Origin of the sequence: uncultured Sphingomonas sp. (genome assembly GCF_913777625.1) — a bacterium.
Taxonomy (GTDB): Bacteria; Pseudomonadota; Alphaproteobacteria; order Sphingomonadales; family Sphingomonadaceae; genus Sphingomonas.
Genome location: NZ_CAJYTI010000040.1, coordinates 56276 through 171618, shown reverse-complemented (window position 1 = coordinate 171618; position 115343 = coordinate 56276). Strand labels below are relative to the sequence as shown.

The 115343-nt window shown below is 67.4% G+C and carries 97 protein-coding genes, 1 tRNA gene and 1 pseudogene (1 of these 99 cut by a window edge); 44 read left to right on the top strand and 55 right to left on the bottom strand.

Translation table 11 applies throughout. The annotated features are described in order from the left end of the window. Window positions 1-86: 86 nt before the first annotated feature. Together QZ814_RS18690 and QZ814_RS18685 are read left to right on the top strand one after the other, a co-directional pair. On the top strand, window positions 87-800 hold the full coding sequence (locus tag QZ814_RS18690) for an acetylxylan esterase (protein ID WP_294335065.1): 714 nt from the start codon (window positions 87-89) through the stop codon (window positions 798-800). An 8-nt stretch (window positions 801-808) separates the two neighbouring features. Further along, the gene (locus QZ814_RS18685; protein WP_294335064.1) at window positions 809-2254 is read left to right on the top strand and encodes a family 43 glycosylhydrolase; all 1446 of its coding nucleotides are present in this window, start codon (window positions 809-811) and stop codon (window positions 2252-2254) included. Window positions 2255-2313: 59 nt separating this feature from the next. Here QZ814_RS18685 and QZ814_RS18680 read toward each other — a convergent pair whose 3' ends face one another. The 5 genes from QZ814_RS18680 to QZ814_RS18660 form a co-directional block, all read right to left on the bottom strand. After that, window positions 2314-3222, bottom strand: coding sequence for an alpha/beta hydrolase (locus QZ814_RS18680; protein ID WP_294335063.1), 909 nt, complete (start codon window positions 3220-3222; stop codon window positions 2314-2316). A 90-nt stretch (window positions 3223-3312) separates the two neighbouring features. After that, window positions 3313-5829, bottom strand: a complete 2517-nt coding sequence (locus tag QZ814_RS18675) for a glycoside hydrolase family 9 protein (protein WP_294335062.1) — start codon at window positions 5827-5829, stop codon at window positions 3313-3315. A 123-nt stretch (window positions 5830-5952) separates the two neighbouring features. Continuing rightward, window positions 5953-7893 (bottom strand): sialate O-acetylesterase, encoded by a 1941-nt coding sequence (locus QZ814_RS18670; protein ID WP_294335061.1) that lies wholly within the window; start codon window positions 7891-7893, stop codon window positions 5953-5955. A 16-nt stretch (window positions 7894-7909) separates the two neighbouring features. After that, complete coding sequence (locus QZ814_RS18665; protein ID WP_294335060.1) at window positions 7910-9451, bottom strand: tryptophan halogenase family protein; 1542 nt, start codon at window positions 9449-9451, stop codon at window positions 7910-7912. A gap of 79 nt (window positions 9452-9530) precedes the next feature. Continuing rightward, window positions 9531-12392 carry a TonB-dependent receptor gene (locus QZ814_RS18660; protein WP_294335059.1) on the bottom strand — a complete coding sequence of 954 codons (2862 nt, stop codon included), beginning with the start codon at window positions 12390-12392 and terminating at the stop codon, window positions 9531-9533. Window positions 12393-12669: 277 nt separating this feature from the next. Between QZ814_RS18660 and QZ814_RS18655 the strand changes: the two genes are divergently transcribed. Both QZ814_RS18655 and QZ814_RS18650 read left to right on the top strand, forming a co-directional pair. Then, entirely contained in the window at window positions 12670-13356 is a 687-nt protein-coding gene (locus QZ814_RS18655; RefSeq protein WP_294335058.1) for a SapC family protein, read from the top strand. Further along, the gene (locus QZ814_RS18650) at window positions 13353-14366 is read left to right on the top strand and encodes a cupin-like domain-containing protein (protein WP_294335057.1); all 1014 of its coding nucleotides are present in this window, start codon (window positions 13353-13355) and stop codon (window positions 14364-14366) included. Before QZ814_RS18655 ends, QZ814_RS18650 begins: the two co-directional genes overlap by 4 nt. 3 nt (window positions 14367-14369) lie before the next feature. Here the strand turns inward: QZ814_RS18650 and QZ814_RS18645 are convergent, their stop codons facing one another. Together QZ814_RS18645 and QZ814_RS18640 are read right to left on the bottom strand one after the other, a co-directional pair. Then, window positions 14370-15632, bottom strand: a complete 1263-nt coding sequence (locus QZ814_RS18645; RefSeq protein WP_294335056.1) for an MFS transporter — start codon at window positions 15630-15632, stop codon at window positions 14370-14372. Window positions 15633-15717: 85 nt separating this feature from the next. Next, window positions 15718-17028: an MFS transporter gene (locus tag QZ814_RS18640; protein WP_294335055.1), complete on the bottom strand. Its 1311-nt coding sequence runs from the start codon at window positions 17026-17028 to the stop codon at window positions 15718-15720. Between the two features lie 62 nt (window positions 17029-17090). On the opposite strand from QZ814_RS18640, the gene QZ814_RS18635 reads away from it, so the two are divergent. The 3 genes from QZ814_RS18635 to QZ814_RS18625 all read left to right on the top strand — a co-directional run bounded on the left by QZ814_RS18635 (window position 17091) and on the right by QZ814_RS18625 (window position 21867). Next, entirely contained in the window at window positions 17091-18227 is a 1137-nt protein-coding gene (locus QZ814_RS18635) for an ROK family transcriptional regulator (protein ID WP_294335054.1), read from the top strand. 83 nt (window positions 18228-18310) lie between these two features. Next, window positions 18311-20812 carry a TonB-dependent receptor gene (locus QZ814_RS18630; RefSeq protein ID WP_294335053.1) on the top strand — a complete coding sequence of 834 codons (2502 nt, stop codon included), beginning with the start codon at window positions 18311-18313 and terminating at the stop codon, window positions 20810-20812. Between the two features lie 86 nt (window positions 20813-20898). Then, entirely contained in the window at window positions 20899-21867 is a 969-nt protein-coding gene (locus QZ814_RS18625) for a glycerophosphodiester phosphodiesterase family protein (protein ID WP_294335052.1), read from the top strand. A 398-nt stretch (window positions 21868-22265) separates the two neighbouring features. Here the strand turns inward: QZ814_RS18625 and QZ814_RS18620 are convergent, their stop codons facing one another. Beyond that, window positions 22266-22610, bottom strand: coding sequence for a MerR family transcriptional regulator (locus QZ814_RS18620; protein ID WP_294335051.1), 345 nt, complete (start codon window positions 22608-22610; stop codon window positions 22266-22268). A gap of 78 nt (window positions 22611-22688) precedes the next feature. On the opposite strand from QZ814_RS18620, the gene QZ814_RS18615 reads away from it, so the two are divergent. Beyond that, complete coding sequence (locus QZ814_RS18615) at window positions 22689-23486, top strand: aminotransferase class IV family protein (protein ID WP_294335050.1); 798 nt, start codon at window positions 22689-22691, stop codon at window positions 23484-23486. 234 nt (window positions 23487-23720) lie between these two features. On the opposite strand, the gene QZ814_RS18610 is transcribed toward QZ814_RS18615, so the two are convergent. From QZ814_RS18610 to QZ814_RS18585, 6 genes and pseudogenes are all read right to left on the bottom strand, one after another. After that, window positions 23721-24041: a GIY-YIG nuclease family protein gene (locus tag QZ814_RS18610; RefSeq protein WP_294335049.1), complete on the bottom strand. Its 321-nt coding sequence runs from the start codon at window positions 24039-24041 to the stop codon at window positions 23721-23723. Then, window positions 23944-24504, bottom strand: a pseudogene (locus tag QZ814_RS18605) (plasmid partitioning protein RepB C-terminal domain-containing protein); the annotation flags it as partial. The pseudogene QZ814_RS18605 and the gene QZ814_RS18610, both read right to left, overlap by 98 nt. A 309-nt stretch (window positions 24505-24813) precedes the next feature. Continuing rightward, window positions 24814-24890, bottom strand: a tRNA-Arg gene (locus tag QZ814_RS18600). Window positions 24891-24960: 70 nt separating this feature from the next. After that, the gene (nth, locus tag QZ814_RS18595) at window positions 24961-25626 is read right to left on the bottom strand and encodes an endonuclease III (protein WP_294335048.1); all 666 of its coding nucleotides are present in this window, start codon (window positions 25624-25626) and stop codon (window positions 24961-24963) included. Then, window positions 25623-26351, bottom strand: coding sequence for a 4-hydroxy-tetrahydrodipicolinate reductase (gene dapB / locus QZ814_RS18590; protein WP_294335047.1), 729 nt, complete (start codon window positions 26349-26351; stop codon window positions 25623-25625). Before dapB ends, nth begins: the two co-directional genes overlap by 4 nt. A 41-nt stretch (window positions 26352-26392) precedes the next feature. Further along, entirely contained in the window at window positions 26393-26764 is a 372-nt protein-coding gene (locus QZ814_RS18585) for a hypothetical protein (RefSeq protein ID WP_294335046.1), read from the bottom strand. Between the two features lie 77 nt (window positions 26765-26841). On the opposite strand from QZ814_RS18585, the gene QZ814_RS18580 reads away from it, so the two are divergent. Continuing rightward, on the top strand, window positions 26842-27546 hold the full coding sequence (locus tag QZ814_RS18580) for an NAD-dependent deacylase (RefSeq protein ID WP_294335045.1): 705 nt from the start codon (window positions 26842-26844) through the stop codon (window positions 27544-27546). Window positions 27547-27624: 78 nt separating this feature from the next. Next, window positions 27625-28437 (top strand): SDR family oxidoreductase, encoded by an 813-nt coding sequence (locus tag QZ814_RS18575; RefSeq protein WP_294335044.1) that lies wholly within the window; start codon window positions 27625-27627, stop codon window positions 28435-28437. A 48-nt stretch (window positions 28438-28485) separates the two neighbouring features. On the opposite strand, the gene purD is transcribed toward QZ814_RS18575, so the two are convergent. Next, on the bottom strand, window positions 28486-29751 hold the full coding sequence (gene purD, locus QZ814_RS18570; RefSeq protein WP_294335043.1) for a phosphoribosylamine--glycine ligase: 1266 nt from the start codon (window positions 29749-29751) through the stop codon (window positions 28486-28488). Between purD and xseA the strand changes: the two genes are divergently transcribed. From xseA to QZ814_RS18555, 3 genes are read left to right on the top strand one after another with little or no spacing between them, the layout of a single operon-like run. Beyond that, the gene (xseA, locus tag QZ814_RS18565; RefSeq protein ID WP_294335042.1) at window positions 29750-31258 is read left to right on the top strand and encodes an exodeoxyribonuclease VII large subunit; all 1509 of its coding nucleotides are present in this window, start codon (window positions 29750-29752) and stop codon (window positions 31256-31258) included. The two genes, purD and xseA, sit on opposite strands and share 2 nt — an antisense overlap. Window positions 31259-31298: 40 nt before the next feature. After that, window positions 31299-31499, top strand: coding sequence for a DUF2093 domain-containing protein (locus QZ814_RS18560; RefSeq protein WP_294335041.1), 201 nt, complete (start codon window positions 31299-31301; stop codon window positions 31497-31499). After that, entirely contained in the window at window positions 31496-32332 is an 837-nt protein-coding gene (locus QZ814_RS18555) for a M23 family metallopeptidase (RefSeq protein ID WP_294335040.1), read from the top strand. The genes QZ814_RS18560 and QZ814_RS18555 overlap by 4 nt, the downstream gene beginning before the upstream one ends. A 69-nt stretch (window positions 32333-32401) precedes the next feature. Here the strand turns inward: QZ814_RS18555 and QZ814_RS18550 are convergent, their stop codons facing one another. Further along, a complete protein-coding gene (locus QZ814_RS18550; RefSeq protein WP_294335039.1) occupies window positions 32402-35332 on the bottom strand; it encodes a TonB-dependent receptor in 2931 nt (976 codons plus the stop codon). Between the two features lie 1008 nt (window positions 35333-36340). Between QZ814_RS18550 and QZ814_RS18545 the strand changes: the two genes are divergently transcribed. Continuing rightward, a complete protein-coding gene (locus tag QZ814_RS18545; RefSeq protein WP_294335038.1) occupies window positions 36341-39397 on the top strand; it encodes a TonB-dependent receptor in 3057 nt (1018 codons plus the stop codon). A gap of 70 nt (window positions 39398-39467) precedes the next feature. Here the strand turns inward: QZ814_RS18545 and clpB are convergent, their stop codons facing one another. Continuing rightward, a complete protein-coding gene (gene clpB / locus QZ814_RS18540; RefSeq protein ID WP_294335037.1) occupies window positions 39468-42047 on the bottom strand; it encodes an ATP-dependent chaperone ClpB in 2580 nt (859 codons plus the stop codon). 266 nt (window positions 42048-42313) lie between these two features. Between clpB and QZ814_RS18535 the strand changes: the two genes are divergently transcribed. Beyond that, the gene (locus QZ814_RS18535; RefSeq protein ID WP_294335036.1) at window positions 42314-44617 is read left to right on the top strand and encodes a TonB-dependent receptor; all 2304 of its coding nucleotides are present in this window, start codon (window positions 42314-42316) and stop codon (window positions 44615-44617) included. A 156-nt stretch (window positions 44618-44773) separates the two neighbouring features. Here QZ814_RS18535 and QZ814_RS18530 read toward each other — a convergent pair whose 3' ends face one another. The 3 genes from QZ814_RS18530 to QZ814_RS18520 are packed head-to-tail and all read right to left on the bottom strand — an operon-like array spanning window position 44774 to window position 46223. Beyond that, a complete protein-coding gene (locus QZ814_RS18530; protein WP_066721104.1) occupies window positions 44774-45001 on the bottom strand; it encodes a hypothetical protein in 228 nt (75 codons plus the stop codon). After that, entirely contained in the window at window positions 45001-45951 is a 951-nt protein-coding gene (locus QZ814_RS18525) for an aldo/keto reductase (protein WP_294335035.1), read from the bottom strand. The genes QZ814_RS18530 and QZ814_RS18525 overlap by 1 nt, the downstream gene beginning before the upstream one ends. A gap of 38 nt (window positions 45952-45989) precedes the next feature. Beyond that, window positions 45990-46223, bottom strand: a complete 234-nt coding sequence (locus QZ814_RS18520; protein ID WP_294335034.1) for a hypothetical protein — start codon at window positions 46221-46223, stop codon at window positions 45990-45992. 112 nt (window positions 46224-46335) lie between these two features. Here QZ814_RS18520 and QZ814_RS18515 point away from each other — a divergent pair, with 112 nt between their 5' ends. The 4 genes from QZ814_RS18515 to metH all read left to right on the top strand — a co-directional run bounded on the left by QZ814_RS18515 (window position 46336) and on the right by metH (window position 52142). Continuing rightward, window positions 46336-47286, top strand: a complete 951-nt coding sequence (locus QZ814_RS18515) for a metalloregulator ArsR/SmtB family transcription factor (protein ID WP_294335033.1) — start codon at window positions 46336-46338, stop codon at window positions 47284-47286. A 14-nt stretch (window positions 47287-47300) separates the two neighbouring features. Further along, window positions 47301-48200, top strand: coding sequence for a methylenetetrahydrofolate reductase (gene metF / locus QZ814_RS18510; RefSeq protein ID WP_294335187.1), 900 nt, complete (start codon window positions 47301-47303; stop codon window positions 48198-48200). Between the two features lie 135 nt (window positions 48201-48335). Further along, on the top strand, window positions 48336-49382 hold the full coding sequence (locus QZ814_RS18505) for a homocysteine S-methyltransferase family protein (protein WP_294335032.1): 1047 nt from the start codon (window positions 48336-48338) through the stop codon (window positions 49380-49382). 159 nt (window positions 49383-49541) lie between these two features. Then, the gene (metH, locus tag QZ814_RS18500) at window positions 49542-52142 is read left to right on the top strand and encodes a methionine synthase (RefSeq protein ID WP_294335031.1); all 2601 of its coding nucleotides are present in this window, start codon (window positions 49542-49544) and stop codon (window positions 52140-52142) included. A 146-nt stretch (window positions 52143-52288) separates the two neighbouring features. On the opposite strand, the gene QZ814_RS18495 is transcribed toward metH, so the two are convergent. From QZ814_RS18495 to mdh, 9 genes are all read right to left on the bottom strand, one after another. Then, complete coding sequence (locus QZ814_RS18495) at window positions 52289-54331, bottom strand: TonB-dependent receptor (RefSeq protein ID WP_294335030.1); 2043 nt, start codon at window positions 54329-54331, stop codon at window positions 52289-52291. Between the two features lie 142 nt (window positions 54332-54473). Beyond that, the gene (locus tag QZ814_RS18490) at window positions 54474-55658 is read right to left on the bottom strand and encodes an NAD(P)/FAD-dependent oxidoreductase (RefSeq protein ID WP_294335029.1); all 1185 of its coding nucleotides are present in this window, start codon (window positions 55656-55658) and stop codon (window positions 54474-54476) included. A 92-nt stretch (window positions 55659-55750) separates the two neighbouring features. Further along, complete coding sequence (lpdA, locus tag QZ814_RS18485) at window positions 55751-57145, bottom strand: dihydrolipoyl dehydrogenase (protein ID WP_294335027.1); 1395 nt, start codon at window positions 57143-57145, stop codon at window positions 55751-55753. A 105-nt stretch (window positions 57146-57250) separates the two neighbouring features. Continuing rightward, window positions 57251-57526, bottom strand: coding sequence for a GIY-YIG nuclease family protein (locus tag QZ814_RS18480; protein ID WP_294335026.1), 276 nt, complete (start codon window positions 57524-57526; stop codon window positions 57251-57253). Between the two features lie 120 nt (window positions 57527-57646). Further along, window positions 57647-58864 carry a 2-oxoglutarate dehydrogenase complex dihydrolipoyllysine-residue succinyltransferase gene (odhB, locus tag QZ814_RS18475; protein ID WP_294335025.1) on the bottom strand — a complete coding sequence of 406 codons (1218 nt, stop codon included), beginning with the start codon at window positions 58862-58864 and terminating at the stop codon, window positions 57647-57649. A gap of 2 nt (window positions 58865-58866) precedes the next feature. Beyond that, a complete protein-coding gene (locus QZ814_RS18470; protein WP_294335185.1) occupies window positions 58867-61797 on the bottom strand; it encodes a 2-oxoglutarate dehydrogenase E1 component in 2931 nt (976 codons plus the stop codon). Between the two features lie 64 nt (window positions 61798-61861). Next, window positions 61862-62746, bottom strand: a complete 885-nt coding sequence (gene sucD, locus QZ814_RS18465; RefSeq protein ID WP_264606707.1) for a succinate--CoA ligase subunit alpha — start codon at window positions 62744-62746, stop codon at window positions 61862-61864. Next, window positions 62747-63343 carry a hypothetical protein gene (locus QZ814_RS18460; protein WP_294335023.1) on the bottom strand — a complete coding sequence of 199 codons (597 nt, stop codon included), beginning with the start codon at window positions 63341-63343 and terminating at the stop codon, window positions 62747-62749. Beyond that, the gene (gene mdh / locus QZ814_RS18455) at window positions 63313-64275 is read right to left on the bottom strand and encodes a malate dehydrogenase (protein ID WP_264606705.1); all 963 of its coding nucleotides are present in this window, start codon (window positions 64273-64275) and stop codon (window positions 63313-63315) included. The genes QZ814_RS18460 and mdh overlap by 31 nt, the downstream gene beginning before the upstream one ends. Before the next feature lie 265 nt (window positions 64276-64540). On the opposite strand from mdh, the gene QZ814_RS18450 reads away from it, so the two are divergent. Continuing rightward, complete coding sequence (locus QZ814_RS18450; protein ID WP_294335020.1) at window positions 64541-64894, top strand: hypothetical protein; 354 nt, start codon at window positions 64541-64543, stop codon at window positions 64892-64894. Next, a complete protein-coding gene (locus tag QZ814_RS18445; RefSeq protein ID WP_294335019.1) occupies window positions 64894-66033 on the top strand; it encodes a glutathionylspermidine synthase family protein in 1140 nt (379 codons plus the stop codon). Before QZ814_RS18450 ends, QZ814_RS18445 begins: the two co-directional genes overlap by 1 nt. 170 nt (window positions 66034-66203) lie before the next feature. On the opposite strand, the gene QZ814_RS18440 is transcribed toward QZ814_RS18445, so the two are convergent. The 6 genes from QZ814_RS18440 to QZ814_RS18415 all read right to left on the bottom strand — a co-directional run bounded on the left by QZ814_RS18440 (window position 66204) and on the right by QZ814_RS18415 (window position 73093). Beyond that, entirely contained in the window at window positions 66204-67991 is a 1788-nt protein-coding gene (locus tag QZ814_RS18440) for a glycoside hydrolase family 2 TIM barrel-domain containing protein (RefSeq protein WP_294335017.1), read from the bottom strand. A 153-nt stretch (window positions 67992-68144) separates the two neighbouring features. Then, on the bottom strand, window positions 68145-69257 hold the full coding sequence (zapE, locus tag QZ814_RS18435; RefSeq protein WP_294335015.1) for a cell division protein ZapE: 1113 nt from the start codon (window positions 69255-69257) through the stop codon (window positions 68145-68147). Between the two features lie 217 nt (window positions 69258-69474). Then, window positions 69475-70254 carry an NF038132 family protein gene (locus QZ814_RS18430; protein ID WP_294335013.1) on the bottom strand — a complete coding sequence of 260 codons (780 nt, stop codon included), beginning with the start codon at window positions 70252-70254 and terminating at the stop codon, window positions 69475-69477. A 367-nt stretch (window positions 70255-70621) separates the two neighbouring features. Beyond that, entirely contained in the window at window positions 70622-71404 is a 783-nt protein-coding gene (locus tag QZ814_RS18425) for a succinate dehydrogenase iron-sulfur subunit (protein ID WP_294335011.1), read from the bottom strand. Window positions 71405-71502: 98 nt separating this feature from the next. Next, a complete protein-coding gene (locus QZ814_RS18420) occupies window positions 71503-72078 on the bottom strand; it encodes an ATP-dependent Clp protease proteolytic subunit (RefSeq protein ID WP_294335010.1) in 576 nt (191 codons plus the stop codon). A 40-nt stretch (window positions 72079-72118) separates the two neighbouring features. Further along, window positions 72119-73093 carry a C13 family peptidase gene (locus QZ814_RS18415; RefSeq protein WP_294335009.1) on the bottom strand — a complete coding sequence of 325 codons (975 nt, stop codon included), beginning with the start codon at window positions 73091-73093 and terminating at the stop codon, window positions 72119-72121. A gap of 112 nt (window positions 73094-73205) precedes the next feature. Between QZ814_RS18415 and QZ814_RS18410 the strand changes: the two genes are divergently transcribed. Then, complete coding sequence (locus QZ814_RS18410; protein ID WP_294335008.1) at window positions 73206-74591, top strand: sorbosone dehydrogenase family protein; 1386 nt, start codon at window positions 73206-73208, stop codon at window positions 74589-74591. A 12-nt stretch (window positions 74592-74603) separates the two neighbouring features. Here QZ814_RS18410 and QZ814_RS18405 read toward each other — a convergent pair whose 3' ends face one another. The 3 genes from QZ814_RS18405 to QZ814_RS18395 are packed head-to-tail and all read right to left on the bottom strand — an operon-like array spanning window position 74604 to window position 76160. After that, the gene (locus QZ814_RS18405) at window positions 74604-74909 is read right to left on the bottom strand and encodes a polyhydroxyalkanoic acid system family protein (protein WP_294335007.1); all 306 of its coding nucleotides are present in this window, start codon (window positions 74907-74909) and stop codon (window positions 74604-74606) included. Further along, window positions 74906-75322, bottom strand: a complete 417-nt coding sequence (locus tag QZ814_RS18400; RefSeq protein WP_294335005.1) for a VOC family protein — start codon at window positions 75320-75322, stop codon at window positions 74906-74908. Before QZ814_RS18400 ends, QZ814_RS18405 begins: the two co-directional genes overlap by 4 nt. A 46-nt stretch (window positions 75323-75368) precedes the next feature. Then, the gene (locus QZ814_RS18395; RefSeq protein ID WP_294335182.1) at window positions 75369-76160 is read right to left on the bottom strand and encodes an aspartyl/asparaginyl beta-hydroxylase domain-containing protein; all 792 of its coding nucleotides are present in this window, start codon (window positions 76158-76160) and stop codon (window positions 75369-75371) included. Window positions 76161-76350: 190 nt separating this feature from the next. On the opposite strand from QZ814_RS18395, the gene QZ814_RS18390 reads away from it, so the two are divergent. Then, complete coding sequence (locus QZ814_RS18390) at window positions 76351-79218, top strand: M16 family metallopeptidase (protein WP_294335003.1); 2868 nt, start codon at window positions 76351-76353, stop codon at window positions 79216-79218. Between the two features lie 148 nt (window positions 79219-79366). Here QZ814_RS18390 and QZ814_RS18385 read toward each other — a convergent pair whose 3' ends face one another. Genes QZ814_RS18385 through QZ814_RS18375 form a run of 3 tightly spaced genes read right to left on the bottom strand, consistent with a single transcriptional unit; the run spans window position 79367 to window position 83934 of the window. After that, window positions 79367-81151 carry an AMP-dependent synthetase/ligase gene (locus tag QZ814_RS18385; RefSeq protein ID WP_294335000.1) on the bottom strand — a complete coding sequence of 595 codons (1785 nt, stop codon included), beginning with the start codon at window positions 81149-81151 and terminating at the stop codon, window positions 79367-79369. Between the two features lie 47 nt (window positions 81152-81198). Continuing rightward, window positions 81199-82917 carry a gamma-glutamyltransferase gene (gene ggt / locus QZ814_RS18380; RefSeq protein WP_294334998.1) on the bottom strand — a complete coding sequence of 573 codons (1719 nt, stop codon included), beginning with the start codon at window positions 82915-82917 and terminating at the stop codon, window positions 81199-81201. Window positions 82918-82956: 39 nt separating this feature from the next. Beyond that, complete coding sequence (locus tag QZ814_RS18375; protein ID WP_294334997.1) at window positions 82957-83934, bottom strand: quinone-dependent dihydroorotate dehydrogenase; 978 nt, start codon at window positions 83932-83934, stop codon at window positions 82957-82959. A 240-nt stretch (window positions 83935-84174) separates the two neighbouring features. Between QZ814_RS18375 and QZ814_RS18370 the strand changes: the two genes are divergently transcribed. The 10 genes from QZ814_RS18370 to QZ814_RS18325 all read left to right on the top strand — a co-directional run bounded on the left by QZ814_RS18370 (window position 84175) and on the right by QZ814_RS18325 (window position 93052). Beyond that, window positions 84175-85107, top strand: a complete 933-nt coding sequence (locus QZ814_RS18370) for an AraC family transcriptional regulator (protein ID WP_294334995.1) — start codon at window positions 84175-84177, stop codon at window positions 85105-85107. Between the two features lie 43 nt (window positions 85108-85150). Continuing rightward, window positions 85151-85663, top strand: a complete 513-nt coding sequence (locus QZ814_RS18365; RefSeq protein ID WP_294334993.1) for an SUF system Fe-S cluster assembly regulator — start codon at window positions 85151-85153, stop codon at window positions 85661-85663. After that, window positions 85663-87126: a Fe-S cluster assembly protein SufB gene (gene sufB / locus QZ814_RS18360; protein ID WP_294334991.1), complete on the top strand. Its 1464-nt coding sequence runs from the start codon at window positions 85663-85665 to the stop codon at window positions 87124-87126. The genes QZ814_RS18365 and sufB overlap by 1 nt, the downstream gene beginning before the upstream one ends. Before the next feature lie 208 nt (window positions 87127-87334). After that, window positions 87335-87754: a hypothetical protein gene (locus QZ814_RS18355; protein ID WP_294334990.1), complete on the top strand. Its 420-nt coding sequence runs from the start codon at window positions 87335-87337 to the stop codon at window positions 87752-87754. Window positions 87755-87759: 5 nt separating this feature from the next. After that, window positions 87760-88503, top strand: coding sequence for a Fe-S cluster assembly ATPase SufC (gene sufC / locus QZ814_RS18350; RefSeq protein ID WP_010543911.1), 744 nt, complete (start codon window positions 87760-87762; stop codon window positions 88501-88503). After that, a complete protein-coding gene (locus QZ814_RS18345) occupies window positions 88500-89582 on the top strand; it encodes a SufD family Fe-S cluster assembly protein (protein ID WP_294334988.1) in 1083 nt (360 codons plus the stop codon). The genes sufC and QZ814_RS18345 overlap by 4 nt, the downstream gene beginning before the upstream one ends. A 170-nt stretch (window positions 89583-89752) precedes the next feature. Further along, on the top strand, window positions 89753-90931 hold the full coding sequence (locus tag QZ814_RS18340) for a cysteine desulfurase (protein ID WP_294335180.1): 1179 nt from the start codon (window positions 89753-89755) through the stop codon (window positions 90929-90931). Further along, entirely contained in the window at window positions 90928-91395 is a 468-nt protein-coding gene (locus QZ814_RS18335) for an SUF system Fe-S cluster assembly protein (RefSeq protein ID WP_294334985.1), read from the top strand. Before QZ814_RS18340 ends, QZ814_RS18335 begins: the two co-directional genes overlap by 4 nt. A gap of 139 nt (window positions 91396-91534) precedes the next feature. Then, window positions 91535-91894, top strand: a complete 360-nt coding sequence (locus QZ814_RS18330) for an iron-sulfur cluster assembly accessory protein (RefSeq protein WP_294334983.1) — start codon at window positions 91535-91537, stop codon at window positions 91892-91894. A gap of 183 nt (window positions 91895-92077) precedes the next feature. Further along, the gene (locus QZ814_RS18325) at window positions 92078-93052 is read left to right on the top strand and encodes a rhodanese-related sulfurtransferase (RefSeq protein ID WP_294334982.1); all 975 of its coding nucleotides are present in this window, start codon (window positions 92078-92080) and stop codon (window positions 93050-93052) included. A gap of 64 nt (window positions 93053-93116) precedes the next feature. Here the strand turns inward: QZ814_RS18325 and QZ814_RS18320 are convergent, their stop codons facing one another. From QZ814_RS18320 to coxB, 11 genes are all read right to left on the bottom strand, one after another. Beyond that, on the bottom strand, window positions 93117-93704 hold the full coding sequence (locus QZ814_RS18320; protein ID WP_294334981.1) for a hypothetical protein: 588 nt from the start codon (window positions 93702-93704) through the stop codon (window positions 93117-93119). Window positions 93705-93795: 91 nt separating this feature from the next. Then, window positions 93796-94428, bottom strand: a complete 633-nt coding sequence (locus tag QZ814_RS18315; protein ID WP_294334979.1) for an SURF1 family protein — start codon at window positions 94426-94428, stop codon at window positions 93796-93798. Window position 94429: 1 nt separating this feature from the next. Next, a complete protein-coding gene (locus QZ814_RS18310) occupies window positions 94430-94831 on the bottom strand; it encodes a DUF983 domain-containing protein (protein WP_294334977.1) in 402 nt (133 codons plus the stop codon). Between the two features lies 1 nt (window position 94832). Then, a complete protein-coding gene (locus QZ814_RS18305; protein ID WP_294334974.1) occupies window positions 94833-95717 on the bottom strand; it encodes a cytochrome c oxidase subunit 3 in 885 nt (294 codons plus the stop codon). Window positions 95718-95753: 36 nt separating this feature from the next. Further along, a complete protein-coding gene (locus QZ814_RS18300) occupies window positions 95754-96293 on the bottom strand; it encodes a cytochrome c oxidase assembly protein (RefSeq protein WP_294334972.1) in 540 nt (179 codons plus the stop codon). Further along, window positions 96290-96457, bottom strand: a complete 168-nt coding sequence (locus tag QZ814_RS18295; protein WP_294334970.1) for a hypothetical protein — start codon at window positions 96455-96457, stop codon at window positions 96290-96292. Before QZ814_RS18295 ends, QZ814_RS18300 begins: the two co-directional genes overlap by 4 nt. Then, the gene (locus tag QZ814_RS18290; RefSeq protein WP_294334968.1) at window positions 96454-97359 is read right to left on the bottom strand and encodes a heme o synthase; all 906 of its coding nucleotides are present in this window, start codon (window positions 97357-97359) and stop codon (window positions 96454-96456) included. The genes QZ814_RS18295 and QZ814_RS18290 overlap by 4 nt, the downstream gene beginning before the upstream one ends. A 40-nt stretch (window positions 97360-97399) precedes the next feature. Beyond that, entirely contained in the window at window positions 97400-97684 is a 285-nt protein-coding gene (locus QZ814_RS18285; protein ID WP_294334965.1) for a hypothetical protein, read from the bottom strand. A gap of 82 nt (window positions 97685-97766) precedes the next feature. Continuing rightward, window positions 97767-98408, bottom strand: coding sequence for a hypothetical protein (locus QZ814_RS18280; RefSeq protein ID WP_294334963.1), 642 nt, complete (start codon window positions 98406-98408; stop codon window positions 97767-97769). A 71-nt stretch (window positions 98409-98479) separates the two neighbouring features. Next, window positions 98480-100138, bottom strand: coding sequence for a cytochrome c oxidase subunit I (gene ctaD / locus QZ814_RS18275; protein WP_294334960.1), 1659 nt, complete (start codon window positions 100136-100138; stop codon window positions 98480-98482). 3 nt (window positions 100139-100141) lie between these two features. Further along, window positions 100142-101251, bottom strand: a complete 1110-nt coding sequence (gene coxB / locus QZ814_RS18270) for a cytochrome c oxidase subunit II (protein WP_294334958.1) — start codon at window positions 101249-101251, stop codon at window positions 100142-100144. A 170-nt stretch (window positions 101252-101421) separates the two neighbouring features. Here coxB and pyrE point away from each other — a divergent pair, with 170 nt between their 5' ends. Genes pyrE through QZ814_RS18235 form a run of 7 tightly spaced genes read left to right on the top strand, consistent with a single transcriptional unit; the run spans window position 101422 to window position 107838 of the window. Further along, window positions 101422-102006 carry an orotate phosphoribosyltransferase gene (gene pyrE / locus QZ814_RS18265; RefSeq protein ID WP_294334956.1) on the top strand — a complete coding sequence of 195 codons (585 nt, stop codon included), beginning with the start codon at window positions 101422-101424 and terminating at the stop codon, window positions 102004-102006. Next, window positions 102003-102731 carry a pyridoxine 5'-phosphate synthase gene (locus tag QZ814_RS18260; protein ID WP_294334954.1) on the top strand — a complete coding sequence of 243 codons (729 nt, stop codon included), beginning with the start codon at window positions 102003-102005 and terminating at the stop codon, window positions 102729-102731. Before pyrE ends, QZ814_RS18260 begins: the two co-directional genes overlap by 4 nt. A 4-nt stretch (window positions 102732-102735) precedes the next feature. Next, window positions 102736-103149 (top strand): holo-ACP synthase, encoded by a 414-nt coding sequence (gene acpS / locus QZ814_RS18255; RefSeq protein ID WP_294334952.1) that lies wholly within the window; start codon window positions 102736-102738, stop codon window positions 103147-103149. After that, complete coding sequence (gene lepB, locus QZ814_RS18250; RefSeq protein WP_294334949.1) at window positions 103149-104039, top strand: signal peptidase I; 891 nt, start codon at window positions 103149-103151, stop codon at window positions 104037-104039. The genes acpS and lepB overlap by 1 nt, the downstream gene beginning before the upstream one ends. Beyond that, window positions 104036-105133 carry an AI-2E family transporter gene (locus tag QZ814_RS18245; RefSeq protein ID WP_294334947.1) on the top strand — a complete coding sequence of 366 codons (1098 nt, stop codon included), beginning with the start codon at window positions 104036-104038 and terminating at the stop codon, window positions 105131-105133. The genes lepB and QZ814_RS18245 overlap by 4 nt, the downstream gene beginning before the upstream one ends. A gap of 4 nt (window positions 105134-105137) precedes the next feature. Next, window positions 105138-105779 carry a maleylacetoacetate isomerase gene (gene maiA, locus QZ814_RS18240; RefSeq protein ID WP_294334945.1) on the top strand — a complete coding sequence of 214 codons (642 nt, stop codon included), beginning with the start codon at window positions 105138-105140 and terminating at the stop codon, window positions 105777-105779. 31 nt (window positions 105780-105810) lie between these two features. After that, window positions 105811-107838, top strand: a complete 2028-nt coding sequence (locus QZ814_RS18235) for a TonB-dependent receptor (protein ID WP_294334942.1) — start codon at window positions 105811-105813, stop codon at window positions 107836-107838. Here the strand turns inward: QZ814_RS18235 and QZ814_RS18230 are convergent. Next, window positions 107823-108878 carry a glycosyltransferase gene (locus tag QZ814_RS18230; RefSeq protein WP_294334941.1) on the bottom strand — a complete coding sequence of 352 codons (1056 nt, stop codon included), beginning with the start codon at window positions 108876-108878 and terminating at the stop codon, window positions 107823-107825. The genes QZ814_RS18235 and QZ814_RS18230 overlap by 16 nt on opposite strands. A 229-nt stretch (window positions 108879-109107) precedes the next feature. Between QZ814_RS18230 and QZ814_RS18225 the strand changes: the two genes are divergently transcribed. The 3 genes from QZ814_RS18225 to QZ814_RS18215 are packed head-to-tail and all read left to right on the top strand — an operon-like array spanning window position 109108 to window position 111754. After that, the gene (locus QZ814_RS18225) at window positions 109108-110034 is read left to right on the top strand and encodes a hypothetical protein (protein ID WP_294334939.1); all 927 of its coding nucleotides are present in this window, start codon (window positions 109108-109110) and stop codon (window positions 110032-110034) included. Continuing rightward, entirely contained in the window at window positions 110031-110549 is a 519-nt protein-coding gene (locus tag QZ814_RS18220) for a DUF2141 domain-containing protein (RefSeq protein WP_294334936.1), read from the top strand. The genes QZ814_RS18225 and QZ814_RS18220 overlap by 4 nt, the downstream gene beginning before the upstream one ends. Before the next feature lie 8 nt (window positions 110550-110557). Continuing rightward, window positions 110558-111754 carry a glycosyltransferase gene (locus tag QZ814_RS18215; protein ID WP_294334934.1) on the top strand — a complete coding sequence of 399 codons (1197 nt, stop codon included), beginning with the start codon at window positions 110558-110560 and terminating at the stop codon, window positions 111752-111754. Here QZ814_RS18215 and QZ814_RS18210 read toward each other — a convergent pair. Further along, complete coding sequence (locus tag QZ814_RS18210; RefSeq protein ID WP_294334931.1) at window positions 111694-113238, bottom strand: hypothetical protein; 1545 nt, start codon at window positions 113236-113238, stop codon at window positions 111694-111696. The two genes, QZ814_RS18215 and QZ814_RS18210, sit on opposite strands and share 61 nt — an antisense overlap. Window positions 113239-113452: 214 nt before the next feature. Between QZ814_RS18210 and QZ814_RS18205 the strand changes: the two genes are divergently transcribed. Next, a complete protein-coding gene (locus tag QZ814_RS18205) occupies window positions 113453-115075 on the top strand; it encodes an alkaline phosphatase D family protein (protein WP_294334929.1) in 1623 nt (540 codons plus the stop codon). Between the two features lie 51 nt (window positions 115076-115126). On the opposite strand, the gene QZ814_RS18200 is transcribed toward QZ814_RS18205, so the two are convergent. Next, window positions 115127-115343, bottom strand: partial view of a methyltransferase gene (locus tag QZ814_RS18200; protein WP_294334926.1) — the final stretch only. The gene runs 596 nt beyond the window's last position; the window shows 217 of its 813 coding nt (coding positions 597-813); its start codon lies beyond the right edge, outside the window; its stop codon occupies window positions 115127-115129.

Below are 115343 nucleotides of genomic sequence, written 5' to 3'. Positions count from 1 at the left end.
TGACGGCGCAGGGCCAGCCCGCCTAGCCATGGTGTTACCGATAACAATGGCGGCCGTCCGAGTCGCCCGGAGAGGAGATAACGGCGATGGGGGTTCCCCGTTCGGTTGCCGGTGGATGCGCGGCCGCCCTGGCATTGCTGGCACCTGCTGCGCTGCACGCGCAGACCGCAGGCATGGTGGTCGAGAAGCTGCCGCCGCCCACCGGGCTTGCCCCCTATTTCACGCCGGCCTCCGCCGCTGCGGTCACGCCCGATGCGGACGGCTTTCTGCGCCGCTGGCTGCTGCTGGAGCCGGTGGTGAAGCCCAACCGCACCAACACCGGCTTCACGCCCAGCTATGTCCGCGAGGCACTCGCGCCGGCCACCTATCCCGGCCGCTTCGATGCGGTACCGCGCGAGGGCGACAGTGCCGCCGGTGGCCTGCGCTGGCATGCGCTCGATTCCGCCCTGTTCGACGTGAAGCTCTTCTATCTGGCGCAGGGGCTCGGCAAGCCGACCTATGGCGTGATCTTCTGGGCGGTGACCGTGATCGATGCGCCCCGGGAGATGCGCGGCGTGCGGCTGGCGCTCGGCTCCAATTCCGCGTCGCGCTGGTGGCTGAACGGCAGCGAGGTTGCCGGGCTCTATGGCGATCGCCGGATGGTGATGGACGATGTTGTCTCGCGGCCGATCACGCTCCGGAAGGGACGCAATATCCTGCGCGGTGCGGTGATGAACGGCCCGGGTCTCAGCGATTTCTGCGCCCGGTTCGTCGATGCCGAGGGCAAGCCGATCCGCGACCTTGCGATCAACGTGAAGTGAGGACCGCCATGAAGTTCGCCATGCCCTCGCTCGCCGCGCTGTTCCTCCTCGCACAGCCCCAGGCCGCCTCCGCCCAGCTCGCCGGTGAGCCCTTCATCCACGATCCTTCCACCATCACCTATTCCGACGGCCGCTGGTGGACCTTCGGCACCCGCGGCGGCGGGCTCGTCTCGGACGACGGCTGGACCTGGCACAGCGGCGGCGAGCGGCCGGGCGGCGGCGTCGCGCCGGACGTGATCAAGATCGGCGACCGCTATTATGTCGCCTATGCCGTGGGCGGCGGGGGCATGAACGGCGGCCATGCCAGCAACGTGAAGGTGATGTGGACCCGCTCGCTCGACCCCAAGTCGCCGGCGTTCGGCTATCACGAGGTCGGCACGGTCGCTTCCACCAACGGGCTGGAACCGGCCGACGCGATCGACCCCGCCTTCCTCTTCGCCGAGGGACGGCTGTGGCTGAGCTACGGCACCTATTTCGGCTATATCCGGATGATCGAGCTCGATCCCAAGACCGGCGAGAAGATGCCGGGGAGCCAGCCGGTCGAGGTGGGCATCGACATGGAAGCCACCGCGCTGATGTACCGGGACGGCTGGTATTATCTGCTCGGCACCCACGGCACCTGCTGCGACGGTCCGAACTCCTCGTACAACATCCGCGTCGGCCGATCGCGCAGCCCCACCGGGCCGTTCGTCGACAATATGGGGGTGCCGCTGCTCAAGGGCGGCGGGATGCTCGTCGTGGCCGGACGCGGGCGGCAGTACGGACCCGGACATTTCGGCCTGCTCGATCTGGGCGACGGCGTCGAGAAATTCTCGATGCACTATGAGTCCGATCTGGATCGCGGCGGGCGCAGCGTGCTCGGCATCCTGCCGCTGGTGTGGCGGAACGGCTGGCCGGTGGCGGGCGAGAATGTGCCGGCCGGCACCTACGAGATCCAGTCGGAGCGGAGCGGCGGGGCGCTCGAACTCGCGGTCGATTTCGTCCGCATGCCGTTCGACGTGCGCCGCAGCTTCTTCGCCTCGCCCGGCGATCCGACCGGGCCGATCCCCAACCAGACGCTCGCCGAAAACCAGGGAAGCTGGCCCAGCGGACCGGTCGAGGTCGATCTCGGCGACTATATGATCCGCGCGCACCAGCAATGGACGGTCGCGCCTGCCGAGGGCGCGGGGGGTGCCTTCGGTGCGCCCTATTACAAGATCCTCATCGCGGGCACGGCGCGGGCGCTCGCCACCGGCCCGCAGGGCAGCGTGCAGGCGGTGCCGGCGTTCACCGGCGCGCCCGAGCAGCTGTGGCGGATCGATCAGCTGACCGACGGCACCTACCGCATCCTGCCCAAGGCGCAGGAGGATGCGAAGAACCCCAAGGCGCTGGTCGCGATCGGCCGCAGCACGCCCGCGCTGGTGGTGTTCGATCCCACCAGCGATGCGGGCAAGTGGCGGTTCCTGCAGCCCTGAAACCGAACGGGACCGGCGCGATGGCGCGGCCGGTCCCGTCGACTAGCGGATCAAGGCGGTCAGGCGGTGGGCTTCATCCAGCCGTGCATGGTCAGCCAGCGTGCGAACGCATCGAACCAGCCGGTGCTGGTCGTCGTCTTCGGATACATGCCGAAGCCGTGGCCGCCCTGTTCGTAGAAGTGGAACTCCACCGGCTTCTTCGCCGCCTTCCAGGACTCGATCAGCCCGAACCCGCCATTGGCGAAGAAGGGGTCGTCGGCCGCGAGCGCCACGAACAGCGGCGGCGCGTCGGCAGGCACGGTGACGCTGGCGAGCGGGCCGTAAATGTCGGCGATGAAGGCGGGCTTCGCATCCTGTCCGGCGAGTTCGGTCGCCATGGTAAGCATCGCGCCGGCCGAGAAGCCGATCATGCCCACCTTGTTCGGATCGACATGCCATTCGCCCGCGCGCTTGCGGATCAGCGCGAAGGCCGCGCGCGCATCGGCGAGCTGCGGCGCCAGGCCTGCCATCATCGCGGCCGGATCGGGCCGGGGCGGACGCGCCGCGGTGGTGGAGAACATCTCCGCCATCGAGCGCTCGAACGCGTCCATCTCGCGGGGCGTCTGGTTCAGCCGGTATTTGAGCACGAAGGCGGCCACGCCGCGCTTGGCCAGCGCCTTGGCGACATCCCAGCCTTCGTTTTCCATCGAGAGGGTGCGGAAGCCGCCGCCGGGGGCGACCACCACCGCCGCGCCGCTCGCCTTGGCGGGATCGGGCAGGAAGGGCGTGAGCGTCGCGACCACCACGTTGCGCGCGAAGACGCTGCCATATTGGCTGTGCCAGCTTTCCGGATTGGTCCCGCCGGGCAGCGGGCCGGTGTCGAGCTCGATGGCGCTGGGCTGCGCCGGCGTCGCGATCGGCTGCATCTTGTCGCTCTGCGCGAGCGCAGGCACCGAGCAGGCGCAGGCAAATGCCGCCCCGATCAGCATCGCGCGACGCCGGAGCGATGTCCGCGCCTTGCAAACCATCCTGTTCGTCATTCTACCCTCTCCTGTTCTTGAGCATGCCCATGGGTCCGGTCATTTCGGGGCGCCGGCCAGCCGCGCACCGGCATTGGCGAGCGTGAGGTACATGGCGCCTTCGGGCACCACATATTCATTCTCGCCCCAGAAGAACGGCCAGTCGTCGCGGTTCTCCGGATAGTCGGGCTTGAGCAGCAGCACGCCGGGGACGACGCCGCCGGGGATGAAGGAGAAGTCCGCCCGGTTGTTGCCATAGGCGATCTCCTTCGACAGCGCGCCGACGCCCGAGACCAGCGAGCGATCCGATGCCGGATGGTGGCCGTGCAGGAAGTCGAGCGCGCGCTGCACCGGCGACGCATCCACCAGGTCGGGGAAGGCGCGGTGCAGGGCATCGCCGGTCAGGCCGAAGTTGAGCACGCTGCCGCTGCCGGCCCAGCCGCCCGCGGTGATCGGCACGCCGAACGGGTTCTCCTTCGTCATCGCCTGCGCCTTCGCCGCCCAGTCACGCACCGCCGGTTCGAGCGTGGCGCGATAGCTTGCGGGCATGAACGGCAGCGCCTTCACCAGGGTGGTCGCGGTGAACGTAAAGCCGCGCAGCATCTTCGGCGTCAGCGCCTGCACGCGGTCGGCATATTGCGGATCCCGCGTGGCGGCGAGCAGCTCGACGGCGGCGGTGAACTCCTCGACATCGAGTGGGCCGCCGGTCGTGTTGCCGTTCTGGAAGAGGTCGGGCGCATGGCTGTGCTCCCCGGCCCAGATCTTCTGCGCGACCGTGAGGCACCGCTTGGCAAAGGCCGGATCGCGGTCCTTCCACGCACGGTAGGTCGCGGCCAGTGCGGCAGCCGAGCCATAGTTCAGCGCCGACGCCTTGCTGGTGAAGGCCCAGCGATCGTCCGGGGTACCGCTGCGACCACCCTTGGAATCATAGGCGCGCTCGTACGGCTTGAGCTTGGGATCATAGACCAGCCCGTCGGTCTTGCTCGCGGCGTCGCCGAGATGGGTATACTGGCCGACATCGGGCTCGACGATGCCGTGGATCGCATGGCCGACCGCGTCCTGCTGGGCGAGCAGTTGCAGGCTGCCGTGGCGGATCTGCTGGAGGATGTCGGGAACCCCGTCGGGCACATGGATCTCGACGCGGCGCGTCTCCCAGTCAACCGAGACCGTGTCGCGGTCGATGCCGAACGTCTCCCATGCATCGACCAGCTGGCGGATGACCTGATACTGGGTCTGGGTGCGGATGTCGAAATCGCCCGCGTCCAGCCAGCCGCCGACCGCGAGCCCGGGAATGTGCTCGCCGGGCTGGAACGGCGTGTCGGTCGTCGGGCCCTGGCGGTACAGGTCGATATGCTCGTGGTTGAGCGGCGCCTGGCGGGCATCGTCGCGGTGCGGATCGCCGTGCCAGACGCGATAGGCCTCGTTGACCAGTATATGGTCCATCGCGATCGGCAGATAGACGTCGTTGGTCAGGTTCCAGCTTTCCTGGAGGACGCCCGGCTGGATGGGGAAGGGCGCCGTGCGCGTGCCGCCATACTCGACGGCATAGGTGCCGGGCGTGGTGACCTTGCTGAAATCGAGCTGGAGATAGCGGTAGCGCAGATACCGGCCCCATTCGCGTGCCGGCGGGGTGCGGACCGGCACGAAGTTGCCCGTCGCGTCCAGTTTCAGCAGGCGTGGCTGGAGCGTGCGGGCATCGTCGCGATCCAGCTCGACCGTGGCGATCTTGGGGCCCTCGGGTGTGTAGCCGACCTGCGAATGGCCGATCACCGGCGGCCGCAGCCAGCCGGGCACGCTGTTCGCATCCAAGGTCCATTCGACGACGCGCCCGGTGCGACCCGCCGGCAGCAGCTGGCGCACGACGAACCAGCCGTTCTGCGCCTGGTTGCGCCCGTCGAACACGGCGAGCGTGCCGTCGCGCGTACGGATACCGACGCGGCGGGCGGGATCCTCCGGCGCCAGTACCAGATCGCGTCCGCTGGCGAAGGGCAGGGGCTCGGCGCCGGGGCCGTCGCTGCGGCCGCTGGCGGCATTGCGCTCCGGCGTCAGCATCATCCGGTCGGCGGGGTAGCGCGGGAAGAGTGCCGCCTTGCCGTCCACCGTATAGCTGTGATGGAAATAGGCGGAGGGCACGAACTCGAGGTTCAGTCCGGCCTTGCCGACCTGTGCGGCCGGCAGCGGGGTATCGAGCAGTACGGACAGCACGATGCTCGCCCCGCGGCGTTCGGCGCGGATGGTGTACTGGAAGTCGGGATATTTCAGCGTCGCTTCGATGACGCCCGCCGCCTTGTCGACGCGGCGGGATACGAAGGCGCCGGCCGGATCCCACTGGCCGGGGGTGGCGGCGAGGCGGATATCGCCATTGGTCGCGGTGCGGATGTCCTGCTGGATCAGCTCGACGCCGCTGATCTTGGCATCGGCGAACAGGCCTTCGTTGACGTTGGAGAACACCAGCCAGTTGACGCCGGGCGCCTCGAAATAATCGGAACGGTCCAGGCGAAGCGCCGTCTGGGCCGATGCCGGTAGGGTGGATGACAGCAGCGAAGCGACCAATACGGCCTTTGGCGTGAGGCGCATCTTCTCTCCCGATATTCTGTTTATGTGAGCGCTACCATAATGGCGATTTCTGCATTGGCAACGGCCTGTTGATGCTCCGATGTTGGTTCTATTACGTTGATTGGATGAAGATATTCAGGTGCGTCAGTGCACCGGCACCTCGAACGTACCGACGGGTAGGCGAGCCTCGTCCGCAAGGTTGGTGGCCGGAGCATCCGCCCAGGCATAGCGCACGCGGGTGACCGGTTTTCCGTCGCCGGCGATCGTTACGGTGCTCCCCGCCGCCCGTCCCGCCACGAAGCGACAGCTCCCTGCGCCCGCGCCGCAGAGTTCGAAGCCGATCGCCTGATCGGAACCGCTTGTGTGCAGCCCACCCTGTACGCCGGTGAAGTGCAGCACCACCGCACTGTCCTGGCGTTCGGCCGATCCGATCGCGGGACCTGCCCGTCCATCGCGTGCACCTGCACGTGCCGCCCGCATCGCCTGGGCGAGGCGCTGGCCGACGAGCCGCTTTTCGCCCGGATGGATGTCGGACGCGTCGCCGATGTCGAGCGTCACGGCGAGGCCGCCATGCGGATCCTCGGCGGCGACCCGGCGCTGGGCGTCGCGCACATCGGCCCATCCGCTCTCGGACGGCGCGAGGGCAGGAGCACCATAGTTGGCGAGCTGGGCGATGACGAACGCCGCCGCCGGGCTGCCGAAGCGCTGCCGCCAGTCCGCGATCATTGCACGGAGACGGCGGTCATAGCCTGGGATGCCGGTATCGGATTCGCCCTGGTACCAGGCGATGCCGGCGAGGCGGATCGGCGCGAGCGGCGCGATCATCGCGTTGAACAGCGTGCCCGCGCCGTTGATGTCGTCCCATGGCACCCGCGGCGCGGCGCCCGGCACGCGCTTGGCGATGGCATAGCGCCAGCCCGTGCCCAAGGGGATGCCGGTGCCGTCGGCGAAGGTAAGCCGCATCGCGTCGACCGGCCCGAGCATCCCGCCCAGCGCATAGACGTCGTCGTCATTGACGGTGATGACGTTGCGCCCGGCCTTCAGCGTCCCGGCCGGCAGCACATAGAGGCGCTGCGCGCCGGCAAGGCTCATCCCGCCGACGCCGGCGCCGTTGACCCAGGTACGATCGGCGTCGTCGACCATGCCCAGCGACAGCGTCGCCGCACCGCGCGCCTGCTCCGGGGTCAGCTCGACGGTGCGCTGGTACCAGAGCATGCCGTTATAATCGGCCAGTTCGGGGACGCCCCAGCTTTCGAAATTGGTGAAGCTGGGCACAGCCCGCCAGGCGAGCGCGGCATCGGGCTGCCATGGCTCGGCGCCTGCGGCGTCGCCGCTCGCGGCGCGCCACCATGCTTCCCAGATCGTCGATGCCCGCCGCGTCGCTGCCGCCGGATCACGGGCATAGAGCGCGAGCAGCTCGGCATCGTCGGCGAGGCCCGCCTGGCGGAGCGCGGTATCGCTCATCCAGGCGCTGATCCGCGATCCGCCCCAGCTCGAATGGATCGCGCCCACCGGCACATCGCCGTCATGGCGCAGCGACTGGGCCATGTAGAGACAGGCAGCGGAAAAGGCGGGGGAGGTTTCGGGGCCGGAGATTTCCCAAGCCGGGGTCGCGTCGAACCGATCGAGCGGACGGACGGCCATCTTCTTGCCGATCGTCAGCAGCCGCAGCCGCGGGTCGACCGGGGCATGCGCCTCGGGGAACAGGCTCTGCGCGTCGCGCACCTTCATTTCCATGTTGCTCTGGCCCGAGCACAGGAAGACGTCGCCGATCAGCAGGTCGTTGATCACCGTGGCACCGCTCGGCGCCGCCAGGGTCAGCGTGAAGGGGCCGCCGGCGGGCAGCGCAGGGAGCGTCGCCGAGAACCGTCCGTCGCGGCCGGCCGTGACGCTGATGCTGTGGCCGGCGAGGCTGATCATCACGGTCTCGCCTGGGCGCGCGGCGCCGGCGAGCGGGATCGGCTGGTCGCGCTGGAGCACGGCGTGGGCACCGATCACGCCGTCCAGCTGCGGCTGGGCGTGAGCGGCGCTGGCCAGGGCCGTGCCGGCCAGTGCTGCGGCGAGGGCAAGAGATCGCCAGGACATGTGCACGCTCCGTGGTTCAGATCGGCTGAAGGCCGTGTTGGACGATCCGGTCGATCAAGGTCCGGTGCTTGGGAAGGCCCTGCAACAGGCGTTCGGTAAAGACGCGATTCTCGCGACGCAGGCGCGCCGCCTGCTCGGCCTCCGGTTCGTAGCTGCCCGGCGCCACCCGGGTGCGGTGCCCCATGCCGTACAGGACATATTGGTAGCTGGCCGAGGGGAAGACTTCCTCGACCCGATCGAACTCGTCGTGCAGCCAGGGTGCGTGATAGTCCCATAGCGCCATCAGCGCGCGCAGGCGATCCGGGATCGTCTCCGCGCGCCGGTTGTCGCGCCAGAAGTCGGTGTCGGTGCGCTTGGTCAGCGAATAATGGAGCTTGAGGAAGTCGATGATCCGGCCCCAGCGATACAGCGTCGTCTCGTTGTAGCGCCGGGCGACGGTGTCCATCACCTCGCGGCAGGCGGGAAGCTGCTCGGCGATGATCTTGGCCGACAGCTCGATCAGCACGATCGCCGAGGCTTCCAGCGGCTCGAGGAAGCCTGCGGCGAGCCCCACCGCGACGCAGTTGTTCTTCCAGAAGGTCTCGCGGTGGCCGGAGCGGATGGCGAGGCGCCGGACGGACAGGTCGCGCGCCGCCGGACCGACATAGTCGCGCAGCGCACGCTCGGCGTCGTCGGCGCTGGTGTGGCTGCTGGAGAAGACATGGCCCACGCCGCGGCGGGTGGGGAGCCCGATGTCCCAGATCCAGCCGGCCGCCTGCGCGGTGGAAATCGTATGGCTGGCGATCGGATCCTCGGGATCGGCATAGGGGACCTGCATCGCCAGCGCGGTGTCGCAGAACAGCACGTCGCTGCAGGCGCGGAGGCCGACCCCCAGCGCCTTGCCGATCAACAGCGCCGAAAAGCCGGTGCAATCGACGAACAGGTCGCCGGCAATGATAATGCCCTGCTCCGTTTCCAGCCGGTCGATGTCGCCCCCCTCCGTCAGCCGAACCTCGGTGACGTCGGCGAGGACGTGGCGGACGCCGAGCGTGTCGACGCAGTGGCGCTGGAGGAAGGTGGAGAATTTGCCCGCGTCGAGATGATAGGCGTAGTTGGCGACGCCCTCATATTCCGCCGTCGCGATCGTCTTGGGCGCGAGACCGGCGTCGCAGATCCGGCCCTGCGGAGTGACGGCGTCGCAGAAGCTCTCGTCCGCCTCGTTGGCCAGCCAATGCGGCACCAGGTTGGTCTGGGCAAAGCCCTGGGGCAGCATCAGCGGGTGGTAATAGCCGTCGTCCGCCGCGCCCGTCGTCCAGCGATTGAAGCGTGCGCCCTGCTTGAAGGCGGCGTCGCACTGGCGGAAGAATTCGGTTTCGGAAACGCCGATCTTGCGCAGCGTGGTCCGGAGCGTCGGCCACGTGCCTTCGCCGACGCCGATGATCGGCACCGTCCGGGATTCGACCAGGGTCACGGTAAAGCCCTGGGCGCGGCGGGCCTGGTGGCGGGCCGCGATCGCGCCGGCGGTCAGCCAGCCCGCGGTGCCGCCCCCGACAATCACGATGTTCTTGATTTCGCGCATAGGTCTGCCCGAGGCCGGAACAGGGGAGGCGGGGTCCGCACGCGCGCACCCCGCCCCGGGTCAGCCGATCGTCACGGTATCAGAAGCGATACCGCACGCCCGCCGTGTAGCGGCGGCCGTAATCGAACACGTCGAGCAGCTGGTTGCTGTAGCGACCATGGGTGCTCTGCTGGTTGTTGTTGAGGTTCAGCGCTTCGGCGAAGACGCTGAAATTCTTCGAGATATCATAGCTGGTCGTCAGATCGACCTGGAAGCTCTGATTGACGAAGGTCGGCTCCGAACCGAACGACCCGGTATTCTGGTTCTGGCCGAACTGGAGCAGATACTTGTCGCGCCAGTTGAGCGCGGCGCGGATCTGGAAGCCGTTCCTGTCGTAGAAGCCGACGAAGTTCGCCGAATTGGCAAGCCCGGTCACCGCGAAGCCGGTCTGCGACAGGTTCTTGTCGTTATAGGGCCGGTTGGTGTCGACCAGCGTGGCGTTGGCCTGGAAGCCGAAGCCCGAATTGCCGAACACGTGCTGCAGGGCAAGTTCGACGCCCCGCACGGTCGCATCCGGACCATTGACCTGCTGCGATACGGCGAAGCTCGCCGCCTGGCCGGTGGTCGGGTCGACCACGCCGTTGATCGCCTGCCGCGTCACGCCGCCGACGATGAAGTTCGACACGTTCTTCAGGAAGAAGCCGACCGACAGGTAGGAGTTGCGCTGGTAATACCATTCCGCCCCGACGTCGAAATTGTCGGCGAGGTACGGCTTGAGGTTCGGGTTGCCGCCGCTGGCAGTGAGCGCGCCGACCCGCTGGCCGCTGCCGACGTTGAGCACCGGGTTCAGCAGGTTCAGCGTCGGGCGGGTGAGGGTGCGCGACGCATCGAAGCGGAGGACGAGGTTCTTGGTCAGCTCCAGCTTCGCATCGAAGCTGGGCAGCAGGAACGAGTAGGAGCTGTTCTGGGTGACGGCCTGGATGTTGGTGTAGCCGGCCACGGTGAGCAGCGTCGGATCGGCCGTGCTGGTCACGATCTGGGTCGGCAGGCGGCCCTGGCCGGTGGCGGTCAGGTTGGTGGTCTCGTTGCGCACGCCGGCGTTGAGCGTGAACGGCATGCCCGCCACGTCGGCCTTGAAGCTGGCGCTGAAGAACAGCGACCAGGTGCGCTCCCGCACCCGCAGCACGCTGCCGGGGTCCACTGCCTCGTCGAACGTGCCGGTGAAGCCGTTCACGCTGCCATAGTTGAAGCCGGGAATCGTCTTGGTCTGCGGATTGCCGAGGCCGGTGAGATAATTCTGGTAGGCGACCGGGCTGAAGATGAACACCGACGGCGGGAGCGCCCCGCTGAAGCCCGGGATGAAGTTGTTGAGGCTGATCGAGCCATTGTACAGGCTGGCCGGCAGCGGGGCGATGCCCGAGGTGCGACCCGACGGCGCACCATAGCCGGCATAGGCCTGCCAGAAATTGTTGGTGAAGGTGCTCTGGTTGCGGAAGTTGAACGTGTCCTGATAGGCTTGGCCGCCGACCTTCAGCGTCAGATTGTCCTGCTTCCACGTCGCCTGCGCGCGGAACTGCGCGAGGTCGTCGGTATTGTGCTGCGTCTGGTTGACCGTGACGTGCGAGCCGATCAGCGCGGTGTTCGCCCAGCCTGCGGCATTGCCCGCCGGACCGTAATTGCTGATCGTCGGGAAGCTGTTCTTGCTGTCGCCGGTAACGTTGAAGCGCAGCGTGTTGCCCAGATTGCCGCCATAGCCGATGTCGCCATTCTGGCTGCCGATCACATCGCCGGGATTGAGCCAACTCTTGGCATAGGCGCCGTCCGCTTCCAGCGTCAGATTGTCGGAGGCAGTGTATTTGAGGTTCAGGCCGGTCTGGTTGGTCTGCAGGATCTGCTTGTTGAGCGCGGCGGTGAAGTCGGTCGGCGTCCCCGCCTGGGTGAAGTCGACCGCGGTGCCGTTCTTGTCCAGCGTCACGTTGCGCAGGTCGCCCTGGTTGAACCAGACGCCGAACGCGTAATTGTTCTGGGTGATGTTCTGGCGCGAGAAATTGTTGTCCAGCGTCACCATCAGCTCTTCCGAGGGATGGTATTGCAGCGAGATGCGGGCATCGACGCGCTCGTCGCGGACGCGCTGCTGCTCGGCGCCATATTGCTGCGGGAACCAGCCCGGCAGCGTCTTGTTGGCGAGCTGCTGGGTGGTGCAGGCGGCGGTCAGCTGGCACGGCGCGAAATTGCCGCCCGGCCAGCCGGACACATAGACGCGGTTCGTGTCGGTATCGCGCTTGGTGTAGATCACGTCGGCCAGTACGCCCAGCGTGTCGCCGGCGAAGGTATCGCTGATCAGCAGGCCGCCGGTGGGCGTGATCTTGCCCGAACGATCCTGGATCGAGCCCGACGCGGTCGCCGCCATGCGGAAGCCGGGATGATCGAACGCGTTGGGGAACTTGATGTCGACGGTAGCGCCGATCGAGCTCGACGCGACCGACACGTCGGGCGTCTTCAAGACCGACAATTGTCCGATAAAGTCGACGCCGACGGTGCTGAAGTCGATCTGTCGCCCGCCGGTCGCGGTGGAGATGCGGCGGCCGTCATACAGCGTCGTGTTGAAGTCGCCGCCGAAGCCGCGGACGGTGATCCCGGTCGGTTCGCCGCGCGATCCGGAGCGCTGGATCGACACGCCGGGCAGGCGCTGGAGCGACGCGGCGACGTTCGAATCGGGGAACTTGCCGATGTCTTCGGCGGAGATCACGTCGACCACGCCGGACGATTCGCGCTTGATGTCGAGGTTGCGCTGCAACGAACCGCGCAGACCCGTCACGATGATTTCGGCGGCATTCCCGTTGTCTGTCTGCGAATCCTGCGACGTGCTCGTGGTCGGCGCCTGGGCCTGGGCATAGCTTGGAGCGGCCGCCACCAGCGCCAGCAAGCTGCTTGCGCCCGCCAGATATGGTAGCGCTAACATTTGGTGACGGCAGACGTGCTTGGAAACCGTAAAGGCCATCTCAGTATCCCCTCTCTAAGTCGCGCCCCTTCTGCGGTGAGGGATCACGACGGGTGAACTCGCCATCGGCTTCCTGGGAGCAACGTCCCCCAGCCGCCGACAAGTTAGCGGTAACAATATCAAACCCGCAGCCGGATGCAAGTTTATAAGTCGGAGCAAATATCACCCTTGGCCGCACGGATCGGGCGGTGCATCACAGGGTCGGAAACGAGCGCAGCATGCGATGGAGGGGAAAACGGTGGATCATTGGGAGAGCTTGAGCGTCGAGCAGCACGGGGAGCTCCGCGTATCGCAGGCGCCCGATGCCCGCCGTCATTTCGCGCAGATCGTTGGCGCCGAGTTCGTTGCCGCGGCGCAGGAATTCCCGATCTTCTTCACCAAGCACCCGGAGACCGGATCCTTCTATGCCGGGGTGGTCCTGGGCCTGAAGCCGAACGAGAATCTGAGCGGGGAGCATGGCCGCCTGACCGGCTATCGCCCGGCGGATCTGGAGCGCCAGGGCTTCTACCTTCTCGAGGACGGCATCGTCCTCGACCGCGGGCATGCGGTGTTCGCAGGGCCCGACGGAGACCGCCTGTTCGACGCGGACGGCACGCCGAGTGCGACGCTGCGGCGGATCCAGCATGCCCTCGGCACGCTGCAAGCCGGCCTCCCTGCCACCGACGCCGCGATCCGGCGCCTGCTGGACCACAAGCTGCTGGAGCCGATCGACATCCATCTGAACTTCGATGACGGCAGCTATATCCAGCTGGACGGGCTCTACACGGTGAGCCTCGATCGGCTGCACGCGTTGCCCGACGCTGCCGTGCTGGACCTGTTCCGGCAGGGCGACCTGCAGCTTGCCTACGCCCAGTCCGGCTCGATCGGCCATGTCCGACGGCTGGCGCGTCGGTACAATGATCGCCTGGCAGGTCCGGTCGCGTGAACCCGATTCCGGCGGACATCGCGGCATCTGCGCTGCTCGATCCCGCCGTGTTCCGCGACGTGGTGATGCAGCGTTGCGCGCCCGTGGTCCTGCGCGGGGCGGCGCGCGATTGGCCGATCGTTAGCTGTGGCGACGCCCAAGCGGCGGCGGCGCAGATCCTCGCCTTCGATGCGGGCAAGAGCGCCGATCTCTTCGTCGGCCCGCCGGACATGGCCGGGCGCTATCGCCACGACGAGAACGATGTCCGCGCATTCAACTTCGCGCGTCACACCCTGCCGTTCGCACAGGCGCTGCGGCGCATCCTCGAAACCGCCGATTTGCCCGGGCGCGACACGCTCTACATGGGGTCGCTCACCGCCGAGACCTATCTCCCCGGCATCGAGGCGCTGACCGCGCTGCCCTTCGTCCCGGCTTCGGTACGGCCGCGTTTCTGGTTCGGGCATGAATCGTCGGTCGCGTGCCACTACGACACGATGGACAATGTCGCCTGCGTGGTGGCGGGCAAGCGGCAGTTCACCCTGTACCCGCCCGACGCGATCGACGATCTTTATGTGGGGCCGATCGATATCACCATGGCGGGCCAGCCGGTCAGCCTCGCGGCGTCCAGCGCGGCGCCGGAGGGCCGCTATCCGCGCTTCGAACGTGCCAGGCACCGCGCGCTGGTCGCAGAACTGGAGCCGGGCGACGCGCTCTATATCCCCAAGCTCTGGTGGCACCAGGTGGACGCCACCAGCAGCGTGAACATGCTGGTCAACTTCTGGTGGGACGGCTTCGCCGCCGGCCCCGACCAGCCCCATACGACGATGCTGCTGGCCATGATCGCGATCGCCGAGCGTCCCGCCGCCGAGCGCGCCGCGTGGCGGGCGTGGTTCGACCATTATGTGTTTCGCCCGGAGGGCCACCCGCTGGCCTTCCTTCCGCCAGCACAGCACGGGGTGCTCGGGCCGCTGCGCGACGGCAATTATGGCCGCATCCGCGCCATGGTGATGCGGTTGTTGCGGCTGGCGTGAGCGTCAGGCCTCCCGCCCGGGTCGCATCCCGGCACAGGCGGGGCGCAGGATCGCGGCGAAGCCGATCCATAGTGCCAGGCTGATCAGCGCGAAGCTGCCGAGGATGTAGAAGGCGGGCCGGTAGCCGATCGACTGCGCCAGCCAGCCGCCGATCGCGGGGCTGAGCGAGGCGCCGATCCCCTGCACCGCAATTACCGCACCTTGCCCCACATTCACCCGGCCGGTGCCGCTCAGCATGCAGGCGACCAGTCCGGGCACCGCCACGCTCTGGAGCCCGGCGCCGATCCCGTCCAGCGCCTGCACGGGCCATACCCCCCAATGCTCGATGAAGCTGCCCGCGAGCAGCCCCCGCAGCGGCAGCGAGGCGAACGAGATCAGCAGCACCAGCCAATAGCCCTTGCCGGCCGCCATGCGCATCGCGAGCAGTGCGGTGAGGATCATCACCGCCTGTGCCACCACCACCGTCGTCGCGGTGAACAGCGCCGCATCGCCCTTGCCCGCGCCGACCACCGCGAGCCCGTAGAGCGGGAGCATCGCGCCGTTGCCGAGGTGGAAGCAGGCCAGCGCGGCGGCGAGGATCAGCAGCGGCTTGGTATGCAGCAGCGCGGCGAAGCCCTCCGCCTGGCTGCCATGATCTTCGTCCTCCTCCGATTCGAGCCCGCGCGCGGCGGCATGATCGATGGCGCGCTCGGGGATCATTAGCACCGAAAGGATCGCCAGCGCGCCGAACACGGCGGCGAGATAGAAGATCGCCGGCATGCCGAACTTCCAGCCGAGCCAGCCGGAAAGCCCTGCGCCGATCATGTTGCCGGCGTGGTTCCAGGCCTGGTTGCGGCCGTTCTGCGCGTTGAATCCGGCCTGCCGCACCACGCCCAGCGTCATCCCGGTCACCGCCGGACCGATCGCTGCCCCGGCGATCGCGGTGGCGACCTGGCTCATCGTCACCACCCACCCGGCCTGCGACCACAAAATCAGAAACGAGGCGAGCACGGTGCAGATGCCGGTGACGATCACCACCAGCCGCTTCTTCTCGGTATGATCGATGAAGGCCCCGGCCGGCACCGTCATCACCATGCCCGCGACCCCGCCGACGGTCATCACGGTGCCGATCGGGCCGGCGGTCCAGCCACGCTGCTGGAGGAACACGCCCAGAAACGGGCCGATCCCGGCCTGCATGTCCGCCATGAAGAAGTTCAGCGCCTGGAGCCACCGGGTGGCGCGCGTGCGCTCGCTGCCGTCTGCTGCGGCGGTGGAACGTGTTGCCATTGCCGTTGCCATCCGCTGCCTTTCCGAGATCGTGCGGGGCTAACTGCGCAAAGGTTTGAAATATCCTCGGCTGGTCTGATTTGGGTTAGCGTGGCGGCGCAGGTACCGAGAAACTGGCGGCGGTGCAGTGTAGCAAAGCGAGGATCGCGATGCAGCCGACCATGGGCAGGGCGATCGCGCCGGTAGCGACATTCGACCAGGCGCTGGAGCCACCCACCAAGGCGGCAATGATCGAACTCCCCACGCCGGACGCGCATTTCAGCACGGCCAGGAACAGGCCGACCGGCAAGGCCTCCAGCCGCATCGAGCTGGAAGACTGGGATTGAACGCTGAGCGCGAGCAGCGCCCAGATCGCCATGTTCATGCCGGCCTGCGCGGTGCCGAGCAGCGCGAGGGGAAACATGGTCCATCTGCCATCGTGCAGAAAGGCCAGCAGCATCATGCTCGCCATCGCGGTCATCGCCAGCACATGCGCGACGGCGAGCAGGCGTGGCGGGCCGAGGCGGCGTGACGCACCCATCCAGAGCGGCAGCGACAAGGATTGGGCGAGCGTGATCATGGCCAGCGCATAGCCGGCCCATGCCGGGTCCCCCCGCACCGCCGTGCCGAAAAAGGGCAGCGCTCGGTTGAACGCGGGCAGCAGGCCGGCCTGCACGGCGATCAGGCCCAGCAGCAGCGCGTATCCCGGCTGGCGCCACAGCGATCGCAACAATGGGCGACGCGTCTCTCCGAGAGCGGCGTTGGCGGACACGGGGACCGGCGCGGGCAGGCGGCGCGTCGCGCCCACTGCGATCAGTAGCGTGACGAGGTACAGGGCGCTGGCGATCGCGGCGCAGACACCGAAGGCCTCGCGCTGGGCAGTGGCATCGCGCATGCCGAGCAACCGCGCGGCCGCGAGGCCCACCAGCGCGCCGCCGATCGAGCTGAAGATCAGCCGGAATCCGGAGACCAGCGATGCTGCGCGCGGCCCCGTGGCGACGCGCACGAGCAGCGTGTTGTGGCCGATGTCGCACAAGGTGTAGCCCAGCCGGCACAGCAGGATCGCGGCGACGATGGCGGGCCAGGCATGGCCTGTGAACGGCGCGAAGGTGAGCCAGAAGCCGATCGCCCCCAGCGGCGCGCCCACCACCACCAGCCAGGCAAGCGCATTGGCCCTGCCGTGGCGATCGGTTCCATAGGCGACCGCGAAGTCGGCAAGCCCGTCCCAGATCATCGCGGCGGCGAGGACGCCGCCGGCGAGCCAGGCGGAAAACCCTGCGATGGTCACCAAGTAGAACAGCAGGAAGCTTTCGAAGCTGGCCCACAGGATGCTCTTGCCGAGATTGCCGCTGGCATAGCCGATCTGCATGGTCAGCGGCGTCGCGGCGGGGACAGCGGAACCAAGTGCTAGGGCCATCGGACCGGGATGCCCGACGAGGCTTTCGTTTTTTTGACATGATGGAAATATATCGGTTGCGCATGCCTGCCGTGCCCCGCCCGCAGCTGTTGCTGACCGAGTTGCAGAAGCGCGTGCTGCTGCATCTGCGCATCGCGGGCGCGCTGCCGCGCATCGACCTTGCGGTCGCGCTCGATACCAACAGCGCGACGATCACCCGGGTGACGCAGCAACTTGTCGCGCTGGACCTGATCGCCGAACTGCAGGCGCAGGACCATGGAACGCGCGGGCGGCCGACGGTCCCGCTGACGATCGCCGGTCGCGGTGGCTGGTCGGTCGGCGCGACGGTCCAGCCTGGGTGGCTGGAACTGGTGCTGGTGGATTTCCGCGGGCAACCCCTGCTGCACGACACGCTGCCCTTCGATGACCCTGATCCGCGCGTGTTCGCCCGCACGCTGGATTCGCGGCTGCGCGCGCTGGTTTCGCAGCATGGCTTCCTCCGCGGGCGGTTCCTCGGGCTCGGCGTCGCGGTGCCAGGCTATGCGCTGGACGGCGACCTGAATCGCCGCGCGGTGGTGCAGCGGCTTTCGGGGTGGAGCGGCATTCCGCTCGCCGAGACGTTCGGCGACGTGCTGGACATGCCGGTCTGGATCGAGAACGACGCGACGGCCGCCGCCCTCGCCGAATATTATCAGCCCGGCATCATCGATCGCTATCGTTCGATCCTGGTACTGTTCCTCGGCCACGGCATCGGCGGCGGGCTGGTCGCCGCCCGCGATCTGTTTCGCGGCGACCATGGCAATGCCGGCGAGATCGGCAAGCTCTTCCCAGGTCATGCCCTTCGCCCGTCCGGGATCGATCTGATCGACACGTTTCGCCTGGCCGGCGTCGCCATCGAGTCGCTTTCCGACGTGGAGGCGCTGCTCGTGCCGCACGCCGCGCTGATCGCCGACTGGATCGAGCGAGTTGCCGTCCAGCTCGAGCAGGCCGTGATCGGCGGCGCGATCTGGCTGGATCCGGGCGCCGTCCTCATTTCCGGCGCCCTGCCGGCCAGCATCCTGGAAAGGCTAGCCGCGCGCATCGCCGAGCTGAGCGCGCCGCGGCACCGCGGCTATCAGGCGCCGGTGCCCGCGATCCTGTCCTCCACGCTCGGCAGCCGCGCGGTGGTGATCGGCGCCGCCATGGCTCCCATCCACGCGATTACTGCCTCGACCCGCTGATTCGATTTAATTTCATGTAAGCAAATAAAAGAGTCACGAAGCAGCGCCACGCGCCCCGCATCAGGCAAGAACGGGGAAATCAGATGACCAAGCGAATTTTGCTGGCAGGTGCCGCGGTACCGGCGCTTTGGATGGCGGCGATACCCGCGCAGGCACAGACCCAGCCCGCCCCATCGGGTGCGGCCGATGCCTCGGTGGAAGCACCGCAGGACATCGTCGTCACCGGATCGGCGCGCGCCCAGCGCCGCTTCGACGTTTCCTATGCGGTCAACACGCTGTCGCAGGACGATGTGCGCAAGCTGGCGCCGAAGAGCATGACCGAGCTGGTCGGGGCGCTGCCCGGCATCCATGTCGAGCAGACCGGCGGCGAGGTGCAGAACATCACCCGTGTGCGCGGCATCCCCACCGATCGCGGCTATCTCTACTACCAGCAGGACGGGTTGCCGCTGTTCCATGAACTGGACGGCTTCTTCTTCAACCAGGGCGACGGCATGAACCGCTTCGACCTGATGACCGATCGCGTCGAAGTGGTGCGCGGCGGCCCGGCGCCGATCTATGCCTCGGGCGCAGCGGCGATCGTCAACGTCATTACGGTGAGCGGCGAGCAGACCCCGCATGGCGAGGCGCAGGTGACGCTGGGGACCACCGGGCTGTACCGGCTGGAGGGCTATCAGTCAGGTCCGCTCGGCAAGCGCACCACCTTCGCGGTCGGCGGCTTCTATCGCTATAACGACGGCTATCGCGACAATGGCTTCCCGTCGGACAAGGGCGGCCAGCTCCGCGCCAACATCCTGCGCACGCTGGACAACGGCACGCTGAAGATCTCCGGCCAGTATACCAACGACCACAACCTCTTCTATCTGTCGATCCCGACCGCCGATCCGCGCAACACGTCGGTCAGTCTCAACAACTATATCGACTATTTCACCGGCACGCTGAACACGCCGGCGCTGCGGGCGGCGACGATCAAGTATCGCGACGGAGCTGGCGCGATTCAGAGCCGCACCGGCGACCTTTCGAACGGCCGCCACATGCGCTTCGGCAATGTCGCGCTCGATTATGAAGGCGATTTCGACGCGTGGCACGTCTCCGCCAAGGCCGGCTACACCAATGGCCGCAACGATTTCGACGCGCTCTATTCCACTTCGAACCCGGCGGACGGCACGGCCTTCGCCAGCAGCTATCTGAGCAAGGCGCAGGCGGCCTTCGGCGCCGGCGTGACCCGCATGGGCTATGCCCTGGCCGGCACCGGCGGCGCGACCGCCTATGATCCCGCCACCGCCTCGGGGCTGGTGGTGCAGGCGCAATATCGTTCGATCAGCGCCGACTTCTATTCGGGGCAGGGCGATCTCAGCGTCACGCGCAAGTTCGAGACGGGGCTGGGCACCCACGACGTCCGCGTCGGCAGCTACGCCGCGCTGTGGGGCGTCAATTCCTTTGCGGTCTACCAGAATTACCTGATGGAAGTGCGGTCGCAGCCGCGCCTGCTCGATCTCGTCGCCTATGGCACGGACGGATCGGTGAAGGGGTATGTCACCGATCGCGGGTCGCTGAACGATGCCGCCTCGCTCAACGCGGGCGGGTTTGATGCCAAGGTGATCGCGCTCTACGGTGCCGATACCTGGGACGTGACGAACCGCCTGCGCATCGATGCCGGCATTCGCCACGAATGGTATCGCTATGACGGCTTCGGCCAACTGACCACCGCGGCCAATCTCGGCGACCCGACCACGCTGGCCGACGATGCCACCCGCGCCTTCACCGGCGCGGTGGGCACGAACAAGCTCAACTTCCAGGCGACCAACTGGACGCTCGGCGCCAATTACGACTTCAGCCGCCATCTGGGCATCTATGCCCGCGCCTCGCGGCTGGAGATCCCGGCGACCGCTTCGGTGACCACGACCTACCCGACGCCGTCGCTCGCGCCCACCAAGGCGCGGCTGTACGAAGCCGGCATCAAGGCGGCGTTCGGCCGATCCTATCTCTACGTCACCGGCTTTTACACCAAGTTCGATCCGCTCAACGCCAGCTTCACCGCCTTCAACCCGCAGACCGGGCGGAGCGACCAGACGGTCAACTTCGTCGGCACTGCGCAGAACAAGGGGGTCGAGGCTGACGGCCAGATCCAGCTGGGCGGGCCCTTCTCGCTGGCGGGCTCGGTCACCGTGCAGGACCCGAAATATCTCAACTTCAGCAGCAATACCGGCGCCGACGGCAGCAAGGCCAATGGCAAGCAGATCCTGCGCGAGCCGAAGCTGTTCCTCAACGTCCGGCCGACGCTGGACTTCCATCTCGGCGCGGACCGGCTGAGCGTCTATGGTCGCTACGACTATATCACCCGCCGCTATGTCGACTTCTTCAACAACACGGCGCTGCCCGCCTATGGCTATTTTGGCCTGGGCGCGATGCTCGAGCATGGCGACTGGCGCTTCCAGCTGGCCGGCGACAACCTGACCAACGCGCACGGCCTGACCGAAGGCAATACCGCCGGTGACCGCCTGGCCGGGCAGGGGACGCCCACCGCGATCTTCGGCCGCCCGCTGTTCGGCCGCAACGTGCGGCTGATCGTCAGCAAGAAATGGTGAGGCGGGGACGTTCCTCCCGCTGAATCGCGCCTTGGGGAAGCCCGTGTCGGGCTTCCCCGCCTGTTTGTCTTGCCACGGATTTGTGCATGAAACCCCTGCGCTCCCTGATGCTCGCAGCGCTCGCCGCCACCGCGCTGCCCCTCCCCGCCCGGGCGGGGGACACCACCGACATGATGCGTCGCCTGCGCGACCCGAGGGGCGGGCTGATCATCGTCGCCCATCGCGGCTGCCATCGCGCCGCCCCCTATAGCGGCCTCGGCCTCACGCCGGAGAACTCGTTCGCCGCGCTCGACCAGTGCGTCGCGCTCGGGGTGGAAGTGATGGAGACCGACGTCCGCCGCACCCGCGACGGCTATCTGGTGATGGTGCATGACGAGACCGTCGATCGCACCACCGACGGCCATGGTAAGGTGAGCGACCTCACCCTCGCCCAGATCAAGACGCTCCACCTGCGCCAGGACATGGGTGGCGCCGCGCAGCCGATCACCGGCCAGACGGTCCCGACGCTGGCCGAGATATTGGCCTATGCCAAGGGCCGCATCCTGCTCAACCTCGACGTCAAGGACGCAATCTACGGCGAAGTGGTGGCGGAGGTCGAGCGGGCAGGCCTGCAGGACGGCGTGATCGTCAAGACCTTTGCCGGCACGGGATCGCTGCCGCTGGCGTCGGTCGCTCCCTATGACCGGGTACCCTTCGCGGTCATCCCGGTCAGCGGCGACGGCAGCGGGTCCGATGTGCCGGCGATCGTCGACGCACAGATGGCGGCCAGCCGCCGCCCGATCGCGATCGAGCTGCCCTATCTGGCCGAGCCGCGCCTTGCGCCCATCGCATTGCGCACGCGCGCGCTGGGCGTGCGGCTGTGGGTCAACACGCTGTTCGACGGCTTCGTGCTGGGCGGCTTCAGCGATGTTGATGCGCTACGCGACCCGGACGCGGTGTGGGGGCGGCTTTGCGCCGCCGGCGTCTCCATCATCCAGACGGACGAGCCGGCAGCGCTTGTCCGCTACCGCACGCCCTGGGATGGGCCTTGCAAGGCCAACGGGAGAGCCCGGTAAGGGTGCTACATCACGCGTTGACGATTCTCCCACAGGTTCGTTGCGCACGGATCGAGCCGGGCGGCGACACTTGGCTGCTTCCCGGAGATTCGTGTCCTCGCCGAGGCGGGTGGACGGCGAAGCGAGCGTTTCAAGGCGGTGGGGACTGGCGTACCCGAGGTGAAAGCGTTGGGCACTCAGATCATTGGGAAATAGTGGTCAGGAGGGCTGCCCAACGGCGGATAAGCATAGGCGCGACCGATTAGTGAGCGCCAATGGCGGTAGGTTTGACTTGGCTTGGGACGAAGCAGTCATTTGAAAAGAGTTCGCCGAATGACGTGTTTTGCCGAGAGCTACTTTTCGCAAGCGTCCCGAAAAGGATGGCAAATCCGGAATATCGCGCGAGACGAGCTTGGGCGCTAAAGCTGCGACAAAATGCTCTCCAGCCTGTTTCGGCTCTCCTTGAGTGATGCCATCCGCTGATCGACGGCCGCCAGTTGGTCCAGGAGGATGCCGCGAAGTTCGTCACAAGGCTCGAACGCGCCGCGTGCATGGAGCGTGCAGGGAAGAAAGTGGCGAATGACCGGCAGGGTCATGCCCGCCTGCCCGAGCAGCCGGATGGTCTCGACCGTCCCGACAGCATCGGCGGGGTAGTCGCGATAGCCCGCTGAGGTTCGCTCAGGCGAAAGCAATTCCTCTGCTTCATAATAGCGCAGCATCCGCACGCTCACGCCCGTGCGTCGCGCCAGTTCACCGATCCGCATCGCCTCTTGACCCTTACAGCGCTGTCAGGGTCTATATGCCGCGCTTCCGCCATAGGACCAAGCCCGGGAGCATTTTCAATGACCGATCTCACCCTCGTTGATGGGGCATCCGCGACGCCAGCGAATCTCGCGCCGCTTGCCTTCGCCGGCTTTGCCCACTTCACTGCCATGCAGGTCCGTAACGGCCGGGTTCGTGGTCTTGACTTGCATCTGGGGCGGCTGCGCCGGGCGTCCCTTGAACTGTTCGGCCGTGCGACGCCGGACGAACAGGTGGTCGCCGAAATCTCGAGCATCGTCGATCGCGCACCGAACGCCTCGCTCACCATCACGATGTTTCTGCGTTCCGGTGAATTTGTGCGGGCCGACGATAGTCCTCCCGCTGTGCTGATCCGCACCATGCCGGCGACCGACGGCCCCGTCGGCCCGTTACGCCTCGACATGGTTCGTCATGATCGCTGGCGCCCGGACATCAAGCACGTCGGCGAAGCGGCCAAGACGTACTTTCTTCATCGGGCGATCGCGCGCGGCTTTGACGATGCCGCATTCGTGGACAGTCAGGGGCGACTGGCGGAAGCGACGATCTGGAACCTGGCGTTCTGGGATGGCGCGTCGATCGTGTGGCCGAAGGCTGCCGTTCTGCGGGGGGTCACGATGGCCATTCTGCAACGGCAACTCGCAGCGGCCGGTGTACCGCAACGCGAAGCATCCGTGCGGGCGGACGCGGTGGCTGGTCTGGAAGGAGCGGTCGTCGTGAACTCCTGGACGCCAGGGTTGGCGGTTTCCAGCATCGGCGATCATCAATTCGACCGCTCCGATGCGCTCGCGGAGATTCTGCACGATGCCTATGCTCGCGAGCCGTGGAAGTCGCCTGTCTAGTCCAGATGGGCGATCAATTGCTTTGCAACGTCCGGGTCGGCGACTGTCCCGCAATTTGTCCCGCCCGGTTGGCGGCTTCCGTCAAATCCGGACGTTCGGCCTACCACGGATAAACGGCGTAAGCTGGTCGTAATCCGCCACCTCGACAGCGGGCGGCAGACGGTCGATACGCTCCATCGTTGACGCCGCCCTTCCGACCGTAGCCATGCTCCACGTGGCAGTGGTTCCGGCACGCTACGATCCGATCGGCACTAGCGCAGCCGATCGGACATCGGAGGTCATTCCCGCCAGCGTGCCATCGGCGATGCGTGCAACGATTTCGTCGACTACGGGAAGCGGTACCAAGAACCATTCGCGCGGCCGGACTGGCTTGCCGAACCGATCCGGGATTTCGACGTCGAACCGAACAGCTTCGAGGACGCGGTGGATCAGTGCCTCCATCGATGCCGTATCGATCTTCGACAGACTTGACCTGCATCTGAAGGCCAATAAGCTCTCGCTCCATTCGCGCCATCTGCTCGCTGGAAACGGACGCGGGCCGGTTTGCGGGAACACGCACCAACTGATCGTCCGGCGTGGCCGCGAGCATTGCCTTGGCGCACACGACCGTGAAGTTCTGCTGCCCGGTCATGAGTTCCGCGGCCTCGATCTGCCGTATCGGGGACATGCACCGGAGGACGTCAAAGACGGCTGTCGGACAGGCCAAGTCTTTCAGGATATCAATAACCTCGGTGCAGATCCCATAGAGCATCTGCGATCGCCGATGGATGGATGCAACCTCGAGTCCAAGCGCTTCCGCGATCTTCGCTTCCGGTACGCCCCGCCCGATTGCGCGTCGGGCCATGCGATGTTCCTGGATCGTCGCCAGACGATTTATTCGCTTGTTGTAGGTGTGCCGGTCATGAACTCGATCAGCGCTTCGGCGCGCGGCTTGACCGCCAGAACCGTACTGCCGATCGAATGGAGCAGAAGCTCGACTGACCGAGGCCCTTGGATTGTTCGTCCGCCACCGGCTCACCCTTACGTTACACCGACCGGCCTTCGATACCGAGACGCAGCGCCTCGGCCGGCTTCGCTACGACGCCTTCGCCGAGCTTGTCGGTCAAGCGATCGTCCGGGGGGGCACCAACAACCGCATCGGAACATCGCCTTCCTCCCGCTAACCCGCACCCGATCGGTGAAGGAGGCTGCGCGATTAGCGGGGCGCGCACAGAAGCGTCGCCCGAATCGTCTCTGCGAGGGTTCATTTGAGCGCATTTCGTCCGACGATGTTTTCCGTACATTTTCCGTACGGCCGTCGCGGCGCTGCGCTAAGTCATTGAAAAGATGGCGCACCCGACAGGATTCGAACCTGTGGCCTCTGCCTTCGGAGGGCAGCGCTCTATCCAGCTGAGCTACGGGTGCCTGGAAAGGGCCGACTAGCAAAGCAATCGCGGGAACGCCAGCCCGTTTCGGCAGGGCGGCGCGCAAAAGCTCAGGCCGGCTCGGCTGCCTTCTTCGGCTTGGGTGCCGGTGTCTTCGGTTTGAACGCACAGCAATCGGCGACGGGACAGCGCCAGCATTCGGGCGTGCGGGCCTTGCAGATGTAGCGGCCGTGCAGGATCAGCCAGTGGTGGGCATGGAGCCGGAAGGGCTGGGGCACCACCTTTTCCAGCTTCAGCTCCACCGCCAGCGGCGTCTTGCCCGGCGCGAGGCCGGTGCGGTTGCAGACGCGGAACAGGTGCGTGTCGACCGCGAAGGTCTCGTGGCCGAACGCCACGTTCATCACCACGTTGGCGGTCTTGCGGCCGACGCCGGGCAGTTGCTCCAGCGCGTCGCGATCGGCGGGGACCTCGCCGCCATGGTCGCGGATCAGCGCTTCGGACAGCGCGATGACGTTCTTGGCCTTGGTGTTGAACAGGCCGATCGTCTTGATGTGCGCCTTGAGGCCCGCCTCGCCCAGCGCCACCATCTTCTCGGGGGTGTCCACCTCTGCGAAGAGCCGGCGGGTCGCCTTGTTGACGCCCGCGTCGGTCGCCTGGGCCGAAAGCACCACCGCGACGAGCAAGGTGTAGGTGTTGACCGATTCGAGCTCGGTTTCCGGGTGCGGATTGTCCGCCGCCAGCCGCGCGAAGAACTCGACGACCGCCGCCTTCTTCACACGCCGAGCACCTGGTCCATGGTGTAGCGACCCGGCTCGCGGCCGGCGAGCCAAAGTGCTGCGCGGATTGCGCCCTTGGCGAAGATCGCGCGATCGTCGGCGCGGTGGGTCAGCTCGATCCGCTCGCCATCGCTGGCGAAGACCACGCTGTGGTCCCCGATCACCGATCCGCCGCGGAGGCTCGCCATGCCGATCGTGCCGGCGGCACGCGGGCCGGTAAGGCCGGCGCGGTCGCTTACCCCGGCTTCGGCCAGCGTGGTGCCCAACGCCTCGGCGGCGGCATTGCCTAGCATCAGCCCGGTGCCCGAGGGGGCGTCGGCCTTGTTGCGGTGGTGCATCTCGATGATCTCGATGTCCCAGTCCTGCCCGAGCCGGGCGGCCGCTTCCCGCACCAGCCGCGCAAGCAGGCCGATACCCAGCGAGGTGTTGCCGGTCTGCAGCACGGCGATCTCCTGCGCGGCGGCATCGATCATCCGATGGTGCCGCTCGCCCAGGCCCGTGGTGCCGACCATGATCGGCGTGCGCGCGGCGCGGGCGGCGGCGAGGTTCGCCTCCAGCGCTGCGGGCGCGGAGAAATCGACGATCACATCGGCCTTGCGGGCGAGTTCCGCGGGGTCGCCGCCGACATCGGTGCCGCCTGCCAGCCGTGTGCCGAATTCGGGAAGGGCGGCGGCGATCGCCTGGCCCATCCGCCCCATGCTGCCGTAGATGCCGATGCTCGTCATGCTGCGCGCTGTTGCACGATCCGGCGGCAGAGCGACAGAGGCTATTTTTGTGCGTCGTCCGGCTTTTTCTTTTTGCCGCCCAACGGAATGCGTAGCGTCACCATGGCGGCCGGCACGGAGGCGATGCCGGCGCTGTGTTGCTGGGCCTCCGCGCGAACTTCGCCGCCGCCGGGCAGGCGGAAGGCGGGATCGATGGCGCGGGCCCGGGGCGGCGGCGGCAGGCTGGGGCCGATGCGATAGCGATCGGGTTCGTCGCGCTTGCACACGACGATCTCGTCGGCGCTCTGGGGCGTGGGGCAGCGCTGCTGGGTCAGCGATCGGGCGGCGATCCCCTTGCCATCGTCGTCCCCTGCGGGGCCGCGCGTCTGGGGCGGCAGGAGGATCGCGACGAGGGCGAAGGCGAGCGGGGCCATGGTCTTGTCTCCGATCCTTGAGACGGCCAGCAGAACCGGACTTTGCGGCGGCGCTGTGGCGGGCCTAGGGTCGCGGCATGGCCAGCATGCGAAACCTCGTGATTCTCACCGGCGCCGGCATTTCGGCGGAGAGCGGCATCGCCACCTTCCGGGGCCCGGGCGGGCTTTGGGAGGGGCACCGGGTGGAGGATGTCTGCACGCCCGAGGCGCTGGCGCGCGATCCGGCGCTGGTGCACCGCTTCTACGACCTGCGCCGTGCGGCGCTGGATACAGTGGTGCCCAACGCTGCGCACAACGCACTGGCGCGGCTGGACGCCGAGTGGCCGGGCGACCTGCTGATCGTGACCCAGAATGTCGACGATCTCCACGAGCGGGCGGGGGCGACGCGGCTGCTCCACATGCATGGCCAGCTGCGCTCCGCCCTGTGCGCGGCCTGCGGCATTCGCGAGGCCTGGGCCGAGGCGCTGCCGCCGGAGAGCGAATGCCCGAACTGCGGGATGCTGGCACTGCGCCCCGACATCGTCTTCTTCGGCGAGATGCCCTACGAGATGGACCGGATCGAGGCGGCGCTGGCGGACGCGGATATGTTCGTCTCGATCGGGACCTCGGGCGCGGTCTATCCCGCCGCCGGGTTCGTCCAGACCGCACGACACCATGGCGCGGCGACGCTGGAGATGAACCTGGAGCCTTCGGGCGGCAGCCACTGGTTCGAACAAAGCCGCATGGGCCCCGCGAGCGTGCTGGTGCCCGCCTGGGTCGACGAACTGCTCGGCGGCATCTGATCGGGCTGGCATCCTCGGCAATTGTGCGGAACAATGCCGCCAGGGCGCGGCAAAAGGCTCGTGACGAGGGAGAGGGGCATGGCCCAGCAGGCGATTTTCATTACCGGTGGTGCGTCGGGCATCGGGCGGGCGGTGGCGCAGCTCTTTGCGGCGCGGGGCTGGCGCGTGGGGCTGGCGGACGTGAATGCGGCGGGCCTTGAGGAAACGCGGGCGCTGCTGCCCGAAGGCGCCGCGACGACGCATCTGCTCGACGTGCGCGACCGTGATCAGTGGGTGGCGGCGCTGGCCGACTTTGCGACGGCCAGCGGCGGGCGGATGGACGTGCTGTTCAACAATGCCGGAATCGGCACCAGCGGCCCCTTTGCCACCACCGATCCCGCCGAGCTGGAGCGCTGCATCGCGGTCAATTTCACCGGTGTGGTGCACGGTGCGCATGCCGGTTTCGCGCTGCTCTCGGCGAGGCCCGGCTCGGTGATGCTGATCACCAGCTCGGCGGCGGGCATCTACGGCGCGGCGGGGGCGGCCATCTACTCCGCCACCAAGTTCGCGGTGCGCGGACTGGCGGAGGCGCTCGACGGCGAATGGTCGGCAGCGGGCGTGCGGGTGCGCACGCTGATGCCCGCCTTCATCGACACGCCGCTGCTCGACCAGCCGACCGGCGGATCGAACCAGCTGATTCGCGAAAGCGTCCGGCGCGCGGGGCTGGAGATTTCGCCGGTGGGCGATGTCGCGGAAGCTGCCTGGGCGGCGGTGCATGGCGATACCCTGCACACCCGCGTCGGCAAGACCGCGCGGAAGCTGTGGTTCGCCGCACGCTGGATGCCCGGCGCGCTGCGGAAACAGGCCAGGCGCAGCCGGCTGGGGCGGGTTCGGGACGATCTGGTCGGCTGAACCCGCCGCCCGGCGCGTCGCGACGGGCAGCGGGAGCGATCGAGGACGTTACTTTCCGGCGCGCGCCAGTTCCCGCCAGCCGATGTCGCGGCGGCAGAAACCGGTCGGGAAGTCGATCGCGTCGACGCCGCGATACGCAGCAGCCTGCGCCTGCGCGATGTCCGGCCCGATGGCGGTGACGTTGAGCACGCGGCCGCCGCTCGCCACCAGCGTGTCGCCCTGCTGCTTCGTACCGGCATGGAAGACGCGGACGCCGGCGGCTTCCGCGGCGTCGATCCCTTCGATCGCGCCGCCGGTTTCCGGCGTGCCGGGATAGCCGCGCGCGGCCATCACCACGGTGAGCGCCGTATCGGGGCGGAAGCGCGGGGCGGGGCGGCCCGCCAGCTCGCCGCGCGCCGTCGCCAGCAGCAGTTCGAGCAGGTCGTCCTCCAGCCGCAGCATCAGCACCTGGCATTCGGGGTCGCCGAAGCGGGCATTGTACTCGATCAGCTTGGGGCCGGTCCTGGTGAGCATCAGCCCGGCATAGAGCACGCCCGAATAGGGGATGCCCTCGGCGGCGAGCGTGGCGATGGTGGGCAGCACGATCTGCTCCATCGCGGCCTGCTCCAGCGCAGGCGTCAGCACCGGTGCGGGGCTGTAGGCGCCCATACCGCCGGTATTGGGCCCGACATCGCCTTCGCCGACGCGCTTGTGGTCCTGCGCCGATCCGAACGGCACGGCGCTGGTCCCGTCGGTGATGACGAACAGGCTGGCTTCCTCGCCGTCGAGGAATTCCTCGATCACCGCGCTGGCGCCGGCATCGGCGAAGATCGCGGTGAGCGCGCCCACCGCCTCGTCGCGGGTCATCGCCACCGTCACGCCCTTGCCGGCGGCGAGGCCGTCTGCCTTCACGACGACCGGCAGGCCGAACGGCTCCAGCGCCGCCAGCGCTTCGTCCAGCCCGTGCACGCGGACATAGCCGGCCGTGGGAATGTTCGCCCGGGCGCACAGATCCTTGGTGAAGCCCTTCGACCCCTCCAGCTGGGCCGGCAGGCGATTCGGCCCGAACACCGGGATGCCGGCATCGCGCAGCGCGTCGCCCACGCCCGCCACCAGCGGCGCTTCGGGGCCCACGACCACGAGGCCGATGGCATGGTCTTGCGCGAAGGCGAGCACGGCCGCCGGATCGGTGGGTATCAGGTCGACGCAGGTCGCATGCGCCGCTATGCCCGGATTGCCCGGTGCGGCGAAGAGCTGCGTCAGCAGCGGCGATTGCGCGAGCTTCCAGGCGAGCGCATGTTCGCGACCCCCCGACCCCAGTAGCAGGACGTTCATGGCCGACCCCCTTTTCGAGACTTCATCGGCGCGGCTCGTAGCCGAGGCGGTGCCCGGGGACAACGCGGCACCGATGAGCGTCAGCGAACTCTCCGGCCGGCTGAAGCGGATGGTGGAGGGCGAGTTCGGCCATGTCCGCCTGCGCGGCGAGATTTCGGGGTGGAAGCGCGCCGCCTCGGGGCATGCCTATCTGGCGCTGAAGGACATGGACGCGGTGATCGACGGGGTGATCTGGCGCGGCGCCGCGTCCGCGCTGCCGTTCCAGCCGCAGGATGGGCTGGAAGTGATCGCCACCGGCAAGCTCACCATCTATCCGGGCCGCTCCAAATACCAGATCGTCATCGAGCGGATGGAGCTGGCCGGCGAAGGCGCGCTGATGGCGCTGCTCGAGAAGCTCAAGGCCAAGCTGGCGGGTGAGGGGCTGTTCGACGCGCGCGCCAAGAAGCCGCTGCCCTATATGCCCAGGGTGATCGGCGTGGTGACCTCGCCCACCGGCGCGGTGATTCGCGACATCCTCCACCGGCTGGAGGATCGCTTCCCCAGCCATGTGCTGGTCTGGCCGGTGAAGGTGCAGGGCGACGGATCGGCGCAGGAGGTCGCGCGGGCGGTGCGCGGGTTCGACGCGATTCAGCCGGGCGGCCCGGTGCCGCGTCCCGACCTGGTGATCGTCGCACGCGGCGGCGGCTCGGTCGAGGATCTCTGGTCGTTCAACGAGGAAGTCGTCGTCCGCGCCGTCGCCGAGTGCCGGATTCCCATCATCTCGGCGGTGGGCCACGAGACCGACACGACGCTGTGCGACTTCGCCGCCGACCTGCGCGCGCCGACCCCCACCGCTGCGGCCGAGATCGCGGTGCCGGTGCTGTCCGAAGTCCGCCACGGCATCGCCACGCTGGCGCACCGGACCGAGCGCTGCGTGCGCCGCTACCACGAACGCGCCGGCGAGCAGCTGGCGGCGCTGGTCCGCGTGCTGCCGCGCCGCGACGCATTGCTGGGCCCCCAGCGCCAGCGGCTCGACGATGCCGGGGCGCGGCTCGGGCTTGGGCTCGAACGGCGGGTAACGGTGGCGCGGGGCCAGCTCGATCGTGCCGGGGCTGCGTTGCGGCCCGCCACGCTCGAACAGCGGCTGGCCACCGCGCGGCAGCGGCTGGGCGCGCTCGCGCTCGACCGCGCCGCCGATCGCGAGCTGGCGGCGCTGCGCCAGCGCTTCGCCCGCCCGGCCGAGGCGCTCAAGCTCGCCAGCCTCGAACGCGGCTTCGCCACCGCGTCCGAGCGGCTGGCCGCGATGGGGCGGCATCTGGAACTGCTCGATCCCGAACTGCCGCTCAAGAAAGGCTATGCCTGGGTCGAGGGGCGCGGCACCGGCAAGGTGGTCGCCTCGGCCGAGGATGCGCGCGCCGCACAGGCCGTGACGCTGCATTTCGCCGACGGATCGGTGGATGCCCGGGTTGAGCGCGGGGGCGGCAAAGCCTATGTTCCGCCCAAGCCCGAGCAGCCGACGCTGCTGTGAGCTGCACCCGAAGTCTTCAAGAGCAGGAATGGCGCCGCCCATGCTGATGTCCAACACCGCCCGCGTCGCCAAGCTGCACTATATGGCCAACGGCTTCCGCGTTCTCGCCCCCGGCGACCATGTGCTGTGCGCGGTCACCGGCGAGCGCATCCCCGTCGACATGCTCCGCTACTGGAGCGTCGCGCGACAGGAGCCCTATGCCAGCCCCGAGGCGGCGACCAAGGCCCTGCTGGAGGCATGATCGCCCGGCGGCGCTTCGCCGCGGGCATGCTCGCGCTGCCGCTGATCCCCCGCGCCGCCCATGCCGGCGGCGATCCGTTCGCGCTCGCCGGCAGCTTCGAGCAGGGCGGCATCGCCCGCGGTCAGGTGCCACCGGGCACAACGGCGCTCCGGCTGAACGGCCAGCCGATCGACTTCGCCGTCGACGGCCGCTTCCTGATCGCCTTCGATCGCGATGCGGGCGCTAGCGCGGTCGTCGAGGCCGTACTCGCCGATGGACAGGTCGTCCGCGACGCACTGGCGATCGCGCCGCGCAGCTGGAACATCTCGCGGCTGGACCACCTGCCCAAGATCCCGCTGCCCAGCGCCGAGTTCGCGGCACGGCGCCCGGCCGAACTGGCCCGCATCACGGCTGCGCGCGCGAAGCAGACCGGCGCACAGGGCTGGCGCCAGGCCTTCGCCTGGCCGGCCCGGGGCCGCATCTCCACGCTGTTCGGCTCGCAGCGTATCTATGCCGGCGAGCCCGGCGCCTATCATTCGGGCATCGACATCGCGCTGCCGACCGGCACGCCCGTCGCCGCTCCCGCAGACGGCGTGGTGATCCTGGCAGCCGAGGCGCCGTTCACGCTGGAGGGCAATCTGCTGATGCTCGACCATGGCATGGGCCTGTCGAGCGCATTCCTCCACCTCTCCCGGATCGACGTTCGCGAAGGCGAGACGGTGCGGCAGGGGCAGGCAGTCGGTGCCGTCGGCGCCACGGGCCGCGCGACGGGGCCGCATCTCCATTGGGGAATCAGCTGGCGCGGCGCCCGGCTCGACCCGCTGCTGGTGGCGGGCCCGATGGGCGCGCGTTGATCCATAAAGAAAAGGAGCGGCACTCGGATGAGTGCCGCTCCCAGTTCGATCATCCCCGAAGGGAGGCGATCAGAACTTGAACGTCGCGCCCGCGCGGAAGGTGCGGCCGACGACGCCAGCAATGTGCCAGGTCGGCAGGTAGTTCGTGCCCGAGTAGGACGCCGGTGCGATCGGTGCCTTCTCGTTGGTGAAGTTGCCCACGAACATGTTGAAGCTGAAGTTCGGGTTGACCTGCAGCTGCGCGCTCAGATCCGCGTAGATGAAGCGACGGACATAGCAGAAGTTCTGACCCGTGCCGTAGAGGTTGCCGCCGGCGCAGCTCAGATCGTCGCCTTCGTCGGCAGCGACTTCTTTGATCCGCGACACGTAATAGGTGGTCGCGGTCAGGGCGAGACGGCCGATCTCCAGCGTGTTCTGCCAGTTGCCGCGCACGCGCGGGGTGCCGGCGCCCGACGAGAGCTCGTACGGCCCAAGCGTACCGGCATACTTCTGAACCTTGGCGCCGCCGCCCGGGTTCAGGTCGTACTGGATCAGATAGTTCATATCCAGACGGCTGGTGAACTTGATGTCCTGGCCCAGCGGCAGGCTGACGTTCGCACCGAAGTCGAGGCCCGAGACCGTCGCCGAACCGGCGTTCACGTACGGCGCGTTGATGATCAGCACGCGCGGCAGTGCCGTCGGGAACAGCGGATCGGGCGCGTCGACCGCGGCGACCGTGTAGCCCGCCGGAAGCGGCTGGCCGGCGTAATAGTTGTTACGCGCGGTCAGTGCATCCGGGCCGGTGACGATCACGTCGGTCTTGCGAATGTTGTAATAGTCGACCGTGAAGCTGACGTTCCGCACGGGCTCGACCACCACGCCGGCGGTGAAGCTGCGCGACTTTTCCGGCTTCAGGTTCGGATTGCCCGAGAAGCCCGAGCCGATGCTGTAGGCCTGTGCATAGGGGTTCGTGTTGCCGGCGGTGATCAGGCCGCCATGGGCGAGCTGGAAGCTGGCGGGCGGCGTGATCGTCACGAAGCCGGCATAGCTCGACCGCGGGTTGTTTTCCGCGAAGGTCGGTGCGCGGAAGCCGTTCGAATAGGTGCCGCGGATCGCGATCTGCTTCACCGGCGTCCACTTGGCGCCGATCTTCGGCGAGAAGTGGCTGAAGCCTTCCGAATAATGGTCGTAACGACCCGAACCGTTGATCTCGAGCGTGTCGAGCACCGGCGCGTTCACTTCGAAGAAGGCGGCCGCCACCGTGTGCTTGCCGAACGCTGCCGAGGTATTGGCATAGCGATCCAGGTTCGCGTTGATGCTGTTGTTTTCCTGGACCTCACGCCGCACCTGGCCGCCGATGGCGACCTGCAGCGGGCCGCCCGGCAGCGCGAACAGGTCCTTGCTGATCGAGGCGTCGAGCGACAGCATCGAGGTGTGCGACGGCACCGTATAGGTGGGGGCGATCAGATCGCGCACTGCCTGGGTGTTCGCCGAGGGGTTGGCGAAGTTGTAGGCGCCGGTGTTGATCGCCTGCTTCAGTCCGGCGATGTTGATCACGCCCATCGAGGTGATCGAGAAGTTGTCGCGCGCGGCGACCGCGTCGACCTTCCAGTGATAGCCGCCTTCAAAGTCGCCGCTCAGCCCGGCGGCGCCGCGGATCACTTCGTTGGAGCGATCGGTGCCGACAGGGATGTCGCCGAACAGATAGTAGATGCGCGCCGAATTGCCCTCGGCGGCGAACGGGTTGTTCGGGTTCAGGCGGCGGTCTGCCGCCGTCGCGCAGTTGGTGCCGGCCGCGCAGACATAGACCGGCAGCACGACGCCGGGGTTGTTCGAGGCCAGCGTCGGCGAGCCGCCATAAGGCTGGGTCTGGCGGATGCTCGCCGGTGCACGGCCGATCTTGATGTTGTTATGGGAGTAGCTGCCGGTGATGTAGCCCTCGATCGAATCGCTGGCGCGGAAGCTCAGGCGGCCGGAGAAGTTGTAGCGCTCCTGCACCGGCTGGATGTCGTTGTAGCGCGAACCATATTCGGCCGCGAGGTCGTGCTTGCACGCCGTGCCCGTATTGGAGCCGCTGGCCACGGTGAAGGTGCCGTTGACGCAGTTGGCGGGCGAGGTGAGCAGCTGCGAGCTACCGAAGGCGACGCCGCCGGTAAACGGATCGTTCGGGTTGGTCTGCGGCGCGCGGCGCACGATCGCGTCGGGCGTCGCCGTGGTCAGCGAGCTATCCGCCGTGTTGTTGTCCAGGCCGCCGGGCAGGCGGCTGAGGTCGAGCGTGTTGTACGGGAAGCCGCGGGCGGTGGCGGAGATCTTCTGGTCGCGCTGGTATTCGCCGTTGACGTAGAAATTCCAGCCCTTCTGCTCGTAATCGCCATAGCCGGCGGTCAGGCTGGCGCGGTAGCGGGCGCCGTCGCCCTTCTCGCTGACGCCGCCTTCGACATTGCCGCCGACGCCGGTGAAGTGCTTCTTCATGATGATGTTGACGACGCCGCCGATCGCATCCGCGCCGTAGGTCGACGACGCGCCGTCCTTGAGGACTTCGACGCGCTCGACTGCGCTGAACGGGATCGAGTTCAGGTCGACATAGGCGTTGTGGCCGTCGTCGTTGAGCGGGAAGTTGGTGCTGCGCAGGCCGTCGATCAGCACCAGCGTGGACGAGACGCCCAGGCCGCGCAGCGACACCGCGGCACCGCCGGCCGAGAAGCCGTTGGCGAAGCCGGTCGAGATCGAGCCGGCGCCGTCGGCGGAGACCGACCGCACGGCGTCATTGATGTTGGTGATGCCGGCCCGCGACAGCGTTTCGCCCGACAGCACCGTCACCGGCGACGGCGTCTCGGTGTTGGTGCGGCGGAAGATGGAGCCGGTGACGACGATCTCGGGCGGCTGCTCCTGCTGGGCGCTGCTGGGGGCGTCGGAAGTCTGGGTCTGAGCCTGGGCAGGCGTCGCCAGGAGTGCGATCGCGCCAAGGCCCGCAAGTGCTGTGCCGGCACGCAGGCCAGATGCAAATCGAGTCGGTTTCACGTGTACTGTTCCCTTTCGGCTCCGGCGCACCGATGTCGGGCGGCCGGTTCTTCTCCCCGCTTCGCACGCCGCACGGCGAGCCGTTCGGTGCAAAGCTTGCCAAAAGCTTACGGTGCACGGTTCGACTGTAAACCCGCAGGCCGGCATAGACTTTCAGGTTTGTGTCAAACTGTATCCAAAAAAGCACAAATCGCGCGCAAAATCTGCCGTTTCCAGGAAGCTCTGCGCAGAAAATGCAGGTGGCGATTTCGCGGTTCGGCGCGAAAAATTCGCATATTGCCCAAATTACAGGCAGTGCTGCTGTGCCGTTTGTCATTTGCTGACCAAAACCGGCCCGGGATTGATACATGTCATCATCGCTGTGGCAAAAGCGCTACAGGCCGGGTGCAACGCACATCGGTCGTGTAGATCGGTCTTCATTCCGCTCTGAAAGAAGAGCGCAGCCCTCTGGCTGCGTTGCGAGGAAGCAGCGCTACACTATTGTTGCCGGTCCGAAACATTCCGCACGGTGGAAAGCGCGCGGTCCTTTCGTCGAGCTGCGCTGTTGGGCGAATTAGGATCGCGCCGGAAGCCCGTCCGGCGGGGACGGGCCATCTGCAGCCGGGATCCTGGTACGGCCGAGCGCCGACAGGTGGCGTGTGTCAAATCGGGAGATCAGGTGGGGGCTTCCGCCTGAGGGTTCACGATTCGTAATCTAATATTACGCAGAAAACCTGAAATTGAGCGCAATCTTGCAAAAAATGCCTTATTTTTGAGCAGCTCTGCCATGCGGTTTAATATTTAGTAACCGGTAATACGATATCGGGGACATAATCGGTCGTCGGTGTTGCGCGTACGCGACAGATTGAAGAAAGCGTAGCCGCGCAGGTGATCGCAACTTTACACCCCGAGACGATCCTTGTTTCCTGCAGGCACAGTTCTGCCCGGTACGCATGGGGCTTTGCCGGGCCAGGACGGGAGACACACCTCCGCTGGGGCAACCCAGCGGTGGGCAATCGAGGGAAATCCATGAAGAAAACGCAACTCACGCTGCGTGGTGGCTCGGCAGTGACCGCGGTGCTGCTCGCCGGCACGTTGTTTGCCGCGCCGGCGTTCGCGCAGAGCGCCGACGCGTCGACGGAGTCCAAGCCGCAGACTGCACCGACCGCGCAGGAGCAGTCGGCACCCGCGCCTGAAATCGTGGTGACGGGCTCGCTGATCCGCAACCCTGCGGCGGCTACGGCCTCGCCTGTCGTCTCCCTGTCGTCGGAAGACCTTTCGAACCGCGGCATCACCACCGTTGCCGACGCGCTGCAGCTGCTGACGGCGAACAATGCCGGCACCAACCCGCCGAGCTGGTCCGCCTTCGGTTTCGCCACCGGCGCCAGCTCGCCGTCGCTCCGCGGACTCAACGACGCGTATACGCTCACGCTGTTCAACGGCATGCGGACTGCGCCCTATCCGCTGGCGGATGACGGGTATCGCAACTTCGTCGACATCAACACGATCCCCGCCTCGATCGTCGACAAGGTCGACGTCCTGCAGGACGGCGCCTCGGCCACTTATGGTTCGGATGCGATCGCCGGCGTGGTGAACGTCATTGTCAAGCGCGAGATCACCGGCGTCCACCTCAACGGCTCGGCGGGCATCTCGCAACGCGGCGACGCGGGCGAGCGCCGGATCAGCGGTACCCTTGGCTATGGCAAGCTCGACGAGCAGGGCTTCAACGTCTACGTCAACGGCGAGTATCAGAAGACCGATCCGCTCTACATCAACCAGCGCGGGGCGCCGTTCAATACCGCCAACCAGAGCTCGATCTGTAATGCGGCGGGCATCTGCCTCAGCAACGGCATCCGCAACGGCATCCAGTATGACGGCAGCTATGGCGGCTTCCAGTCGACCACCGTGCCCTTCGTGCGTCCGTACAACAGCAGCTTCACGTCGCAGGGAGGCTATCAGCTTCTCAACCCGAGCAAGGGTTGCGACAATCTGACCGCCGTCACCCTCACCGCTGCGCAGCGTGCGGGCACCGTCACCCCGGCGACGGTCTGCCAGCAGGATCTGGTCAACCAGTACCGGATGTACAACGCCGGCATCGAGCGCAAGGGCGCCAACGCACGCGCAACCGTGAAGGTAGGCCCGGACGCCGAAGCCTATGCGATGTTCAACTTCTACAACACGACGACCTACAACTCGACCACGCCGTCGGGCTATACCGGCCAGACCGCGGCAGGTGGCACTCAGGCGACGGTGAGCTCGATCTTCCTGCCGGCCTATGTGTGCTCGGCGGGCAAGTCGACGATCGGCACGTTTGGCGCGTTCACCAACGCATTGACGGCGTCGGGCTGTAACGCGAGCAACGGCACGCTCAATCCGAACAACCCGTTCGCCGCTTCCGGCAACCTCGCGCGGCTGGTCGCTCTCCCGCAGGTTCCGCGCGAAACGCTGACCGACAACAAGGTGTATCGCTTCTCCGCGGGCATCAATGGCACGTTCGGCGGGACGTGGAACTACAACCTCGCCGGCACGACCTCCACGTCGACGCTCGACATCGAAAATCGCGGCTACATCTACCTGCAGGGAATGATGGATGCGATCGCGCAGGGGACGTACAATTTCGTGAATCCCTCGGCGAACAGCGTTGCGGCGACGCAGCAGGTGTTCCCGACCGCGCGCAACCATTCCTCGTCGAAGCTCACCCAGATCCAGGCCTCGCTGAACCGCGACTTCTTCAAGCTGCCGGGCGGCGCGATCAGCGTCGCGGTGACGGGGGCCTATCGCTACGAGGCCATTCATAACCCCAGCGCGAACGCGCCGAACGAAACCAACCCGAATGCCCGCTACTACGGCATCAACGCCGTTGGTGTGGACGGCAGCCGCAATGTCTGGTCGGCAGGCTATGAGGTCAGCGTTCCGGTCCTCACCAGCCTGAGCCTGAAGGCGCTTGGGTCCTATGACAGCTATTCGACCGGCCAGAGCCGGTTCTCGCCGAAGTTCGAGGCGCAGTTCAAGCCGATCAAGGAAGTGAAGCTCCGCGGCACCTATTCGCGCGGCTTCCGCATCCCGAGCTTCAGCGAGGCCTTCTCGCTGCCGACGACCGGCTATGTGAACGGCTCGATCAACTGCAGCTCGGCGACCTACCAGGCGTTCTGCGCCGCCCATGCGAACAACCCGTCCTATTACACCGGCGGGTACAGCTACGGCCTGACGTCGGCCGGCAATTCGGCCCTGCAGCCCGAAAAGTCGGAGTCGTTCACGGCCGGCATCGTGCTGACGCCGACCCGTTCGGTGACGCTGACGGCGGACTTCTGGTCGACCAAGATCACCAACGTGATCGTGCCGGTGTCGGCCACTGCCGACATCATCTCCCAATATTATCTCAACAACGGCGTCGTCACTGCGCCGGGCATCACCGTGACCAAGGGCGTTGCCGATCAGCAGAACCCGGGCGCACTGCCGCTGCTCGGTACGGTCGTCGGCTCGTACAAGAACGCGGACAAGTTCACCGCGCGCGGCATCGACCTGTCCGGCTCGCTGCGCCTGCCGCTCAACAGCAAGGGCCTCGACTGGATTTCGACCGCGAACGGTTCGTACCTGCTGCGTCTCGAGCAGACCAATGCGGACGGTTCGGTATCGCGCTATGACGGCACGCTCGGGCCCTGCAACATCACCTCGTGCTCGGGTGCGCCGAAGTGGCGTGTGACGTGGCAGAACACCATCGACTTCAACGGTCATGGCAATGTCTCGCTCACCGGCTATTACACCAGCGGCTACTCGTCGGTGGCCACCGACTCCGGCGGCACCTATGGCGACTGCCAGGCAAGCGCGGACGCCGGCCAGGTGCTGGCCTTCGACGACGGTACGCCGGTGCAGTGCCGCGCGAAGGCGGTGTTCAACCTCGACGGGCATGCCGAGATCAAGGTGGGCACGAAGTTCACCCTGTACGGGGACATGCTCAACATCCTGAACGTCCGTCCGCCGTACGAGCCGAATGCCGCCTATGGCATCTATCAGTTCAACCCGGCCTGGGCGGACCGTCTCTTCATCGGTCGGTACTTCCGCATCGGCGCCAAGATCGACTTCTAAGGTCGGCGGAACCTAAAAAATCGGGCCGCTCTCGCAGGAGAGCGGCCCTTTCTTTTGCCGGTGATGAACGTCAGGCCACGTGCAGCGTCAGCGCGCCGTCGCCTTCGTCGACCTGCACGGTCGCGCCGTCCTTCACCGCGCCGCGCAGGATCAGGTCCGCCAGCGGATCCTGCAGATAGCGCTGCACCGCGCGCTTGAGCGGCCGCGCGCCGTACACCGGATCATAGCCCACCCGGCCCAGCCATTCGCGCGCCGCCGGCGTGAGCGTGATGCTCACCTTGCGATCCTTGAGCAGCTTAGCGACGCGGCCGACCTGGATGTCGACGATCGGCGCCATATGGTCCGCGCCCAGCCGGTGGAACAGGATGATCTCGTCCAGCCGGTTGAGGAATTCGGGGCGGAAATGCGCCCGCACCACGTCCATCACCTGCGGCTCGACCTCCTCCACCGGATGACCGTCGGCCAGGGTGGTGAGGAACTGGCTGCCGAGGTTCGAGGTGAGGATCACGATCGTGTTCGAGAAGTCCACCGTGCGGCCCTGGCCGTCGGTCAGGCGACCGTCGTCGAGCACCTGGAGGAGGATGTTGAACACGTCGTTGTGCGCCTTCTCCACCTCGTCGAACAGCACGACCTGATAGGGCCGACGGCGAACCGCTTCGGTGAGCACCCCGCCTTCCTCATAGCCGACATAGCCGGGAGGCGCACCGATCAGCCGCGCGACCGCGTGCTTCTCCATGAACTCGCTCATGTCGATGCGCACCATCGCGTTTGGATCGTCGAACAGGAATTCGGCGAGCGCCTTGGTCAGTTCGGTCTTGCCCACGCCCGTCGGGCCGAGGAACAGGAAGGAGCCGAGCGGCCGGTTCGGGTCCTGCAGCCCTGCACGGCTGCGGCGCACGGCGGTGGAGACCGCCTTCACAGCATCGGCCTGGCCGATCACGCGCTTGCCGAGTTGCTCCTCCATGTGGAGCAGCTTCTCGCGCTCGCCCTCCAGCATCCGTTCCATCGGGATGCCGGTCCAGCGTGCGACCACCCCGGCGATGTCGTCGGCGGTCACTTCCTCGCGCAGCATCGCGCCCTTGGCGGCGCTTTGCGCCTCGTCGAGCTGGCGGGTGAGCTGCGGGATCACGCCGTAGGACAGCTCGCCGGCGCGCGCGAGATCGCCCGCACGCTGCGCCTGTTCCAGCTCCAGCCGCGCCTGGTCGAGCTGGCCCTTGAGCACCGCCTCGGCGTTGATCTTGTCCTTCTCCGCCTGCCAGCGTGCGGTCAGCCCGGCCGACTGTTCTTCGAGATTGGCGAGGTCCTCCTCCAGCGTCGCCAGCCGGTCGCGCGAGGCCTCGTCGGTCTCGCGCTTCAGCGCCTCGCGCTCGATCTTGAGCTGGATGATCCGCCGGTCGAGCGTCTCGATCTCCTCGGGCTTGCTCTCCACCTCCATGCGGATTCGACTGGCGGCCTCGTCCATCAGGTCGATCGCCTTGTCGGGGAGGAAGCGGTCCGCGATGTAGCGGTTGGAGAGCGTCGATGCTGCGACGATCGCCGCGTCGGTGATCCGCACGCCATGGTGCAGCTCATACTTCTCCTTGAGGCCGCGCAGGATCGAGATCGTGTCCTCGACCGTCGGCTCGCCGACGAACACCGGCTGGAACCGCCGCTGGAGCGCAGGATCCTTCTCGACATGCTTCTGATATTCGTCGAGCGTGGTCGCGCCGATGCAGTGCAGCTCGCCGCGGGCGAGCGCGGGCTTGAGCAGGTTGCCGGCGTCCATCGCGCCCTCGGCCTTGCCGGCGCCGATCAGCGTGTGCATCTCGTCGATGAACAGCACGATCTGGCCCTCGGCGCCCTTCACCTCGTCGAGCACGCCCTTGAGGCGCTCCTCGAACTCGCCGCGATATTTCGCACCCGCGATCAGGCTGCCCATGTCGAGCGCCATCAGCGTGCGATCCTTGAGCGTATCGGGTACGTCGCCATTGGCGATGCGCAGCGCCAGGCCTTCCGCGATCGCGGTCTTGCCGACGCCGGGTTCGCCGATCAGCACCGGATTGTTCTTGGTGCGGCGGGCGAGGATCTGGATGGTGCGGCGGATCTCCTCGTCGCGGCCGATCACCGGGTCGAGCTTGCCGGCACGCGCCGCCTCGGTCAGGTCGCGGGCGAACTTCTTGAGCGCATCATAGCGGTCCTCGGCCGATGCGGTGTCGGCGGTGCGACCGCCGCGCATGCTGTTGATCGCGGTGTTCAGCGCCTCGGGCTTCGCGTTGGCCGCCTGCAGCGCCTTGCCGGCGGCGGTGTTGAGGCTCAGCGCGAGGGCAACGAGCAGCCGCTCGACGGTGACGTAGCTGTCGCCCGACTTCTGCGCGATCGTCTCGGCCTGGTCGAGCACGCGGACGAGATCGTTGTCGAGCCCGGGCGTATGCTGCGCGCCCGAGCCGCTGACGGCCGGAATCTTGGAAAGCGCAAGATCGGTCTCGCTCACCGCGCGCTTGGCGTCGCCACCGGCTGCCTGGATCAGGCCGCTGGCCATGCCCTGCTCGTCCTCGAGCAGCGCCTTCAGAAGATGTTCCGGGCTGATCCGCTGGTGGTTCATGCGGATCGCCACGGTCTGCGCCGATTGCAGGAAGCCCTTGGCGCGGTCGGTGAATTTTTCGAGGTTCATGCCTGATCCCTGTTCGAATGTGACCAGCAGATAGTGTTGCAAATGGGCAACACAAGAGGGGGCTCTCGCGTGCCATTCGATCCCTGCACCCCTTTAGGAATACCGGAAATGCGGAGTTTTCCGAGTGTTAACTGCGCTGTCATCCTTGTGTCCCGCGCGTGACTTTCTTCTGCAACCAGAAGGGCGCGATGTTGCAACGCAGCGCGCGTAGCCGCCGCCCAGCACAGGGCGAGGGGTCCGGTGCTTTCCCAAGGGGATCCATGCGCATGCGCATCCGTATGCTTGCCGCCGGCCTGCTCGCCGGCACGTCGCTCTTCACCGCCGGCACCGCCTTCGCGCAGACCGCGCCTGCCGCCACGCTCGTCGACGACACCACCCCGCAGAGCGGCGGTGACGAGATCGTCGTGATCGGCAAGGGCGAAACCCGCCAGACCCAGACGCTGAGCCAGAACGACATCGCGCTGCTCGCGCCGGGCACCAGCCCGCTGAAGGCGATCGAGAAGCTGCCGGGCGTGAACTTCCAGGCGGCGGATCCCTTCGGCGCCTATGAATGGGCCGAGCGCGTCTCGATCCGCGGCTTCAACCAGAACCAGCTGGGCTTCACGCTGGACGGCATCCCGCTGGGCGATGCGAGCTACGGCAACGTCAACGGCCTGCACATCAGCCGCGCGATCACCAGCGAGAATATCGCCCAGACCCGCGTCTCGCAGGGTTCAGGCTCGATCGGTGCGCAGGCGACCAACAATCTGGGCGGCACGCTGGAATTCGTCTCCAGCGATCCCAAGGAGAAACTGGGCGCCGATCTGAGCGGCACCGTCGGCAGCGACAATTTCTGGCGCGTCTTCGGCCGGATCGACACCGGCGAGCTGACGCCTGGCGGCACCCGCGCCTATGTCTCCTATCTCCACTCGGATACCGACAAGTGGAAGGGCTGGGGCAAGCAGCGCGTCGACCAGGTCAACGCCAAGGTGGTGACCCCGCTCACCCCCGAGCTGCGCGCGGTCGGCACGTTCGACTATTCGGACCGCCGCGAGAACGACTATCAGGACATGTCGCTCGATATGCTCAAGCGGCTTGGCTATAACTGGGACAATATTTCCAACGACTATGCCAAGGCGATCCTGGTGTCGGACGTCGGTGCGAACACCGGCTATACCGGCGCGACGCCGACCAACCCGGCTGCGGGCAAGGTCTATCCGGCGCCGTTCGCCAACCCCGACGATGCCTATTACAACGCCGCCGGCCTGCGCCGCGACTATCTCGGCTCGCTCGGTGTCGAGACCACCAGCGACTCGCCGATCCACGGCGCGCTGAAGGGCTATTATCACAGCAACCATGGCCAGGGCCTGTGGTACACGCCCTACGTCAACTCGCCCAACGGCACGCCGATGTCGCTGCGCACCACCGAATATGACATCCGCCGCGGCGGCGTGTTCGGCAATATCGGCACCAAGATCGGCATCAACGACGTCACCGTCGGCGGCTGGTACGAGCGGAACGACTTCCGCCAGGCGCGCCGCTTCTACGCGCTGACCAGCCGCACCGATCCGGGCCGCGACAGCCTCTCGTTCCAGAGCGATCCGTTCTTCACCCAGTGGTACTACAAGTATCAGACCGACACCGTGCAATATTATGTCGAGGACAAGATCGACCTCGGCGCGCTGACTGCCAATCTCGGCTGGAAGGGCTTCGCCGTCACCAACCGCGCGACGCCGATCGTGGCGGGCAGCCTCGCCTCGGGCCGCATCAAGGTGACCGACTGGTTCCAGCCGCATGTCGGCCTGAACTATCGCCTGGACCAGAATGCCGAGCTGTTCGCCGGCTTCACCCAGGTGACCCGTGCCTTCGTGTCGGCGGCGACCAGCGGTCCGTTCGCGACCACCCAGGCGGGCTTCAACGCGCTGACGTCGGGCAGCACCAAGCTGAAGCCGGAGGCGTCCGATACCTATGAAGTGGGCGGCCGCTATCGCTCGGGCATCTTCACCGGCTCGCTCGCCGGCTATTATGTCAACTTCCGCAACCGCCTGCTCGCGGTGACGACCAGCGCCGGTATCGTCGGCAACCCGGCGATCCTGCAGAATGTCGGCGATGTGCGTTCGATCGGTTTCGAGGCGACCGGCGACGTGCGCCTGCCGATGGGCTTCGGGCTGTTCGGCTCGTACAGCTACAACGACTCGACCTATCGCGACAACGTCGTCACCGCGACGGCGGTGATCCCGACCAAGGGCAAGACCGTGGTGGACTCGCCCAAGCACATGCTGAAGGGCGAAGTCACCTGGGCCGGGCAGGGCTTCAACGCCCGTATCGGCGCCAACTATATGAGCAAGCGCTACTTCACCTACACCAACGACCAGGCGGTCGATGGCCGCGTGGTGGTGGACGCGACGCTCGGCTACAAGTTCGACCTTGGCGGCCGCAAGCTCGAGATCCAGGCGAACGCGACCAACCTGTTCGACAAGAAGTATATCTCGACGATCGGCACCAACGGCTTCGGCAACAGCGGCGACAACCAGACGCTGATGGTCGGCGCACCGCAGCAGTTCTTCCTGACGCTGAAGGTGGGCCTCTAAGGGCTGCCAGGAGAGGGCGAAGGCGGGCGGGGCACCTTGGTGCTCCGCCCTTTTTTCGTATCCGTCGTGCCAGCGAATGCTGGCATCTCCCAAAACGCGCCGTTTGGCTGGTGAACGGAGACCCCAGCTTTCGCTGGGGTGACGGGTTGAGCGAGCTCAGCCCGTCACGATCGGATAGGTGATCCGCAGCTCGTCGAGCAGCTTTTCCACCGCCGCCACGTCGCCGGGCGCGCCGCTGGGGGCCAGCGACCAGTTGCAGTGCGGGTGGGTCTCGGCGTCGTAGACGCGCACCTTGCCCAGCACGGTCTTCCAGCGCCGCACGGTGCCGCCGTGGCGGCGGACGAGCTGGGCGACGATGCGGTCGATCAGGTCGGCGGCGGTCATCAGGCCCCGGCGGCGGTCAGGCGGTCGCGCTGGTCGCGGCTGAGGTCCACATCCCAGGCGCCGATCAGTTCGTCGAGCTGGTCGATGCTCGTCGCGCTGGCGATCGGCGCGGTCACGCCGTCCTGCGCCGCCAGCCAGGCGAGCGCGATCTGGGCGAGGCTGGCGCCGGTCTCGGCCGCCACTTCGTCCATCACCGCCAGCACCGCACCGCCCTTGCCGGCGAGCAGCTTGGCCATGCCGCCGCCGCGAACGCTCTTCGAGAGATCGGCTTCGCTGCGATACTTGCCGGTGAGGAAGCCCGAAGCGAGGCCGTAATAGGGGATCACGCCGAGATTGTACGTGACGCACAGATCCTGCAGCTCGCCTTCGAACTTGCGGCGGCTGACCAGGTTGTACTCGGGCTGGAGCACGCGGAAGTGCGGCAAGCCTTCGCTCGCAGCCAGATCGAGTGCCGACTTTAGCCGCATCGCATGGAAGTTGGACGCGCCGAGCGCGCGGACCTTGCCTGCGTCGATCAGCCTGCCGAACGCGGCGAGATAGTCCTCCTGCGCCACATCCTCATCGTCCTGATGGGCGAAGTAGAGGTCGATCGTCTCGATGCCGAGCCGCTGAAGCGAGGCCTCGGCCGCCGCGGCGATCCGCGCCGGCGCCAGCTTCGCCCCGCCTTCGCCCGGCAGCATGCCGACCTTGGTGGAGATCAGCACCTGGTCGCGCTTGCCGGAGGTGCGCAGCCATTCGCCGATCACGCTCTCCGATTCACCGCCCGTGTGGCCCGAGACCCAGGCCGAATAGACGTCGGCCGTGTCGATCATCACCCCGCCGCGCTCGGCGAATCGATCGAGGATGCGGAAGCTCGCGGCCTTGTCGGCGGTCCAGCCGAACACGTTGCCGCCGAGGACGAGCGGCGAAATCTCCAGGCCCGAGGCGCCGAGATGGCGAAGATGCGGCATGGGTGGTCTCCGATGGAAGGGGGAGGGCGACGAACGCGTCAGTCGGTGATCTCGTTGCTCGCCGGGCCCGCGCCGTTAGAATAGGCGCTCTCGGCATTGGCGAAGGCAGCGTCCTCGGCCGCGTTCACGTCGGCGACCGCCTCGCCCATCGTGTTGCTGTCACCCGCCATCGCCTCATTGGCTTCGGCGGCCTCGTTCTTCGCCTGGTTGCCGCAGGCCGACAGGCCGGTGAGCGCCATGGCGGCGGCGGGGAGGAGGAGAAGCTTGCGCATGGTGGGTTCCTTCACGGGGTTTGGCTCGGGCTAGCCAGAGCGGCAAACGCACGCAACCGCGCTGCGATGCGTTGACCTGATATAAAGATATCTTTATATCTCTAACCCGCCCATGACAGAGCCTCTCGCCATCTTCCGCGCGCTCGCGGATTCGACCCGGTTGCGGATCGTCGCGCTGCTGCGTGCGATGGAGCTGAGCGTCGGCGAACTGGCGCAGGTCCTGGGGCAAAGCCAGCCCCGCGTCTCCCGCCACGTGAAGATCCTGTGCGATGCAGGCGTTGCCGAACGGCGCAAGGAAGGCAGCTGGGTGTTCGTGGCGCTCGGACGGCGGGCGGTGACCGCGCCCGTCCTCGCTGCGCTCGACGCGTGGGAGATGGCGGGCGACCCTTGGGTCATCGCCGATCAAGCGCGGCTCGAGGCGGTCCGCGCGGATCGTGCGGCGGCAGCCGAATCGTGGTTCGAGAGCAATGCCGGGCAGTGGGATGCGATCCGCTCGCTGCATGTCGCGGAAAGCGAAGTTGAAGCCGCAATGGCGTCGGCGCTGGGCGAAGGCTCGCTGGGGACGCTGGTCGACATCGGCACCGGCACCGGCCGCATGCTGGAGCTGTTTGCGCCGCGGTCGGCGCAGGCGTTGGGGATCGATCGTTCCTCCGAGATGCTGCGCCTCGCCCGCGCCAAGCTCGCCGACCTCGGTCATGCCGAGCTGCGCCAGGCCGATCTCTACGCGCTGCCCTTGGCAGACGGCGCTGCGGATACTGCTATATTGCATCATGTGCTCCATTTCGCGCAGCAGCCGGCGGCGGCGATCGGCGAGGCGGCACGCGTGCTCGGCTCCGGCGGCCGGCTGCTGATCGTCGATTTCGCGCCGCACGAGCGCGAGGAGCTTCGCACCCGCGATGCGCATGCGCGGCTGGGTTTCTCGGACGAGCAGATGCTCGGCTGGTTCGATCGTGCCGGGCTCGCCCCGGTGCAGGTGCAGACGCTGGAAGGCGGTGCGCTGACGGTGAAATTATGGCTCGGTCGCAAGACCGGGGAGAGCGTGGAAAAGGTGAAGGCGGCATGAGTATCGTAGACCCCATGGCACCGCCCCTGTTCGCCGACGTGGCGGGCGATGTGGCGGTAAGCTTCGAGTTTTTCCCGCCCAAGACCGAGAAGATGGAAGAGACGCTTTGGGCCTCGATCGAGACGCTGTCGCCGCTCGGGCCGCGTTTCGTCAGCGTCACCTACGGCGCCGGCGGCACCACCCGCGAGCGCACCCATGCGACCGTCTCGCGGATCGCGCGCGAAACCCCGCTGGCGGCCGCCGCGCACCTCACCTGCGTCGAGGCGACGCGCGAGGAGATCGACCAGATCGCCGAGGAATATTGGGCGGCGGGCGTGCGGCATATCGTGGCGCTGCGCGGCGATCCGCCCCGCGCCGGCGAGAAGTATCGCACCCATCCCGGCGGCTATGAGAATGCGGCGGACCTGGTCGCGGGCCTGCGCCGGCTGCACCCTTTCGAGATTTCGGTGAGCGCCTATCCCGAATGCCACCCGGATTCGCCGAGCCCCGAGGCCGATCTCGATAACCTGAAGCGCAAGATCGATGCCGGCGCCAACCGCGCGATCACCCAGTTCTTCTTCGAGGCCGAGACCTTCCTGCGCTTCCGCGATCGCGCGGCGGCAGCGGGGATCGATGCCGAGATCGTGCCGGGCATCATGCCGGTGATGAACTATGCCAGCGTGGTGAAGATGTCCGCCATGTGCGGCACCGACGTGCCGGCCTGGATGGAGAAGCTGTTCGAGGGGCTCGACGAGCATCCCGGCGCACGGCAGCTGGTCGCGGCGACGCTGGCGGCCGAGCTCTGCCGCAAGCTCTATGCGGGCGGGGTGCGGCAGTTCCACTTCTACACGCTCAACCGCGCCGAGCTGAGCTACGCGATCTGCCATCTGCTGGGCCTGCGCCCGCGGCAGCAGGCGGCCGTGGCGGCGGCCTGATCTTCTTAACCCCCTCCCGCGAGCGGGAGGGGGCAGGGGGTGGGCCCACGCTCACCGCCTGATGCATCGCTCGTGGATGGCGGGGGCCCACCCCCCAACCCCCTCCCGCACGCGGGAGGGGGAGAGGAATTTGACATGACTGCACGCGAGAAACTGCTGGCCGAAGCCGCCAAGCGCATCCTGATCACCGACGGCGCCTTCGGCACCGAGATCCAGAACTGGAAGCTCGACGAGGCCGCCTATGCCGGCACCCTCGGCCTTGCCCATGACCAGAAGGGCAACAACGACATCCTCGCGCTGACCAAGCCCGAGGTGCCCGGCTCGATCCACCGCGCCTATTTCGAGGCCGGCGCCGACATCGCCGAGACCAACACCTTCTCCGCCAACCGGATCAGCCAGGCCGATTACGGCGCCGAGCATCTGGTCCGCGAGATCAATATCGAGAGCGCCAAGCTCGCGCGGCAGATCGCCGACGAGTTCGAGGCCAAGGACGGCCGCCCGCGCTTCGTCGCCGGTGCCCTCGGCCCGACCAACAAGACGCTGTCGCTGAGCCCGGACGTCAACGATCCCGGCTATCGCGAGATCGACTTCGACTACCTCAAGGACGTGTACCGCGAGCAGATCGACGCGCTGGTCGAAGGCGGCATCGATTTCGTGCTGATCGAGACGGTGTTCGACACGCTCAACGCCAAGGCCGGCATCATGGCGGCGATCGAGGCGGGCGAGGCGCTGGGTCGCGACCTGCCGATCATGCTGTCGATGACGCTGACCGATCTCTCGGGCCGCAACCTTTCCGGCCACACGGTCGAGGCGTTCTGGGCCGCGGTGCGCCATGCGCGGCCGGTGACGATCGGGCTCAACTGCTCGTTCGGCGCCGAGCAGCTGCGCCCGCACGTCAAGACGCTGTCGGCGCTCTGCGACACGCTGATCATGGTCTATCCGAATGCGGGTCTGCCCAACGAACTCGGCGCCTATGACGAGATGCCGGCGACCACCGCGGGCCTGGTCAAGGAATGGGCCGATGCGGGGCAGGTGAATATCCTCGGCGGCTGCTGCGGCTCGACGCCGGCGCATATCGGCGCGATCGCCAAGGCGGTGCAGGGGCTGGCCCCGCGCGCCATCCCGACGCCGGAAGTGCGGACCCGGCTCGCCGGCCTCGAACCGTTCACCATGGCGGCGTGACCGTCTAAATCCTCCCCCGAACGGGGAGGGGGACCGCGCGGCACAGCCGCGTGGTGGAGGGGGCTCTCCGCGAGCGAGCCCCTTGCGGTAACCCCCCTCCACCATGCTTCGCATGGTCCCCCTCCCCGTGCCGGGGAGGATCGAAGAAGAACCCAGATCATGACCACGCCTTCCTCCACCAACTTCGTCAATGTCGGCGAGCGCACCAACGTCACCGGATCGGCCCGCTTCAAGAAGCTGGTGATGGCCGGCGACTACACCGCCGCGGTCGAGGTCGCGCGCCAGCAGGTCGAGAACGGCGCGCAGGTGATCGATGTCAACATGGACGAGGGCCTGCTCGACGCCGTCGAGGCGATGACCACCTTCCTCAAGCTGATCGCCGCCGAGCCGGACATCGCCCGCGTGCCGGTGATGATCGACAGCTCCAAGTGGGACGTGATCGAGGCGGGCCTGAAGTGCGTCTCCGGCAAGCCGATCGTCAACTCGATCAGCATGAAGGAAGGCGAGGAAGCGTTCCTCGCGCACGCCCGCAAGTGCATGGCGTACGGTGCGGCCGTGGTCGTCATGGCGTTCGACGAGGTGGGGCAGGCGGATACGCAAGCGCGCAAGGTCGAGATCTGCGAGCGCGCCTACAAGCTGCTCACCGGCATCGGCTTCCCGCCCGAGGACATCATCTTCGATCCCAACGTGTTCGCGGTGGCGACGGGCATCGAGGAGCACAACAACTACGGCGTCGACTTCATCGAGGCGTGCCGCGAGATCAAGAAGCGCTGCCCGCACGTCCATATCTCGGGCGGCCTGTCGAACCTGTCGTTCAGCTTCCGCGGCAACGAGCCGGTGCGCCGGGCGATGCACAGCGTGTTCCTCTACCACGCGATCCCCGCGGGCATGGACATGGCGATCGTCAACGCCGGCCAGCTCGACGTCTATGACGCGATCGACCCCGAGCTGCGCCAGGCCTGCGAGGACGTGGTGCTCAACCGCGATCCCGAGGCGGGCGACCGGCTGGTCGCGCTCGCCGAAAAGTATCGCGGCACCGATGCGGTGGCTGAGAAGCAGGCGGCCGAATGGCGCAGCTGGCCGGTCGCCAAGCGGCTAGAGCATGCGCTGGTCAAGGGCATCGACGCGCATGTCGTCGAGGATACCGAGGAATGCCGCCAGATCTTCGCGCGCCCGATCGAGGTGATCGAAGGCCCGCTGATGGACGGCATGAACGTCGTCGGCGACCTGTTCGGTTCGGGCAAGATGTTCCTGCCGCAGGTGGTGAAGTCCGCCCGCGTGATGAAGAAGGCCGTGGCGCACCTGCTCCCCTATATCGAGGCGGAGAAGGAAGAGGGTGCCAAGGGCAAGGGCAAGATCGTGCTCGCCACGGTGAAGGGCGACGTGCACGATATCGGCAAGAACATCGTCGGCGTCGTGCTCCAGTGCAACGGCTTCGACGTTGTCGATCTCGGCGTGATGGTGCCCTGGTCGACCATCCTCCAGGCGGCGGTCGACAACGATGCCGACATGATCGGCCTGTCCGGCCTGATCACGCCGAGCCTCGACGAGATGGTGACCGTCGCCGAGGAGATGCAGCGCGCGAACATGACGATGCCGCTGCTGATCGGCGGGGCGACCACCAGCCGCGTCCACACTGCGCTGCGCATCGACCCGGCCTATACCGGCCCGGTGGTCCATGTGCTCGACGCCAGCCGCGCGGTGGGCGTGGCGACCGCGCTGGTCTCCGACACGCAGCGCGATCCGTACGTGACCAAGGTGGCGGACGAGTATGAGCATGTCCGCGTCACCCGCGCCGGCAAGGGGCAGAGCGAGCTGCTGCCGCTGGAAGATGCCCGCGCCAACGCGTTCGAGGCGGACATGAGCCTCAAGCCGGGCAAGCCGCGCATGCCGGGCGTCCACACGTTCGACGACTGGGACCTGAAGGACCTGCGCGACTATATCGACTGGACGCCCTTCTTCCGCGCCTGGGAGCTGGCCGGCAATTATCCGGCGATCCTCACCGACGAGGTGGTCGGCGAAAGCGCCACCTCGCTGTTCGCCGATGCGCAGAAGATGCTCGACAAGATCATCGCCGAGCGCTGGCTCACCGCGCGCGGCGTCGCCGGGCTGTGGCCGTGCCGCCGCGAGGGCGACGACGTGATCGTGCATCTCGACAACGAGGAGCATGTCCGCCTGCCGTTCCTCCGCCAGCAGATCGCCAAGCGCGAGGGTCGCGCGAACATGTGCCTGGCCGACTTCATCGATCATGACGGCGACTGGATCGGCGGCTTCGCAGTCTCGATCCATGGCATCGAGCCGCACCTCGCCCGCTTCAAGGCGGCGATCGACGATTATTCGGACATCCTCCTGAAGGCGCTGGCGGACCGTCTCGCCGAGGCCTTTGCGGAACGCCTCCACAAGTTCGTCCGCACCGCGCTCTGGGGCTATGCCGAAGGCGAGCAGCTCGACAATGACGCGCTGGTCCGCGAGCAGTATCGCGGCATCCGCCCGGCGCCGGGCTATCCGGCCTGCCCCGAGCACAGCCTCAAGCCGATCCTGTTCGACCTGCTCGATGCGCACAAGCGCACCGGCATCAGCCTCACCGAAAGCTTCGCGATGCTGCCCACGGCGGCGGTGTCGGGCTTCTATTTCGGCCATCCGCAGGCCGAATATTTCGGCGTGGCGCGCGTCGGGCCGGACCAGCTCAAGGACTATGCCGCCCGTCGCGGGATCAGCGAGGAGCTGGCGACCCGGTACCTGCGGCCGAATCTGGACTGAGGATCAGCGACTTGGCGGCCCGCTAACCACCAGCGTCGTGCCAGCGCAAGCTGGCATCTCCTGGGAGGGGGCTGCTCCCTTCGTGCCGAGCCCCTGCGAGACCCCAGCTTCCGCTGGGGGGACGGCCGCGGAGAGGCGAGCAGCCGCTACAACGTCCGGCGGATCTGCAGGTAGAGATACTGCCCCCGCCGCTGGGTACGGCGCTCATGGTACAGCAGCGGCGAGGCGTTGCGCTCGCCGGTGTAGAGGTCGCGATTGTAGATCCGCGCGGCGTTGTTGATGTTGCCCAGGTCCAGCCGGATCGCCAGCTTCTTGCTCGGCTTCCAGATGCCATAGACCTCGACCGTCGGCTCCACCTCGGTCGTGCGGAATTCGCTGATCCGATAGAGATTGGTGCTCGGCTGGCCGCAGCTGCCATAGATGCCGTAGGTGAAGCGGCCGCCGAACAGGTCCTGGCTAAAGCTGCCGCTGCACGCGAAGGGCTGTTCGTTGGCATAGCGCCGCCGCTCGCCGGTCAGCGGGTCGGTGACATGGCTGCGCACGACCGAGGCATTGCCGCGGAAGCGTGCGTCCTTGATGCCCAGCTTGTCGAACGGCAGCGTCAGCGTGCTGCCCAGCGTGTCGCGCGTGCCGTTGCCGATATTGCCGATCGCGTCATAGCCGCCGTCGAGCGGGATATAGTCGATCACATGGCGGGTCGCCTCGTGCTTGGCGCTCAGTTCCAGCGCGCCCTTCCCCCAGAAGCGGTGCTCGTACACCGCCTCCATGGTCAGCGTCTGCTCGGGCACCAGATCGCCGTTGCCGGCGCGCACCGTGCCCAGGTTGATCTCCGTCGCGGCGACGAAGTCGTTGAAGTCGAGCTGGCTGACGCTCTGCTCGACGCGCAGCCGCACCTGGTCGCGCTTGTTGGGGCGCAGCGTCAGCTGCAGCCGCGGCTTGGGATAGAAGAAGGAGCGCGCCCGGTTGGTATCGGCATTGGCGGCGATGCGCGAAACTTCGGTGCGCATCCCTGCCTCGATCGTGAGGCGGGACGAAGGCTGCCAGCGCGCCAGCCCGAACAGTTCGCCCCGCACCTCGCTGACGAACACCTTCTGGTCCGGCAGCGGCACCGGCACGCCCTGCTCGGCATAGGCGGTGCGATTGTCGAGGAAGTTGTAGGCAACCTCGCCGCCGCCCTCCAGTGACAGCGTCTTGTCCGGCTTGTAGCGCAGGATGGGACGGAAGATCGATTCACCGCTGCGCGATTGCTGGCTGAAGGTGGACTGAAAGCCGCCGACAGTAGTGGTGGTATCATAGCCGGTATGGCCCAGCCGCTGGAGCGCGATCAGCTCCACCTCCGTTTTTCCGCCCAGCGACTTCGCCCAGTTTGCGCCCAGCTCGCCCTTCCATTGGTGGGTCAGGTCGGACGCGCGGCCGCTGCTGCCGGTGCCTTGCAGCAGCGTGACGGTCTGGCTGGTCGGATAGTCGAAATAGTCGAGCCGCCCGTTGACCGTCAGCAGCCCGCCGCCCGTCGCGCGCTGCAGCGAGGCGCGCAGCGTCGCGGTGCGATCGCGGTCCCACAGGTCGAGCTGGTGGCGCTGGAGCTGGTTGCCGGACGCATCGGTGCGGGTGCGGATGCCGTGCGCGGTGCTGCTGGTGCGGTCGCTCAGCACCTCCAGCGACACTTCGTCGCGGCGGTCGCCGTCGCGGTGGGTCAGCTGCAGCGTCACGTCCGGGCCGACATAGCCGTCGCGGTAGATATAGCTTTGGAAGTTGACCAGCTTCTCGGTGGAGGCGGTGCGCTTCAGCACGACATTGGCGATGACCGCCCGGCCTTGCATGTCGATCCCTGGCGCGCCGCCGCGGATCAGCTCGATGCGGGCGACGCTCGCCGCGCTGATTCGGCGCAGGATCTCGCCCAGGCCGTCGGTCTTGGAGGCGGGGGGCTTGCCGTCGATCAGGACGTTGCCGGTGTTCCCCGCAAGCCCGCGTGCGTCACCATTGCCGGTATCCAGCGTGAAGCCGGGCAGCCGCTGCACCATGTCCAGCGCGGTCGGCAGCGCGGTGTTCGCGAAGAATTCCGGGCCATAGACCAGCACGCCGGCGCCTGGCGCAGCGGACGTGCCGCCCGCCGCGTCGCTTTGCTGTTGTGCCTCGGCTGTAAGGGGGCAGACCAACGCGGCAGCTGCCACTACGCACCGAACGTTCATTCCGAGCCGAAATGCCCCCGCGAAGCCGCACAATAGCGACTGTGAGCCCAGACTGTGATCGCACCTGCGCAATTTGTGCAAACGAAAAGCAACAAAGCGGCATTTTGCACGACAGATCGTGCCCTTTTCGCAACAGATTCAGTTAGATTGACTGTGCTGCTGCCCACCCGCTGGCCCAGGCCCACTGGAAATTATAGCCACCCAGCCAGCCGGTCACGTCGACCGACTCACCGATCGCATACAGACCCGGCACGCGGCGCGACTCCATCGTTTGCGACGACAGCTCGGCGGTGCTGATTCCGCCGATCGTCACCTCGGCCTTGGCGAAGCCTTCGGTGCCGTTCGGCAGGAAGCGCCAGCCGGCGAGCTGCGCCTCCGCTTGTTCGAGCAGCGCGTCGCGGCAGTTGCCGAGTTCGGCAGGCAGCGCAATGCGCTCGGCAAGCGTGGTGGCGAGGCGCTCGGGCAGATGGCGGTTCAGCAGGCCGCGCAAGCCCAGGCGCGGCTCGGTGCGCTTGGCGTCGCGCAGCCAGCCTTTTGGGCGATCAGGCAAGAAGTCGATCGCGATGCTCTCCCCGTGCCGCCAATAGGAGGAGACCTGCAGGATCGCCGGGCCGGAAAGTCCGCGGTGCGTGAACAGCGCCGCCTCGCGGAAGGCCGTCTTGCCGGCGCGGGCTGCGACCGGCGTGGAAACACCGGAAAGCTCGCGAAATAGCGCCTGGTCGGGCCCGAGGGTGAGGGGGACCAGCGCCGGGCGCGGTTCGACCAGCTTCAGGCCGAAACGCCGGGCAAGCTCATAGGCAAAGCCGGTCGCGCCGAGCTTGGGGATCGCCGGGCCGCCGGTGGCGATGACCAAGGCAGGGGCCTCGGCGACGCCCTTGCTGGTGGTCACCCGGAAGCGGCCATCGGCATGGTCGACGGCGGTGATCGTGGCGCCGAGCTGGAGCCTCACGCTGCCCATCGCGCATTCGCCGAGCAGCATCTCGACGATCTGGCGGGCCGAACCGTCGCAGAATAGCTGGCCCAGCGTCTTCTCGTGCCAGGCGATGCCGTGGCGCTCGACCAGCGCGAGAAAATCCTGTGCGGTATAGCGGCCGAGCGCCGACTTGGCGAAATGCGGGTTGGCGGAAAGGTAGCGATCGGGCGCGGTGCCGAGATTGGTGAAGTTGCACCGGCCGCCGCCCGAGATCAGGATCTTCTTCCCCGGTGCCTCGGCATGGTCGAGCAGCAGAACCTTGCGGCCGCGCTGGCCCGCCATCGCGGCGCAGAACATCCCCGCCGCGCCGGCGCCGAGGAGGATCGCGTCATGGGTGCCAAGGGATGCTTGCATGGAAGCGCCGTTAGCGCGGTTCTCGGGTCCCGAACAGCAAAACGCCGCCGGGGATGCCGGCGGCGCTTGCGTTGGTCCGAGCGTGCGTCGGATCAGATGTGGATCGGCTTGCCGAGCACGCCCATCGCCGCTTCCTTGATCGCTTCGCTATGCGTCGGGTGGGCGTGGCAGGTATAGGCGATGTCTTCCGACGTCGCGCCGAATTCCATCGCTTGGGCGACCTGGGCGATCATCGTGCCGGCCGGCGCGGTGATGATCCAGGCGCCGAGCACGCGATCGGTCTTGGCGTCGGCGATCACCTTCACCCAGCCGGTGGTGTCGTCGATCGCCTTGGCGCGGCTGTTGCCCGCCATCGGGAACTTGCCGACCTTCACCTCGCCCTTTTCGCGCGCCTGCTCCTCGGTGAGGCCGACGCCGGCGATTTCGGGATGGGTGTAGACGACGCTCGGGATCACCGCGTGGTTCACGATGCCGGTCAGGCCGGCGATGTTCTCGGCGACCGCGATGCCTTCGTCCTCGGCCTTGTGCGCGAGCATCGGGCCGGGGATCACGTCGCCGATCGCCCACACGCCGTCGACGGCGGTGCGGAAGCTGTGGTCGGTCTCGATCTGGCCGCGCTGGTTGGTGGCGAGGCCGATCTTGTCGAGGCCGAGGCCTTCCGTGTTCGGGCGACGGCCGATCGCGACGAGCACGACATCGGCTTCGAGCGTCTCAGGCGTGCCGCCGGCGGCGGGCTCGACGGTGACGGTCGCCTTGTCGCCGCTCACCGCAACGCCGGTCACCTTGGTGGAGAGCTTGATCTCCATGCCCTGCTTCTTGAAGATCTTGGCGGCTTCCTTGCGGACTTCACCGTCCATGCCCGGCAGCAGCTGGTCGAGATACTCGACCACGGTCACCTTGGCGCCGAGGCGCTGCCAGACCGAGCCGAGCTCGAGCCCGATCACGCCGCCGCCGATCACGACCATGTTCGCCGGCACCTTCTCCAGAGCGATCGCGCCGGTGGAGTCGACGACGACCTTCTGGTCGACCGTCACGCCCGGCAGCGGGGTGACCGACGAGCCGGTGGCGATCACGATGTTCTTGGCGGTGACGGTGCGTTCGCCCACCTGCACGGTGTGCGCGTCGATGAAGGTGCCGAGGCCCTTCACCCACTCGACCTTGTTCTTCTTGAAGAGGAATTCGATGCCGCCGGTCAGGCCCTTCACGGCCTTGTCCTTGTCGGCCATCATCGTCGGCAGGTCGAGCTCGACCGAGCCGAGCTTGACGCCGTGCTTGGCCAGCGCGCCCGAAGCGGCTTCGTAGAACAGCTCGGAGGCGTTGAGGAGCGCCTTGGAGGGGATGCAGCCGACGTTGAGGCAGGTGCCGCCCAGCGTCTCACGGGCTTCGACGCAGCCGGTCTTGAGGCCCAGCTGCGCCGCGCGGATCGCCGCGACATAGCCGCCGGGGCCGGAACCGATGATCAGGACGTCGAAATCATATTCAGCCATTTTCCGCTCCATGCGTGCGCCGCGTCAGGCGCCTTGCCGTGCTCCTGCGAACGCAGGAGCCCAGGGTTGCGAGGGACGTTCTTCGATCCGGCGCCATCGCGCGGCTCAGCCGAAGAGCGTCCCGTACAAATCCTTCCACTGCGGGTTGTCGCGTTCGATCAGCTCGATCTTCCACGCCCGCTTCCATTTCTTCATCTGGCGTTCGCGAAGCCGCGCCCCGTCCAGATCCTCATGTGCCTCGTACCAGACGAGGCGCGTGCAGCCTTTGTCCTTGGTGAAGCCTTCGATCATTCCGCTGCGATGCTGATACGCCCGGCCGGGCAAGTCGCTGGTCGATCCGACATAGATCGTGCCGTTGCGCTTGTTCGCCATGATGTACACGCAGCCGGATTTCGTCGGGCTTCTCCTCGGTTCCGTGCTCCTGCGGAAGCAGGAGCCCAGGGCCACACGCGATGTACTTTCCTACCCTGGGCCCCCGCTTTCGCGGGGGCACAAGGAAAATCAGAGGTCGATCAGCAGACGGGTCGGATCCTCGATCGCGTTCTTGATCGCGACGAGGAAGGTCACCGCCTCGCGGCCGTCGATCAGACGGTGATCGTAGCTGAGCGCCAGATACATCATCGGGCGGACGACGACTTGGCCGTTACGGACGACCGGGCGGTCCTCGATGCGGTGCAGGCCGAGCACGGCCGACTGCGGCGGGTTGATGATCGGGGTCGACATCAGCGAGCCGAACACGCCGCCGTTGGAGATGGTGAAGGTACCGCCCTTCATCTCGTCCATCTTGAGCGTGCCGTCCTTGGCGCGCTTGCCGAAATCGCCGATCGTGCGCTCGATGCCGGCGACCGACAGGTCCTGCGCATCGCGGATCACCGGCACGACCAGACCCTGCGGGGCCGAGACCGCGACCGAGATGTCGCAATAATCGTGATAGACGATCTCGTCGCCTTCGATCGAGCCGTTGACGCCGGGGAGGTCCTTCAGCGCCATGCACGCGGCCTTCACGAAGAAGCCCATGAAGCCGAGGCGGACGCCGTGCTTCTTCTCGAACAGGTCCTTGTACTTGGCGCGCGCCTCGATCACCGCGGTCATGTCCACGTCGTTGAACGTGGTGAGCATGGCGGCGGTGTTCTGCGCTTCCTTGAGGCGCTTGGCGACGGTCTGGCGCAGGCGGGTCATCCGCACGCGCTCTTCCTTGCGACCGCCGGTCGAAGCGGGAGCAGCGGCCGGCGCCGGAGCGGCAGCCGGCGCCGGCGCGGCGGGCTTGCTGCTGGCGGCGGCGATCACGTCGTCCTTGGTCAGGCGGCCGTCCTTGCCGGTGCCCTGCACCGTCGAGGGATCGACACCCGTTTCGAGCACCGCACGGCGCACCGACGGCGAGAGCGCAGCGGCATCGGCCGCAGGCGCCGGGGCAGCAGCGGGTGCCGGAGCAGCGGCCGGAGCCGCAGCGGCGGGGGCAGCAGCCGGCGCGGTGGCCGCACCCTCACCCGCGATGATCGCGATCACCGCACCCACTTCGACGGTATCGCCGACCTTGACGATCTGCTCGCCCATCACGCCGGCGACCGGCGAGGGGACTTCGACCGAGACCTTATCGGTCTCGAGGCTGGCGATCGGCTCGTCGACGCGGACGGGATCGCCCGGATTCTTCAGCCATTCACCGACGGTGGCTTCGGTGATCGATTCGCCCAGTACAGGGACTTTGACTTCGGTGGCCATTCTCAACCTTTCCGGGTGCGGCGGATTTCTTCGCGGACATTATGGCCGAGCGCGTCGGCAACGAGCGCGCCCTGCTCTGCGGTGTGGCGCTTCATCAGGCCGGTGGCGGGCGATGCCGCCGCCGAGCGACCGGCATAGCGCGGACGCTGCGGCTTGACGCCGGCATCGATCAGGCACTGCTCGATCAGCGGCTCGACGAAGAACCAATAGCCGTTGTTCTTCGGCTCTTCCTGCGCCCACACCACCTCTTCGAGGTTGGTCATGCGCTTCAGCCGCGCGGTCAGCGGCTCGCCCGGGAACGGGTAGAGCTGCTCGATCCGGACGATCGCGGTATTCTGGTCGCCGGCCGCGTCGCGCGCTTCCAGCAGGTCATAGGCGACCTTGCCGGTGCAGAGCACGAGGCGCTTCACCTCGGTATCCGCCGGCGCCTTGGGGTCCGACAGGATCCGCTTGAAGTGGCTGTCGCCCAGGAACTCCTCGGCGCTGGAAACCGCCAGCTTGTGGCGGAGCAGCGACTTGGGCGTGAACTGGATCAGTGGCTTGCGGAAGTTGCGGTGCATCTGCCGGCGGAGCAGGTGGAAATAGTTCGCCGGCGTGGTGATGTTCACCACCTGCATGTTGTCCTGTGCGCAGAGCTGGAGGAAGCGCTCCGGACGCGCCGAGCTGTGCTCGGGGCCCTGGCCTTCATAGCCGTGCGGCAGCAGCATCACCAGGCCGTTGGCGCGGAGCCACTTGGACTCGCCCGACGCGATGAACTGGTCGATCATGATCTGCGCGCCGTTCACGAAGTCGCCGAACTGCGCTTCCCACATCACCAGCGCCTTCGGATCCGCCAGCGCATAGCCGTACTCGAAGCCGAGCACGCCATATTCGCTGAGCGGCGAGTCGAGCACCTCGAAGCTGCCATGCGGCACCGTGGTGAGCGGCACGTACTTGGCCTCGGTCTTCTGGTCGACCCAGACGGCGTGGCGCTGCGAGAAGGTGCCGCGGCCCGAATCCTGGCCGGACAGGCGGACGGTATAGCCTTCCGAGAGCAGCGAGCCGAACGCCAGCGCCTCGCCGGTCGCCCAGTCGAAATTGGTGCCCGACTTGAACATCTCGCGCTTGGCATCGAGCACGCGACCGAGCGTCTTGTGGATCTCGTGCCCCTCGGGAACCGTGGTCAGCGTTCGGCCGAGGCTGTCGAACAGCTTCTTCTCGATGCCGGTCTCGACATTGCGGCGCGAGGCCTCGCCGTCCGACGGCGCGCCCAGGCCCGACCAGCGGCCGGCGAACCAGTCCGCCTTGTTCGGCAGATAGGTCTTGCCCGCCTCGAATTCGCCTTCGAGCAGCGTGGTGAACTGGTTGGTCTTCTCGTCGATGAAGCGCTGGTCGACCACGCCCTCGGCGATCAGCTTCTGGCCATAGATGCTGCTCACACCGGGGTGCTGGCGGATCTTCTGGTACATCAGCGGCTGGGTGAAGCCGGGCTCGTCGCCTTCATTGTGGCCGAAGCGGCGATAGCACCACATGTCGATCACGATGTCGCGGTGGAATTCCTGGCGGAACTCGATCGCCACCTTGCAGGCGAAGGTCACGGCTTCGGGATCGTCGCCGTTGACGTGCAGGATCGGCGCTTGGACGCCCTTGGCGACGTCCGACGGATAGGGCGAGGAGCGCGCGAACTGCGGGCTCGTCGTGAAGCCGACCTGGTTGTTGATGACGAAGTGGATACAGCCGCCGGTATTGTAGCCGCGGATGCCGGAGAAGCCGAGCGTCTCCCAAACGATACCCTGGCCGGCAAAGGCCGCGTCACCGTGGATCAGCACCGGCAGCACCTGCTCGTGCTTTTCCAGGTCGCCGCGGATCGTCTGCAGCGCGCGTGCCTTGCCGAGCACGACCGGGTCGGCCGCCTCGAGGTGCGACGGGTTGGCGACCAGCGACATATGGACACTGATGCCGTCGAACTGGCGATCGGTGGAGGTGCCGAGGTGATACTTCACGTCACCCGAACCGGCGACGTCGTCCGGATTGGCCGAACCGCCGCCGAATTCGTGGAAGATCACCCGGAACGGCTTTTCCATGACGTTGGCGAGCATGTTCAGGCGGCCGCGATGGGCCATGCCGTACACGATCTCGCGGACGCCCTGCTGGCCGCCATATTTGATGATCGCTTCCATCGCCGGGATCATCGATTCGCCGCCGTCGAGGCCGAACCGCTTGGTGCCGACATATTTCTTGCCGAGGAATTTTTCCCACTGCTCGGCTTCGATGACCTTGGACAGGATCGCCTTCTTGCCGTCCGGCGTGAAGGTGATCGCCTTGTCCTTGCCTTCCATCCGGTCCTGGAGGAAGCGGCGCTCCTCGACGTCCGCGATGTGCATGTATTCGAGGCCGACATTGCCGCAGTAATTGGCTTGGAGGATCGCGACGATCTCGCGCACCGTGCCGTGCTGCAGGCCGAGCGCGCCGCCGAGATAGATCGGGCGGTCGAGATCGGCGCCCGAGAAGCCGTGATATTCCGGCGTCAGGTCGGCGGGCAGGTTCTGGCGGGCGAGGCCCAGCGGATCGAGATTGGCGGCGAGATGGCCACGCACCCGGTAGGTGCGGATCAGCATCATCGCGCGGATCGAATCTTCCGCGGCCTTGGTCACGTCCGCCGTCGAGGCGGCGGGGGCGGCCGGCTTGGCCGGCGCCCCGCCCTTGGCGGGCTTCGGCGCGGGCTCCATCTGGGTGGGATCGAGCCCGGCCGTCAGCGCGTCGGTTTCGCTCAGCGGCCAGTTGGCGCGCTGCCAGCTGGGGCCAGAGGCCGTGGATTCGAGACCCTCGAACCAGGCACGCCAGCTCGGTTCGACGGAGGCCGGATCGCTCTTGTAGCGCCGGTACAGGGTCTCGACGAAGCCGGGGCTCACGCCGCCGGCGATGTCGTCGAAGTCGAGGCCTTCATAGCCCATGATCATGCTTCCGTTCGTGTTAGCGCTCCCACTCCCACCTATATAGGAGCGCTACCGTTGCAGTTTAGCCCTTCAGCGCTTCCAGCAGCGTCTCGCCGAGCAGCGAGGGGCTGGGGGAGACGCGGATGCCGGCGGCTTCCATCGCCGCGATCTTGTCCTCGGCGCCGCCCTGGCCGCCCGAGACGATCGCACCGGCATGGCCCATGCGGCGGCCCGGAGGGGCGGTGCGGCCCGCGATGAAGCCGGCCATCGGCTTCTTGCGGCCACGCTTGGCCTCGTCGATCAGGAACTGGGCCGCTTCTTCTTCCGCCGAGCCGCCGATCTCACCGATCATGATGATCGACTGGGTGGCGTCGTCGGCGAGGAACAGCTCGAGCACGTCGATGAAGTTGGTGCCGTTGACCGGGTCACCGCCGATGCCGACGGCCGTGGTCTGGCCGAGGCCCGCATTGGTGGTCTGGAACACCGCCTCATAGGTGAGGGTGCCCGAGCGCGACACGACGCCCACCGAGCCCTTGGAGAAGATCGAGCCCGGCATGATGCCGATCTTGCACTCGCCCGGCGTCAGCACGCCCGGGCAGTTCGGGCCGATCAGGCGCGACTTGGAGCCCGAAAGCGCGCGCTTCACCTTCACCATGTCGAGCACCGGAATGCCTTCGGTGATCGCGACGATCAGCGGGATCTCGGCGTCGATCGCCTCGAGGATCGAATCGGCCGCGAAGGGGGGCGGCACGTAGATCACGCTGGCGTCGGCGCCGGTCTTGGACTTGGCTTCCGCCACCGTGTTGAACACGGGCAGGCCGATATGCGTGCTGCCGCCCTTGCCGGGGGTAACGCCGCCGACCATCTGCGTGCCATAGGCAAGCGCCTGCTCGGTGTGGAACGTGCCGGTGGCACCGGTCATCCCCTGGACGATGACCTTGGTGTTCTTGTCGACGAGGATGCTCATTCAGTTCGCCTTTTCCGGGTCGCTGGGAGGAGGGGTATAGGAACGAAGCGCAATCCAGCCGCCAAAGGTGGTCAGCGTGTACTGCGTCGTGCCGAACGAAGCGTTTACGAAGGTCGCGCGATCGGGCTTGGATTCGGGGCGCACATACAGCGGCACCCTTTCCTCATTCGGCAGCACGATCTTGCGGGCCGCGAGATAGTCGTCGCCGCTGGCGATCCACAGGACCATGCAGGACTCGGCGATCTGGCCGGTGGACGTGCCGGCCTTGGGTACGAACAGATAGGTGTTGCCGCCGGCGATGCGGTAGATGGTGTTCGGCACCGTCGCCGCAGCGGGGACGGGGGCCTTCAGCGCATCGGCGGCAGTGGCCGCGGCGCTCTCGCCGATGGCGCGCTGCGCGGGAAGCGGCAGCGTCGCATAGGTCGCGGGCTCGGCCATGCCGCGCGTAAGCCGCGCGGCACCGCCCATGCACACGGCACGGAACAGCTCCACCGGCTCCGTGGGGGCCGTGGCGACCGCTTCCTGTGCGGAAGCGACGCCCGGCACCGCCACGAGCGCGGGCAGGATCAGGCGAGCGAGGAGTCGATCGACTTGCATGCCGCGACCAGTTCCTTGACCGCGTCGACCGAGACGTCGAAATTCTGCTTCGCCGTGGCGTTCAGTTCGATCTCGACGATACGCTCGACGCCGTCCTTGCCGATCACGATCGGCACGCCGACGTACAGGTCGTCGACGCCATACTGGCCGGTGAGGTGCGCGGCGCAGGGCAGCAGGCGCTTCTTGTCCTTGAGGTAGCTCTCGGCCATCGCGATCGCGCTGGTGGCGGGCGCATAATAGGCCGAGCCGGTCTTGAGCAGCGCGACGATTTCGCCGCCGCCCGAACGGGTGCGCGCGACGATGGCGTCGATGCGCTCCTGGGTGGACCAGCCCATCTTGATCAGATCGGGCACCGGAATGCCGGCGACGGTCGAATATTCGATCACCGGGACCATGGTGTCGCCGTGCCCGCCGAGCACGAAGGCGGTGACGTCCTCGACCGAGACGTTGAATTCCTCGGCGAGGAAATGGCGGAAGCGTGCCGAATCGAGCACGCCGGCCATGCCGACGACCTTCTGGTGCGGCAGGCCCGAGAACTCGCGGAGCGCCCATACCATCGCGTCGAGCGGGTTGGTGATGCAGATCACGAACGCGTCCGGCGCGTGCGCGGCAATGCCTTCGCCCACGGCCTTCATCACGCCCAGGTTGGTCTTGAGAAGATCGTCGCGGCTCATGCCCGGCTTGCGAGCGATGCCGGCGGTGACGATGCAGACGTCGGCGCCGGCAATATCCTCGTAGCTGTTCGCGCCCTTGAGGGTGACGTCGAAGCCCTCGACCGGCGCGGACTGGGCGAGGTCGAGCGCCTTGCCCTGCGGCGTGCCCTCGGCAATGTCGAACAGGACGATGTCGCCCAGTTCCTTGATTGCGGCGAGGTGCGCGAGGGTGCCACCGATCATGCCGGAGCCGATCAGCGCGATCTTCTTGCGAGCCATGGAATCTCCTTGGTTGGGTCCAAGCAAAGCGGTCGCATCACGATGCGCCGCGAAAGCGGGGGCGGGATAGGCCTATAATAGCGTGGCTGCAACCCGTGTTTGGGTATAGGCGAAGGATTATCTTTGCAATTCGTTCGCAGGAGCAATAAGCCGCATTTTGTGCGGAAAGGCGTGGATTACGGTTTCGCGCGACAGCCCTAGCGGGGATCGGTAAAAAGAGCCTTTCTGCGGGGCGCCGGTACGCCTCGCAGCTTCCGGGGGTAGGATGCGCAAATCACCTGATTTCAGCCGGCTGCGGATCACCGCCGCTACGTCGATGGCGTTGCTCGCGGCGGGATGCGGCGGCAGCAATGTCGCCAATCAGCCGGTGCGCTATTGCACCGACGCGGCCGGGCGCCGCGTGGCCGACGCGAATTGCGGGAGCGGCTCCAGTCGCACCGGTGGTGGCGGCGGCCATTATTACTATGCCGGCCGAGGCGCGGCGGTGCCCGCACTCGGCGAGGCCGCGCGCGGCGGATCGTACCAGCCGGTGAGCGGTGTCCGCTATGGCGGGGCGGAGGCGGTGACGCGCGGCGGCTTCGGCCGGCTGGGCGGTGTCTTCGGCGGTCGGGGCAGCTGATGCGCCGCACGACGGTGGCGCTGCGTGCCGACTGGCAGGCGCGGGTCGAGTCGCTCGGGCTGGTATGGCACAGCCTCGACGGGCAACCCTATTGGGACGAGAGCGCCTGCTACAGCTTCACCGCGGCGGAGATCGCCGAGGTCGAGGCGGCGAGCGCCGAACTCTACCGACTTTATCTGGCGGCGGGCGAGCATGTGATCGCCGAAGGCCGGCTGGACGAGCTCGGCATCCCGCGTCCGGCCTGGGACGCGGTGGCGCAGGCCTGGGAGGAGGAGCCGCCCGCGCTCAACTTCGGCCGGTTCGATCTGGGCTTTTCGGGCGATGGCCCGCCCAAGCTGTTCGAGTTCAACTGCGACACGCCGACCAGCCTGCTGGAAGCTGCCGTCATCCAGTGGGACTGGAAGCAGGCGGTGTTCCCGATGCTCGACCAGTATAACGGCATCCACGAGGCGCTGGTCGCCCAGTGGCGGGCGATCGCCCCGCTGCTTGGCGGCGGGCCGCTCCATTTCGCGCACATGGCCGATCTGGCGGGCGAGGACAGCGTGACGGTCGCCTATCTGCGCGATACGGCGGAGGAAGCGGGCCTGTCGACGCTGGCGGTGGAGATGGCGGCGATCGGCTGGGCGCACGGCTCCCGCTGCTTCGTCGACGGCGTGAACCGGCCGATCGAGTCCGTCTTCCACCTCTATCCCTGGGAATGGCTGCTCGCCGAGAATTTCGCGCCGATGCTGGTCGAGAGCCTCGCCACCACGCGCTGGATCGAGCCGATCTGGAAGACCTTGTGGAGCAACAAGGCGATCCTGCCGATCCTGTGGGAGCTGTTTCCCGGCCATCCCAATCTGCTCGAGGCGGGCACCCGGCCGATCGGCGGCGAACAGGTCGCCAAGCCCTTGTTCGGGCGCGAGGGCGCGAACGTCTCGATCCGCTGGGGCGACAAGGTCGTGGCGGAGACCGACGGCGACTATGTCGAGCAGGGCTGGATCTACCAGCGCTTCCATGCGCTCCGCGACTTCGGCACGGGCTATCCGGTGATCGGGTCCTGGGTCGTGGACGGCGTGCCGGTCGGCATGGGCATTCGCGAGGACGGGCTGATCACGGGGAATAGCGCGCGGTTCGTGCCGCATGTGATCGAGGGGTAGTGCGCTTCGGGCGTCCCTCTCCAGACGTCATCCCCGCGAAGGCGGGGATCCATTGGTGGGAACGTCAAGGCGTTTGCGGATGCGTCCTGGCAAATGGATCCCCGCCTTCGCGGGGATGACAATGGTCTAGCTGTGCTGGAGCAGACCTCAGATCCGCTCCAGCGCCTGCATCACTTCTTCGCAGCCTCCGCCGCCTCGCGCTTGGCATAGTCCCCCGCGAGCACGTCGAAGGCGAGCTTGTGCTGGCCGGTCTCGGAGATCAGCCCCTTGCGGTTCCAGCCCTGCTGGTAGATCGGGTGCTGGCGCCGCGGCGAGCGGAAGTCCTTGAGGATCCAGGGGCTCATGCCCCGCAGGAAGGGCACCTTGGCGGCCATCGCCAGCGTCGCCCGGTAATAGTCTGCTTGATATTCCTCGCTATATTTGTGCGGGCTGGCGACCGGATCGTGATAGCCGGCGCGCGCGTCCGCCCCGAATTCGGAGAAGATCAGTGGCTTGTTTGCCGGGCCACGCCATTCCTGGCTGGCGAGATCCTCCAGGGCATCGTCGGTGTACCAGCCATTGTACGTGTTGATCGCCATGACATCGAGATCGTTCGCGAGCGGATCATCGATCTTCATGATCCCCTTGCCCTCGCGCCCGCTGAGCAGCGCGGCGGTGACCAGGCGGCTCGAATCGAGCGCGCGGACATCGCTGATCATCGTGCGCAGGAAGGCGTTGCGCGCATCGTTGGTCGGCGTCTCGTTGGCGATGCTCCACAGCACGATCGACGAACGGTTGCGGTCGCGGTGGATATTCTCGGCGAGGATGCGGCGGGCATCGGCCAGCGTGTCCGGGTTGTTCCAGTTGACCAGCCAGTAGAGCGGGATCTCGCTCCACACGAGCAGGCCCATCTCGTCGGCCATGCGGGTGGTCGACTCGCTGTGCGGATAGTGGGCGAGGCGCACGAAATTGCCGTGCAGGCCGTATTTGATCTCGCCGAGCAGCGCGCGGGCTGCCGCCGGCGTCATCGCACGGACCGGATCGGCGCCCAGTTCTTCCTCGTGCATCGAGATGCCGCGCAGGAAGATCGGCTTGCCGTTGAGCAGGATGTCGGTGCCCTTCACCGCGATGGTGCGGAAGCCCATGCGATCGGCGAAATGATCGGCACCCGCGTCGATCGCGATGTCGTAGAGCTTCGGATTCTCGGGCGACCAGCGGACCAGCGCGCGCGGCACCGGCAGCGTCGCCTCCCACTTGCCCTCGTCATCGGTCTTGCCGTCGAGCACGGCGCCGAGGCCCGGGATGCGGAACTTGACGGCCGTATTTGCCGCCTTGGGGCCCTCCAGCTTCACCGACACCGCGATGCGGGCGCCGTCCGGCGTCAGGCGGACAAAGGCGTCGTCGACATAGGTGTCGGGCACGGTGACGAGGGTGACGCTGCGGGTGATGCCGCCATAGGTCTCCCAGTCGGTCACCGGCGGCGGCACGTCGTTGGGCGTGCGCACCGAATCGACGCCGATCGTCACCTGGTTGCGGCCCGGCCGCAGCAGCTTGGTCACCTCGAAGGCGAAGGGCGTGTAGCCGCCGCGATGCTCGCCCAGCGGCTTGCCGTTGAGATAGACATAGGAGCGATACTCGGCCGCGCCGACGCGCAGGAACACGCGGTTGCCCGCCTTGGGCGCGGCGGCGGTGAAGTCGCGCTGGTACCACACCAGCCCCTGGTACAGCCGCATCTCGGGCGAATGGCCGATCCACGAGCCGGGCAGGCTGGTGACCGGCGATTGCTGCATGTCGAATTCGAAGAAGGTGCGCGGCTTGGCCGCCATCACCTCGGCCTGGATGACGTCTGCGGCGCGGTTGGTGCGCTGGTTGGGCGGCTCGCCATGGAAACCGGCCAGACCATCGCGGTACGGATCGATCGACCAATGCCAGGGCCCATCGAGGCTCTGCTGCTGGCGAAGGTCCGCCGCGACGAGCACGGGCTGGGCCCAAGCAGAGGATATTCCAAGACACGCAAGCCCCATGGCCGCGAGAATGCGCAACCGCCGCATCATCTTCTCCCTGTTCCTCCGGGACTCCCCGGAGCCTGTCGTCATTCTAGAACGGGAGAATGGACTTACAACGTGGCCTGATCAATCCTGTCCGTGGCCCTTGGCGAGATAGTCGTCGGACTGCATCTCGAGCAGCCGGCTGACGGTGCGCTCGAACTCGAAGCGGCCGTCGCCGCTCTCGTAGAGATGCTCGGGCTCGGCGTCTGCCGCGGCCAGCAGCTTGACCTTGTGCTCGTACAGCGCGTCGACCAGCGTGACGAAGCGGGCGGCCTCGTTGCGGTTCTCCGGTCCCAGCTTGGGGATGCCGACCAGAATGACGGTGTGGAAGCGCCGGGCGATCGCCAGATAGTCGGGCGCCCCGCGCGCCTCGCCGCACAGCCGCTTGAACGAGAAGACCGCGACGCCCTTCACGCATTTCGGCACGTGAATCTGTCTGCCGCCGGGAATGGGCACCTCGCAGGTGGGCACGCGAGTGCGATCTTCCACCGGATAGTCGGTGAGGCGGAAAAAGGCGGCAGAGAGGGTGGCGGTCGCCTCGGGGCCATTGGGCACCAGCCAGGTATCGACGCTGCCCAGGCGGTCGCGGCGGTAATCGACCGGGCCGTTGAGCGCCAGCACGTCCATCCGCTCGCCGATCAGGTCGATGAAGGGCAGGAACAGCTGGCGGTTGAGCCCGTCCTTGTAGAGATCCTTGGGCGGGCGGTTGGAGGTGGCGACGACGGTCAGGCCGTGCGCCATCATCGCGGTGAACAGGCGCGAGAGGATCATCGCGTCCGGCGGGTTGTTCACGACCAGTTCGTCGAAGGCGAGAAGGCGGGTGTCGCTGGCCAGCGCATCGGCAACGGCGACCACCGGATCGGCGGTATCCTTTTGCCGCTCGACGTTCAGCCGATCGTGCACTTCCAGCATGAATTCGTGGAAATGGACGCGGCGCTTTCGGCGAATGGCGAGGCTGTCGAAGAACAGGTCCATCAGCATCGACTTGCCGCGGCCGACGTCGCCCCACAGGTACAGGCCGCGGGGGACCGAGGGTTTGCGGCCGGCCAGCTTCCACAACAGGCTGCCCTTGCGTGGGGCGGCTTCCAGTTCTGCGGCCAGTGCGTCGAGGCGGGCAGCGGCATTCTCCTGCTCGCGATCGGGGCGGAGTTCGCCGGCGGAGAGGAGGGCGTGGTAACGGCTGAGGACGTTCGTCAAGTGCAAGGCGCCTGCGCGGCAAAGGGGCTGCCCGCGTGTGGCACGGGCCGGATCCGCTCGCGATAGGCGCCAAAAGGGCGGTGTTAAAGCCCTTTTGCGCGGGTGTGCGTAAAGCGCGCATGGCGCCGGGGGCGGCGCGCGCCCCCGGCTCTAGCAGGGTCGCAGACCGGCCTGCTCCCGGTGCGTGCGCCAAGCGCCCGCACCGGGAGTGGACGGATTAGGCGAAGGCGACGCGCGTGCGGCGGCTGCGCAGGGCGCCGCCGGCAAGGGCGAAGCCGCCGATCATCATCGCCCAGCTGGTCGGCTCGGGAACGCCGGTCGGCACCGGCGTGTCGCCGATGGTCACCCCGGCGAATGCGAGGCCCGAATCGAACTGCGAATCGTTCCAGTTGGTGACGCCGAACCGCAGCTGGTAATTGCCTGCCGTGGCGATGCTGTAGGTCGACTGGATCCAGCCGGTGCTGCCGCAGCCACCCGAGTAGCATGTGCCCGAGCTGGCGCCGAGCGCGCTCCAGGTGGTCAGGTTGGGGTTGATCGGCGTGGTGGCGGGGTTCAGCGTCGAGTCATTCGTCGGCAGGCCGAAACCGGGGCTGGTATCGCCCACGGTGGTCGTCCGGGCGGTGAACAGATAGGCGACGTGGCTGCCCGTGCCGTTCAGCAGTTCGGCAAAGGCATAGTCCGCAAAGCCCGCGCCATCCGAGGTGACGTACTGGAAGTAGAACTTCAGTGCACCGCCGCTCGCCGCCGAGAAGATCGGCGTGAGAAGTTCGGAGCCGTTGGTCCCGCCAACGCTGGCAATCTGACCCTTGCCGGACAGGCCGCCGGCCGTGGTGACATATTGATAGGTTCCGCCCAGCGGCGAGGCAGTAACGACGCCGTTTGCACCGAGTGTGCCGCATGCACCGATGCAGGTCTGGGCCGAAGCGGGCGAAACGATTGCAACGGCGCTGAGCAGCGCGGCGGAAGGAAGCAGAATCTTCAAAGAAAAGGTCATCATAACCCCCATGATGCAAAGACACGGTGTAGATGCGACCCACGCCAGCGAAGCGACTATCCTTTGATACGGGAATGTCTTGGACTCGCTGACTGCGAGGGCGTCTAGCACATTTGTGCGCGGCCACATAACAGGGAGTGTATTATTTGAGGATGCGGTGTTTCAAAATGAAACACTGGCAGAATTAACCGTGTTGTTGTGTGGGGTTGTCAGAGGACTTGTGAGGGCGTTGCAGTGCGGCATCCGCCACGCATGCGCGTATATTTCTCGATCTTGAGAAAAAGGGCCCGTTCACCGGCTTTTATGCCGGGGAACGAGCCCCAATCCGTTGGTCGTACAGGGTCGTTGGTCGAAAGAGCGCGTCCGCGCCTTAGAGCACGCGCTCCGCCGCCAGCTTCTTCACTTCGGCGATCGCCTTAGCGGGGCTCAGCCCCTTCGGGCAGGCGTTCGCGCAATTCATGATCGTGTGGCAGCGATACAGGCGGAACGGATCCTCGAGCTGGTCGAGCCGCTCGCCGGTCATCTCGTCACGCGAGTCGGCCAGCCAGCGATAGGCCTGGAGCAGGATCGCCGGACCCAGGAACTTGTCGCTGTTCCACCAGTAGCTCGGGCACGAGGTCGAGCAGCAGGCGCACAGGATGCACTCGTAGAGGCCGTCCAGCTTCTCGCGATCCTGCGGGCTCTGCAGCCGCTCCTTGCCCGACGGCGTGGTGGTCACGGTCTGCAGCCACGGCTTGATCGAGGCGTACTGCGCGTAGAAGTGGGTGAAATCGGGGACCAGGTCCTTGATCACGTCCATGTGCGGCAGCGGGGTGATCTGCACCTCGCCCTTCACGTCCTCGATCGCGGTGGTGCAGGCGAGGCCGTTCTTGCCGCCGATGTTCATCGAGCAGGAACCGCAAATGCCCTCGCGGCACGAGCGGCGGAACGTCAGCGACGAATCCTGCTCGCCCTTGATCTTGATCAGCGCGTCGAGCACCATCGGACCGCAATCGTCGAGATCCACTTCGAACGTGTCGTAGCGGGGGTTCTCGCCCGAATCCGGATCGTAGCGGTAGATCTTGAACTTCTTGACCCGCGTGGCCTCGGGGCTTGCCTTGTGCTCCTGGCCCTTGGTGATGCGGCTGTTCTTGGGCAGGCGGAATTCGGCCATTCCTGAAACTTCCTCTTTCGCTTTCGGCGCGACGCGTCTTTGGGCGGCGAGCTATGCCTTTCGCATCCGCAGCGCAAGTGTCCTTTGGACCAAGCCGCTCAGATGACGTCCAGCACGAGCCCCAGATCGCGGGCCTCGTTCGCCTCGATATACCAGTTATAGGGCGCGCGGCGGCGCAGCTCCTCGAAATCGACGCGCGAGCCGGCGACGATCGCGCGGAAGCCCTCTTCCTCGATCGCGATCGACTGCTCGATCTCGGCCAGCTTGGCCTTGAGGATGGCAGGGAGCGCGCGCAGCGGGCCGGACAGGTCGATGCTCGACTGCATCTGCCGCTCGTGCAGCATCAGCCGCGTCCCGCGGGTGAGGAAGCGCTTGTCGACGGGAAAGCCGGACATGAAGGTGGCGCCCGCCGAATAGACCGCGACCTTGCCGAGAAACAGCAGCTCGCGCCCGGTCGCCTCGTGGAGCAGCCGCAGCTCGTCGGCCATCAGCCGGGCGACCTCGGGGTCGCCGCCCAGGGTGGAGAGCGCGACGACCAGCGGCCCGTCCTGTGCGGCGCCGAGCAGCTGCTCGCGGAAATGCTGGTACATCGCATGGTCGACGCTGCCCTGCAGCCGCACATGCGGGGTTGCGAGCAGCGGATAGCGCTGGAGCGGGCTCTGGGATTCGGACATGCGCCGCCAACCGGCGACGGCGCGGGGGAGTTCCGCGCGTCTAAGGTTTGAGCGCATCCGTCGCGGGCGCGCCGACCGGCGCGGTCGCGGCCTTGGGCATCCGTGTCTCGAGCGGCGCGAGCCACGTCGCCACCGCATCGCCGATCGTCACCTGCGGCATCGAGGGGTCGAGCCGCCCGGCGCGCTCCCAGCCGATGATCGTCTGGCGCGCCTCGGCGGCGGCATCGGCGAGCGGCTGCGCTTTCCGCAGCGCGTGGTTGACCAGCGCGTCGCCGAAGAAGGTCCAGTCATTCTCCGCCCGGCAGCCGAAGGAGGAGCGGCTGGCCGAGGCGGCGGTAAGGATCGCGGTGGTGTCGCTCATCAGCCGCGGCACGAACGCGCCCGAATAGCAGGCCGAGAGCAGCAGCAGCCGGTTGCGGATGCCCAGCCCGTCGAGGATCGCCGCGAAGCGCGCAGGCGAGAGGATGCCGAAGCCCTGGTCGCCGTCATGATAGGCGAGCCCCGCATCGGGCGCTCCGTGGCTGGTGAGGTAAAGCACCAGTACGTCCTGGTTGCGGTCCATCACCTCGGCGATGCGCGCCAGCGCCAGGGTGAGGGTGGAAATGCTTCCCACGGGCAGCGTTCTGCCGCCGCGGCCGTCCGGCCCTGCGAACACCAGCGTCCGCCCTTCCGCATCGTAGCGTCGCGCTAGCACGCGGGCGCTTTCGCGGGCCTCGCGGGCGAACACCGGATCGCTGTCCAGCGCGATGCTGACGACATAGGCGTCGACCACGCCCTTGCGTTCCGGCTGGAGTGCGGCGAGGGCGGCGGTCAGCCGGCGCTGGTCGGCAAGCATCGCCTGGGGAGTACGACCACGCTGGAGCTCCGGGCCGCTCTCCAGCCCCTCGACGCCGGAGTCGCCGGAAATCATCTCGGGCCAGCCCGTGGTGTGTTCCGGCGGCCGATCCTGGGCGAGGGCAAGCGGCGCGCCGACCAGCGCAAGCAGCATCGCAGACGCACGCAACCACAACCGCATTCGGGCAGCCCCCCGGATCAGGTGAACCCACACTCTTGCCTGCGCTTGCCTGAAGTCAAGCGGTGCCAGAATCGCATTGGCTTCCCCCGCGCGCGGCCCTAGTGCTGGCGCCATGCTCAAGCGTGTCCTGATCGCCCTCGCCATCCTCGTCATCGCTGGTGGTGCCGCCTGGTACTGGCTCGGCCAGCCCGACATCGCCACGCTGCCGGAAAGCGCCGTCACCGGCCGCGAGCCGCAGATCAGCGACCCCCGCTACCAGACGGTGCCGACGATCGGCGTCGCCAAGGGGGTCGGCTGGCCGGCAGGCGCGATGCCGAAGGCGGCCGCCGGGCTGAAGGTGCAGAAGTTCGCCGACAAGCTAGATCACCCGCGCTGGCTCTACCAGCTGCCCAATGGCGACATCCTCGTCGCCGAAAGCAACTCGCCGCCGCGCACCAATGGCGGGATCACCGGCTGGGTGATGGGCATGCTGATGGACAAGGCGGGCGCCGGCGGCGCCTCGGCCAACCGCATCACGCTGCTGCGCGACGCCGACGGCGACGGCGTGGCGGATGTGCGCACCGTCTTCCTCACCGGGCTCAACTCGCCGAGCGGCATGGCCCTGGCCAACGGCTCGCTCTACGTCGCCAACACCGATTCGCTTGTTCGCTACCCCTATGTCGATGGCCAGACCAAGATCACGTCCGCCCCGCAGAAGATCCTGTCGCTTCCCGGCGGCGGCAACCACTGGGCCCGCAACGTCGTCGCCTCGCTCGACGGCAAGCATCTCTATGTGAGCGTCGGTTCCTCCTCGAACATCGCCGAGGACGGACTGGAGGCGGAAGGCCCGATCTACACCGCCGACACCCCCGGCCAGATGGCCAAGGCCGCCGCCCAGCCGACCAACCGCGCGGTGATCCTCGAGGTCGATCCCGAGACCAAGACCAGCCGCATCTTCGCCTGGGGCATCCGCAATGCCAACGGCATGGCGTTCGAGCCCAAGACCCAGGCGCTGTGGGCGGTGGTGAACGAGCGCGACATGCTCGGTTCGGACATGCCGCCGGATTACATGAGCCGGGTCGATCTCGGCGCCTTCTTCGGCTGGCCCTGGCAATATTGGGGCGGCTATGAGGACAAGCGCGTCGAGCCGGGCCGCCCGGACCTGCGCGAATATGTCCGCCGCCCGGACTTCGCGCTCGGCGCCCATACCGCGCCGCTGGGCCTGACCTTCGCCGACGGGGCGCGGCTGGGCGCCGCCTATGCGAACGGTGCTTTCGTCGGCCTGCACGGCTCGTGGAACCGCCAGCCGCAGTCGGGCTACAAGGTCGTCTTCGTGCCGTTCGGCGACAATGGCTTCCCCGCCAAGGGCGGCAAGCTGCAGGACGTGCTGACCGGCTTCCTCAACGCCAAGGGCGAGGCGCAGGGCCGGCCGGTGGCGGTGATCACCGGCGCCGGCGGCGCGCTGCTGGTGGCGGACGATGTCGGCAACACCGTATGGCGGGTAAGCGCAGCGCGCTGACCCGGCGGGCCCTCAGCCGAGCAGGCGGGGCCCTTCCTTTTCCAGCATCTCGCGGACCTTGCCGGCGAACAGGCCGAGCATGCCGGGCAGTGTCACCTCGGCGTGGACGATGCTCTCCTGAACGTCGAGGCGGCTCGCCACCTGCTGGCCCATCGCGGTGACGGTGAAGTGGAGGCTGTCGTCCTCCCAGCGATGGTCGACGGTGGCGCCACCGGGGATCTTGTCGGCCAGCCGCCCGATCTTCGAGTCGATCCGCGCTTTCGCGCCTTCGCGGCCCAGCTGGTGCGGAATGTCGAGCGTGATGGTCCGCGGAATCATTTGGCGAACAACCTGCTGTCGTCGGCGAACGCCTTGAATTCCAGCGCGTTCCCGCTGGGGTCGCGGAAGAACATCGTCGCCTGCTCGCCCACCTGGCCCTGGAAGCGGATGTGCGGGGCGATGCCGAAGGGAATGCCGGCGGCTTCCACTCGCGCGGCGAGGGTGCGCCACTCGTCCATCGTCAGCACCACGCCGAAATGCGGCACGGGCACGTCGTGGCCGTCGACCGCGTTGGAGGTGGCGACGGGCTTCGCTGCGGGATCGAGATGCGCGACGATCTGGTGGCCGAACAGGTCGAAATCGATCCATTGCGCAGAGGATCGTCCCTCGGGGCAGCCGAGCACCCCGCCGTAGAAGGCGCGGGCGGCGGCCAGGTCATGGACCGGGAAGGCGAGATGGAAGGGGCGTGGCATGGCCCGGGCTTAATCCGCAGGCGCGCCTGCGACAACGTGGCAATTGTCAGGCGTCGGCCACGATCTCGCCGCGATGCCAGCGGCGCAGGTTCGCTCGCGCCTCCTGCACGAAGGCCGAGCGGCGCAGCACGCCGATCAGCGTATCGGCGACCCAGCGGCCGGGATTGCGCAAGGGGCGGCGGAACTGGATCAGCAGCACGATGCGGGTATGGGCGCTGTCGTTCCACACCTCATGGTCATAGGTGTCGTCGAACACCAGCGTCTCGCCCTCGGCCCAGCGGACCACCCGGTTGCCGATCCGCATCCGCACGTCGCCGTCGCGCGGCACCACCAGCCCGAGATGGCAGGTGATCAGCCCCTTGGTCACGCCGCGATGGGCGGGAATGTGGGTGCCGGGCGCCAGGATCGAGAAGATCGCGCTGTTGAGGCCGGGGATCTGCTCGATCAGCCGCGAGGTATGCGGGCAGCGGGCGAGATTCTCGTCCACCCGGTAGCCATAACCCCACAGGAACAGGCTGCGCCACTTGCCGAGCGGCGCGATGGCGCGATGATCCGGGGAGATGGCGGCGAGCGAGGGCGCGCCGGGCTGGGTGCCGATCGCCGCCACCGCCTCGTCGCGGATGGCTTCCCAATCTGCCCGCAGCGCGGCGGTCCAGCAAAAGGCGCGCATGTCGAGCACCGGGCTGTTCGGCACGAGCGAGGAGGCGGCGATCAGCCGATCGAAGGTGCCGCGCAGATGCTTGCCCCAGCGCAGCAGCAGCGGGCGCGCCCGGCAGTGCGACTCGCCCGCCACGGCAGGATCTGCCGGCAGTGCGATCGGCACCTCGCTGGTGGCCATGTCCACGCGCAACTTCCCCGAACCTTCCGCGTTGGGCCCGAACTTCGGTGCTGCAACGCAACAATCTCTGTTGTCGGTCTAGGCCGTCACTTGGGTCCAAAACATGGCGCGTCCATGGATTCTTGTGGCGTACATCCGGCAGAAAGGTTGCCGGTGGCATGGCGACCAAACCGCCTCTAGAAAGGGCTTCATGCTGTCTTTCCTGCGCCGTCCGCGCTTCGCCCTGCTTCTCCTCGCCTTCGCCGCCCCCACGCTGCCCAGCCCGGTGCTCGCGCAAGGCCGCCCCGAGGGTGTCCAGACTGCCGACGATCCCTGGCTCTACAAGGGCAGCGACCTCGTCCATGACGACAAGTGGAAGTTCGGCCGCCTCTCCAACGGCGTGCGCTATGCGGTGCGCAAGAACGGCGTGCCGCCGGGGCAGATCTCGATCCGGGTGCGGATCGACGCGGGATCGCTGATGGAGCGCGATTCGGAGCGCGGCTTCGCCCATCTGCTCGAGCATCTCAGCTTCCGCGGCTCGACCTATGTGCCGGACGGCGATTCGAAGCGGATCTGGCAGCGGCTGGGCGTGACCTTCGGCTCGGACAGCAACGCCGCGACGACGTTCATCAGCACCACCTACAAGCTCGACCTGCCTAACGCGACGCCGGAAGGGCTGGACGAGAGCTTCAAGATCCTCTCCGGCATGATGGCAGCGCCCGCGATCACCCAGGCTTCGCTCACCGCCGAACGCCCGGTTGTGCTGGCGGAAGGACGCGAGCAACCTGCACCGCAGAAGCGGATGCAGGACGCGCTCTACCAGCTGATCTTCGCCGGCCAGCCGCTCGCCGATCGCGAGCCGATCGGCACGGTCGAGGCGCTCAATGCCGCCACGCCGGCCAGCGTCCAGGCGTTCCACGATCGCTGGTACCGCCCCGAACGCGCCACCGTGATCGCGATCGGCGATGTCGATCCCGCGATCCTCGAGGCGATGATCAACAAATATTTCTCGAGCTGGCAGGGCAAGGGCGAGGCGCCGAAGACTCCCGATTTCGGCAAGCCCGAGGCCGATCACCCGATCGCCGCCAGCATCGTCGAGCCGGCGCTGCAGCCGGTGGCGCTGATGGCGATCGTGCGGCCCTGGACGGTCTATGCCGACACGGTGATCTTCAACCAGAAGCGCATGATCGACATGGTGGCGATCCGCATCCTCAACCGCCGGCTCGAATCGCGGGCGCGTTCCGGCGCCTCGTTCATCGCGGCCGGGGCGGATCTGGATGACATCGCCCGCTCGGCCAATGTGACCACGCTCAGCGTGCTGCCGACCGGCGACGACTGGGAAAGCGCGCTGCGCGACGTGCGCGCCACCGCCGCCGAGCTGATGGCGTCGCCGCCGAGCCAGGCCGAGATCGATCGCGAACTGGGCGAGATCGACGCGGTGATGCGCAACCGCATCTCGACCGCGCCGGTCGAATCGGCAGTGTCGCTGGCGGACGACCTCGTCCAGGCCGTCGACATCAACGAGACGGTGACGACGCCCGAGGCCTCCTACGCGATCTTCAAGGGGGCGATCGCGGCGCACATGTTCACGCCGGCGGCCGTCCAGGCCTCGGCCAAGAAGGTGTTCGAGGGCACCGCGACGCGCGCGCTGGTCAACACCCATGCGCCCGATCCGGACGTGGTCCGCAAGGTGACGACGGCGCTCCAGGCCGACGTCAAGGCGGCGGCGATGAAGCGCCGCTCGCTCAACGTGAAGTTCGATCAGCTGCCGCGCATCGGTGCGCCGGGCAAGGTGGTGTCGCGCACCCGCGTCGATCCGGACATCGCGATCGACGAGGTCACCTATGCCAATGGCGTGAAGCTGCTGATGCGCCAGGACCAGTCCGAAACGGGCAAGGTGTGGGTCAACATCCGCTTCGGCCGCGGTCTGCGCGCATTGCCGGGCGACAAGCGCGTGCCGGCCTGGGCGGGCAAGACTGCGCTGATGGCCAGCGGCATCGGCAAGTTCGGGCAGGAAGAGCTCGATGCGCTGACCGGCAATCGCCAGATCGGCCTCGGCTTCGACATCGAGGAGGACGCCTTCGTCTTCCAGGCGCAGACCAACAAGGAGGATCTGGCCGACCAGCTCCGCCTGTTCGCCACCAAGCTGGCAGCACCCGGCTGGGACCCCAACCCGATCACCCGCGCCAAGGCGGCGACGCTCGCCTCATACGCCGGCCTTTCGGCCTCGCCCGACGCGGTGCTCGGCCGCGACCTCGACGTACTGCTCCACGACGGCGATCCGCGCTGGGGCGTGCCGAGCCGCGAGGAAGTCACCGCGCTCACCCCGCAGGCGTTCCGCGCCTTCTGGGAGCCGATCCTCCAGACCGGCCCGATCGAGGTCGAGATCTTCGGCGATATGGACGCCGATGCGACGGTGCAGGCGGTGGCGGCGAGCTTCGGCGCGCTCAAGCCGCGGGCCGACGGCAAGGAGAGCGGCGCGCCGGTGCGCTTCCCGGCGCACGTGACGTCGCCGGTGGTGCGCACGCACACCGGGGCCGTGGACCAGGCCGCGGCGGTGATCGCCTGGCCGACGGGCGGCGGCAGCGCCGGTCTCGCCGAGAGCCGCAAGCTCGAAATCCTGGCGGCGGTGTTCCGCGACCGGCTGATCGAGCAGCTGCGCATCCAGGCGGGTGTCAGCTATTCGCCGAACGTGATGAACGACTGGCCGCTGGGCCTTCCGAACGGCGGCAAGATCGCGGCGCTGGGCATGGTGCCGCCGGACAAGACCGACTTCTTCTTCAAGCTCGCCCGCGACATCGCGGCGGACCTGGTGGCGAAGCCGATCGACGCCGACGAGCTCAACCGCGCGCTGACCCCGCTCAAGCAGCAGCTGCTGCGCATGTCGAGCGGCAACATGTTCTGGATGAACCTCGTCGAGGGCGGCACCCAGGATCCGGCGCGGATCGCGGGCATGCGCAACCTCGCCAAGGACTATGCCGCGACCACGCCGGCGGAGCTGCAGGCGCTGGCCGCCAAATATCTGCGGCCGGACAAGGACTGGACCATGGTGGTGGTGCCGGAGAAGGCGGCGAAATAACTTCTAGATCCTCCCCGGAACGGGGAGGGGGACCAAGACGCGCAGCGGCTTGGTGGAGGGGGAGCGCAGCGAGCGAGACCCTTGTGGCGACCCCCCTCCACCACCGCCTTCGGCGGCGGTCCCCCTCCCCGTGCCGGGGAGGATCTTTTCAGTACAGCTCGTCCAGCCGTTCCGCGTACACCGCCTTCAGCACGTGGCGGCGGATCTTCATGCTCGGCGTCAGCTGCTCGTTCTCGATGGTGAACGCCTCGTCGGCGAGGATGAACTTGCGCACCCGCTCGATCACCGAGAGGTCGCGGTTCACCCGCTCCACCGCCGCGCCGATCGTCGCCTTGAAATCGGCGTCGCGCGAGAGGTTGCGGAACTTGCAGGGCGTCGCGGTCTTGGCGCAGAATTCCTGCACCCATTCCGGATCGGGGACGATCACCGCGGTCATATAGGGCCGCTTGTCGCCATAGAGCATCGCCTGCAGGATCTCCGGCTGCAGCGTCAGCATGCCCTCGATCTTCTGGGGCGAGACATTGTCGCCCTTGTCGTTGACGATGATGTCCTTCTTGCGATCGGTGATCTTGATGCGGCCCTTGGCGTCGATCTCGCCGATGTCGCCGGTGTGGAGCCAGCCGTTCTTGAGCACGCGCTCGGTCTCGGCCTCGTTGCGCCAATAGCCGTGCATCACCAGCTCGCCGCGCACCAGGATCTCGCCGTCCTCGGCGATCTTGACCTCGACGTCCTCCATCGGCGGGCCGACCGTATCCATCTTGAGGCCGGTCTTGGGCCGGTTGCACGAAATAACGGGCGCCGACTCGGTCTGGCCATAGCCCTGGAGGAAGGTGAGGCCGAGCGATTCGAAGAAGATGCCGACTTCGGGGTTGAGCGGCGCGCCGCCCGACACCAGCGCCTTGATCCGGCCGCCGAAGCGCTTGGCGAGCTTCGGGCGCAGCGTCGCGTTGAGCAGCAGGTTCATCGGCGCATCGGCGATGCCGGACTTTCCCGCCGCCTTGCGCCCGCCGATCGCCACCGCCTTTTCCAGCAGATAGCTGGCGAAGCTGCCCTGCTTTTCCACCTGCTTGGTGATGCGGGTGCGCAGCACCTCGAACAGGCGGGGGACGACGACCATGATCGTCGGGCGCACCTCCTCGATGTTCGAGGCGAGCTTCTCTAGTCCCTCGGCATAATAGATCTGCCCGCCCAGCGCGATCGGGAAGAACTGGCCGCCGGTATGCTCATAGGCGTGGGAGAGGGGAAGGAACGAGAGGAACACCTCGTCCCCCCAGCCGAAATCCTCGGAGATGATCGTCGTGCAGCCCTGGCAATTGTGCAGGATCGCGCCGTGGTGCTGCATCACCCCGCGCGGCGATCCGCCGGTGCCGCTGGTGTAGATGATGCAGGCGAGGTCCTCGCGCTTGAAGGTGGCGGCCGCGGCCGTGGTCGCGGGATCGGTGGCATGCGCGGCGATCAGCTGGCGGAAGTCGTGAAACTCCAGCGTGCCGTTCTGCGCCAGGCGGACATCGTCGATGCCGATCACGATCCGCCCGGCCGAGGAGCGCAGCATCGCCGGCAGTAGCGTCTTGGCGAGCTTCGTGTTCGAGACGATCACCGCGCAGGCGCCCGAATTCTCCAGGATATGCTGGTGATCGCGCTCGGTATTGGTGGTGTAGGTCGGCACCGTCACGCAGCCCGCCGCCATGATCGCGAGATCGCTGATGCAGAATTCCGGGCGGTTTTCGGAAACGAGCATCACGCGGTCGCCCGGCTTCAGCCCCAGCGCCTTGAGCGCGGTGGCGAGGCTCGCCACCTGGCCGGCAGCCTCGGCCCAGCTGGTGGCATGCCATTTCCCTCCCGCCTTGTGCCACAGGAAGGGCGCATCGCCCTTCTCCGCAGCGCGCGTGAAGAACATCGCGACCAGATTTTCGAACCGTTCGAGCTTGCGCATTCTCTCTCCCCTGCGGGCGCCGTGTTCTGTTCTACGTGCGTCCCGTGTCATTCCGACGGGCGGTTGGGCTTGAGGCCCGCCCGCTGAATAACCGTCACCGTGCCGTCCTGATCCATCGCCACGCCCTCGCTGCGCGGATCGGCGGCGCCGACCCAGCGCCCGCCGACGCGCTCGATCGCATTGGCCTTGAGGCCGAGCGGTGCCGAACGGACATCCTCGCCCAGCGCGCGGAGCGCCGGCAGCAGCGCATCGAGCTGCGTGCCCTGTTCGGCAATGCCGGTCTTGCCCGGAGCATAAAGCAGGCCGAGGCCGATCGCATCCTGTGCGGAGAGCTTCCAGTCGATCACGCCGACGATCGCCTTGGCGACCTGGGCGATGATCGTCGAGCCGCCGGCCGCGCCTACCGCGAGCCGCACCTTGCCGTCGGGGCCGAACACGATCGTCGGCGCCATCGAGCTGCGCGGCCGCTTGCCGCCCTCCACCCGGTTGGCGACGAGGTAGCCGTCCTTCACCGGCACGATGTCGAAATCGGTCAGCTGGTTGTTGAGGATCGCGCCGTCCACGGTGAGGCCGGAGCCGAACGGGCCCTCGACCGTGGTCGTCACCTCCACGACATTGCCGGCGCCATCGGTCACCGCGAGATCGGTGGTGCCGGCGACTTCCTGTACCTTGGCGAGCACGCGCTTCGGGGCGCCCGGCGGCGTGCCGGCGGCGATGCTGCTCATCGTCCTGGCCGGATCGATCAGCTTCGAGCGGCTGGCGATGTAGCGGCGATCGAGCAGGCCCTTGAGCGGCACCGACACGAAGTCCGGGTCGCCGAGATACAGGTCGCGATCGGCATAGGCGAGGCGCGAGCTTTCGGCGAACAGGTGCCAGGCGGTGGCCGAATCCTTGCCCAGCCCGGCCATGTCGAAGCGTTCGAGCTGCGCGAGGATCATCAGCACGGTGATGCCCCCCGAGGAAGGCGGGCCCATCGAGCAGATCTTGTAGCCGCGATAGCGCCCGCACAGCACCGGCCGCGCCTTGGCATCATAGGCGGCAAGGTCGCCGGTGGTCATCTTGGAAGGGTTACGCGCGGCGCCGTTGACCGTCGCGACGATCTTGGCCGCCTGCGGGCCGACATAGAAGCTGTCCGGGCCCTGGGTGGCGAGGCGCTCGAGCAGCGCTGCCTCATCGGGATTGTGGACCGTGCTGCCCACCGGCAGCGGCTTGCCGTCAGGGCCGGCGAAGATCGCGCGATAGGCCGGGTCGACATGGCCCGAGAACTGGGCGAGCGAATTGTTGAGCCGCGGCGTCACCTCGAAGCCGTCGCGGGCGAGCCGGATCGCGGGGGCGAACAGCTTGGCCCAGGCGAGCTTGCCGGACTTGGCGTGCGCCAGCGCCATCGCGCGGATCGCGCCCGGCACGCCGACGCTGCGCCCGCCCGGCACCGCCGCGAAGTGGCTGAGCGGCTTGCCGGCGGCATCGTAGAACCAGTGATCGTCGGCGGCCATCGGCGCGGTCTCGCGCCCGTCGATGGTGGTCGTCGCCTTGGTCTTGGCGTCGTACAGTACCAGGAAGCTGCCCCCGCCGAGGCCCGAGCTTTGCGGCTCGACCACGCCGAGCGCGAGCATCGTCGCGATCGCCGCATCGGTGGCACTGCCGCCTTCCCGCAGGATCTCGACTCCGGCGGCGGCGGCGCGCGGATCGGCGGCGCTCACCATGCCCTGGGCATGGGCGAGCAGCGGCGTGAACAGCAGGAGGGCGAGCGCGACCAGTTTCTTCATGTGTCTAGGGGTAACGCGCTTTGCCCCGGAGGCAAGCCGTCAGGCGAGCGCCCTGGCGATGGCGCGGGGCAGGCCGGGGCCGCGATAGACCAGCGCCGAATAGATCTGCACCAGCACCGCGCCGGCATCGATCCGCCGCTTGGCCTCGTCCGCGCCGTCGATCCCGCCGGCGGAGATCAGCGGCAGCTGGCCGCCGGAGAGAGCGCGCGCCTCGATCAGCTTGGCACGGGCGAGTTCCTTCAGCGGCTTGCCTGAAAGCCCCCCCGCTTCCCCGGCGTGGGGCGAGGCAAGCGGCGGGCGCGAGATGGTGGTGTTGGAAACGATCAGCGCGTCGACATGGTGGTCGATCGCCGCGCGGATGGCGCCCTCCAGTCCCGCGCGATCGAGATCCGGCGCGACCTTCAGGAACAGCGGCGTGCTGCCGCGTGCCGCATCCGCCGCCGCCAGCAGCTCGTCGAGCGCCGGGCGCGACTGCAGGTCGCGCAGGCCCGGCGTGTTGGGCGAGCTGACGTTGATGGTGATGTAATCGGCGTGCGGCGCGGCCTTGGTGACGCCCAGCGCATAATCGGCGACGCGATCGGCCGAGTCCTTGTTGGCGCCGACATTGATGCCGAGGATGCCCGGCCGGTGCTTCAGCCGCCCGATCCGCGCCAGCGCCGCGTCGATACCGCCATTGTTGAAGCCCATGCGGTTGATCACCGCTTCGTCCTCGACCAGCCGGAACAGGCGGGGCTTCGGATTGCCCGGCTGCGGGCGCGGGGTCAGCGTGCCGACCTCGACCGCGCCGAAACCCAGCCCGAACAGGCCGGCGATTGCCTCGGCATCCTTGTCGAGTCCGGCAGCCAGGCCGACCCGGTTGGGGAAGCGCAGCCCGGCCAGCGTGACCGGAGTCGCCGACTCGGGTCCGCCGCCAAGCGGCGCCCCCAGCGCGCCCCAGGCGCCGAGCGCGCGAATCGCGGCCCGATGCGCGCGTTCCGAATCGATCGCGAAGACCGCGTTGCGAAGAAAATTGCCCATGCCGAGGCTCATGCAATGCGCTGCAAACGTCGTCAAAGCCCGGAATGTCGATTCCGTACAATACCGAGGCTCCCGATTCGGGTAGAGCATCCCTGCGACCCGAGGGGTTCCGCTTAACGGGGGGAACCCTTTCCTTTTGGCCCAGCCGGGCAACCGGCTGGGCCTCTTTTCCGTTGCGCTTTCCGCGCGGGCATGCTCCAGCATTGCGACGAACCGACGCACAGGGGAGGCGAGCTTCGCATGCGTGGCACGGGGGAGGGCCAGGTCGCGGTTGCCGAGCGCCGCCAGGGCGGCACCCATACGGCCTTGGATATCGAATTCCTGCCGTCCAGCGGCCGGTTGCTGCCGCATGTCGAGAGCTTCTACCTCTGCCATGTCGATCGCGCCTCGATCGACGGGGTGGAGCGAGTCGATCTCGGCCAGTGGCGCTTTTTCCTCGACGGCAGCGGTCACGTCACCTTCCCGGACGGGCATCGCGAAGCGACGATGCCGGTGATGGTCAACGGCCCGGGGACGGCGCACTGGACCTATCATATCGATGGACCCTTCCGCTGCTTCGGGCTTTCGTTGCGCGGGATCGGATGGCGCTCGCTCATCGGCCGCCCGGCGGATCAGGTCGCGGACCGGCTGGTGGATGCCGCCGAGCTGTTCGGACCGGAAATCCTGGAGGTCCATGACCGCCTGCGCGCGCTCACGACCCTAAGCGATATGGTGGCGGCGATCGAGCCGATGCTGCTGCGCCGGCTCGATTCGGCGCGGCGCATCCCGAAGGCCCATCTCGCCTTTCTGCGGATCGTGCGCGAATGGGCGGCGAGCGGGGACCCGACGATCGAGGCGCTCTACGACGCGATGGAGTCCGAAACCGGCATGGGCCAGCGCCAGGTGCAGCGGCTGTGCAAGGAATATTTCGCCGGCCCGCCCAACCATCTGCGCCGCAAGTTCCGCGCGATCGGCGCGGCGATGCGCATCTATCAGGGGGCCTCGCTGGACGAGGTGATGGGGCCGTTTGCCGACCAGCCGCACCTGATCAACGAGATCAAGCACTTCACCGGCCACACGCCGCGTGCGTTGCGCGACGGGATCGATCCCGTGCTGGCGGTGACGCTGGAAAACGAGAAGTTCCACTTTCTCCCCGATGTGATCCCCGAGACAGTTGACCTCGGCGGCCGCTGAGCCCACATGCCCAATCGGATCAACTTTGTCCGATTGGGAGTCGATGCGTCTTTCGAGCCTTGCCGACTATGCCGTGGTGATGCTGGCCGCAGCTGCGCGCCACTGCGGTGCGTCGTGCCGGCTCAACGCGACGCTGCTCGCGACCGAAACCGGACTGCCGCTGCCGACGGTCCAGAAGCTGGTAAGCAAGCTCTCCGCCGCCGGCCTGATCGAAAGCGCGCGCGGCACCGGCGGCGGCTTTCGGCTGGCGCGCCCCCCCGCGGCGATCAGTCTTGCCGATATCGTCGAGGCGATTGAGGGCCCGATCGCGCTGACCGTGTGCGTCGACTCAGGTCGGCATGACTGCGCGGTCGAGGGCAATTGCCGGGTGAAGCCGCATTGGGGCGTCGTCAGCGACGCGGTGCGCTCGGCGCTGGCGCAGGTCAGCCTTGCCAGCCTCAGCAATCCCCCGGCGCTTGCGGGGCGCGCTGCACCCGTGCATGGGCACGCCCCTTCCACCCCCGACCTTTCTTCTCCTTCTCCGGCGCTCGCCGGGGAAAGCCAGGTATCTTTCTGATGGCCACCAAGAATGCCGAGGCGCTCGCCGCCGCGAACAAGAAGTACGAATGGGGCTTCGCCTCGGACGTCGAACAGGAGTTCGCGCCCAAGGGGCTGAGCGAGGATACCGTCCGCTACATCTCGGCGAAGAAGAACGAGCCGGCGTGGATGCTCGACTGGCGGCTCAAGGCCTTCCGCCTGTGGCAGACGCTGGAGGCGCCGGACTGGGCCAAGCTGAGCGTCCCCCCGATCGACTATCAGGACGCGTATTATTACGCCGAGCCGAAGCAGAAGAAGACGATCGCCAGCCTCGACGAGCTCGATCCGGAAATCCGCCGGACCTATGAGAAGCTCGGCATCCCGATCGAGGAGCAGAAGGTGCTCGCCGGGGTCGAGGGTTCGCGCAAGATCGCGGTCGACGCGGTGTTCGACAGCGTCTCGGTCGCGACCACCTTCCGTGCCGAGCTGAAGGCGGCGGGCGTCATCTTCCTGTCGATCAGCGAGGCGATCCGCGAATATCCCGAGTTGGTCCAGAAGTGGCTGGGCAAGGTGGTGCCGCAGCGCGACAATTACTTCGCGACGCTCAACAGCGCGGTCTTTTCCGACGGCACCTTCGTCTATGTGCCGGAGGGCGTGCGCTGCCCGATGGAGCTCTCCACCTATTTCCGCATCAATGCGGAGAATACCGGCCAGTTCGAGCGGACGCTGATCGTCGCGGACAAGGGTGCGTACGTCTCCTACCTCGAAGGCTGCACCGCGCCGATGCGCGACGAGAACCAGCTGCACGCCGCGGTGGTGGAACTGGTCGCGCTCGACGATGCCGAGATCAAATATTCGACGGTCCAGAACTGGTATCCGGGCGACGAGAACGGCAAGGGCGGCATCTACAATTTCGTCACCAAGCGCGCGCTGTGCCAGGGCCGCAACTCCAAGGTGAGCTGGACCCAGGTCGAGACCGGCTCGGCGATCACCTGGAAATACCCCAGCTGCGTGCTGGCGGGCGAGAACTCGGTCGGCGAATTCTACTCGGTGGCGGTGACCAACAATCGGCAACAGGCCGATACCGGCACCAAGATGATCCATCTGGGCAAGGGCAGCCGTTCGACCATCGTGTCGAAGGGCATCTCGGCGGGCCGCAGCGACAATACCTATCGCGGGCTGGTCCGCGTGGCGGCGAGCGCGGAGAATGTCCGCAACTTCACCCAGTGCGATTCGCTGCTGCTCGGCGACCAGTGCGGCGCGCACACCGTGCCCTATATCGAGGTGAAGAACCCGAGCGCCCAGATCGAGCACGAGGCGACGACCAGCAAGATCAGCGACGACCAGCTATTCTACGCGCTCCAGCGCGGGCTGGACCAGGAAGCCGCGGTGGCGCTGATCGTCAACGGCTTCGCGCGCGAAGTGCTGCAGCAGCTGCCGATGGAGTTCGCGGTCGAGGCGCAGAAGCTGCTCGGCATCTCGCTCGAAGGCTCGGTGGGGTGATGGTCCAGAACGCCCCACGCCTCCGGCGTCATCCCCGCGAAGGCGGGGATCCATTGGGGTCGCCAGCGCGGTTCTTTCCGCGAACGTCCTGGCAAATGGATTCCCGCCTTCGCGGGAATGACAGACGGGGCCTCGCTCAGCCTGCGCTCATGCTGGCTGCCGTATCGACGACGCAGGGCCGCGTTCCGGGCCCGCAGGAGTATCACGCATGTTGAACGCCCTTCTCGCCGTTGCCTTCGCCCTTCAGGGCGGCGTCGCGGTCGACAGCTCGGCCCAGTTCGGCGCGGCGACCAACCATGCGCGCTGCATCGTCCGCGCAATCGGCACCGCGCCGGCGGACGCGGGCGCGCGCTCGGCCAAGGTCGCCAGCGCGATCAAGCAGTGCCGCGACTTTCTCGATTCCGATTTCCAGTCGGGCAGGCTGCTGCTGAACGATCGGCCCTACCAGCCGAGCGCCTGGCACAAGCTGACTCCGGTGCTCGACGCGATCGAGGCCGACATCAAGGCCAGCGTGACCGCGCCCAAGCAGTACAAGATCATGTGGAAGCTGCCCGACGGCTCCCTGGTCGATGCCTATGACGTGGGCACTCCGCCCAAGACCCTCTCTCTCGTGACCGTGGCGATCTGACACTCATGCTGAACATCCAGAACCTGCACGCCGAAGTCGACGGCAAGGAAATCCTCAAGGGCCTGAGCCTCTCCGTGAATGCGGGCGAAGTGCACGCGATCATGGGGCCGAACGGCGCCGGCAAGTCGACGCTGGGCTATGTCCTTGGCGGCCGGGGTGGCTATGAGGCGACCAGCGGCAGCGTGACCTTCGACGGGCAGGATCTGCTGGAGCTCGAACCGCACGAGCGCGCTGCCGCCGGTCTGTTTCTCGGCTTTCAGTACCCGGTCGAGATCCCCGGCGTGTCGAACGTCCAGTTCCTGCGCGAGGCGGCCAATGCCCAGCGTCGCAACCGCGGCGAGGCCCCGCTTTCGGGGGCGGAGTTCCTCAAGCTGGCGCGCGCCCAGGCGGCGGCCCTCGGCATGGATGCGGAGATGCTCAAGCGGCCGGTGAACGTGGGTTTCTCGGGCGGCGAGAAGAAGCGCAACGAGATGGTGCAGATGGGGATCCTCAACCCCAAGCTCGCCATCCTCGACGAGACCGACTCCGGCCTCGACATCGACGCGCTGAAGGCCGTGGGCGAGGGCATCAACCGCATCATGCGCGCGCCCGACAAGGCCGTGCTGCTGATCACCCATTACCAGCGCCTGCTCGACTATGTGCAGCCGGACTTCGTCCATGTGCTGGCAGGCGGCCGGATCGTCCGTTCGGGCGGGCCGGAACTCGCGCTCGAGCTCGAGCGCGAAGGCTATGGAGCGCTGGCGGCGTGACCGTGCTCGACCTCCCTTCGACGCGGCAGGAGGCCTGGCGCTGGGCCGATATGGCGGCGCTCCGCGCGGCGGCGGCCTTGCCGCCGACCCCCGCCGGCGTCGATCCCGCGGACCTGTTCCTCGACATCGAGGGCCCGCGCCTGTGCTTCGTCGACGGCGTGTTCGAGCCCGCGCACAGCCGCCCGGGCGTGGTGGAAGTGACGCGGCAGATCGCCGCGACCGACCATCCGCTCGGCAGCCTCGCGATCGGCGAGGGCTGGGCGCTGCACCTTGGGGCAGAGCATGCCGCGACCTGCATCCAGATCGTCCATCTCGGCACCGGCGGCGAGAATCATGTGCCGGCGCGTATCCTGCTGGCCGACGATGCCGTGGCGACGATCGTCGAGACCTATGCCGGCACCGGCTGGGCGAACCGGTTGACCGCGATCGCGCTAGGCAAGGGCGCGCGGCTGATGCGCTCGGTGCGGCTGGTGCAGACCGGCGGCTTCGTCTCGATCCGCGACGAGGCGGAGATCGGCGAGGCGGCGAGCCTGGTGTCGATCTTCCTCGGCGCGGGCGGCATGGGCAGCCGGATCGACGGCGCGCTGACGCTCACCGGCAAGGGCGCCTTTGCCGAGATGGGCGGCGCGCTGCTGACCAGCGGCACGCAGCGGCAGGAAGCCGCGGTCGCGGTTCGCCACGAGCAAATCGAGGGCACCTCGCGCCAGATCTGGCGTGCGGTCGCGGCCGACCAGTCGGTGGCGAGCCTTGCCGCGCGGGTGGAAGTCGCGCGCGGCGCGCAGCAGACCGATGGCGAACAGTCGCTGCGCGGGCTGCTGCTCCAGCGCACCGCGACGGTGAACCTCAAGCCCGAACTCGAAATCTTCGCCGACGACGTGAAATGTGCGCACGGCGCGACCGTCGGCGAGCTCGATCGCAACGCGCTGTTCTATTTGCAGAGCCGGGGCATCGAGGAACCGCAGGCCAAGGCGCTGCTGACCCACGCCTTCGTGGCGGACGCGCTGGCGCGGATCGGCGAGGAGCCGGTGCGCGAAGCCTTCGCGGCGGACGCGGCGAAGTGGCTGGAGGCGGCGCTGTGAGCGATACCGATCAGATCCTGCCCGGAACGGGGAGGGGGACCGTGCCGCGGAGCGGCGTGGTGGAGGGGGACCTCCACGAGTCCATCGCCCGGTCGAGCTCCCCCTCCACCACCGGCTTCGCCGGCGGTCCCCCTCCCCGTACCGGGGAGGATCGGAGTGCCCCGCTCGACGTGCTCGCGGACTTCCCCGCGATCCCCACCGGCTGGGCCTATCTAGACACCGCCGCGACGTCGCAAAAGCCGCGGCCGGTGATCGACGCGATCGCGCGCGGCTATGGCGAGACCTATGCCACCGTCCATCGCGGCGTGTACCAGCGCTCGGCCGACATGACGCTCGCCTTCGAGGCGGCGCGTGCGCGGGTGGCCAGGTTCATCGGCGGCAAGCCGGAGGAAGTGGTGTTCGTCCGCGGTGCGACCGAGGGTATCAACCTCGTCGCTGAGTGCTACGCCGCCGCCCAGCTAAAGGCAGGCGACCGCATCCTGCTCTCGGCGCTCGAGCATCATTCGAATATCGTCCCCTGGCAGATGGCCGCCGAGAAGATCGGCGCGCACATTGACGTGGTGCCGCTCACCGACGACCACCGCATCGATCTCGACGCCATGGCGGCGATGCTGACCGAGCAACACAAGCTGGTTGCGCTCGCCCATGTGTCGAATGTGCTCGGCTCGGTGCTCGACGTCCGCCGCGCGGTCGATCTCGCGCACGGCGTCGGCGCCAAGATCCTGATCGACGGCTGCCAGGCGGTCGCCCGCCTGCCGGTGAACGTCGCCGAGCTGGGCTGCGACTTCTACGTCTTTTCCGGCCACAAGCTCTATGGCCCGACCGGGATCGGCGTGCTGTGGGGCCGGTACGACCTGCTCGACGCGATGCCGCCCTATCAGGGCGGCGGATCGATGATCGACCGGGTCAGCTTCGCCAAGACCACCTATGCCCCGCCGCCGGGCCGCTTCGAGGCGGGCACCCCGCACATCGTCGGCGTGGTCGGGCTGCACGCGGCCATCGATTACGTGGACAGCATCGGGCTGGACCGCATCCACGCGCACGAAACCGCGCTGGTCACCGAGACGCGCGCCGCGCTCGCGGGAATCAACAGCGTGCGGCTGTTCGGGCCGGCGGACAGCGCCGGCATCGTCAGCTTCGCGGTGGAGGGCGTGCACCCGCACGACGTCGCGACGATCCTCGACGAGGGCAATGTCGCGATCCGCGCCGGGCATCACTGCGCCCAGCCGCTGATGGAGTTGCTGGAGGTCCCCGCCACCGCGCGGGCGAGCTTCGGCGTGTATAACGGGCCGGCCGATGTCGCCGCGCTCGTGCGAGGAATCGAACGGGTAACGAGGATCTTCGGATGAACGAAGAACGCAGGATCGTGGTGGAAGAGGTCGACGCGGTCGAGGCGCCGCCCAAGGCGCGCGTCGACGAGGCCGTTGAGCCCGCCGCGGAACGCAAGCGCGACTATCTCTCCGGCTTCCTCGCGCAGAAGCCCGTCGAGCCGGGTGCCGGCGAGCCGGGCGGTCCGCTGTACGAAGCGGTGATCGAGGCGCTCAAGGAGATTTACGACCCGGAAATCCCGGTCAATCTCTACGATCTCGGGCTGATCTATGGCGTCGACATCACCGCGAACGGCCATGCCGCGATCACGATGACGCTGACCACGCCGCATTGCCCGGTCGCGGAATCGATGCCCGGCGAGGTCGAGCTGCGGGTGAGCGCGGTGCCGGGCATCGCGACGGCCGACGTCAACCTCGTCTGGGATCCGCCCTGGGATCCGCAGAAGATGAGCGACGAGGCGAAGCTGGAACTGGGGATGTTGTGATTTCTAGCCCCCTCCCGCGTGCGGGAGGGGGTTGGGGGTGGGCCCCCGGCACCCAATATCCGGAGCGCTCGCGGAGAGCGGGCGCCCACCCCTCGGTCCCCTCCCGCATGCGGGAGGGGAAGAAGGCGAAAGACAGACGATGACCACCGTGACCACCCCCCGCCAGCGCCCCGCCGCGCTGCTCCTCACCCCCGCCGCCGAGGCGCGCATTGCCGCGCTGATGGCGAAGGCGCCGGAAGGCACGGTCGGCGTCAAGCTCTCCACCCCGCGCCGCGGCTGCTCGGGCCTCGCCTATTCGGTCGATTATGTCAGCGAGGCCAAGCCGCTGGACGAGCGGATCGAGACCCCCGGCGGCACCTTCTTCGTCGACGGCGCCTCGGTGCTCTACCTGATCGGCTCGACGATGGACTGGGTGGAGGACGATTTCACCGCCGGTTTCGTGTTCACCAACCCCAACGCCAAGGGCACCTGCGGCTGCGGCGAAAGCTTCATGGTCTGATCCTCACACCATTACCTCCCGTCACCCCGGCGAACGCGGGGGTCCATTGGGGCCTCCGTCCCCGCTCTTTCTCTGGCCGAGTGGCGAATGGATCCCGACTTCCGCCGGGATGGCGGCTTGGGGCGAGGGACTCGCATCAACGAACCTTGGTCTAAACGCCCCGGCTGGAGTACAGCCGCCGAAATGACTCAGACTGCGGATACTGCCGCGCTGCCGATCCGTGTGGCGGCGCTCTACCAATTCGCCCGGTTCGACGATCCGGTGGCGCTCCAGGGCCCGCTGGCCGGGCTCTGCTGTTCGCAGGGCGTGAAGGGCACGCTGCTGCTCGCGCGCGAGGGGATCAACGGCACCATCGCCGGCAGCGACGACGCCATCGCCGCCGTCGTCGCGCATGTCCGCGCGCTGCCGGGCTGCGCCGGGGCCGACGTGAAATATTCCCGCGCCGCCGCGCAGCCCTTCTATAGGATGAAGGTGCGCCTCAAGCGCGAGATCGTGACGATGGGCCAGCCGGACATCGATCCGCTGGCGAGCGTCGGCACCTATGTCGCGCCGGAGGACTGGAACGCGCTGATCGCCGATCCGAACACGGTTCTGATCGACACGCGCAACGATTATGAGGTCGCCGCCGGCACCTTCCGCGGCGCGATCGACCCGCACACCAAGAGCTTCCGCGACTTCCCCGACTGGTTCCGCGCCCACCGCGAGGAACTGCTGGGGCGCGGCGAGGCGCCGCCCAAGGTGGCGATGTTCTGCACCGGCGGCATCCGCTGCGAGAAGTCGACCGCGTTTCTCAAGTCCGAGGGCATCGAGGCGGTGTTCCACCTCAAGGGCGGCATCCTCAACTATCTGGAGAAGGTGCCCGAGGCGGAGAGCCTGTGGGACGGCGAATGCTTCGTGTTCGACCAGCGGGTGACGGTGGGCCATGGCCTGGCGCCGGGCAGCTACGAACTCTGCCACGCCTGCCGCCGCCCGGTGAGCGTCGAGGACCGCCGCTCACCGTTGTACGAGGCGGGGGTGAGCTGCGCAGCCTGCTATGACGAGCGCACCGATGCGGATCGCGAGCGCTACCGCGAACGCCAGCGGCAGGAGAGCTTCGCGGCGACGCGGGGCGAGCCGCATGTGGGGAAGGTGTATCCGGCGGCGGAAGATTTGGGCTGACCGTGAGGTGCATGCGCGCGCCTGACCCGACCGCCTGCATGATCAACCGGGAGAGGGGTGCCTCTTAGGAGGGCATCTCGGTTCGAACCCAATCCTCTGGCGGGCTGTGCCAAGGCTGGTCGGGGCAACGCCTGGCTATTTCTTCCATGACGCGCCGCTCGCGCCAAATCGGCCCGCCGATGTGCCATTCGGCTACTTCCGCTTCGAAGTCGGCGGTAAGCCGCGCTGGCAGATGGGCTTCCGCATCCCACACCGCCATGCGCTCCATGTCTTGGATCGCAGGATCTTCCACGCGCGTGTCATAGGGCGGGTGATTACTGATACAGACACTCACGGTAAGCGCGCCGACGGGCCACTGGACCGAAGGGCGCGGAGCGATAAGTCCAGCTACGACTGGGAAGCGACCGAGCTTCTGCCAGCGACCCGACCTGATCGCGCGCGTGATCGAGGGGTAGCCAACGCTGATCACCGCCATGATTGGTGCGGCTAGCACGGCGATCGGCTTGGACGGTTCCTTATCTCGTTGGCGGAAGAAGCCGATTGCCTTCTCGGGCGTCACCTGCCCGTAATAGATCCAGTCTCCCTCGCCTGCGACCGCATAGAGCGTTCCGGCTTTAAGATCTGCACGCGCGGTTGGTTTGGGATCGAACATGTACCGACGGTGATTGGGCCAATCGTTTCGGTCAAGATTTTAGAGAGTGGCGTGTGCATGCTTCACATGACGCCAAGTAGACCGAATGATTTCACCCCACCCGAGGCTGCGGCGCTCCCCGCGCCCGGAGCCGCAGCGCCAGCACATAGATGATCACCGCCACCCCCGCGAACAGGAACCACTGCACCGCATAGGCGAGGTGGTTGTTGGGCACGCTGGCGATATCCGGCGGGGTGCTCGGCTCCAACCCTGGCGCGGCCTGGTCGGAGACCAGCATCAGCGGCTGGGGCGTGCCGTCGAAGATGCTCGCGATCAGCGGGCGATGGTCGGGTGCGCGAGTGAGGATGCCGCTTACCACCCCGCCCGGCCAGTGCGGGCGGAACATCGGATCGCGGGTCACGCCCATGTCGACCAGCAGTGTGGCGCCCGCATGGGTGCGGCAGGTGGCGATCTGCCGCCAGCCCTGCATGCCCTGCACCCCGCGGCCACCCTGCCGTGCCCAGCCGTCCACCGAGAGGCAGGCGCTGCGGGCATGGCGGAACAGCAGCGAGGCATCCGCCGCGCCGCTCTCGATGGTGATCGTCGGCTGCAGCGTGTTGGCGGCGAACCGGGCGAGCGCGCTTTCCTTCTCGCTGCGTCGATCGAGCTGCCAGACGCCGAGCGCGAGCATCGCCGCCACCGCAAGGCCGACCAGCAGGGTGGGGAGCAGCGGCACGCGGCGCATGTCAGTCCTTGGCGATCCGGCCCTCATGGGCCCGGTTGCGATATTCCAGGGCGAGCAGTAGCCCCTTGGCCACCCGCAGCGAACCCACCACCATCGCCAGCGTCACCACCGGCCAGAGCAGCAGATGCACCCAGAAGGGCGGCGAGAGGCCGAACTCCAGCCACAGCGCCAGCATCGTCACCAGCGTGCCGATGCCGAGCGTCAAGAACACCACCGGTCCATCGCCGACGTTGAAGTCGGAGAATTGCAGCCCGCAGGCCGGGCAGCGATCGGCAAAGGCAAGGAAGGTGCGGAACAGCGTCTTGGCGCCGCAGCGCGGGCAGCAGCCATGGAGGCCGGATGCGATAGGGGGCGGCAGCGTGGCACTGCCGCCCCCGGCGGGATCGGGTGTGGGATCGGTCACGTCAGCCGGCGTGGACCGGCGCGCCCCAACCGCCCCAGACATAGATCGACGCGAACAGGAACAGCCAGACGACGTCGACGAAGTGCCAGTACCAGGCTGCCGCCTCGAAGCCGAAATGCTGCTTGGGCGTGAAGTCGCCGCGATAGGCGCGCACCAGGTTGACGATCAGGAAGATCGTGCCGACGATCACGTGGAAGCCGTGGAAGCCGGTCGCCATGAAGAAGGCGCCGCCATAGCTGGAGCCATGCTCGGCCGCCGCCTTGAAGGGGAAGGGGGCCTCCATATACTCATAGGCCTGGAAGCAGCTGAAGGTCGCGCCCAGCAGCACGGTGAGCCACAGGCCCTTCTTGACGCTGTCATTCTCGCCGACGCCGATCAGGCCCCAGAGCCCGCGCAGCTCGCCGCCGCGCTCATTGTGGATCAGGCCGTGGTGCGCCCAGGTGACGGTGCAGCCCGAGCAGAGCAGGATCAGCGTGTTGAGCAGCGGGAACTGCCAGGCGTCGAGCACTTCCATGCCCTTGGGCGGCCAGGTGCCGCCGACCGCCTCGACCGTGGAGGGGAAGAGCGAGAAGTCGAACCAGGCCCAGAACCAGCCGACGAAGAACATCACCTCGGAGGCGATGAACAGGATCATGCCGTAGCGCAGATGGAGCTGGACGATCGGCGTGTGATCGCCGGCATGCGCTTCCTGGATCACCTTGCCCCACCAGCCGAACATGGTGAGCAGCACCAGCACGAAGCCGGTCGTGAGCACCAGCGTGCCATTGGCGAACTTGTGCATCCACATCACGCCGCCCGAGGCGAGGATCAATGCGCCGAGCGAGCCGAGTAGCGGCCAGATGCTCGGCGGCAGGATATGGTACTGGTGGTTCTTTGCTCCAGCCATGGGCGTATCCCAATCCTCTCTCTATTTTACGCGATGCTAGCTTGGTGTCTTCGGCGAATCCACTGGATAAAATGTATAGGACAAGGTGATCTCCTCGACGTCGCGCGCGTCGGGATCGTTCAAAATTTTCGGGTCGACGAAGAAGATCACCGGCATGCGGACGGTCTGGCCCGGCTGCAACGTCTGCTGGGTGAAGCAGAAGCACTGGATCTTGGTGAAATATTTGCCGACCTGCGCCGGGGTGACGTTGAACGTCGCCGTGCCGGTGATCGCATGGTTCGAGGTGTTGGTGGCGGTGAAGAAGGCCATGTCGCGGCCGCCGATGTCGATCGTGTCGGCGCGGCGTTCGGGCGCGAACTTCCAGGGCAGCTTGGGGCTGACATTGCTGTCGAACGCGACGGTGATCTTCTGCCCCGTGGCGCCCGGCGCGCGCAGGCCCCGCTGGGTGGTGCCGTTGAGGCCCGTCGCCTCGCAGAAGATGCGGTAGAGCGGAACCGCGGCAAAGCCGAGCCCGGTCATGCCGCACACCAGCACGGCACCCATCAGGCCGACGCGCAGGTTGCGGCTGATCCTCATCCGTGGCCCAGCTTCATCTTCACGATCGAGATCGCGAACACCAGCACGACGAACCCGCCGAGCAGCAGCGCCATCACCCGCGCCCGCGAGCGCTGGCGCGCGCGGATCAGCTCCAGCTCCGAGGCCGGCGTCCGCAGTACATCCTCTCCGCGTGAGTCGTTCATCCCACCCACCTGTCGATTACCAGCGCACCGAATAGCACGAACAGATACAATATCGAGAATTTGAACAGCCGCTTTTCCGGGATCATACGGTCTTCCGGCTCGGTGCGGCGGGTGGCGACCTGCACGGCCATGGCGAGGAAGAGGCCGGACATCACCGCGGCGGTGAGGCCGTAGATCAGGCCGGTCAGCCCCAGCGGCCAGGGCGCGGCGGCAGCGACGATCATCGGCAGCGTGTAGAGGCCGATCTGGATGCGGGTGGTCCGCTCGCCGGCGACGACGGGGAGCATCGGCACGCCGGCATTGGCGTAATCGGTCTTCACGAACAGCGCGAGCGCCCAGAAATGCGGCGGCGTCCACAGGAAGATCAGCGCGAAGAGGAGCAGCGGCAGCGTCGCGACATTGCCGGTGGCCGCCGCCCAGCCGATCAGCGGCGGAAAGGCGCCGGCCGCGCCGCCGATCACGATGTTCTGCGGCGTCCGGCGCTTGAGCCAGATCGTGTAGACGAACACGTAGAACAGGATCGACACCGCCAGGATCAGCGTCGCGACCAGGTTGATCGCGAAATACATCAGCACCAGGCTGAAGCAGGCGAGCCACACGCCGAAGTGCAGCGCCGATTGGCGGTCCATGCGGCCCGCTGGCAGCGGGCGGCCCTGGGTGCGCTTCATCTTGGCGTCGAGATCGGCCTCATACCATTGGTTGAGCGCCCCCGCCGCGCCGGCGCCCAGCGCGATGCACAGGATCGCGGTGAAGCCGAGCACGGGGTGAATCGGCACGGGGGCGGCGAGCATCCCGCACAGCCCGGTGAAGACGACCAGCGTCATCACCCGGGGCTTGGTGAGGGCAAGGAAATCGCGCCAATCGGCGGGCAGTGCGGGATTGGCGTTGGTCACGGACATCATCGCTCCCGATATACGGCGCGTGTCGGGCAGGCGAAAGAGGTCAGCCGAGACGCTTGGCGTTCGCGCGCACCTTGCGGCGATAATGTCGCAGTGTCTTGCTCGCCTGCGCCTCGGGCGTGCTGCCGAGCCGGCCGGTAGCGGCAGCGACCTGCAGTTCCCACGCCGCCTGCATCTTCTCGGCGACCATGCGCTGCGCCTCGGCCGTGGCGCCGGGGCCGCCGGCGGCGAGCTTGGTGAGGCGCAGGCCGATCACGGTGGAGGCCTCCATGCCCAGCATCCAGCTGTCGAGGCCGATCTTCATCCAGTCGGCATAGGGCGTGCGCATGGGGTACTCTCCAGGAAGGACGTCGCAGGTCCGAACGCGCGAGCGATCGGTCCGGGGCCGGGGCTATAGCATGGGCGGGTTACTAGTTTCCGCGCCTGTTTGCACGGCGCGATCCATGGGCGCATTCAGCCTTATCGCTTTCGCAGTAATTTCTCGACCTTGGCGAAGAAACCTCGCGTTGGCTTAGCCAATGGGGCGGCGGCCAGTTCCGTAAATGGGGTTGTCCCCAATCGAACTTGCAGTGATCGTGTCGGTAGCCGGTGGTCTGCGCGGCCAGTTCGATCGGCGCGTCAAAGAGGAAATCGACCAGGTTCTCATCGGTCGGTTGGTTTTCGAGTTCCCGCCCCAGCGACTCGCGAATGGTCTCGAGCGTGATCGGGGGCGTGCCCTCGGTGTGAAGGTGCCGTAAGCCTTGCTGCGCGTCATGCGCTACCGACCATTGCATCACGCCGGCGATGAATGCCGAGGCCGCACTGTACATCACATGTTGTTCAACTTGGCAGGCGATCACGTCATGCTTCAGGGACAGATGTTCCAGCATTGTGGGCTGCGGAAAGTCGAAGTCGTTCGAGAACAGGATGGTCCAGCCGGTGGGAAGTGCTGCGATGGAGAACGGCGCTTCATTGGCTTCGTCCAGCGTTCCGGTGTCCGCAAAGCCCAGCGTGTCGAGCAGCCACGCCTTGTCCGCGCCGCGCACGCCCACCCAAGAGATCGAAAAGCCCATGCCGCTGCTCCCCAAGAAAAACGCCCCGGAGGCTGCCCTCCGGAGCGCGTTTCTGTCCAGCCCTGCACGGATCAGTCGATCTTGGGCAGCGTTTCGAACTGGTGGAAGGGCGGGGGGCTCGACAGCGTCCATTCGAGCGTGGTCGCGCCTTCGCCCCAGGGATTGGCCTCCGCCTTCTTGCCCGCGATCAGCGAGTAGAGGATGTTGACGAAGAACACCGCCATGCCGGCCGCCATGATCATGTAGCCCACGGTCGCGGTGTGGTTCCAATAGGCATATTGGTCGGTATAGTCGGGGATACGGCGCGGCATGCCCTGCAGGCCGAGGAAGTGCATCGGGAAGAACAGCAGGTTCACGCCCGCGAAGAACACCCAGAAATGCACATGGCCGAGGAACTCGTTGTACATCTTGCCGGTCATCTTCGGGAACCAGTAGTAGAAGCCCGCGAACAGGCTGAACACCGCGCCCAGCGACAGCACATAGTGGAAATGGGCGACGACGTAATAGGTGTCCTGCATATAGTCGTCGACGCCGCCATTGGCGAGCACGACGCCGGTCACGCCGCCGACGGTGAACATGAAGATGAAGCCGATCGCCCAGACCATCGGGGTCTTGAAGCTGATCGAGCCGCCCCACATCGTCGCGATCCACGAGAAGATCTTCACGCCGGTCGGCACCGCGATCACCATGGTCGCGGCGGTGAAGTACATCTTCACCATCACCGGCAGGCCGGTGGTGAACATGTGGTGCGCCCAGACGACGAAGCCGACCAGGCCGATCGCCACCATCGCATAGGCCATGCCGAGATAGCCGAACACCGGCTTGCGGCTGAACGTCGCGATGATGTGGCTGATGATGCCGAAGCCCGGCAGGATCATGATGTACACTTCGGGGTGGCCGAAGAACCAGAACAGGTGCTGGTAGAGCACCGGATCGCCGCCGTACTGCGGATCGTAGAAGGCGGTGCCGAAGTTGCGATCGGTGATCAGCATGGTGATCGCCGCGGCCAGCACCGGCAGCGCCAGCAGCAGCAGGAAGGCGGTGACCAGCACCGACCAGGCGAACAGCGGCATCTTGTGCAGCGTCATGCCCGGCGCGCGCATGTTGAAGATCGTCGTGATGAAGTTGATCGCGCCGAGGATCGACGCCGCACCCGCGAGGTGGAGCGAGAAGATCGCGAAATCGACCGACGGCCCCGGCTCGCCATAGGTGGAGAGCGGCGCATAGACCGTCCAGCCGGTGCCGGCGCCGACGCCCACGAAGGGCGAGAGCATCAGCAGCACGAAGCCCGCCACGGTCAGCCAGAACGAGATGTTGTTCATCCGCGGGAAGGCCATGTCCGGCGCGCCGATCATGATCGGCACGAACCAGTTGCCGAAGCCGCCGATCATCGCCGGCATCACCATGAAGAACACCATGATCAGTCCGTGCGCGGTGATCAGCACGTTCCAGAAGTGCATCGCCTCGTCGAACGTGCCTTCGCCGTGCAGCTTGGCGACCCACCAGGGGAGATACTGGATGCCCGGCTGCATCAGCTCGGCGCGCATGATGCCCGAGATCGCGCCGCCGATGATTCCCGCGAAGATCGCGAAGATCAGGTAGAGCGTGCCGATGTCCTTGTGGTTGGTCGACATGAACCAGCGGGCGAAGAAGCCCGGCTTGTGATCGGCGTCATGGTCGGCATGCGCATGGTCGTGCGCGGCGGTGTAGGGGAGCGCGGTATCGGTCATGGCTCAGTTGCCCGTGTTGCCGGCGCCGGCGGGGTTCGCGGTCGCAGGCTGGTTGGACGGTGCCGGCGTGGCGGTGGCGGCGACGGTCGGTGCTTTCTCCGCCGCGCCGTTGGCGGTGGGATCGCTCGCGTCGTTGCCCAGGGCGGTGGCGCTTGCCGGCTCGGCCTTGGCCCCCGGCATGGTGCCGCCCTTCGAGGCGACCCACTGCGCGAACTTGGCCGGGCTCACCGCCTCGACCGCGATCGGCATATAGGCGTGGCGCGCGCCGCACAGTTCGGAGCACTGGCCGAAATAGACGCCTTCCTTCTGGATGATGAAGCTCGTCTCGTTCAGCCGGCCCGGGATTGCGTCGAGCTTGATCCAGAAGGCGGGCATCGCCCAGCTGTGAATCACGTCGGTCGCGGTGGTGACGAGCCGGATCGGCACGCCGACCGGCAGCACCACGCGCTGGTCGGTGGCCAGCAGGCGGGGGCCGTCGGCATCGGTGCGATAGCGCTGGCCCTTGCCGACCTGATCGCCTTCCTTGAGCATGTTGGCGGTCAGCTGGATGCCGCCGTTATCGGGGTATTCGTAGGACCAGAACCACTGGTTGCCGATCGCCTTCAGCGTCACCGCGCCCTTCGGCGCCGGCTTGAACTGGGCGGCGAGCAGCTTGATCGAGGGGATCGCGATCGCCACCAGGATCAGCACCGGCGCGAGCGTCCAGATGATCTCGATCGCGGTATTGTGGCTAGTCCGCGACGGCGTGGGGTTCGCGGCGCGGCGATAGCGCACGATCACCCACAGCAGCAGCGCCAGCACGAAGATCGAAATCACCGTAATCAGCGGCACCAGGATGATGTTGTGGAACCAGTGCGCTTCCTGGCCTGTCGGGGTAACCTGCTGCTGCAGGTAGAAGGCCTTGTCGACCGGTTCGCCTATACCGGGCTGGGCCTGGTGCAGAGGTTTGCCGGCGGCATCGAGAGTCGGGTCGGCGACCTTCGCGGCCGGAGCCGCAGGTGCGGCGGCGGCGGAAGATGCAGGTGCGGCCGGGGCGGCGGGTTGCGCCATTCCCGGGGAAGCGAAGGCCAGCCCAGCGGCCAGCAGGATCGACGGTACCAAGAAACTGCGCATAAGGTGTTGTCACCCCTCTCCAGGAACGCACAACCGGGGCATCCTAGCGGCCCTTTGTACCAGAGGTATAGCTGGGAAAAGGCCATGCTCAACCTTTTTCGCGTGCGGTTGCGGTAGCAGCGCCCGCCTCTTAAAGGATCGATCCAGCACAGACTTCAGGAGCCCAGACATTGACCGGAGACGCCATCCTCGACGAATTTCGCGACGCAGGCGCGTTGCTTGAGGGGCATTTTATCCTGTCTTCGGGTTTGCGCTCTCCCGTATTTCTCCAGAAGATGCGGATCTTCGAGGATCCGGTCCGCACCGAGCGCGTGTGCGGCGCCCTCGGCAAGCTGATTCGCGAGGCGTTCGGCGAGGTCGACATGGTCGTCTCCCCCGCGATCGGCGGCATCATCCCGGGCTATGAGACGGCGCGTGCGCTCGGCTGCAAGGCGGTGTTCGTCGAGCGCGAGGACGGCGAGTTCCAGCTGCGCCGCGGCTTCGAGATTCCCGAAGGGGCGCGGGTCGTGATGGTGGAGGACATCGTCACCACCGGGCTGTCCTCGCGCGAATGCATCGCGGCGATCCAGAAGCATCCCGGCACGCTGCTCGGTGCCGCCTGCATCGTCGATCGCTCGAACGGCAAGGCCGAGGTCGGCGTGCCGCTGATTTCGCTCACCAAGCTCGACGTGCCCGCCTATCCGGCCGACCAGCTGCCCCCCGAACTGGCGGCAATCCCCGCGATCAAGCCGGGAAGCCGGGCCATCACCGCATGACGGCCGCGCTGCGCCTCGGGGTCAATATCGACCATGTCGCGACCGTGCGGAACGCGCGCGGCAGCGGCTATCCCGATCCCGTGCGCGCGGCGCTGCTCGCGGCCGAAGCAGGCGCGGACGGGATCACCGCGCATCTGCGCGAGGATCGCCGGCACATCACCGATGCCGATATCGCGCGGCTCTCGACCGAACTGACCGTGCCGCTCAACCTGGAGATGGCCGCGACCGAGGAGATGCTGGCGATCGCGATTCGGCATCGCCCGCATGCCGTGTGCATCGTGCCGGAAAAGCGCGAGGAGCGGACCACCGAGGGCGGGCTGGATGCCGCCGGCATGTTCGATCTGCTGGCGCCGATGGTCGCGAAGCTGCGGGACAATGGCAGCCGCGTGTCGCTGTTCGTCGAACCCGAGGCAAAGCAGATCGACGCGGCGATCCGGCTCGGCGCGCCCGTCGTCGAGCTGCACACCGGCCGCTATGCCGAGCTGGACGGCGAGGATCTCGCGGTGGAGCTGAAGCGGCTGTCCGACGCGGCGGCGCTCGCCGCGCGCAACGGCATCGAGCCGCATGCCGGCCACGGCCTCACCTTCGACAATGTGGTGCCGATCGCCGCGATCCCGCAGGTGATGGAGCTCAACATCGGCCACTTCCTGATCGGCGAGGCGATCTTCGACGGCCTCGCCCCGGTGATCCGGCGGATGCGGGACCTGATGGATTCGGCGCGGTGAGGGCATGATCCTCGGGCTCGGCTCCGACCTCTGCAACATCGATCGGATCCGGAATTCGCTCGATCGCTTCGGCCAGCGCTTCGAGCAGCGGGTGTTCACCGACATCGAACTCGCCAAGGCGGCCAAGCGCCCGCACAATTACGCCCCCACGCTGGCCAAGCGCTTCGCCGCCAAGGAGGCATTTTCCAAGGCGGTAGGAACCGGGTTCAGCCGGGGCGTGTTCATGAAGGACATCGGCGTGGTCAACGCGCCCTCGGGCGCGCCGACGCTCGCGCTGACCGGCGGCGCCAAGGCAAGGCTTGACGCCATGACGCCAGCGGGACACGTGGCCAAGGTGCACCTCACCCTCACCGACGACGACCCCTGGGCGTTCGCGATGGTGATGATCGAGGCGCTACCGGTGGAGAAGGACGCGTAATGGGGTTGGACGAACTGGCGTTGAGCAGCAAGCAGAGCGAGCACCGCCAGGACGCGACCCGACACGGCACCGACTGGTGGGCCGAGGCGCGCGGCATCCTGTGGCTGGTGCTGGGCGTGCTCGCCTTTCACAGCCTGATCGCCAAGCCCTTCTACATCCCCTCGGAATCGATGCTGCCGACGCTGCGGGTGGGCGACCAGCTGATCGTCAGCAAATATCCGTACGGCTATTCGTTCGTCACGCCGACCTTCCACCTGCTGCCGCCGATCCCCGGCCGCATCCTGGGGCGCCTGCCCGAGCGCGGCGACATCGTGATCGTCACGCCCCCGCAGCACAGCACCGATTACATCAAGCGGGTGATCGGCCTGCCGGGTGACACCATCGCGGTGCGGGACGGCGTGGTCTGGCTCAACGGCAAGGCGGTGCCGCGCGAGCCCCTGGGCGAGCGGCTGGTGCCGATCGACGGCAATACCCGCTGCGATCCCGATCCCGAGCGCGGCGGCTCGATCTTCTATGACGGCCGGCGCGTCGTGCATCAGGGCAAGGCCTATTGCAGCCTGACGCTCTTCCGCGAGACGCTGCCGAACGGCGCCCAATATGAAGTCGCCGATCTGGGCGATTCGGCCGGCGACAATTTCCCGCCGGTGGTGGTGCCGAAAAACCACGTTTTCCTGATGGGCGACAATCGCGACAACAGCGCCGACAGCCGATTCAGCTTGGAACAGAATGGCTTGGGCGGCCCGGTGCCGTGGGAGAATATCGGCGGGCGCGCCGAGTTCATCACTTTTTCGCGCGACGGCTCTTCTACCTGGAACCCGCTGACCTGGTTCACGGGTTTCCGTGGGCATCGGTTCGGCATTTCGCTGCACCCAGCCCATGAGGAAAAATGAGCAACGATCCGCTGGAATCCGCGCACGTGCGCGTCGTGCGCGAACCCGGCCCGAACGAGTTCCGCGACCCCGCCACCCGCGCTGAGTTCAAGAAGGCCGCGGTGTGGCTCGGCATGGCGGTGGGCATCGCGCTCGTCGTGCTGCTGATCCAGCCGCTGCTGATCATCTTCGGCGGCCTCGTCTTCGCCTCGATGCTCGATGGCGGCGCGCGGTTGCTCGGCAAGGTGCTGCCGATCCCGCGGGGCCTGCGCATCGCGCTGGTGCTGCTGCTGGTCTTCGCCTTTTTCGGCCTCGTCTTCTACCGCACCGGCATGCAGATCTCCGCTCAGGCCGAGCAGCTGCGCACCACGCTGGAAACCCAGGCCAATCGCGTCGCGGCCTGGGCATCGGAAATGGGGCTGATGCCCGGCAAGTCGGACATCAACGGCATGCTGCGCGAGGCGCTGGGATCGGTCGGCAAGCTCACCAGCGCGGTTGGGACGGCGATCGGCGCGGTTACCAGCATGGTGATGATCCTGATCCTCGGCCTGTTCGTGGCGCTGGAGCCGCGAATCTATGAGCGCGGGCTGCAATGGATGGTGCCGCTCGACCAGCGCCACGCCTTTGCCCACATGCTGGGCGGCATGGCGACGACGATGCGGCGGCTGCTCGCCGGCCGCCTGCTCGGCATGCTGTTCGAGGGCGTGGTCACCTGGATCCTGCTCAGCGTTGCGGGCGTGCCGATGGCGCTGCTGCTCGGCATCATCACCGGCGTGCTGGCGTTCATTCCCAATGTCGGCGCGATCATTTCGGGCGTGCTGATGGCCGCGGTGGGGTTCAGTGCGGGGCAGGAAACCGGCATCTGGGCGCTGGTGATCTATTTCGCCGTGCAGAATTTCGACGGCTATGTCGTGATCCCGATGGTCGCCAAGCGGACGGTGGACCTGCCGCCGGCGCTGACGCTCTCCTCGCAGATCCTCTCGGGCACGCTGTTCGGCGTGCTGGGCCTGGCGCTGGCCGACCCGATGGTCGCGATGATCAAGGTGGCGCTGGAGAGCAATGCCCGGCTGAACGGCAAGAAGCCCAAGAGCGACGACGACTCCCACAAGGACTGAGCGCATGCTGGTGCTGCACGACTATTTCCGCTCCTCGGCAGGGTATCGCGTGCGGATCGCGCTCAACCTCAAGGGGCTGGACTATGTGCGGCACGAGCTGCCCCTGCTCGAGAACGCCCAGCGCAGCCCCGAGCATCTCGCCCGAAACCCGCAGGGGCTGGTGCCGGCGCTGGAGGCGGACGGACATGTCTTCACCCAGAGCCTTGCCATGATCGACTGGCTGGACGCGCGCTATCCCGCGCCACGGCTGATTCCCGCCGATCCGGTCGCGCGCGCCGATGCGCTGGCGCGGGCGATGGTGGTGGGGATGGACGTCCACCCGATCAACAACCTGCGGGTCATGCGCTATCTGGAGCAGCAGCTCGGCGTCGAGGCGGAGGCGCGCGCCGCCTGGACCGCGCACTGGATGGCCGAAGGATTCACGGCGCTGGAGGCACTCGCGCGCAACCTGGCACAGGACGGCCCGTTCCTCGGCGGTGCCGCACCCGATATCTCCGACTGCTTCCTGGTCCCGCAACTGTTCAACGCCCGGCGCTTCGCCGTGCCGCTGGACGCCTATCCGCTGCTGCTCCGCGCCGAGGCGGCAGCCCTCGCGCATCCCGCCGTCGCGGCCGCGCATCCGGATCGAGTCGCGCCGGGTGCTTGAACGACTCGGGTGCGCCGTCGCGGCGCTGTGCGTGGCCGCGCCGGCCTGGGCGCAGGACAGCCAGCCGGCGGAAATCGTCGTCACCGGCCGCGGTCTCGACGTGTCGCCGGGCGACGCCGCCTATGACGTGGTGACGATCGACCGGGCGCGGCTCGCGGACACCGCGAGCAACCGCATCGAGGACGTGCTGGCCGATGTTGCCGGGCTCGCCCAGTTCCGCCGCTCGACCTCCAGCTCCGCGCATCCGACCAGCCAGGGCATCACCCTGCGCGGCCTGGGCGGCAATGCCTCCAGCCGCGCGTTGCTGCTGCTCGACGGGGTGCCGCAGACCGATCCGTTCGGCGGCTGGGTGCCGTTTCCCGCGTATCTGCCGGGCCGGCTCGCTAGCGTGCGGGTGACGCGGGGCGGCGGCAGCGGTTTTGCCGGGCCGGGCGCGCTGGCGGGAACGGTGGAGCTGGAAAGCGGCAGCCCGGCCGAGCTGGGCACGCTCAACCTCGGTGCCTTCTATGGCAGCCGCAACAGCGTCGACGCGAGCGGCGTCGCGGCGGTGCCGGTGCGCGGCGGGTTCTTCACCGTCGCGGGGCAATATGGCCGCAGCGACGGCTTCGTGCCGATCGTGAACCCCGGCCGCGTCGATCACGCCGCCCCCTACGAACAGGCGAGCCTCGCGGTACGTGGGGTAACCGATCTCGGCGGCGGCACCGAGCTCCAGACCAACCTCTCCGGCTTCACCGATCAGCGGACCCGCGGCACCGCCTTCACCGACGTGCTGAGCAAGGGCGCGGATGCGAGCGTCCGGCTGGTCCGGCGCGGCAACGGGCAGAAGGGCGAATGGGGCTGGTCGGCGCTCGCCTATCTGCAGGTGCGCCAGTTCGACAGCGGCTTTGCCAGCATTTCCGCTGCGCGCGACACCGTCAGCCCGGTGGTGCAGCAGCAGGTGCCCGCGACCGGCATCGGCGGCCGGATCGAGGTCGCCCCGCCGGTGGGCGGCGGGGTGACGCTGCGGCTGGGCGGCGACCTGCGCCGCGTCTCCGGCGAGACGCGCGAGCTCTATACCTTTGTCGGCACCAGCCCGACGCGGCGGCGCGTGGGCGGCGGCGCGAGCCTCACCACCGGCGGCTTCGCCAATGCCAGTTATAGTGGCGGCGGCTGGACGCTCGATGCGGGCGGGCGGCTGGATCACTGGACGATCTACGACGGCAGCCTGTTCGAAGCGCCGCTGGCCGCTGGCCCGGTGCTCACCGATTCGCGCTACGCCAATCGCCATGGCTGGGAGCCGACCGGGCGGCTGGGCGCTGCCTATGCGCTGGGCCCGGTGACGCTCCGCGCGGCCGGCTATCGCGGCTGGCGGCTGCCGACGCTCAACGAGCTCTACCGCCCGTTCCGCGCCGGCGCCGATGCGACCGCCGCCAATCCGGGGCTCGACCCAGAGCGGCTCTGGGGCGGCGAAGTGGGCGTCGACCTGCGGCCGCTGCCGGATCTCGTCTTCCGCGCCACCGGCTATTGGAACCGGCTCGACGGCGCGATCGCCAATGTGACGCTGGGGCGCGGGCCCGGCAGCTTCCCCGGTGTCGGCTTCGTCTCGGCGGCCGGGGCGTACCGGATTCGGCAGAATCTCGACGCCGTGGAGGCCAAGGGCATCGAGCTGGACGGGCAGTGGACGCTCGGCGCGTGGAGCCTCGGCGGCTCCTGGGCCTATGCCGATTCGCGGGTGCACAGCGCGGGCGCTGCCGCATCGCTGAACGGCCTTCGTCCGGCGCAGACCCCGCGTTTCCAGGGATCGGCGACACTCGCCTGGCGCGCGGCGCTGGCCAATGCCTCGGTCACCGCGCGCTATGCCGGCGCGCGGTTCGAGGACGACCAGAACAGCGCCCGGCTCGACCCCGCCTGGACGGTGGATGCGACCGTGGGTGTCCCGCTGACCAGGACGCTGCGGGCCGAGGCGCGCGCGGAGAACCTGTTCGACGCGGAGGTGCAGGCGGGAATCAGCGGCGGCAACGTGATCGAGCGCGCGACCCCGCGCACGCTGTGGATCGGCCTGCGCTACGCGATGCGCTGACGGGCGAGCCGGCTGAACAGCGCGAGATAGTCGCCGACGGGATCGCCCTCGTCTTCGCGGGGCAGCGGGCGGGGGCGGCCGGGCTCGAGCCAATGGTCGAGCGCCGCAACCAGTTCCTCGGCATCCTCCCGCGCCACGACCGTGCCGAGCGCGGGCGAATCGATCAGCTCGCGCACTGCGACACTGGCTTCGGTAGCGACGACCGGCGTGCCCTGCGACAGCGCCTCGCGGATCACGCCGGGCACGCCTTCGAAATCCGAGGTCAGCGCGGCGACCGTGGCGTGCTTCAGCGCCGGCAGCGGATCGCTGACATGGCCGGGCATGATCACCCGCTCGCCCAGGCCGAGCCGCGCCACCTGCGCCTCCAGCCCGGCCCGCGCGGTGCCTTCGCCGAGCAGCAACAGGCGAATGTCCCGGTCGGCGAGTCGCGGCAGGGCGTCGATCAGCCGGTCCCAGCGCTTCTGCGGCTCCAGCCGGCCGACACCGACAATGTAGCGGCCGCTCGGCAGCGCCATCTGCGCGGCATCGGCGATGCGTTCGGCCGGGGGATTGGCGATCACGCTCACCCGCTCGGGCGGAATCCGCATCTCGTCCACGGCCTCGCGCGCCATCGCCGGCGTCATCGCCACGACATGGGTGAGGAAGGCGGGGTGCCAGCGCAGCCAGCGCTGATAGCCCCAGGCGACGAATCGCCACATTTCGGGACGCACCAGCGCGTTCGACACCTTGGCGATGATCGGCGGGGCGCGGCGGCCGAGCTGCAGCCGGATCAGCGCGGCGGCCGCGGTGTAATAATTGCCGGGACAGAACAGCACGTCCGGATCGACCTTGCGGACCACGCCCGCCAGCCGCAGCAGGATCGGATAATGCGGGCTGCCCAGCTCGATCAGTTCGATGCCCGCGGGCAGTTCGGCGGCGAGCGGCCCTTCGCAAGCGCCCAGCACCAGCGTCACCCGATGCCCCCGCGCCAGCCAGCCGCCGGCCATCCGCAGCAACGCGCGTTCGACACCTCCACCCTGCAGCGTCTCTGCGAAAGCCATGACATGCAGCGGCGTGGAAGGGGGTGCGCGGTACAGCATCTACTTGCGAATTGCCTTTCTAAAGCCCAAATCGCTGCCGGAATAAACCGCAATGTGTTGGGAAACGTCCCAACATCGCGCGACGCGCCGGATTTCCGGGGAGACGCCGAAACGCGGGTTACGTGAAAATGTTTCGGTCGTGTCGGTGGCGCTTTTGAACGGTATGAACAGGCAGGCCCGGGAGGCTTCGGTGAACACGCACGTGGTCGAAGCCGCAATCCCGGCTGCACCGGATTTGGCGGGCCTGGAGCCCGTGGAGAAGATCAAGCGTCGCTGGCCGATGTGGCTGGGGGCGGGCCTCACCCTGCTGATGGTGATCGGCCTGGCCCGGGTGCTGCTCAATACCGGCTTTACCGGGCTGTTGCGCAGTCTCCCCGAAAACCCGCTCTTCTACCTGTCGTTCGTGCTCTACTATCTGGTGGCACCGACCTTCGACTATGTCATCTTCCGCAAGCTGTGGCGGATCCCGCTCGACGGGATGATCGCACTGCACAAGAAGCGGATCGCGAACGAAGTGCTGATCGGCTATTCGGGCGAGGCCTATTTCTACGCCTGGGCGCGGCAGCGCACCCAGATGGTGGCGGCCCCCTTCGGCGCGGTGAAGGACGTGACGATCCTGTCGGCCATCGCCGGCAACGCGATGACGCTGGCGATGGTGGCGCTCGCGCTGCCCTTCGGTATCGACCTGCTGAAGCCGGGCGAATTCAACATCCTGATGGGCTCGATCGCGGTGATCTTCGCGATGTCGCTGCCCTTCCTGATCTTCTCCAAGCGGGTCTTCTCGCTGCCGCGCGCGCAGCTCTGGTGGGTGTTCGGCGTCCACTGCCTGCGTATCGTCAGCAGCTCCGTGCTGATCGCCTTCGCCTGGCATTTCGCCATGCCGCAGGTGTCGCTGGGGCTGTGGCTGCTGCTTTCGGCCGGCCGCCTGCTCGCCTGGCGCCTGCCGCTGGTGCCGAACAAGGAAGTGCTGTTCGCCACCTTCGCCATCATGCTGATCGGCCAGGACGAGGCGCTGAAGAAGCTGATGGCATTGATCGCCGGCCTGTCGCTGGTCGCGCACCTCATCCTGATCGCAGGCTTCGGCCTGCATGCACTGCTCACGAGGAAAGAAGCATGACGCGCATCGCCCTCCTGGCAGCGACCGTGCTTGCCGCCACGGCCGCCACCACCGCCTCCGCACAAGTGCTCGGCGAGGATGCCGGCGCCTGCACCGGCGGCCGCGGTCCCGCCATCCAGGCGGAGATCACCGGCCTGAAGGATCGCACTGGCCGGCTGAAGCTGGAGCTGTACCCCGCGACCGAGGAGGATTTCCTCAAGGACGATCGCGATCTGGTGAAGGAGGGCAAGACCTTCCGTCGCATCTGGGCGAACACGCCGCCCTTGGGCGCGGTGGTGATCTGCATCCGCGTGCCGGCGCCCGGCGAATATGCCGTGCTGTTCACCCATGACCGCGACGGCAAGAACAAGTTCAACTTCTGGTCGGACGGCGCCGGCTTCCCGTCGAACCAGCGGCTGGGTCGCAGCCGTCCCAAATTGCGTCAGGCAATGGTGCATGTCGGGAACGGCGTGACCACCATAAACATTCGAGCCCAGTATCTGCGCGGGCTGGGAGGATTCAGCCCGCTCGACTGAGGGGGCGCATGCGGATCGTCGACGTCAACGAGTTCTACTCTCCCACCGGCGGCGGCATTCGCACCTATCTCGATCGCAAGATGGGTCTGATGGCCGATCTGGGGCACGAGCTGATCGTCGTCGCCCCCGGTGCGGAGGATGCCGTGGAGGCGCGGCCGGGCGGCGGCGCGATCCACTGGCTGAAGGCCCCGCCGCTGCTGCTCGACCGCAACTACCGCATCTTCGTGAAGGACGAGCCGGTCTGGGCCGCGCTCGACCGGCTGCAGCCCGACATCGTCGAGAACAGCTCGCCTTGGCTGCCCGCATGGACCGTGGCGCGCTGGCCGGGCGATGCGCTCAAGGTGTATTTCGCACATGGCGACCTGGTCGGCACCTATCCGCAGCGCTGGCTGGACGGCGTCGCGACGCCGCTGCAGGTGGAGCAGGCATTCGGCTGGTACACGCGCTACATGGCGCGCTTCCTGGAGGGCTATGATGCCTTCGTCACCAACGGCCCTGCGCTCGCCAGGCGGTTCGAGCGGCGCGGGCTGAAGGTCGATGCCTCGGTGCCATTGGGAATCGACCGGGGCTGGTTCTCGCCTGAGCTGCGCGACGAGACGCTCCGCGCGGCGATGCTCGCGCAGCTGGGGCTGCCGCCGGAGGGGCATCTGCTGCTCGGCCTCGGCCGTCACCACAAGGAAAAGCGCTGGCCGCTGGTGATCGAGGCGGTGGAGGCGGCGGCCAACGATCTGCCGGTCGGGCTGATGCTGCTCGGCGACGGGCCGCAGCGCCACCAGCTGGAAGGGCTGATCGCCGACAGCCCGCATATCCGCATCTTCCGGCCGGTCTATGATCGGATGCGGCTCTCGCGGATCATGGCCAGCTGCGACGCGCTGATCCACGGCTCCGATGCCGAACCGTTCGGCTTGGTCGCATGGGAGGCGCTCGCCTCGGGCCTGCCGCTGATCGGGCCGGACGAGGGGGGCTTCGCCGAGGTCGCCGATTCGCGGTTCGCCGAGACCTATGTCGCGCGCGACACGCGGTCGGCGGCCGGAGCGATCCGGCGGCTGTTCGCGCGTGACCAGGCGCTACTGCGAAGCGCAGCCCGGCTCGCGGCGGGGAAGGTGCGCAGCGACGCGGATCACGCCGCTGCGCTGATGGACTATTATGGCGCGCTGCTGGCCGCCCGCTGCGGTGCGCCGCCATCGTCGAGCGCGGTCGCGTAAACCGAGATGTGGTCATCCCCGATCGGATAGCGGCCGCGCAGCCTGTAGCCGTCACGTTGCAGGTACTGCAGGACCCGTTCGCGGACGACGCGCCGTTCGCCCGAAAAGGGCGCGCGCATCGCGACGACTGCCGGGTGACGGCGGAAGATCCGATCCACTTCCTCCAGCTGATCGACCCCCACCGCGCCATTCTCGCGCTCGCGGGCAAGGTGGCTGGGGAAGACCCAGGCCGAGGCCGTACACCGCCCGGAAGCGGCGTACATCATGGTGTCGCCGGAATGGAGATAGAGGCACCCTTTGCCATGCCCGATGGCGGCGGCGATCGATTCCAGTTGCGCGTCATTCCCGCGGCGCCAGGCCGAGGTCACGACAATCGTCTCGCCCGCGATCAGGGCAACCGCCAGCAGGGCCGGCGCGACGACCCGCCGACCCAACGGAGCAGCGCCGAAGAACCCAGCGCAGCACAAGCTCGCCGGCATCATCACCGGCAGCGCATAATGATTGAACCAGGATCCGAAGAGGATCAGCCCGATGACCGAACTGATCAGCCATCCGAACAGCAGCGTGCGACGGTGCCCGGCAAGCGCGTCCGCGGCGGGAATCCGCCGGGAAAACCAGCATATCGTGAGCAGCGGGCCGAGGAAGAGCACCATTTGCAGGAAGGCGAGCGCAAGCTCGCTCGCCGGATCGCTCTTGCGATCGAGGATCGACTTGAAATTGGCGAAGAACCAGGCGTCGAAATGGCCGAGTGCTGCGTAGACGGCGCCGGCAAGGACCGTCGGCACCATCGCCGCGATGGCGTAGGCGGAGACCCGGATGGCCCATGGCAGCGGCGTCGCACCCAGGCGCCATTCCCGCACGGTCAGCCACAGGCCGAGGAACAGGCCTTCGAACAGGACTGAATATTTGACCTGCATCGCGAGCCCGACGAGGAGCATCGCGCCCATCGCGCGGGCGATACGTCGCCAGTCCTGGGCGGTGTCGGCGGCGCGCGGCAGCACCAGCGCGATCGCAGCGATCATCAGCAGATTGTAGAAGACGGGGGCTTGGCCACCCTGGCCGTCGGCGATGTTCAGCATGAAGATGTAGAGCAGCGCCGCCGGCGTTGCGCCGCGTTGCCAGCCGGCGCGATCCGCCAGACGGGCGATCATCATCGCGGTCAATACGACACTCGCCAGCGCCATCAGCTGATAGGCCAGGATGCCCCAGGGATAGCCGAGTGCCGCGGCCGGAACATAGAGCAGGAAGAGCCCGACCGGCTTGCGATCGAAGATGTCGACGAAGGGCAGCGCGCCGTGCAGCATGTGCTGCGCGGTCACGAAATAGAATTCCTCGTCGACATGGACGATGGGGTTGCCGAAGGTCGGGCTGCGGACGAGGGCTGCGGCCAACAGCAGTACCAGCCAGCGCGGGATCGATGCTGCCATGGCAAGCCAGCGGCTGCGGGGCGCGCCGGAATCGTGCGTCGCGATCCGCGTCGTCATCGCAGAGCGTTGCCGTGCACGAGTCGAATAAGTGTCATGTGCGTGTTCGTCTCCATGCCGCCGGCGGGTCTACCCCTGCCGCGCGGGCCTGTGTTCCCCCTTTTCCTGCCCGAATGCCGATTCTCGGGCTCGCCTAGCCCAGCTTTTCGCGGCTGTCACGAACACGACACCAATCGGCGCCACCTAGCGGCCGACCGAAAAAGGGACGGGACCCATGACTCTTCGACTCGACCGCCGCTCGCTGCTGCTCACTGGAACGCTGGGAATCGGTGCGCTCGCGCTGCCCGGCGTGGCGCTCGCCCAGGCGGCTGCGCGCGGCTTTACCCATTCGGTGGCGAGCGGCGAGCCCGGCCCGGATACGATGCTGCTGTGGACGCGCTACGTTCCTGCCGATCGCGGCGCGGTGAAGCTGCGCGCGCAGATCGCGACCAGCGCCGACTTCACCCGCATCGTCGCGGAAGGCGAGCAGATCACCGGCCCGTGGCGCGACTACACCGCCAAGGTGACCGTCGCGGGCCTCGCGCCCGACACGCGCTATTTCTACCGCTTCGTGGCACCCGATGGCAGCTTCTCGGCTGTCGGCCGCACCAAGACGCTGCCGCTGGGCGATGCCCGCCGCTTCGGCATCGCGATCTTCTCCTGCTCGAACCTGCCGTTCGGCTATTTCAACGCCTATGGCCATGCTGCCGCGCGTGACGACATCGACCTGTGGGTCCATCTCGGCGACTATCTCTACGAGTACAAGCAGGGCGGCTATGCACCGGCCGGCGGCGCCGTGGGCGGTCGCTGGCCCGAACCGGCGGGGGAGATGATCCACCTCGCCGATTACCGCCTGCGCTATGCCAGCTACCGCGCCGATCCCGATCTGCAGGCGCTCCACGCCGCCAAGCCGATGCTGATTCAGTGGGACGACCACGAGAGCGCCAATGACAGCTGGGAAGGCGGCGCCGAGAATCACCAGCCGGACGAGGAGGGCGACTGGAGCGCCCGCAAGGCGGCGGCGATGCAGGTGTTCCGCGAATGGATGCCGGTTTCCGAGACGCCCTGGGGCAGCTACGAGATCGGCACGCTGGCGACCTTCTTCCGCACCGAGAGCCGCTTGCTCGCGCGCAGCCAGCAGCCGGATGTCGCGCCGCTCTTCCAGGAGGCCGATCCCGTGAAGGCGCTCACCGCCTTCCGCGACGGCCCCTGGCAGGATCCGGCGGTGACGATGCTCGGCAGCGAGCAGGAAGTGTGGCTCGACCATGCGATGCGCCGCTCGGTGAAGGCGGGGCAGCGCTGGCAGGTGGTCGGCTTCGGCACGATCATGGGCAATCTCTCGACCCCGGCCGAGGCCTTGGGCTGGGTGGCACCCGATGCCGATCCGCGCGCCAAGGCCTATGTCGAGGCGGGCGTGCTGGCGGGCAAGCTCGGCCTGCCGCTCGGCTATGACAGCTGGGGCGGCTATCCGGCGGCGCGGGCGCGGTTCCTCACATCGGCGCAGCGCGTGGGCGCCAACCTGCTCGTCGTGTGCGGCGACAGCCACAATGCCTGGGCGTTCGATCTCGCGCAGGACGGCAAGGCCGCGGGCGTCGAGTTCGCCGGCCATGCCGTGACCTCGCCGGGCTTCGAGAGCGCAATGGCCACCGACCCCAAGGTCGTCGCCGCCGCGCTGGTGAAGGCGAACCCCGAGCTGAAATGGTGCGACACCAGCCGCCGCGGCTATATGGCGCTGACGCTGACGCCCGAGCAGGCGCGCAACGATTGGGTGTTCGTCGACACCATTACCGAGCGCAGCGGGAAGGCGAGCATCGGCCATAGCGCGACGGTGCAGCGCGGCCGCAACCTGATGGCATGAGCGCAGGCGGATCGCCGCACCCGCTGGCGGTGCGGCGATCGGGCGTGTGCCTCAGGGCTTGCGGAACTTGAGGGTCATGCGGTCGCTCTCGCCGATCGCGGCATATTTGGCGCGGTCCTGGTCCTTCAGCGCATAGGTGGGCGGCAGCGTCCACACACCGTTCGGCCAGTCGGCAGGATCGGCCTTGTTGGCGTTGACCTCGGACGCGCCGACGAACTTGAAGCCCGCCGCCTCCGCCAGCCGACGGACGGTGGAGACCTTGATATAG

Excerpts from the sequence above, each read along its gene's own strand:
- QZ814_RS18690 (WP_294335065.1), top strand. The coding sequence starts at position 87 with ATGGGGGTTCCCCGTTCGGTTGCCGGTGGATGCGCGGCCGCCCTGGCA.
- QZ814_RS18685 (WP_294335064.1), top strand. The coding sequence starts at position 809 with ATGAAGTTCGCCATGCCCTCGCTCGCCGCGCTGTTCCTCCTCGCACAG.
- QZ814_RS18680 (WP_294335063.1), bottom strand. The coding sequence starts at position 3,222 with ATGCTGATCGGGGCGGCATTTGCCTGCGCCTGCTCGGTGCCTGCGCTC.
- QZ814_RS18675 (WP_294335062.1), bottom strand. The coding sequence starts at position 5,829 with ATGCGCCTCACGCCAAAGGCCGTATTGGTCGCTTCGCTGCTGTCATCC.
- QZ814_RS18670 (WP_294335061.1), bottom strand. The coding sequence starts at position 7,893 with ATGTCCTGGCGATCTCTTGCCCTCGCCGCAGCACTGGCCGGCACGGCC.
- QZ814_RS18665 (WP_294335060.1), bottom strand. The coding sequence starts at position 9,451 with ATGCGCGAAATCAAGAACATCGTGATTGTCGGGGGCGGCACCGCGGGC.
- QZ814_RS18660 (WP_294335059.1), bottom strand. The coding sequence starts at position 12,392 with ATGTTAGCGCTACCATATCTGGCGGGCGCAAGCAGCTTGCTGGCGCTG.
- QZ814_RS18645 (WP_294335056.1), bottom strand. The coding sequence starts at position 15,632 with ATGGCAACACGTTCCACCGCCGCAGCAGACGGCAGCGAGCGCACGCGC.
- QZ814_RS18640 (WP_294335055.1), bottom strand. The coding sequence starts at position 17,028 with ATGGCCCTAGCACTTGGTTCCGCTGTCCCCGCCGCGACGCCGCTGACC.
- QZ814_RS18635 (WP_294335054.1), top strand. The coding sequence starts at position 17,091 with ATGCCTGCCGTGCCCCGCCCGCAGCTGTTGCTGACCGAGTTGCAGAAG.
- QZ814_RS18630 (WP_294335053.1), top strand. The coding sequence starts at position 18,311 with ATGACCAAGCGAATTTTGCTGGCAGGTGCCGCGGTACCGGCGCTTTGG.
- QZ814_RS18625 (WP_294335052.1), top strand. The coding sequence starts at position 20,899 with ATGAAACCCCTGCGCTCCCTGATGCTCGCAGCGCTCGCCGCCACCGCG.
- QZ814_RS18620 (WP_294335051.1), bottom strand. The coding sequence starts at position 22,610 with ATGCGGATCGGTGAACTGGCGCGACGCACGGGCGTGAGCGTGCGGATG.
- QZ814_RS18615 (WP_294335050.1), top strand. The coding sequence starts at position 22,689 with ATGACCGATCTCACCCTCGTTGATGGGGCATCCGCGACGCCAGCGAAT.
- dapB (WP_294335047.1), bottom strand. The coding sequence starts at position 26,351 with ATGACGAGCATCGGCATCTACGGCAGCATGGGGCGGATGGGCCAGGCG.
- QZ814_RS18585 (WP_294335046.1), bottom strand. The coding sequence starts at position 26,764 with ATGGCCCCGCTCGCCTTCGCCCTCGTCGCGATCCTCCTGCCGCCCCAG.
- QZ814_RS18580 (WP_294335045.1), top strand. The coding sequence starts at position 26,842 with ATGGCCAGCATGCGAAACCTCGTGATTCTCACCGGCGCCGGCATTTCG.
- QZ814_RS18575 (WP_294335044.1), top strand. The coding sequence starts at position 27,625 with ATGGCCCAGCAGGCGATTTTCATTACCGGTGGTGCGTCGGGCATCGGG.
- xseA (WP_294335042.1), top strand. The coding sequence starts at position 29,750 with ATGGCCGACCCCCTTTTCGAGACTTCATCGGCGCGGCTCGTAGCCGAG.
- purD (WP_294335043.1), bottom strand. The coding sequence starts at position 29,751 with ATGAACGTCCTGCTACTGGGGTCGGGGGGTCGCGAACATGCGCTCGCC.
- QZ814_RS18560 (WP_294335041.1), top strand. The coding sequence starts at position 31,299 with ATGCTGATGTCCAACACCGCCCGCGTCGCCAAGCTGCACTATATGGCC.
- QZ814_RS18555 (WP_294335040.1), top strand. The coding sequence starts at position 31,496 with ATGATCGCCCGGCGGCGCTTCGCCGCGGGCATGCTCGCGCTGCCGCTG.
- QZ814_RS18545 (WP_294335038.1), top strand. The coding sequence starts at position 36,341 with ATGAAGAAAACGCAACTCACGCTGCGTGGTGGCTCGGCAGTGACCGCG.
- clpB (WP_294335037.1), bottom strand. The coding sequence starts at position 42,047 with ATGAACCTCGAAAAATTCACCGACCGCGCCAAGGGCTTCCTGCAATCG.
- QZ814_RS18535 (WP_294335036.1), top strand. The coding sequence starts at position 42,314 with ATGCGCATCCGTATGCTTGCCGCCGGCCTGCTCGCCGGCACGTCGCTC.
- QZ814_RS18530 (WP_066721104.1), bottom strand. The coding sequence starts at position 45,001 with ATGACCGCCGCCGACCTGATCGACCGCATCGTCGCCCAGCTCGTCCGC.
- QZ814_RS18525 (WP_294335035.1), bottom strand. The coding sequence starts at position 45,951 with ATGCCGCATCTTCGCCATCTCGGCGCCTCGGGCCTGGAGATTTCGCCG.
- QZ814_RS18520 (WP_294335034.1), bottom strand. The coding sequence starts at position 46,223 with ATGCGCAAGCTTCTCCTCCTCCCCGCCGCCGCCATGGCGCTCACCGGC.
- QZ814_RS18515 (WP_294335033.1), top strand. The coding sequence starts at position 46,336 with ATGACAGAGCCTCTCGCCATCTTCCGCGCGCTCGCGGATTCGACCCGG.
- metF (WP_294335187.1), top strand. The coding sequence starts at position 47,301 with ATGGCACCGCCCCTGTTCGCCGACGTGGCGGGCGATGTGGCGGTAAGC.
- QZ814_RS18505 (WP_294335032.1), top strand. The coding sequence starts at position 48,336 with ATGACTGCACGCGAGAAACTGCTGGCCGAAGCCGCCAAGCGCATCCTG.
- metH (WP_294335031.1), top strand. The coding sequence starts at position 49,542 with ATGACCACGCCTTCCTCCACCAACTTCGTCAATGTCGGCGAGCGCACC.
- QZ814_RS18495 (WP_294335030.1), bottom strand. The coding sequence starts at position 54,331 with ATGAACGTTCGGTGCGTAGTGGCAGCTGCCGCGTTGGTCTGCCCCCTT.
- QZ814_RS18490 (WP_294335029.1), bottom strand. The coding sequence starts at position 55,658 with ATGCAAGCATCCCTTGGCACCCATGACGCGATCCTCCTCGGCGCCGGC.
- lpdA (WP_294335027.1), bottom strand. The coding sequence starts at position 57,145 with ATGGCTGAATATGATTTCGACGTCCTGATCATCGGTTCCGGCCCCGGC.
- odhB (WP_294335025.1), bottom strand. The coding sequence starts at position 58,864 with ATGGCCACCGAAGTCAAAGTCCCTGTACTGGGCGAATCGATCACCGAA.
- QZ814_RS18470 (WP_294335185.1), bottom strand. The coding sequence starts at position 61,797 with ATGGGCTATGAAGGCCTCGACTTCGACGACATCGCCGGCGGCGTGAGC.
- sucD (WP_264606707.1), bottom strand. The coding sequence starts at position 62,746 with ATGAGCATCCTCGTCGACAAGAACACCAAGGTCATCGTCCAGGGGATG.
- QZ814_RS18460 (WP_294335023.1), bottom strand. The coding sequence starts at position 63,343 with ATGCAAGTCGATCGACTCCTCGCTCGCCTGATCCTGCCCGCGCTCGTG.
- mdh (WP_264606705.1), bottom strand. The coding sequence starts at position 64,275 with ATGGCTCGCAAGAAGATCGCGCTGATCGGCTCCGGCATGATCGGTGGC.
- QZ814_RS18450 (WP_294335020.1), top strand. The coding sequence starts at position 64,541 with ATGCGCAAATCACCTGATTTCAGCCGGCTGCGGATCACCGCCGCTACG.
- QZ814_RS18445 (WP_294335019.1), top strand. The coding sequence starts at position 64,894 with ATGCGCCGCACGACGGTGGCGCTGCGTGCCGACTGGCAGGCGCGGGTC.
- QZ814_RS18430 (WP_294335013.1), bottom strand. The coding sequence starts at position 70,254 with ATGATGACCTTTTCTTTGAAGATTCTGCTTCCTTCCGCCGCGCTGCTC.
- QZ814_RS18425 (WP_294335011.1), bottom strand. The coding sequence starts at position 71,404 with ATGGCCGAATTCCGCCTGCCCAAGAACAGCCGCATCACCAAGGGCCAG.
- QZ814_RS18420 (WP_294335010.1), bottom strand. The coding sequence starts at position 72,078 with ATGTCCGAATCCCAGAGCCCGCTCCAGCGCTATCCGCTGCTCGCAACC.
- QZ814_RS18415 (WP_294335009.1), bottom strand. The coding sequence starts at position 73,093 with ATGCGGTTGTGGTTGCGTGCGTCTGCGATGCTGCTTGCGCTGGTCGGC.
- QZ814_RS18410 (WP_294335008.1), top strand. The coding sequence starts at position 73,206 with ATGCTCAAGCGTGTCCTGATCGCCCTCGCCATCCTCGTCATCGCTGGT.
- QZ814_RS18405 (WP_294335007.1), bottom strand. The coding sequence starts at position 74,909 with ATGATTCCGCGGACCATCACGCTCGACATTCCGCACCAGCTGGGCCGC.
- QZ814_RS18400 (WP_294335005.1), bottom strand. The coding sequence starts at position 75,322 with ATGCCACGCCCCTTCCATCTCGCCTTCCCGGTCCATGACCTGGCCGCC.
- QZ814_RS18395 (WP_294335182.1), bottom strand. The coding sequence starts at position 76,160 with ATGGCCACCAGCGAGGTGCCGATCGCACTGCCGGCAGATCCTGCCGTG.
- QZ814_RS18390 (WP_294335003.1), top strand. The coding sequence starts at position 76,351 with ATGCTGTCTTTCCTGCGCCGTCCGCGCTTCGCCCTGCTTCTCCTCGCC.
- QZ814_RS18385 (WP_294335000.1), bottom strand. The coding sequence starts at position 81,151 with ATGCGCAAGCTCGAACGGTTCGAAAATCTGGTCGCGATGTTCTTCACG.
- ggt (WP_294334998.1), bottom strand. The coding sequence starts at position 82,917 with ATGAAGAAACTGGTCGCGCTCGCCCTCCTGCTGTTCACGCCGCTGCTC.
- QZ814_RS18375 (WP_294334997.1), bottom strand. The coding sequence starts at position 83,934 with ATGGGCAATTTTCTTCGCAACGCGGTCTTCGCGATCGATTCGGAACGC.
- QZ814_RS18370 (WP_294334995.1), top strand. The coding sequence starts at position 84,175 with ATGCGTGGCACGGGGGAGGGCCAGGTCGCGGTTGCCGAGCGCCGCCAG.
- QZ814_RS18365 (WP_294334993.1), top strand. The coding sequence starts at position 85,151 with ATGCGTCTTTCGAGCCTTGCCGACTATGCCGTGGTGATGCTGGCCGCA.
- sufB (WP_294334991.1), top strand. The coding sequence starts at position 85,663 with ATGGCCACCAAGAATGCCGAGGCGCTCGCCGCCGCGAACAAGAAGTAC.
- QZ814_RS18355 (WP_294334990.1), top strand. The coding sequence starts at position 87,335 with ATGTTGAACGCCCTTCTCGCCGTTGCCTTCGCCCTTCAGGGCGGCGTC.
- sufC (WP_010543911.1), top strand. The coding sequence starts at position 87,760 with ATGCTGAACATCCAGAACCTGCACGCCGAAGTCGACGGCAAGGAAATC.
- QZ814_RS18335 (WP_294334985.1), top strand. The coding sequence starts at position 90,928 with ATGAACGAAGAACGCAGGATCGTGGTGGAAGAGGTCGACGCGGTCGAG.
- QZ814_RS18330 (WP_294334983.1), top strand. The coding sequence starts at position 91,535 with ATGACCACCGTGACCACCCCCCGCCAGCGCCCCGCCGCGCTGCTCCTC.
- QZ814_RS18325 (WP_294334982.1), top strand. The coding sequence starts at position 92,078 with ATGACTCAGACTGCGGATACTGCCGCGCTGCCGATCCGTGTGGCGGCG.
- QZ814_RS18320 (WP_294334981.1), bottom strand. The coding sequence starts at position 93,704 with ATGTTCGATCCCAAACCAACCGCGCGTGCAGATCTTAAAGCCGGAACG.
- QZ814_RS18315 (WP_294334979.1), bottom strand. The coding sequence starts at position 94,428 with ATGCGCCGCGTGCCGCTGCTCCCCACCCTGCTGGTCGGCCTTGCGGTG.
- QZ814_RS18305 (WP_294334974.1), bottom strand. The coding sequence starts at position 95,717 with ATGGCTGGAGCAAAGAACCACCAGTACCATATCCTGCCGCCGAGCATC.
- QZ814_RS18300 (WP_294334972.1), bottom strand. The coding sequence starts at position 96,293 with ATGAGGATCAGCCGCAACCTGCGCGTCGGCCTGATGGGTGCCGTGCTG.
- QZ814_RS18295 (WP_294334970.1), bottom strand. The coding sequence starts at position 96,457 with ATGAACGACTCACGCGGAGAGGATGTACTGCGGACGCCGGCCTCGGAG.
- QZ814_RS18290 (WP_294334968.1), bottom strand. The coding sequence starts at position 97,359 with ATGATGTCCGTGACCAACGCCAATCCCGCACTGCCCGCCGATTGGCGC.
- QZ814_RS18285 (WP_294334965.1), bottom strand. The coding sequence starts at position 97,684 with ATGCGCACGCCCTATGCCGACTGGATGAAGATCGGCCTCGACAGCTGG.
- QZ814_RS18280 (WP_294334963.1), bottom strand. The coding sequence starts at position 98,408 with ATGGGCTTTTCGATCTCTTGGGTGGGCGTGCGCGGCGCGGACAAGGCG.
- ctaD (WP_294334960.1), bottom strand. The coding sequence starts at position 100,138 with ATGACCGATACCGCGCTCCCCTACACCGCCGCGCACGACCATGCGCAT.
- coxB (WP_294334958.1), bottom strand. The coding sequence starts at position 101,251 with ATGCGCAGTTTCTTGGTACCGTCGATCCTGCTGGCCGCTGGGCTGGCC.
- QZ814_RS18260 (WP_294334954.1), top strand. The coding sequence starts at position 102,003 with ATGACGGCCGCGCTGCGCCTCGGGGTCAATATCGACCATGTCGCGACC.
- acpS (WP_294334952.1), top strand. The coding sequence starts at position 102,736 with ATGATCCTCGGGCTCGGCTCCGACCTCTGCAACATCGATCGGATCCGG.
- lepB (WP_294334949.1), top strand. The coding sequence starts at position 103,149 with ATGGGGTTGGACGAACTGGCGTTGAGCAGCAAGCAGAGCGAGCACCGC.
- QZ814_RS18245 (WP_294334947.1), top strand. The coding sequence starts at position 104,036 with ATGAGCAACGATCCGCTGGAATCCGCGCACGTGCGCGTCGTGCGCGAA.
- maiA (WP_294334945.1), top strand. The coding sequence starts at position 105,138 with ATGCTGGTGCTGCACGACTATTTCCGCTCCTCGGCAGGGTATCGCGTG.
- QZ814_RS18230 (WP_294334941.1), bottom strand. The coding sequence starts at position 108,878 with ATGGCTTTCGCAGAGACGCTGCAGGGTGGAGGTGTCGAACGCGCGTTG.
- QZ814_RS18220 (WP_294334936.1), top strand. The coding sequence starts at position 110,031 with ATGACGCGCATCGCCCTCCTGGCAGCGACCGTGCTTGCCGCCACGGCC.
- QZ814_RS18215 (WP_294334934.1), top strand. The coding sequence starts at position 110,558 with ATGCGGATCGTCGACGTCAACGAGTTCTACTCTCCCACCGGCGGCGGC.
- QZ814_RS18210 (WP_294334931.1), bottom strand. The coding sequence starts at position 113,238 with ATGACGACGCGGATCGCGACGCACGATTCCGGCGCGCCCCGCAGCCGC.
- QZ814_RS18205 (WP_294334929.1), top strand. The coding sequence starts at position 113,453 with ATGACTCTTCGACTCGACCGCCGCTCGCTGCTGCTCACTGGAACGCTG.